The organism is Streptomyces sp. NPDC093801 (assembly GCF_040701585.1).
In the GTDB taxonomy this organism is placed as follows: domain Bacteria; phylum Actinomycetota; class Actinomycetes; order Streptomycetales; family Streptomycetaceae; genus Streptomyces.
In genome coordinates this window covers 27,957-135,409 of record NZ_JBFBDP010000025.1, presented here as the reverse complement: position 1 = coordinate 135,409, position 107,453 = coordinate 27,957, and the positions used below count along the sequence as shown (strand labels likewise).

Annotated in this window: 95 protein-coding genes, 3 tRNA genes and 3 pseudogenes; 48 read left to right on the top strand and 53 right to left on the bottom strand. The window is 72.8% G+C overall.

All coding sequences use genetic code 11. The features are described from left to right. Positions 1-150: 150 nt before the first annotated feature. Positions 151-1,503 carry an MFS transporter gene (locus AB0469_RS27820; protein ID WP_366454185.1) on the bottom strand — a complete coding sequence of 451 codons (1,353 nt, stop codon included), beginning with the start codon at positions 1,501-1,503 and terminating at the stop codon, positions 151-153. A 249-nt stretch (positions 1,504-1,752) separates the two neighbouring features. On the opposite strand from AB0469_RS27820, the gene AB0469_RS27815 reads away from it, so the two are divergent. Then, positions 1,753-2,928 (top strand): DUF418 domain-containing protein, encoded by a 1,176-nt coding sequence (locus AB0469_RS27815; RefSeq protein ID WP_366454184.1) that lies wholly within the window; start codon positions 1,753-1,755, stop codon positions 2,926-2,928. Here AB0469_RS27815 and AB0469_RS27810 read toward each other — a convergent pair. The 3 genes from AB0469_RS27810 to AB0469_RS27800 all read right to left on the bottom strand — a co-directional run bounded on the left by AB0469_RS27810 (position 2,912) and on the right by AB0469_RS27800 (position 6,475). Beyond that, complete coding sequence (locus AB0469_RS27810; protein WP_366454183.1) at positions 2,912-3,223, bottom strand: protease inhibitor I42 family protein; 312 nt, start codon at positions 3,221-3,223, stop codon at positions 2,912-2,914. The two genes, AB0469_RS27815 and AB0469_RS27810, sit on opposite strands and share 17 nt — an antisense overlap. A 17-nt stretch (positions 3,224-3,240) precedes the next feature. After that, a complete protein-coding gene (locus tag AB0469_RS27805; protein ID WP_366454182.1) occupies positions 3,241-5,124 on the bottom strand; it encodes a C1 family peptidase in 1,884 nt (627 codons plus the stop codon). A 136-nt stretch (positions 5,125-5,260) separates the two neighbouring features. Beyond that, complete coding sequence (locus AB0469_RS27800; RefSeq protein ID WP_366454181.1) at positions 5,261-6,475, bottom strand: FAD-dependent monooxygenase; 1,215 nt, start codon at positions 6,473-6,475, stop codon at positions 5,261-5,263. Positions 6,476-6,683: 208 nt separating this feature from the next. Here AB0469_RS27800 and AB0469_RS27795 point away from each other — a divergent pair, with 208 nt between their 5' ends. From AB0469_RS27795 to AB0469_RS27775, 5 genes are all read left to right on the top strand, one after another. Beyond that, entirely contained in the window at positions 6,684-6,995 is a 312-nt protein-coding gene (locus tag AB0469_RS27795) for a hypothetical protein (protein ID WP_366454179.1), read from the top strand. A 94-nt stretch (positions 6,996-7,089) separates the two neighbouring features. Further along, positions 7,090-8,334, top strand: a complete 1,245-nt coding sequence (locus tag AB0469_RS27790) for an MFS transporter (protein WP_366454178.1) — start codon at positions 7,090-7,092, stop codon at positions 8,332-8,334. Positions 8,335-8,502: 168 nt separating this feature from the next. Next, positions 8,503-9,708: a DUF1266 domain-containing protein gene (locus AB0469_RS27785; RefSeq protein WP_366454177.1), complete on the top strand. Its 1,206-nt coding sequence runs from the start codon at positions 8,503-8,505 to the stop codon at positions 9,706-9,708. 74 nt (positions 9,709-9,782) lie between these two features. After that, on the top strand, positions 9,783-10,196 hold the full coding sequence (locus AB0469_RS27780) for a PPOX class F420-dependent oxidoreductase (RefSeq protein WP_366454176.1): 414 nt from the start codon (positions 9,783-9,785) through the stop codon (positions 10,194-10,196). A gap of 205 nt (positions 10,197-10,401) precedes the next feature. Further along, positions 10,402-11,520, top strand: a complete 1,119-nt coding sequence (locus AB0469_RS27775; protein ID WP_366454175.1) for a hypothetical protein — start codon at positions 10,402-10,404, stop codon at positions 11,518-11,520. Here the strand turns inward: AB0469_RS27775 and AB0469_RS27770 are convergent. Then, the gene (locus AB0469_RS27770) at positions 11,517-12,941 is read right to left on the bottom strand and encodes a DHA2 family efflux MFS transporter permease subunit (protein WP_366454174.1); all 1,425 of its coding nucleotides are present in this window, start codon (positions 12,939-12,941) and stop codon (positions 11,517-11,519) included. The genes AB0469_RS27775 and AB0469_RS27770 overlap by 4 nt on opposite strands. A 130-nt stretch (positions 12,942-13,071) precedes the next feature. On the opposite strand from AB0469_RS27770, the gene AB0469_RS27765 reads away from it, so the two are divergent. Next, positions 13,072-13,764 carry a TetR/AcrR family transcriptional regulator gene (locus AB0469_RS27765; RefSeq protein WP_366454192.1) on the top strand — a complete coding sequence of 231 codons (693 nt, stop codon included), beginning with the start codon at positions 13,072-13,074 and terminating at the stop codon, positions 13,762-13,764. Between the two features lie 15 nt (positions 13,765-13,779). Here the strand turns inward: AB0469_RS27765 and AB0469_RS27760 are convergent, their stop codons facing one another. The 5 genes from AB0469_RS27760 to pdhA (AB0469_RS27740) all read right to left on the bottom strand — a co-directional run bounded on the left by AB0469_RS27760 (position 13,780) and on the right by pdhA (AB0469_RS27740) (position 19,301). Then, positions 13,780-14,544, bottom strand: a complete 765-nt coding sequence (locus tag AB0469_RS27760) for a hypothetical protein (protein ID WP_366454173.1) — start codon at positions 14,542-14,544, stop codon at positions 13,780-13,782. Between the two features lie 19 nt (positions 14,545-14,563). Beyond that, a complete protein-coding gene (locus AB0469_RS27755) occupies positions 14,564-15,502 on the bottom strand; it encodes a GNAT family N-acetyltransferase (protein ID WP_366454171.1) in 939 nt (312 codons plus the stop codon). Positions 15,503-15,623: 121 nt separating this feature from the next. Continuing rightward, positions 15,624-17,090 (bottom strand): dihydrolipoamide acetyltransferase family protein, encoded by a 1,467-nt coding sequence (locus tag AB0469_RS27750; RefSeq protein ID WP_366454170.1) that lies wholly within the window; start codon positions 17,088-17,090, stop codon positions 15,624-15,626. 13 nt (positions 17,091-17,103) lie between these two features. Beyond that, positions 17,104-18,084 carry an alpha-ketoacid dehydrogenase subunit beta gene (locus tag AB0469_RS27745; protein ID WP_366454169.1) on the bottom strand — a complete coding sequence of 327 codons (981 nt, stop codon included), beginning with the start codon at positions 18,082-18,084 and terminating at the stop codon, positions 17,104-17,106. After that, entirely contained in the window at positions 18,084-19,301 is a 1,218-nt protein-coding gene (gene pdhA / locus AB0469_RS27740; protein ID WP_366454168.1) for a pyruvate dehydrogenase (acetyl-transferring) E1 component subunit alpha, read from the bottom strand. Before pdhA (AB0469_RS27740) ends, AB0469_RS27745 begins: the two co-directional genes overlap by 1 nt. A gap of 325 nt (positions 19,302-19,626) precedes the next feature. On the opposite strand from pdhA (AB0469_RS27740), the gene AB0469_RS27735 reads away from it, so the two are divergent. Both AB0469_RS27735 and AB0469_RS27730 read left to right on the top strand, forming a co-directional pair. Beyond that, on the top strand, positions 19,627-20,286 hold the full coding sequence (locus AB0469_RS27735; protein ID WP_366454166.1) for a response regulator transcription factor: 660 nt from the start codon (positions 19,627-19,629) through the stop codon (positions 20,284-20,286). A gap of 273 nt (positions 20,287-20,559) precedes the next feature. Next, entirely contained in the window at positions 20,560-20,979 is a 420-nt protein-coding gene (locus tag AB0469_RS27730; protein ID WP_366454165.1) for a pyridoxamine 5'-phosphate oxidase family protein, read from the top strand. Positions 20,980-21,098: 119 nt separating this feature from the next. Here the strand turns inward: AB0469_RS27730 and AB0469_RS27725 are convergent, their stop codons facing one another. Next, positions 21,099-22,721 (bottom strand): protein kinase, encoded by a 1,623-nt coding sequence (locus AB0469_RS27725; RefSeq protein WP_366454164.1) that lies wholly within the window; start codon positions 22,719-22,721, stop codon positions 21,099-21,101. A gap of 226 nt (positions 22,722-22,947) precedes the next feature. Here AB0469_RS27725 and AB0469_RS27720 point away from each other — a divergent pair, with 226 nt between their 5' ends. From AB0469_RS27720 to AB0469_RS27675, 10 genes are all read left to right on the top strand, one after another. Continuing rightward, entirely contained in the window at positions 22,948-24,612 is a 1,665-nt protein-coding gene (locus tag AB0469_RS27720) for a protein kinase (protein ID WP_366454163.1), read from the top strand. A 152-nt stretch (positions 24,613-24,764) separates the two neighbouring features. Further along, entirely contained in the window at positions 24,765-25,322 is a 558-nt protein-coding gene (locus tag AB0469_RS27715) for a hypothetical protein (protein WP_366454161.1), read from the top strand. A gap of 122 nt (positions 25,323-25,444) precedes the next feature. Beyond that, positions 25,445-26,110, top strand: a complete 666-nt coding sequence (locus tag AB0469_RS27710; RefSeq protein WP_366454160.1) for a PadR family transcriptional regulator — start codon at positions 25,445-25,447, stop codon at positions 26,108-26,110. 100 nt (positions 26,111-26,210) lie between these two features. Continuing rightward, positions 26,211-26,927: an ABC transporter ATP-binding protein gene (locus AB0469_RS27705; RefSeq protein ID WP_366454191.1), complete on the top strand. Its 717-nt coding sequence runs from the start codon at positions 26,211-26,213 to the stop codon at positions 26,925-26,927. Between the two features lie 101 nt (positions 26,928-27,028). Continuing rightward, positions 27,029-29,788 carry an ABC transporter permease gene (locus AB0469_RS27700; protein ID WP_366454190.1) on the top strand — a complete coding sequence of 920 codons (2,760 nt, stop codon included), beginning with the start codon at positions 27,029-27,031 and terminating at the stop codon, positions 29,786-29,788. Positions 29,789-29,870: 82 nt separating this feature from the next. Then, positions 29,871-30,410 (top strand): bacterial proteasome activator family protein, encoded by a 540-nt coding sequence (locus AB0469_RS27695; RefSeq protein ID WP_366454159.1) that lies wholly within the window; start codon positions 29,871-29,873, stop codon positions 30,408-30,410. Between the two features lie 334 nt (positions 30,411-30,744). Further along, positions 30,745-31,635 carry an NTP transferase domain-containing protein gene (locus tag AB0469_RS27690; protein ID WP_366454158.1) on the top strand — a complete coding sequence of 297 codons (891 nt, stop codon included), beginning with the start codon at positions 30,745-30,747 and terminating at the stop codon, positions 31,633-31,635. After that, positions 31,632-32,936 (top strand): molybdopterin molybdotransferase MoeA, encoded by a 1,305-nt coding sequence (locus AB0469_RS27685; RefSeq protein ID WP_366454157.1) that lies wholly within the window; start codon positions 31,632-31,634, stop codon positions 32,934-32,936. Before AB0469_RS27690 ends, AB0469_RS27685 begins: the two co-directional genes overlap by 4 nt. Then, positions 32,924-34,024, top strand: a complete 1,101-nt coding sequence (locus AB0469_RS27680; RefSeq protein WP_366454156.1) for a potassium channel family protein — start codon at positions 32,924-32,926, stop codon at positions 34,022-34,024. Before AB0469_RS27685 ends, AB0469_RS27680 begins: the two co-directional genes overlap by 13 nt. Before the next feature lie 22 nt (positions 34,025-34,046). Further along, the gene (locus AB0469_RS27675) at positions 34,047-35,024 is read left to right on the top strand and encodes an NAD(P)H-quinone oxidoreductase (protein ID WP_366454155.1); all 978 of its coding nucleotides are present in this window, start codon (positions 34,047-34,049) and stop codon (positions 35,022-35,024) included. A gap of 79 nt (positions 35,025-35,103) precedes the next feature. Here AB0469_RS27675 and AB0469_RS27670 read toward each other — a convergent pair whose 3' ends face one another. Beyond that, positions 35,104-35,664, bottom strand: a complete 561-nt coding sequence (locus AB0469_RS27670; RefSeq protein ID WP_366454154.1) for a TetR family transcriptional regulator — start codon at positions 35,662-35,664, stop codon at positions 35,104-35,106. 83 nt (positions 35,665-35,747) lie between these two features. Here AB0469_RS27670 and AB0469_RS27665 point away from each other — a divergent pair, with 83 nt between their 5' ends. Next, positions 35,748-36,866, top strand: coding sequence for an FAD-dependent monooxygenase (locus AB0469_RS27665; RefSeq protein WP_366454153.1), 1,119 nt, complete (start codon positions 35,748-35,750; stop codon positions 36,864-36,866). A gap of 24 nt (positions 36,867-36,890) precedes the next feature. Here the strand turns inward: AB0469_RS27665 and AB0469_RS27660 are convergent, their stop codons facing one another. The 3 genes from AB0469_RS27660 to pdhA (AB0469_RS27650) are packed head-to-tail and all read right to left on the bottom strand — an operon-like array spanning position 36,891 to position 40,401. After that, on the bottom strand, positions 36,891-38,261 hold the full coding sequence (locus tag AB0469_RS27660; RefSeq protein ID WP_366454152.1) for a dihydrolipoamide acetyltransferase family protein: 1,371 nt from the start codon (positions 38,259-38,261) through the stop codon (positions 36,891-36,893). Continuing rightward, the gene (locus AB0469_RS27655) at positions 38,261-39,268 is read right to left on the bottom strand and encodes an alpha-ketoacid dehydrogenase subunit beta (protein ID WP_366454151.1); all 1,008 of its coding nucleotides are present in this window, start codon (positions 39,266-39,268) and stop codon (positions 38,261-38,263) included. Before AB0469_RS27655 ends, AB0469_RS27660 begins: the two co-directional genes overlap by 1 nt. Beyond that, the gene (gene pdhA, locus AB0469_RS27650) at positions 39,265-40,401 is read right to left on the bottom strand and encodes a pyruvate dehydrogenase (acetyl-transferring) E1 component subunit alpha (protein WP_366454150.1); all 1,137 of its coding nucleotides are present in this window, start codon (positions 40,399-40,401) and stop codon (positions 39,265-39,267) included. The genes AB0469_RS27655 and pdhA (AB0469_RS27650) overlap by 4 nt, the downstream gene beginning before the upstream one ends. Positions 40,402-40,580: 179 nt before the next feature. On the opposite strand from pdhA (AB0469_RS27650), the gene AB0469_RS27645 reads away from it, so the two are divergent. Next, positions 40,581-41,177: an Lrp/AsnC family transcriptional regulator gene (locus tag AB0469_RS27645; protein WP_366454149.1), complete on the top strand. Its 597-nt coding sequence runs from the start codon at positions 40,581-40,583 to the stop codon at positions 41,175-41,177. 87 nt (positions 41,178-41,264) lie between these two features. Here AB0469_RS27645 and AB0469_RS27640 read toward each other — a convergent pair whose 3' ends face one another. After that, positions 41,265-41,852 (bottom strand): TetR/AcrR family transcriptional regulator, encoded by a 588-nt coding sequence (locus tag AB0469_RS27640; RefSeq protein ID WP_366454148.1) that lies wholly within the window; start codon positions 41,850-41,852, stop codon positions 41,265-41,267. Continuing rightward, positions 41,849-43,390 carry a 3-hydroxyacyl-CoA dehydrogenase gene (locus AB0469_RS27635; protein ID WP_366454147.1) on the bottom strand — a complete coding sequence of 514 codons (1,542 nt, stop codon included), beginning with the start codon at positions 43,388-43,390 and terminating at the stop codon, positions 41,849-41,851. The genes AB0469_RS27640 and AB0469_RS27635 overlap by 4 nt, the downstream gene beginning before the upstream one ends. A gap of 168 nt (positions 43,391-43,558) precedes the next feature. Here AB0469_RS27635 and paaN point away from each other — a divergent pair, with 168 nt between their 5' ends. Further along, positions 43,559-45,241: a phenylacetic acid degradation protein PaaN gene (gene paaN, locus AB0469_RS27630; RefSeq protein WP_366454146.1), complete on the top strand. Its 1,683-nt coding sequence runs from the start codon at positions 43,559-43,561 to the stop codon at positions 45,239-45,241. Positions 45,242-45,244: 3 nt separating this feature from the next. Here the strand turns inward: paaN and AB0469_RS27625 are convergent, their stop codons facing one another. Genes AB0469_RS27625 through AB0469_RS27615 form a run of 3 tightly spaced genes read right to left on the bottom strand, consistent with a single transcriptional unit; the run spans position 45,245 to position 47,927 of the window. Further along, on the bottom strand, positions 45,245-45,979 hold the full coding sequence (locus AB0469_RS27625; RefSeq protein ID WP_366454145.1) for a TrmH family RNA methyltransferase: 735 nt from the start codon (positions 45,977-45,979) through the stop codon (positions 45,245-45,247). A 50-nt stretch (positions 45,980-46,029) separates the two neighbouring features. Next, a complete protein-coding gene (locus AB0469_RS27620) occupies positions 46,030-47,274 on the bottom strand; it encodes an HTTM domain-containing protein (protein WP_366454143.1) in 1,245 nt (414 codons plus the stop codon). Then, positions 47,259-47,927, bottom strand: coding sequence for a DUF5819 family protein (locus tag AB0469_RS27615; RefSeq protein WP_366454142.1), 669 nt, complete (start codon positions 47,925-47,927; stop codon positions 47,259-47,261). The genes AB0469_RS27620 and AB0469_RS27615 overlap by 16 nt, the downstream gene beginning before the upstream one ends. 135 nt (positions 47,928-48,062) lie before the next feature. Between AB0469_RS27615 and paaA the strand changes: the two genes are divergently transcribed. From paaA to AB0469_RS27585, 6 genes are all read left to right on the top strand, one after another. Further along, positions 48,063-49,067, top strand: coding sequence for a 1,2-phenylacetyl-CoA epoxidase subunit PaaA (paaA, locus tag AB0469_RS27610; RefSeq protein WP_366454141.1), 1,005 nt, complete (start codon positions 48,063-48,065; stop codon positions 49,065-49,067). Next, positions 49,064-49,348: a 1,2-phenylacetyl-CoA epoxidase subunit PaaB gene (paaB, locus tag AB0469_RS27605; protein ID WP_366454140.1), complete on the top strand. Its 285-nt coding sequence runs from the start codon at positions 49,064-49,066 to the stop codon at positions 49,346-49,348. Before paaA ends, paaB begins: the two co-directional genes overlap by 4 nt. Continuing rightward, the gene (gene paaC, locus AB0469_RS27600) at positions 49,345-50,079 is read left to right on the top strand and encodes a 1,2-phenylacetyl-CoA epoxidase subunit PaaC (RefSeq protein ID WP_366454139.1); all 735 of its coding nucleotides are present in this window, start codon (positions 49,345-49,347) and stop codon (positions 50,077-50,079) included. Before paaB ends, paaC begins: the two co-directional genes overlap by 4 nt. Next, the gene (gene paaD, locus AB0469_RS27595) at positions 50,073-50,579 is read left to right on the top strand and encodes a 1,2-phenylacetyl-CoA epoxidase subunit PaaD (RefSeq protein ID WP_366454138.1); all 507 of its coding nucleotides are present in this window, start codon (positions 50,073-50,075) and stop codon (positions 50,577-50,579) included. The genes paaC and paaD overlap by 7 nt, the downstream gene beginning before the upstream one ends. Next, positions 50,580-51,683, top strand: a complete 1,104-nt coding sequence (locus AB0469_RS27590) for a 2Fe-2S iron-sulfur cluster-binding protein (protein ID WP_366454137.1) — start codon at positions 50,580-50,582, stop codon at positions 51,681-51,683. It begins immediately after the preceding gene. Between the two features lie 112 nt (positions 51,684-51,795). Beyond that, positions 51,796-52,938, top strand: a complete 1,143-nt coding sequence (locus AB0469_RS27585) for an acyl-CoA dehydrogenase family protein (RefSeq protein WP_366454136.1) — start codon at positions 51,796-51,798, stop codon at positions 52,936-52,938. 138 nt (positions 52,939-53,076) lie between these two features. Here AB0469_RS27585 and AB0469_RS27580 read toward each other — a convergent pair whose 3' ends face one another. The 6 genes from AB0469_RS27580 to AB0469_RS27555 all read right to left on the bottom strand — a co-directional run bounded on the left by AB0469_RS27580 (position 53,077) and on the right by AB0469_RS27555 (position 58,589). Continuing rightward, complete coding sequence (locus AB0469_RS27580; protein WP_366454135.1) at positions 53,077-53,421, bottom strand: rhodanese-like domain-containing protein; 345 nt, start codon at positions 53,419-53,421, stop codon at positions 53,077-53,079. Positions 53,422-53,483: 62 nt separating this feature from the next. Continuing rightward, positions 53,484-54,314: a hypothetical protein gene (locus tag AB0469_RS27575; RefSeq protein WP_366454134.1), complete on the bottom strand. Its 831-nt coding sequence runs from the start codon at positions 54,312-54,314 to the stop codon at positions 53,484-53,486. Between the two features lie 60 nt (positions 54,315-54,374). Further along, entirely contained in the window at positions 54,375-55,847 is a 1,473-nt protein-coding gene (locus AB0469_RS27570) for a DUF2252 domain-containing protein (protein ID WP_366454133.1), read from the bottom strand. 114 nt (positions 55,848-55,961) lie between these two features. Further along, the gene (locus tag AB0469_RS27565; RefSeq protein WP_366454132.1) at positions 55,962-56,621 is read right to left on the bottom strand and encodes a response regulator transcription factor; all 660 of its coding nucleotides are present in this window, start codon (positions 56,619-56,621) and stop codon (positions 55,962-55,964) included. Positions 56,622-56,629: 8 nt separating this feature from the next. Continuing rightward, on the bottom strand, positions 56,630-58,342 hold the full coding sequence (locus AB0469_RS27560) for a histidine kinase (RefSeq protein ID WP_366454131.1): 1,713 nt from the start codon (positions 58,340-58,342) through the stop codon (positions 56,630-56,632). 164 nt (positions 58,343-58,506) lie between these two features. After that, positions 58,507-58,589 (bottom strand) — tRNA-Leu (locus AB0469_RS27555). A 292-nt stretch (positions 58,590-58,881) separates the two neighbouring features. On the opposite strand from AB0469_RS27555, the gene AB0469_RS27550 reads away from it, so the two are divergent. The 6 genes from AB0469_RS27550 (at position 58,882) to pknB (ending at position 66,919) form a co-directional block, all read left to right on the top strand. Beyond that, on the top strand, positions 58,882-59,688 hold the full coding sequence (locus tag AB0469_RS27550) for a DUF3662 and FHA domain-containing protein (protein WP_366454130.1): 807 nt from the start codon (positions 58,882-58,884) through the stop codon (positions 59,686-59,688). Between the two features lie 10 nt (positions 59,689-59,698). Beyond that, positions 59,699-60,199, top strand: a complete 501-nt coding sequence (locus tag AB0469_RS27545; protein ID WP_344160193.1) for an FHA domain-containing protein — start codon at positions 59,699-59,701, stop codon at positions 60,197-60,199. Positions 60,200-60,343: 144 nt separating this feature from the next. Further along, the gene (locus AB0469_RS27540) at positions 60,344-61,807 is read left to right on the top strand and encodes a PP2C family serine/threonine-protein phosphatase (RefSeq protein WP_366454128.1); all 1,464 of its coding nucleotides are present in this window, start codon (positions 60,344-60,346) and stop codon (positions 61,805-61,807) included. Between the two features lie 31 nt (positions 61,808-61,838). Then, positions 61,839-63,263, top strand: a complete 1,425-nt coding sequence (locus AB0469_RS27535; RefSeq protein WP_366454127.1) for an FtsW/RodA/SpoVE family cell cycle protein — start codon at positions 61,839-61,841, stop codon at positions 63,261-63,263. Beyond that, complete coding sequence (locus AB0469_RS27530) at positions 63,260-64,720, top strand: penicillin-binding protein 2 (protein ID WP_366454126.1); 1,461 nt, start codon at positions 63,260-63,262, stop codon at positions 64,718-64,720. The genes AB0469_RS27535 and AB0469_RS27530 overlap by 4 nt, the downstream gene beginning before the upstream one ends. A 156-nt stretch (positions 64,721-64,876) precedes the next feature. After that, positions 64,877-66,919, top strand: a complete 2,043-nt coding sequence (pknB, locus tag AB0469_RS27525) for a Stk1 family PASTA domain-containing Ser/Thr kinase (protein WP_366454125.1) — start codon at positions 64,877-64,879, stop codon at positions 66,917-66,919. A gap of 108 nt (positions 66,920-67,027) precedes the next feature. Here pknB and AB0469_RS27520 read toward each other — a convergent pair whose 3' ends face one another. The 6 genes and pseudogenes from AB0469_RS27520 to AB0469_RS27495 form a co-directional block, all read right to left on the bottom strand. Then, positions 67,028-67,762: a class E sortase gene (locus AB0469_RS27520; protein WP_366454124.1), complete on the bottom strand. Its 735-nt coding sequence runs from the start codon at positions 67,760-67,762 to the stop codon at positions 67,028-67,030. Between the two features lie 24 nt (positions 67,763-67,786). Then, positions 67,787-68,467: pseudogene (locus tag AB0469_RS27515) on the bottom strand (class E sortase); the annotation flags it as partial. A gap of 140 nt (positions 68,468-68,607) precedes the next feature. Next, positions 68,608-69,246: an aminodeoxychorismate/anthranilate synthase component II gene (locus tag AB0469_RS27510; RefSeq protein WP_366454123.1), complete on the bottom strand. Its 639-nt coding sequence runs from the start codon at positions 69,244-69,246 to the stop codon at positions 68,608-68,610. Continuing rightward, positions 69,243-69,419, bottom strand: coding sequence for a hypothetical protein (locus AB0469_RS27505; RefSeq protein ID WP_030011120.1), 177 nt, complete (start codon positions 69,417-69,419; stop codon positions 69,243-69,245). Before AB0469_RS27505 ends, AB0469_RS27510 begins: the two co-directional genes overlap by 4 nt. 91 nt (positions 69,420-69,510) lie before the next feature. Beyond that, positions 69,511-70,245 (bottom strand): class E sortase, encoded by a 735-nt coding sequence (locus AB0469_RS27500; RefSeq protein WP_366454122.1) that lies wholly within the window; start codon positions 70,243-70,245, stop codon positions 69,511-69,513. Continuing rightward, a complete protein-coding gene (locus tag AB0469_RS27495; RefSeq protein ID WP_366454189.1) occupies positions 70,214-70,939 on the bottom strand; it encodes a DUF881 domain-containing protein in 726 nt (241 codons plus the stop codon). The genes AB0469_RS27500 and AB0469_RS27495 overlap by 32 nt, the downstream gene beginning before the upstream one ends. Positions 70,940-71,082: 143 nt before the next feature. Between AB0469_RS27495 and crgA the strand changes: the two genes are divergently transcribed. Beyond that, on the top strand, positions 71,083-71,337 hold the full coding sequence (crgA, locus tag AB0469_RS27490) for a cell division protein CrgA (RefSeq protein WP_366454121.1): 255 nt from the start codon (positions 71,083-71,085) through the stop codon (positions 71,335-71,337). 117 nt (positions 71,338-71,454) lie between these two features. Here crgA and AB0469_RS27485 read toward each other — a convergent pair whose 3' ends face one another. Both AB0469_RS27485 and AB0469_RS27480 read right to left on the bottom strand, forming a co-directional pair. Further along, entirely contained in the window at positions 71,455-72,330 is an 876-nt protein-coding gene (locus AB0469_RS27485) for a rhomboid family intramembrane serine protease (RefSeq protein ID WP_366454120.1), read from the bottom strand. 124 nt (positions 72,331-72,454) lie between these two features. Next, a complete protein-coding gene (locus AB0469_RS27480; protein ID WP_366454188.1) occupies positions 72,455-72,994 on the bottom strand; it encodes a peptidylprolyl isomerase in 540 nt (179 codons plus the stop codon). Between the two features lie 175 nt (positions 72,995-73,169). On the opposite strand from AB0469_RS27480, the gene AB0469_RS27475 reads away from it, so the two are divergent. Further along, the gene (locus AB0469_RS27475) at positions 73,170-73,838 is read left to right on the top strand and encodes a DUF5324 family protein (RefSeq protein WP_366454119.1); all 669 of its coding nucleotides are present in this window, start codon (positions 73,170-73,172) and stop codon (positions 73,836-73,838) included. A gap of 72 nt (positions 73,839-73,910) precedes the next feature. Here the strand turns inward: AB0469_RS27475 and AB0469_RS27470 are convergent, their stop codons facing one another. Then, entirely contained in the window at positions 73,911-74,378 is a 468-nt protein-coding gene (locus AB0469_RS27470) for a LysM domain-containing protein (protein ID WP_366454118.1), read from the bottom strand. A gap of 246 nt (positions 74,379-74,624) precedes the next feature. Beyond that, a tRNA-Ala gene (locus tag AB0469_RS27465) sits at positions 74,625-74,697 on the bottom strand. A 162-nt stretch (positions 74,698-74,859) separates the two neighbouring features. On the opposite strand from AB0469_RS27465, the gene AB0469_RS27460 reads away from it, so the two are divergent. Then, entirely contained in the window at positions 74,860-75,408 is a 549-nt protein-coding gene (locus AB0469_RS27460; protein ID WP_042817888.1) for a transcriptional regulator, read from the top strand. Between the two features lie 31 nt (positions 75,409-75,439). After that, positions 75,440-76,228 (top strand): annotated as a pseudogene (locus tag AB0469_RS27455) (serine/threonine protein kinase); the annotation flags it as partial. A gap of 410 nt (positions 76,229-76,638) precedes the next feature. Here AB0469_RS27455 and AB0469_RS27450 read toward each other — a convergent pair. From AB0469_RS27450 to dnaA, 10 genes are all read right to left on the bottom strand, one after another. Then, a complete protein-coding gene (locus AB0469_RS27450) occupies positions 76,639-76,773 on the bottom strand; it encodes a DLW-39 family protein (RefSeq protein WP_208809277.1) in 135 nt (44 codons plus the stop codon). Between the two features lie 144 nt (positions 76,774-76,917). Further along, positions 76,918-76,991: transfer RNA gene (locus tag AB0469_RS27445), tRNA-Ile, on the bottom strand. Between the two features lie 95 nt (positions 76,992-77,086). Next, positions 77,087-77,743 carry a DUF3566 domain-containing protein gene (locus AB0469_RS27440; protein WP_366454117.1) on the bottom strand — a complete coding sequence of 219 codons (657 nt, stop codon included), beginning with the start codon at positions 77,741-77,743 and terminating at the stop codon, positions 77,087-77,089. Between the two features lie 3 nt (positions 77,744-77,746). Next, entirely contained in the window at positions 77,747-80,359 is a 2,613-nt protein-coding gene (gene gyrA, locus AB0469_RS27435) for a DNA gyrase subunit A (protein WP_366454116.1), read from the bottom strand. Positions 80,360-80,400: 41 nt separating this feature from the next. Continuing rightward, positions 80,401-82,422 (bottom strand): DNA topoisomerase (ATP-hydrolyzing) subunit B, encoded by a 2,022-nt coding sequence (gene gyrB / locus AB0469_RS27430; protein ID WP_366454187.1) that lies wholly within the window; start codon positions 82,420-82,422, stop codon positions 80,401-80,403. A gap of 334 nt (positions 82,423-82,756) precedes the next feature. Continuing rightward, complete coding sequence (locus tag AB0469_RS27425; RefSeq protein WP_366454186.1) at positions 82,757-83,236, bottom strand: DciA family protein; 480 nt, start codon at positions 83,234-83,236, stop codon at positions 82,757-82,759. A gap of 83 nt (positions 83,237-83,319) precedes the next feature. Next, entirely contained in the window at positions 83,320-84,456 is a 1,137-nt protein-coding gene (gene recF / locus AB0469_RS27420) for a DNA replication/repair protein RecF (RefSeq protein WP_042815746.1), read from the bottom strand. Positions 84,457-84,512: 56 nt separating this feature from the next. Continuing rightward, positions 84,513-85,388, bottom strand: a complete 876-nt coding sequence (gene gnd, locus AB0469_RS27415) for a phosphogluconate dehydrogenase (NAD(+)-dependent, decarboxylating) (protein ID WP_366454115.1) — start codon at positions 85,386-85,388, stop codon at positions 84,513-84,515. 194 nt (positions 85,389-85,582) lie between these two features. Beyond that, positions 85,583-86,713, bottom strand: coding sequence for a DNA polymerase III subunit beta (gene dnaN / locus AB0469_RS27410; RefSeq protein ID WP_042810517.1), 1,131 nt, complete (start codon positions 86,711-86,713; stop codon positions 85,583-85,585). A gap of 863 nt (positions 86,714-87,576) precedes the next feature. Next, entirely contained in the window at positions 87,577-89,334 is a 1,758-nt protein-coding gene (gene dnaA, locus AB0469_RS27405; RefSeq protein WP_366454114.1) for a chromosomal replication initiator protein DnaA, read from the bottom strand. A 359-nt stretch (positions 89,335-89,693) separates the two neighbouring features. Between dnaA and rpmH the strand changes: the two genes are divergently transcribed. From rpmH to AB0469_RS27360, 9 genes and pseudogenes are all read left to right on the top strand, one after another. After that, the gene (rpmH, locus tag AB0469_RS27400) at positions 89,694-89,831 is read left to right on the top strand and encodes a 50S ribosomal protein L34 (RefSeq protein WP_018547628.1); all 138 of its coding nucleotides are present in this window, start codon (positions 89,694-89,696) and stop codon (positions 89,829-89,831) included. 21 nt (positions 89,832-89,852) lie between these two features. After that, positions 89,853-90,227 carry a ribonuclease P protein component gene (gene rnpA, locus AB0469_RS27395; protein ID WP_366454113.1) on the top strand — a complete coding sequence of 125 codons (375 nt, stop codon included), beginning with the start codon at positions 89,853-89,855 and terminating at the stop codon, positions 90,225-90,227. Beyond that, a pseudogene (gene yidD, locus AB0469_RS27390) lies at positions 90,224-90,478 on the top strand (membrane protein insertion efficiency factor YidD); the annotation flags it as partial. The gene rnpA and the pseudogene yidD, both read left to right, overlap by 4 nt. Positions 90,479-90,508: 30 nt before the next feature. Next, positions 90,509-91,615 (top strand): membrane protein insertase YidC, encoded by a 1,107-nt coding sequence (gene yidC / locus AB0469_RS27385; RefSeq protein WP_366454112.1) that lies wholly within the window; start codon positions 90,509-90,511, stop codon positions 91,613-91,615. 14 nt (positions 91,616-91,629) lie between these two features. Further along, on the top strand, positions 91,630-92,142 hold the full coding sequence (locus AB0469_RS27380; protein WP_366454111.1) for a R3H domain-containing nucleic acid-binding protein: 513 nt from the start codon (positions 91,630-91,632) through the stop codon (positions 92,140-92,142). A 116-nt stretch (positions 92,143-92,258) separates the two neighbouring features. Further along, positions 92,259-92,975, top strand: coding sequence for a 16S rRNA (guanine(527)-N(7))-methyltransferase RsmG (gene rsmG / locus AB0469_RS27375; protein WP_042810509.1), 717 nt, complete (start codon positions 92,259-92,261; stop codon positions 92,973-92,975). A 255-nt stretch (positions 92,976-93,230) separates the two neighbouring features. Beyond that, on the top strand, positions 93,231-94,352 hold the full coding sequence (locus AB0469_RS27370) for a ParA family protein (RefSeq protein WP_366454110.1): 1,122 nt from the start codon (positions 93,231-93,233) through the stop codon (positions 94,350-94,352). Then, positions 94,349-95,452 carry a ParB/RepB/Spo0J family partition protein gene (locus AB0469_RS27365; RefSeq protein ID WP_366454109.1) on the top strand — a complete coding sequence of 368 codons (1,104 nt, stop codon included), beginning with the start codon at positions 94,349-94,351 and terminating at the stop codon, positions 95,450-95,452. Before AB0469_RS27370 ends, AB0469_RS27365 begins: the two co-directional genes overlap by 4 nt. Before the next feature lie 83 nt (positions 95,453-95,535). Continuing rightward, a complete protein-coding gene (locus AB0469_RS27360; protein ID WP_366454108.1) occupies positions 95,536-96,159 on the top strand; it encodes a GNAT family N-acetyltransferase in 624 nt (207 codons plus the stop codon). 87 nt (positions 96,160-96,246) lie between these two features. On the opposite strand, the gene trxA is transcribed toward AB0469_RS27360, so the two are convergent. The 7 genes from trxA to AB0469_RS27325 all read right to left on the bottom strand — a co-directional run bounded on the left by trxA (position 96,247) and on the right by AB0469_RS27325 (position 105,748). Next, complete coding sequence (gene trxA, locus AB0469_RS27355) at positions 96,247-96,585, bottom strand: thioredoxin (RefSeq protein WP_042810505.1); 339 nt, start codon at positions 96,583-96,585, stop codon at positions 96,247-96,249. A gap of 49 nt (positions 96,586-96,634) precedes the next feature. Then, positions 96,635-97,594 (bottom strand): thioredoxin-disulfide reductase, encoded by a 960-nt coding sequence (gene trxB, locus AB0469_RS27350; protein WP_366454107.1) that lies wholly within the window; start codon positions 97,592-97,594, stop codon positions 96,635-96,637. 146 nt (positions 97,595-97,740) lie between these two features. Next, positions 97,741-98,700, bottom strand: coding sequence for a zf-HC2 domain-containing protein (locus AB0469_RS27345; protein ID WP_366454106.1), 960 nt, complete (start codon positions 98,698-98,700; stop codon positions 97,741-97,743). Then, the gene (gene sigM / locus AB0469_RS27340) at positions 98,697-99,398 is read right to left on the bottom strand and encodes an RNA polymerase sigma factor SigM (protein WP_366454105.1); all 702 of its coding nucleotides are present in this window, start codon (positions 99,396-99,398) and stop codon (positions 98,697-98,699) included. The genes AB0469_RS27345 and sigM overlap by 4 nt, the downstream gene beginning before the upstream one ends. Before the next feature lie 25 nt (positions 99,399-99,423). After that, on the bottom strand, positions 99,424-101,142 hold the full coding sequence (locus AB0469_RS27335) for a protein kinase family protein (protein ID WP_366454103.1): 1,719 nt from the start codon (positions 101,140-101,142) through the stop codon (positions 99,424-99,426). Positions 101,143-101,259: 117 nt separating this feature from the next. After that, positions 101,260-103,434: a murein biosynthesis integral membrane protein MurJ gene (gene murJ, locus AB0469_RS27330; RefSeq protein ID WP_366454101.1), complete on the bottom strand. Its 2,175-nt coding sequence runs from the start codon at positions 103,432-103,434 to the stop codon at positions 101,260-101,262. 46 nt (positions 103,435-103,480) lie between these two features. Further along, positions 103,481-105,748: a DUF6049 family protein gene (locus AB0469_RS27325; protein ID WP_366454100.1), complete on the bottom strand. Its 2,268-nt coding sequence runs from the start codon at positions 105,746-105,748 to the stop codon at positions 103,481-103,483. 196 nt (positions 105,749-105,944) lie between these two features. On the opposite strand from AB0469_RS27325, the gene AB0469_RS27320 reads away from it, so the two are divergent. Continuing rightward, positions 105,945-107,396 (top strand): CCA tRNA nucleotidyltransferase, encoded by a 1,452-nt coding sequence (locus tag AB0469_RS27320; protein WP_366454099.1) that lies wholly within the window; start codon positions 105,945-105,947, stop codon positions 107,394-107,396. Positions 107,397-107,453: the final 57 nt, after the last annotated feature.

Sequence of the window (107,453 nt, the reverse complement as noted above, 5' to 3'; positions counted from 1 at the left end):
AGCTACCTCGCAGGCCTCCACCTCCGCGCCGCCATGATCTGGATCAAGGACCTCACCCGAACCAGCCCTTGATCACGACCAAATACGCGCCCTAGGGGGTCCGGTGCGCCGCCGGTCCGCCCCCGCCGCGCGAGGGCTCGCGGCCGGGGGTCAGCGCGGTGCGGTAGGAGCGGCCTCGCGGGGGCTCTCCCCGGCGGCGGGCGCGGCCGGCGCGAGGCGCTCCCGTTCGCGTTCCCGCTCCAGCTCCCGTTCGCGGGTGAGGGCCCGGGGGCGCAGGCGGAGGATCTGGGTGAGGCCCAGCAGTTCCACGGCGAACACGGAGGAGAAGGCGATCCGGTAGTCGTCGCCGGTGGCGTCCAGCAGGACGCCCACCGACAGCAGGGTGGTCATCGAGGCGAGGAAGCCGCCCATGTTGGTGATCCCGGACGCGGTGCCCTGCCGTTCGGCGGGGTTGGCGGGGCGGGCGAAGTCGAAGCCGATCATCGAGGCGGGGCCGCAGGTGCCCAGCACCACGCACAGCGTGCCCAGCAGCCACATCGGGGCGCGGTCGCCCGGGTGGAGCAGGACCGCGGCCCACAGCAGGGCGGTGACGCCGATCGTGCCCAGGGCCAGCGGCAGCCGCGCGGCCGGGCGGCGGCCGATGATCTGTCCGTAGGCCAGGCCCCAGCCCATGTTCGCGGCGACGATCAGGGTGAGCAGGCCGGCGGCGGTGGTCCGGTCCAGCCCCTGCGCCTCGACCAGGAACGGCATGCCCCACAGCAGCAGGAACACCATCGCCGGGAACTGCGTCGTGAAGTGCACCCACAGGCCCAGGCGGGTGCCGGGCTCGCGCCAGGAGTCGCGTATCTGGCGGCGGACGAACCCGCCCCCGCCGGAGGCCGCGGGCGGCAGGGCGTGGCCCGGGGGGTGGTCGCGCAGGAACAGCGTGAGCGGGACCAGGACGACCAGCCCGGCGAGCGCGCTGCCCGCGAAGGCCGGCACCCAGCCGGCGCCGTGCAGGACGGGGGCCAGGACCAGGGTGGAGACCAGGTTGCCGGCCATGCCGACCAGCCCGGCCAGCTGCGCCATGAGCGGTCCGCGCCGGGCGGGGAACCAGCGGGTGCCCAGGCGCAGGACGGAGATGAAGGTCATCGCGTCGCCGCAGCCCAGCAGGGCGCGGGCGGCCAGCGCCATCGCGTAGGTCGGTGAGAGGGCGAAGCCGATCTGGCCGGCGGTGAAGAGGACGGCGCCGAGCGTCAGCACCTTCTTGGTGCCCAGCCGGTCCACCATCAGCCCGACCGGGACCTGCATGCCGGCGTAGACGAGGAGCTGGAGGAGGGAGAACGTCGACAGGGCGGAGGCGTTGACGTGGAAGCGGTCGGCGGCCTCCATCCCGGCCACGCCCAGGCTGGTCCGGAAGATCACGGCGACGAAGTAGACGGCGACGCCGATGGACCAGACGGCCACGGCCCGCCGTCCGCCGGGCGGGTCCTGGACGGCCGGGGGCGCGGCGGCCGGGCTCATCGGTCCGTCCCCCGCGCCAGCGCCTCGGTCTGCATGCGCACAGGATAGATACCTGGGTCATACATCTGTTTCCTCCGTCCGCGATGTGGACCCTGCCGGGCCCGGCCCGGCCTGCGGTACGGGCACCGCTCCCGGCCGGGCCTCGCCCGTACTGGGGAGCGCGCCCGTCCCGGACTGCGCCGAAGGATGTACCGCCGCTTCGTCCACCGGCAGGACGTACCGGGCCCGGACCGCCGGGAGCCTGGGGAGATGGCCCACACCACCCTCGTCGCCCCAGGGGTGACCGCGACCCGGCTCCCGCTCCTCGACGTCCTGCGCGGCGCCGCCGTCCTCGGCACGCTCATGACCAACGTCTGGATCTTCACCTCCCCCGGCTCCGAGTGGAGCGTGCTCCAGGGCTCCTTCCACCTGCCCGACCCGCTGGCCGACCCGTCCGCCGCGACCGTGGCCGAGACCGTCTTCCGCTTCCTCGCCGACGGGAAGTTCCTCTCCCTGCTCACGGTCCTGTTCGGGGTGGGCCTGGCCATCCAGTACGACTCCGCCGCCCGCCGGGGCGAGCGGTGGCCCGGGCGCTACCCGCGGCGGGCCGCGTTCCTCTTCCTGGAGGGGACCGTCCACTTCCTCCTCCTCTTCGCCTGGGACGTGCTGATGGGGTACGCCGTCACCGCCCTGCTGACGGCCTGGCTGCTGGCCCGGTCCGAGCGGGTGCGGCGGGTGGTGATGTGGGTCGCGGGCGGTCTGCACCTGTCCCTGATCGCCCTGCTGACGCTGGGGCAGCTGGTCTCCCCCGGCTCCGGGCCCGCGTCTCCCGACCCGGAGGCCGTCCGGCTGTACGCGCACGGCGGCTGGGGCGAGCAGATCGCCTTCCGGCTCGACCACGCCCTCGCGCTGCGCATCGAGCCCGTCTTCTCCTTCGGGCTGCTGCTCTTCCTCTTCCTCCTCGGCGTCCGCCTCCACCGCGCCGGAGCCTTCGCCCCGACCGCCGCCGGGCGCCGGATCCGGGTCCGGATGGCCTCCTGGGGGCTCGGCCTCGGCCTGCCTCTGGGCGCCGCCGCCGCGCTCGGCGGCCCCGACTTCTTCCTCCTCGGCCGCTACGCCGTCGCCCCGCTGATCGCCCTCGGGTACGCCGGGCTGATCGGCTGGGCCCTGGACCGCTTCACCGTCCCCGGGGCCGGCGCCCTCGGCTCCGTCGGGCGCACCGCCCTGTCCTGCTACGTCGGCCAGAACCTGCTGTGCGTCCTGCTCTGCTACGGCTTCGGTCTCGGCCTCGCCGACCGGATGGCCGGGTCCGGCCCCTGGTGGGTGATGGGCCTGTGGGCGGCGGTCGCCCTGTTCCTGGTCGCCGCGTCGGGGCTGTGGCTGCGCCGCTTCGGGAGGGGCCCGCTGGAGGCCGTGCAGCACCGGGTGCTCAGGCCCCGCCGGTGACCTCCACGTCCAGCAGGAACTCGTCGTACGGGGCCTCCTGCGGGTAGGGCGGGCGGACCTGCGCGAACCGGATCCGGGCCCGCCCGCCCGGACGGCGGCCCCGGACCACGTACGTCCGCTCCACCGTCTCCCCCGGCAGGGCCCCCGCCGCCCGCCCGGGCGCGGTCTCGCTCACGGAGACGGCGTCGGCGTCCCCGGAGACCCGCCAGGTCCACACGTACCCGCGCGCCCCGCGCCCGGTCAGCCGCAGTTCGTACGGCTCACCGGTGGCGAGGACCACCCTGCGCACCTCCACCCGCGGCACCTCCTGGTTCAGGCCGGGCCGATGACGTCCCCCTCGTGCCAGCCCGCGCCGTCGCGCCAGTAGTGCTGGAGCAGGCGGTCGGTGCGCAGGACGACGACTTCCAGGTTGAACCCGAAGCTGCCCTGGAGCATCCCGGTGACGGTCAGCGCGTCGTGCCCGAAGACGGCGCTGCGGGTCCAGGGGGCGCCGGCGGCGTTGCCCCGCCACCAGTGCTCGATCCGCCCGTCGGCGACCGCCACGCACAGCTCGTAGTTCCCCGCGGTGTCCTCGTCGAGGGCGCCGTACTGCCCCTCGATCAGGCAGGGCGCGGAGGTCGCCCCGCTGCCGAACACCTCCCCGGCCTTCCAGGCGAAGCCGTTCGGGTCGTCGCGCCACCACAGCTGCATCCGGCCGTCGGTGCGGGCGGCGACCAGGTCGAGGGTGCGGGCGCGGGTCTGGACGAGGGCCGGTCCGTAGTGGGCGATGCCGGAGCCGAAGCGGCCGCCGTCGTTCCAGGTCCAGGGGGCGCCGTTGATCCGCCACCAGTGGTTGAGGCGGCCGTCGGCGGTGCGGACGACCACCTCGAAGTTGCCCGGCCGGCCGTAGTCGCTCTGGATGAACGCGGGCGTCGAGCCGATGGCGGCGTCGCCGGGCCCGAAGGCGCCGCCGTCGCGCCAGACGCCGACGGCCTGCTCGTAGTACCAGTGGCGGAGCCGGCCGCCGGTGGTGACGTGCAGGGACTCCATGTTCCGGTTGTAGGTGCTGCCGGTGAAGGCGGGCTGGCCGGAGGCGTCCCCGGCGAAGGTCCCGGCGCCAGCCCAGGCGAACGGGGGGTCGCCCTCGCGCCACCAGTGCCGGAGGTGGCCGCCGCCGGCGGTCGCGGCCATCTCGAAGTTGCGGTGGGCCCGGCCGTTGCCGCTCTCGTAGACGCTGCCCGCGTGCAGGCGGCGCTTGCTCCAGGGGTCGATGTTGGTTCCGCGCAGGCCGCACTTGGCCCAGTAGTCGATGTTGACCTCGCCGTACGCGATCCGGCCGTAGCCGCCGACGTGGTAGCCGGTGCCCCAGGAGTTCTTGAACAGCCAGCAGCCGGCCGCGTCGTCGTAGCCGACGACCAGCACGCAGTGCCCGCCGGCGAGCCGGTCGCTGGTGCGGTGGTAGACGCCCGCGCCCAGGCCGAAGAAGTCGTCGTACACGTCGAAGCAGGCGGTCAGCGGCCCCACCGTGTCCAGCCAGACCTTCTGCTGCTCGACGTCGCCGAGGCGCACGTAGTCGGTGATCCGCACGGTCCGCCCCGAACGGTCCCAGCTGGGCGTGTACTCGGCCCGCCAGGCGTCGCGCCGCTCGGCGGGCAGGCCGGGGGGCGGGGTGGTGTACGGCCAGCACCCGGGGTCGGCGAGGCCGCCGTTGTCCTTGATCCAGTCGAGGGCGGTCTCGGGGTTGCCGGTCTGCCCGCAGGTGCACTTCAGCCCGTCGTGGACGTCCCCCTCGGAGCGCTCCGCCCACACGTCGTGCTCGATCCGGGCCATCGACTCGACCAGGCCGGCCGCCCCGAACGCCCAGCAGGAGCCGCACGGGTTCTGGTCCTTGACCTTGGTCAGCCACGGCCACCCCCACCGGCTGCGCCAGTCCACGGCCACGGGCCGCCCGGCGCCCGCGGCCGTCCCCGGCAGCAGCCCGTGGGCGGCCCTGCGCCGGCTGAGGTGCGGGTTCCCGCTCTCCCTCCCCACGAGCGCCCGCAGGTCCACCGTCCCCGCCTCGGCGGCGGGCGTCAGGTTCGGCCCCGGCTCCAGACCCAGCGAGGGCCTCGGTACGGGATCCGCGTCGGCGAGGTGCTCGACGACCGACCACCGCGCCCCGCGCGCCACGAGCCGCGCCCGCAGCTCCCCCACCGTCTGGACAGACTCCTCCGGCATCCCGGCCCCCCAGCTGCACTCCGTCGTGAGCCCCGGAGCGTCTCCCCGCCACCGGACCCCGTCAAGGGGGGCCGCGCGGTCGCGCGGACGCACGGGGGGTCGTACGGTCCGCCCGGCCGCGCACCCCCGGCCGGCCCTACGAGGACATGGCCTGCCCCCCGATCCCGGCGGCCCCCGCCAGCTGCGCCTGCCACCAGCCGGCGACGTCGGCGGCGCTCATCTGCGCCCACGGCGGCGTCCGTTCCACCTGGGCCCGCCCGAGCCGCCGCGCCAGTGCGACCAGTTCCCGTCCGGCCGCCCCCCGGGCCGCCTGGTAGCCGGCCACCAGCTCCTCCCAGGACCCCGCCCGCGCCCAGGCGGCGCCGAAGGCGGTGGCGTCCTGGAGGGCCTTCGCCGCCCCGCTGGTGTTGTGCGGGCGCACCACGCTCGCCGCGTCCCCGGCCAGCACCAGCCGTCCCGCCGCGGCGGGTTCGGTGACCAGGTCGTAGATGGGCTGCACGAACGTGTCCGCGGGCGCGGTCAGCGCCAGCGCCCGCCCCCAGTACTCCGGGAACTCCCGCTCCAGCAGCGCCCGCAGGTGCCCGGCGAGTTCCCCGCCCAGCGCCCCCGGCGGGAAGCTGGTCGGATCGTCGAACCGCAGCCCCGCGCCCTGCGGCGGGGCCGCGTACAGCACCCAGTTCACCCGCGGCCCCTCCGGCCCGGGGATCCGGTAGATCACGCAACTGCCCCCGGGGAAGCAGACGGTGGTGACGGCCCCGGGGTGCGACGGCGCCCCCTCCAGCCCCTCCACCAGCGCGGCGTCGACGTTCCCCCGCCAGCACACGTACCCCGCGTAGTGCGGGCTCGCCCCGGGGCTCACCGCCTCCCGCACCACGGACCGGTACCCGTCGGCCCCGACGACGAGGTCGAACCGCTCGAAGCCCCCGCCCCCGAGCCGCACGCCAGCCCCGTCCCCGAGCCCGTCCACGCCCTCGACGGCCACCCCCTGCCGGTAGTCCACCGCCCCCGGCACCGCCGCCCGCAGCCCGCGCCACAGCAGCCCCCAGTGGTAGGAGTGGAAGGGGAACGGCTGCTCCCAGACGAGCCGCCCGCCGGGCCCCTCCGAGGCGTCCCGCACCACCCACCGCCGCCGCTCCAGGCGGTGCGCCGGGATCCCCGGCGGCAGCGCCCCGGCGGCCACCAGCTCCGCGGCCCGGTCGTCGTGGACGCACAGCCCGACCCCCCGGTCGGCGAGCCGCCCGCCCGTGCGCTCCAGCACGACGACCTCCCCGGCCCCCGCCTTCACCGCGGCCGAGGCGAACGCACACCCGGCGATGCTCCCCCCGACCACCGCGACCGTTCCACCGCGCACAACCGCCTCCACCCGTAGCCCAGTTGACTGACCGGCCAGCCTACTGACGCGGACGGCCCGCGCCGGAGCGACGCGACGGATCCGGCCGCCCGCCCGCAGTGCCCCGGGCCGGCGGGCCGGGGCGGAGGGGGCGGAAGGGGGCGCGGTGTCCGAAGCGCCGAGCGGCCGCGGCACGCGTAGCGTGGGGAGGGGCAAGGAGGTGAGGGCCATGTCCGGACCGGTGTTGAGCGAGGTCAGCGCGGTCGTGGCGGCCGAACGCGAGGCCGACCTCGTCGCCGCCTACCGCGCGCTCCTGACCCACCCGCTGCCCGACGGGCTGGTACGCACGGAGCTGCTGGCCGGCGAGGACGGGCACTGGCGCATCCAGTCCCTCTGGCGCGACCACGCCTCCCTGGACGCCGTACGGGCCGCCCCGGGCGGTGCCCCGGCCCCCCGCCTCTTCCGCGACGTGGGCGCCAAGCCCAGCCTGGCGGTCTTCGAGGTCGCGGTCCAGGTCACCGCCCAGGTGGGCCCGGTCTGACCCTACGGGCGCCCCGCGGTACGGCGCGAAATCCCCGGGCCACCGGCGCCCGGCGGGCACTAGGCTGCTCGCCGCGCCGAGCCCGAGGGGGATCATGGAGGTCGTCGACCAGCCGCTGGGGAGCATCCGTACGCCGTGGAGGACCGCGGCCTTCCGGCGGTTCGTGTGGGCGGGCCTCGTCTCGGCCGCCGGGTCCGCGACGGCCCCCCTCGCCCTGGCCTACTCCGTCATCGAGCGGGGCGGGGGCGCCGGCTCCCTCGGCCTGGTCCTGGCCACGAACACCCTCCCCACGATCGTCTTCCTCCTCGTGGGCGGCGTCTACGCCGACCGCCTGTCCCGGAGCCGGATCCTCTTCCTCGGCAACCTCCTCGCGGCCGCCGCGCAGGGGGTGCTGGCCGTCACCGTGGCCACGGGACAGGCGTCGACGGCGTCCATCGCCGCCTGCGGCCTCCTCTCGGGCACGGCGGCCTCGTTCATCCTCCCGGCCCTCCAGGGCGCCGTCGCGCAGATCGTCCCCGCGGAGCACCTCCAGGAGGCCAACGCGCTGCTCCGGCTCCCGGGCAACGCGGTCAAGGTGCTGGCCCCGGTCGCCGGCGGGTTCGTCGTCGCCGCGAGCGGCGCCGCCTGGGCGCTGGCCTGGGACGCCCTCACCTTCGCGGTGGCCGCCTTCCTCCTCCTCGGCCTGCCCCTGGCGGCCCCGCCGGCCCCGGCCGAGGGCGTCCTGGCCGACCTGCGGGCCGGCTGGGCGGGCTTCCGGGCCCGTACCTGGCTGTGGACGTACACGGCCGCCGGCACGGTCCTCGTCGCCGCCTGGCTGGCGGGATACCAGCTCCTCGGCCCCCTCGTCGCCGCCCGGCAGTACGCCGGGGCCCGCGACTGGGGCCTGGTCCAGGCGGCGTTCTCCTGCGGGCTGCTCGCCGGAACCCTGGTGTGCCTGCGGTGGAAGCCGTACCGGCTGCTCGCGGTCGCGGTGGCCGCGTCCGGCGCCCTCGCGCTGCCCCTGGCCGCGATGGCCGCCGCCCTGCCGCTGCCCCTGGTCCTGGCGGCGGCCCTGCTGGCGGGGGTGGGGCTCGACGTCGCGATCGTCGCCTGGAGCACCGCGTTCCAGCAGCACGTGCCCGAGGCGGAACAGGGCCGCATGAGCGCCTTCAACGGCCTCGGCGAGCGCCTCGCCATCCCGCTCGGCTACCTCGTCACCGCGCTGGCGGCCGACACGTGGGACACCCGGACGACGCTCCTGGGGTGCGCGGTGCTGATCGCCGCCGCGGCCGCCCTCAACCTGTGCGTCCCGGACGTCCACCGCGTCAACCGGCGCACGCCGCAGGCCCGGGCGCGGTAGCACGACGGAGGCGGGCGGGGACGAGCGGTACGGGCGGGGGCCGGCCGTGGTGGGCGCCGTCGCGCGGCGGTGGGGGCGTCCCGGCCGGCGGTGGGCAGGGCCGCGCGGGCCGCGTGCGCCCTTCCGGGGCCCGACCGGGGGAGCCCGGAGCCCGTATAGGGTCCCGGTGTGGACGAGTGGACGGCGCCGAGTGCGATCGAGCGCGAGCTGTACGGGGCGAAGGCGCGCGGGGACTGGGACGGCTACCTGGGCGCCCTGGCCCGGGCCGAGCTGTTCCTGCCGCAGCACCGCGCCCAGATCGACGCCGACCCCCGCGCGGCCCGGTTCCACCCCGCCGCGAACGGCACCCTCGCCGTCTACACCCGGGGCATGCTGCCCGCCCCCGACGCCCACACCGTCTACCTGCGCCAGAGCCTCGCCTGGTTCGCCAACGCCTGGGACGCCCGGGACCCCTCCCACCTGGCCGTGAACCCCGGCAGCCCGGTCGAGGCGTACCTCACCACCACCCCCGCCGACCTCGCCCGCTGGCGGGCCCACTGGGACGCCGCACCCTCCTGGGGCCTGGCCCCCGGCGCCGTGCACGCCCTGCACTCCGGCGGCCCGCTGCACGGGCCGGTGGCCCGCGGACTGGCCGCCGGAGCCCATCTGGCCGTCGCCAACGGGGAGTTCTGGAACGCCCTCGCCTACCACGGCAACGGGTACACCCGCGAGCGCGAGCGCCTGCGCACGATGTGGGAGATCACCGACACCGCCGGCTGGCTCGACGTGCTCCAGCGGATGCTGGAGGCCGACATCGTCAGCCCCGTCTGGGAGTTCGCGCTCCGGGTGCGCCGCGTCCTCGCCTGCGACTTCGCCGGGCCGGTCGACGTGGAGCACTGGCGCCACGCCGCCGAGTCCGGGCTGCGCCGCAGCGCCGAGCGGGCCGCCGAGCCGCGCCTGACCCCCGACGGGGTCACCGTCGCCCAGCCGCGCCCCGCCGCCGAGGTCGAGGGGGAGATCGCCGGGGTCCGGCGGCTCATCGGCCGGATCACCCGCTACGAGCAGCGCTTCCGCGCCGACGGGCTGCTGCCCGACGGGGGCTGGGTGCGCTCGGTCGAGGCGTGGGACTACGGGCGGGCGTCCCAGATGGCCCGCTGGGGCGTCGCCACCCGCTACGGCACCCTCCAGGACGCCGAGCGGGCCGTGATCCGCGCGGGCGAGAAGGCCAGGGGGGCGTACCGCTCGTGGACGGAGTTCTCCGCCGGGTACTGCCTGGCCCGGTGCCTGCACTTCGACGAGGAGGAGTTCGGCAGCTGGTACGCCTCCTCCCTCGCCACCCATCTGACGCTGACCACCGACCCGGCCAGCCCCTTCCTCAACATCCCCTGGGAGTGACGGACTTCGGGTAGTCCCTCGCCGCCCGCCCCGCGGGCCAGCGCGGGACGCCCCGGGCAACTAGCCTCGGCCGTATGACGATTGCACTGAACGACACCGTGCGACAGCTGCTCGACTCCCCCCACCCCGCCGTGCTCTCCACTCTCAACCCCGACGGCAGCCCGCAGAGTTCCGTGGTCTGGGTGACCCGCGACGGCGACGACCTCCTGGTCTCCACCGAGCGCGGCCGCCGCAAGGAGCGGAACCTGGCCCGGGACGCGCGGGTCGGCCTGACCGTGTTCGACCTGGCCAACCCCTACCTGTACGCCGAGATCCGCGGCACCGCCACCATCAGCGAGGACGCCGGCCGGGCCGTCGCCGTGCGGATCGCCGAGGAGTACCTGGGGCCGGGCGCCGGCAAGGAGTACGCGGACGCCTCCGACGGGGCGGTACGGGTCGTCGTGCGCATCACCCCGTCCAAGGTGCTCGGCAACGCCGCCAAGGCCTGATCCGGCGCCTCCCGCACCCCGCCCCCGGGCCCGCCGGACCGGGCGCGGTGCCGCGCTGCGGCAGCCGGGGGTAGGGGCGGGCCTCGGGGTACGGCAGGCGGGCGGTTCGGCGGCGACCCGGGCGCGCGGTCGGGGCGGGGCCGGACGGAACCTGATATTCCGTCATGTGGCGCCCGCCTGAAGCCCACCGAGAGGGGCCCGGTCCATGCCGCACACGCCGAACGTCCGACGACTCCTGCACAGGGTGCTCACCGCCTCCCTGGGCGCACTTCTCGCCGTCACCGCCTCCACCGTGCCGGCCCGGGCAGGCACGGGACAGGTGGGAGACGTGACGGAGTACCCGCTCACGACCCCCGACAGCTACCCCGCCGGCATCACGGCCGGCCCGGACCGGGCCCTGTGGGTCGCCGAGTCCGGGGTCAACCGGATCGCCCGGGTCACGACCGCCGGCGCCGTCACCGAGTACCCCCTGCCGACCGCCGACAGCTTCCCCCAGGGCATCACCCAGGGCCCCGGCAGGGCGCTGTGGTTCACCGAGGGGACCGGGGACAGGATCGGCCGGATCACCACCGGGGGCCGGATCACCGAGTTCCCGCTGCCCGGGCCGGACCGCTTCCCCGTGGGCATCGCGGTCGGCGGCGACCGCGCCCTGTGGTTCACCGAGCCGGGGACGAACACGATCGGGCGGATGACGGCGGACGGCAGGGTGACCGAGTACCCGGTCCCCACGCCGGACAGCGTCCCGTACTACATCACCGCCGCGGCCGACGGCTCCCTGTGGTTCACCGAGCTGTACGGCGGGAAGATCGGGCGGATCGCCCTCGACGGCCGCATCACCGAGTACCCGCTGGCCGACGACTCCGCGTACCCCTCGGGCATCGCGGCCGGACCCGGCGGGGTGTGGTTCGCCGCGAGCGGGCTGAACGCGGTCGGGCGCATCGGCGCGCGGGGAGAGATCAGGCTCTTCCCCGTGCCCGTCCCCGACTACCAGGTCTACGACATCACCCGGGGTCCGGACGGGCACATGTGGTACGCCGAGCAGTCCGGCCGCATCGGCCGGATCGGGCGCAACGGGACGGTCACCGAGTACGCGGTGCCGGGCGGGGCGGACAAGGTGCCCTTCAACATCACGGCCGGACCCGACCGGAACATCTGGTTCACGGAGCTGGTGGCCGGCGCCGTCGGCCGCGTCCAGGCCCGTTCGGGACGCGGGACCGGACACACGACGCTCCCGGCGCCCGCCCGGCACGCGGCGCCCGCCGGCCACCGCCCGCCCCGCCTCACGCCCGGCCTGGAGCGGCTGCTCCGCTCCCACCGGCCCTAAGGCCCGCCCTGCACCCGCTTGTGCCCCGGCAGGCGCAGGGCCGCGACCAGGGAGAGGGCGATCAGGCCCGCCGCGACCGCGTACGCGGTGCGGAAGCCGGCCGGGGTGGTGCCCGACGCGCCCAGGACCACGGACGTCAGGGCCGTCCCGACCGAGGCGCACAGCTGGGCGTTGATGCTGAGGGCCGTGCTCGCCGCCGCCATGCGCGCGGCGGGCAGGTCCCGGCCGGCGGTGGTCATCGTCGGCATCAGCACCGTGCCCGCGCCGACGCCCATCAGCATCAGCGAGCCCACGACCTGCCAGCCCGGCACCCCCTCGGCACCGGTCCGCAGGCCGGCGAGCAGCATCCCGAGGGCCGCCACCGCCACCCCGGCGGGGATCAGCCGGCGCGGGGCGACCTCGTCCACCCGCCGGGAGGCGATCTGCATGGTCACCCCGACCGCCAGCCCGACGGGCGCCACCAGCAGCCCCGCCGCGCTCGCGCTCAGCCCGCGCTCCTGCTGCCAGTACACCGGGGCCAGCAGCATCGAGCCGAAGTAGCCGCAGGTGAACGGGGCGAGCGTGCCGATGGCGGCGCCGAACGTACGGTCGCCGAGCAGCCGCAGGTCGAGCAGCGGCTCCGGGACCCGCAGCGCCCGCCGGACGAAGGCCGCGACCAGGACGGCGCCGCCCAGCAGGGGCAGCAGCACGCCCGGGGAGAGGAACGCGCCGCGCTCGCCGCCCCGGGAGAGCCCGTACAGCAGCAGCGCGAGGCCCGGGGAGAGGCTCAGCAGCCCCGGGACGTCGAGCCGCGGCGAAGCCGCCGCGCCCGGGGGGGAATCCGGGCGCAGCAGCTTCGCCGCGAGTATCAGGGCGGCCGCTCCGACGGGCAGGTTGACGAGGAAGATCCACCGCCAGGAGGCGGTGTCGATCAGCCAGCCGCCCAGCATCGGCCCGGCCACCGGTCCGACGAGCACGGGCAGCCCCAGCAGGGCCATCGCCCGCCCGAGCCGGCCGCGGTCGGCGGCCCGCATCACCATCGTCATGCCGACCGGCATCAGCAGTCCGCCGCCGAGCCCCTGGACGGCGCGGAAGGCGATCAGGCTGCCGGCGCTCCACGCGCACGCGGCGAGCAGGGAGCCGAGGGTGAAGAGGACCAGGGCCGTGAGGTAGGTGCGCTTCGCGCCGATCCGGCCCATGGCCCAGGCCGCCGCCGGGATGACGGCGGCGAGGGCCAGGGTGTAGGCGGTGGCGGTCCACTGGATGGTCTCCAGCGGCGCTCCGAAGGACTCGGAGAGCCGGCCGAGCGCCACGTTGACGATCGTCATGTCGAGGACGGACATGACGGCGCCGGTGATCACGACGGTGAGGATGCGCCCCAGCCGTCCGGGCGCGGTCGCTAACGCCGCCGGGGTGTCCTCGGCGGTGGGTGCGGTAGGCATCGTGCCACGTCCCTCCCCGGAGAACCGGACCGGATGGTTGGTTTTGGCGGCCTTCCGGTAAAGTACAACGACCGTTGTAATCCGCACAACGGCCGTTGTGGAGAGCGACCGGAGAGACGCTGGAGGCGTGATGGAGGGGGACGGCGCGGGCCTCGTACCGGAGGGGGCGGCGGACGCGGCACTCCCGCCCCGGAAGCTGGCCAAGCGGATCGCCCTCGCCCGTGCGACCTGCGCGGTCTTCGGCCGCGAGGGGTACGCGCGCGCCTCCGTCGACGCCCTGGCCGCCGCGGCCGGAGTCTCGACGCGGACGCTCTACAACCACTTCCCCGGGGGCAAGTCGGAGCTCTTCCGGGCCGTCGTCACCTGGAGCTCGGGCGAGGTGCGCGACGCCCACGTGGCCCTCGTGCGCGCCCGGCTGGACCCCGCGCGCCCCCCGCACCCGGACGACCTGGAACGGGACCTGGCCGCCCTCGCCCGGGCGCTGATCGACGTGATGGTGGAGCACCCCGACCACTTCGCGCTCGTGCGCCACATCCACGCCGAGGCCGACCACGTGCCGCCGGAGGTGCTGGCGGCCTGGAAGGCCGCGGGGCCCGGGCCGGTCGCCGACGCCCTCGCCGACGGCCTGGCGGGCCTGGAGCGGGCCGGACTGCTCGACCTGCACGGCGACGCGGAGCTGGCCGGCGCCCAGTTCACGGCGCTGACCTCCACCTCCGTCGCCCAGCTCTCCCACTACGGGGTCCTGCCCCTGTCGCAGGCCCAGACCGACCGCATCGTCCGGGGCGGCGCCGCGGCCTTCCTGCGCGCCCACCGGGCCGGCTGAGCGGCCGCGGGGGCCTCAGGGCAACTGCCTGACCACCCGCCACCAGGCCTCCAGCGCCTCCGCCGACGGGTCCCCCGGCGCCAGGTGCGGCCGGGCCGCGCCGGTCCACCGCAGGAGGTTCCGGATCAGCCTCAGGTGCACGATCCGCTCCCGGGGCAGCTCGCGCCAGTCCCGGGCCCGCGCGGCCGCCTCCGCCGGGGTGAGGTCGATCAGCGCGAGCGCCTCCCGGCACAGGGCGGCCGGGTCCCCGCCCCGCCCGGGCCCGAACTCCCGGACCAGGTAGCCCCGTACGAAGGCCAGCTCGATCCCCCGCACCAGGTCCGACGCCCCCTCCGCCGCCGCGCAGCGGTACGCCGCCTCCAGCGCGACCCGGCCCCAGCGCAGCCGCACCCCGTCCGGCAGTCGCTCGTCCTGCATCCCGCCGACGGCCAGGGCGCGCAGGGTCCGCGGAAGGGGCTCGTCCGCGAGCGGGGGGCCGGCGGCCAGCCAGGCCTCCAGTTCCGCGAGTCCGTGTCCGTCGGGCGGTACGGAGGTCAGCACCTGGCCCCGGCTGAGCAGCGCGACCACGGCCCCCGCGAGGCGGACCCGGGCGGTGTGGCCGGCGTCGAAGGAGTCCACCGTGCGCCCGTACCGCTCGATCCCCCGCAGCCAGACCCGCGACTCCCCCGCCGCGTACACCTGCCCGGACCGGGCCGTCCCGCCGACGCACCGCACGAGGCACACCCCGCCGGCGACGTCGGCCTCCTCCACGGCATACACCTGCAACTCGGCGATCGGCATGGCCGGGAGGCTACCCGCCTCAGGAACCGGGCGGGGCCTCCAGGACGAGGCGGATCTCGGTGACCTCGTAGCCGGCCCGGTCGAAGGCGGCGGCCATGGGGGTGTTGACGGTGTCGGTGGTCGCCGTGATGCGCTCGGCGCCCGCGGCGGCGTGGAAGCGGGTGATCTCGGCGAGGACCTCGTCGATCAGGCCCTTGCCGCGCTGTTCGGGGACCACGCCCAGGTAGCCGACGTTGCGGTGGTAGGGGGTGGCCGAGGGGATCGCCAGGCCGGCGAGGGTGCCGTCGGGAAGGTGGGCGAGCCGCCACCAGGAGCGTTCGCCGGGGCAGTCGCGGTAGAACGCGAAGTCCTCGCGGGCGACTTCCTCCTCGGTCAGCACGTCCAGCTCGTAGCGGGTGGCCAGGTCGAGGCTGCCGCGCGAGAGGCGGACGAAGGCGTCGAGGAACTCCTCGTCGGTGCCCTCCCGGAAGACGAGCCCGCCGGTGGGTGCGGACGTTCCGGCGGCCGGGGTCCACTCGTAGCGCAGGCGCTCGATCCCGCGGGTCAGTCCGGCCCGCGAGGCGGCCTCCCGGCGCCAGGCGACCGCCGCGGCGAGGCCGGGATCCTCGCGCCAGCCGCGGGGCAGGGACAGGTGGTACCCCGGGCGCTTGCCGAACGCGGCGTGGCCGGCCCCCAGCAGGGCGGCGGCCAGGGACGCCGGGTCGGTGACGTCGGCGCGGACCTGGAGGCAGTCGAGGGCGACCGGCCGCTCGCTGTCGGCGCGGCCCCACCACAGGGCGCGGGCCAGCGGCCGCCCGTCCCCGTCCTCGGCCAGCCAGGTCCATTCGGGGCGGAACCGCCGGGCGGCGAGCTCCTCGCGGACGCGGTCGGCGGGGAGCGGGGCGAGGGGGCCGTCGGCCGGCCAGGCCAGGGCGCGGTCGAGGGCGGCGGGGTCCGTGAGGGCGTTTCGGAATCTCATCGGGCCGATGATCACCCCGGAGGCGGCCCCCAGGGTAGCGGTTTTCCTCCGGGTACGCCGATGGCCGGCCCCTCCCCGAAGGGGGGACCGGCCATCGGCGGGTGCCGTCCGCCGCGGCGGGCTACGACCAGGTGACCAGCCGGCGCGGGTGCTCCAGGACCGCCGCGATGTCGGCGAGGAACTTCGAGCCCAGCTCGCCGTCGATCAGGCGGTGGTCGAACGACAGGGCCAGGGTGGTGACCTGGCGGGGCTTCACCTTGCCCTTGTGGACCCACGGCTGGAGCTTGATCGCGCCGACCGCGAGGATCGCGGACTCGCCGGGGTTCAGGATGGGCGTACCGGTGTCGACGCCGAAGACGCCGACGTTGGTGATGGTGATGGTGCCGTTCTGCATGTCGGCCGGGGAGGTCTTGCCCTCGCGGGCGGTGCCCACCAGGTCCGACAGCGAGGTCGACAGCTCCGCCAGGGTCTTGGCGTGGGCGTCCTTGATGTTCGGGACGATCAGGCCGCGCGGGGTTGCCGCCGCGATGCCCAGGTTGACGTAGTGCTTGAGCACGATCTCCTGGGCCGCCTCGTCCCAGGACGCGTTGACGTCCGGGTTGCGGCGGATGGCGACGAGGACCGCCTTGGCGATCAGGAGCAGCGGGTTGATCCGGAGCCCCGCGAGGTCCGGGTCCTCCTTGAGCTCCTGGACCAGCTTCATCGTGCGGGTCACGTCGAGGGTGATGAACTCGGTGACGTGCGGCGCGGTGAAGGCGGAGCCGACCATGGCCTGGGCGGTGACCTTGCGGACGCCCTTGACCGGGATGCGGGTCTCCCGCGCGGACGGCGCCGGGGCGGCCGCCTCGGCGGGGGCCGCCACGGGGGCCGGGACGGGCTCGGGGGCCGCGGCGGGGGCCGGGACCTGGACGGGGGCCTGAGGGGGCAGCGCGGCCGCGGCGGCGGCGTGCACGTCCTCGCGGGTCACGACACCGCCGTCGCCGGTGGGGACCACCGAGGCCAGGTCGATGCCGAGGTCCTTGGCGAGCTTGCGCACCGGCGGCTTGGCCAGCGGCCGGTCGGCCGTGGCCGCGCCGTTGGCGTGCGCGGTGCCGTTCTGCGCCGCCGGAACGGGCGCGGCGGGCGCCGGCACGACGGGCGCGGCGACCGGGGCAGCCGCGGCCGGGGCGGCGGCCGCGGCGACCGGGGCCTTGCGCGGGCGGCGCTTCGTGGAGGACTGGGAGACGCCGTAGCCCACCAGCACGGGCTGGCGGCCCTCGGGCGCCGGCTCCTCGGCGGCCTCCGGGGCCGCCTGGGCGGCCGGGGCGGCAGCGGCGGCGGCCGCGGGGGCCTCGGCGCCGCCGGCGCCGGCGGTCTCCACGGAGATGATCACCTGGCCGACGTCGACCGTCACGCCCTCTTCGAAGAGCAGCGCGTGCACCACGCCGTCGAAGGGGATCGGCAGCTCGACGGCCGCCTTCGCCGTCTCCACCTCGCAGACGACCTGCCCGTCGGTGACCGTGTCACCCGGCTGGACGTACCACTTGAGGATCTCGGCCTCGGTCAGGCCCTCGCCCACGTCGGGCATCTTGAATTCGCGGATCGTCATGGCGCGGGTCTCCTCAGAACGCCAGCGAGCGGTCGACGGCGTCGAGCACCCGGTCCAGGCCGGGCAGGTACTCGTCCTCCAGGCGGGCCGGCGGGTACGGGGCGTGGAAGCCGCCGACGCGCAGCACCGGCGCCTCCAGGTGGTAGAAGCACCGCTCCGTGATGCGGGCGGCGATCTCGGAGCCCGTGCCGAGGAAGACCGGGGCCTCGTGGACCACGACCAGGCGGCGGGTCTTCTCCACCGAGGCCTGGATCCCGTCGAAGTCGATCGGGGACATCGAGCGCAGGTCCAGGACCTCGACCGACTTGCCCTCCTCGGCGGCCGCGGCGGCCGCCTCCAGGCAGACCTTCACCATCGGGCCGTAGGCGGCCAGGGTGAGGTCGGCGCCCTCGCGGACCACCCGTGCCTTGTGCAGCTCGCCGGGGATGGCGTCGGTGTCGACCTCGCCCTTGTCCCAGTAGCGGCGCTTCGGCTCGAAGAAGATCACCGGGTCGTCGCTGAGGATCGCCTGCTGGAGCATCCAGTACGCGTCGCTGGCGTTGGACGGGGAGACCACCTTCAGGCCCGGGACGTGCGCGAAGAGCGCCTCGGGGGACTCGCTGTGGTGCTCGACCGCGCCGATCGCGCCGCCGTAGGGGATGCGGACGACGACCGGCAGCTTGATCTTGCCGAGGGCGCGCGCGTGCATCTTCGCGAGCTGCGTGACGATCTGGTCGTACGCGGGGAAGACGAACCCGTCGAACTGGATCTCCACGACCGGCCGGTAGCCGCGCAGGGCCAGGCCGATGGCGGTGCCGACGATGCCGGACTCGGCGAGCGGGGTGTCGATGACCCGCTCCTCGCCGAAGTCCTTCTGGAGCCCGTCGGTGATGCGGAAGACACCGCCCAGCTTGCCGACGTCCTCGCCCATGATCAGGACCTTGGGGTCGGTCTCCATGGCCTTGCGGAGCGACTCGTTGAGCGCCTTCGCGATCGACATCTTCTCGACAGCCATCAGTGACCCTCCTCGGCCGGCTCGAAGGAAGCGAGGTAGGCGGCGAACTGGGCGCGCTCCTCGTCGACGAGCGCGTGCCCGTCCGCGTAGACGTTCTCGAAGATCGCCATGGTGTCGGGGTCGGGCATCGCGCGCACGACCTCGCGGACCCGCTTGCCGAGGGCCTCGCTCTCCGCCTCCAGCTCCTCGAAGAACGCCTCGTCGGCGCCCCCGGAGGCCAGCAGGTGGGCCTTCAGGCGCAGGATCGGGTCCTTCGCCTCCCAGGCGGCCGTCTCCTCGTCCGCGCGGTACTTCGTCGGGTCGTCGGAGGTGGTGTGGGCGCCCATGCGGTACGTGAACGCCTCGATCAGGGCCGGACCCTCGCCGCGGCGGGCGCGGTCCAGGGCCCAGCGGGTGACCGCGAGGCAGGCGAGGACGTCGTTGCCGTCGACGCGGATGCCCGGGAAGCCGAAGCCCTGGGCGCGCTGGTACAGCGGCACGCGCATCTGGCGCTCGGTCGGCTCGGAGATCGCCCACTGGTTGTTCTGGCAGAAGAACACCACGGGGGAGTTGTAGACGGCGGAGAAGTTGAAGGCCTCCATCACGTCGCCCTGGCTGGACGCGCCGTCGCCGAAGTAGGCGATGACCGCGGAGTCGGCGCCGTCCTTGGCCACACCCATGGCGTAACCGGTCGCGTGCAGCGTCTGCGAGCCGATGACGATCGTGTACAGGTGGAAGTTGTTGGTGTTCGGGTCCCAGCCGCCGTGGTTCACGCCGCGGAACATGCCGAGCAGGTTCGTCGGATCGACCCCGCGGCACCAGGCCACGCCGTGCTCGCGGTAGGTCGGGAAGACGTAGTCGTCGTCGCGGAGCGCCCGGCCGGAGCCGATCTGGGCGGCCTCCTGGCCCAGCAGCGAGGCCCACAGGCCCAGCTCGCCCTGGCGCTGGAGGGCGGTCGCCTCGCCGTCGAAGCGGCGGGTCAGCACCATGTCGCGGTACAGACCGCGCAGGTCCTCGGTGGTGATGTCGGCGACGAACGCCGCGATCTCCGCGACGTCGGGGTGGCCCTCGGCCTCGACCCGTTCACCCTCGGGCGTCAGCAGTTGTACGAGCTGAGGCTCGGCGTCGTGCGGCTGTGCGGTGGCAGCGGCGGTCTTGCGGGCGCTCGCCGCGCCTGCCGCCCGCTTGGTGCCGCTGCTGCGTCGCGGCTTGCGCGCGGCAGTGCTCTCCACGGTCACGTGTGCTCCTCCGTCGGTCCGGCACCCGGGTTCTCCGGGGACCAGTGCGGCTCACCTGTATCCGTACCCGCACACGGGGTGGGTGCACGGCGCGTAACGGATTCAGGCGTGACAGGTGCCCCGGCGAGTGCCCTGCGCACAGCACGTTACCCAGTGCGACGCATAACTGCGAAACCCCGTTTGACCTGCGATTTTGCTTGGATATCCAAGTAAATCGGCCGCAGCGGGAACATCCACTGGTCACAGCCTTGCAGGGGGCCGGAACAACGGCACGTTATCCCGGGTAACTCCGCCAGGGAAGAGGCGAGTGTGTGAAGATGAGCTTGTGCGCGAAAACGGAAAAATCAAGGTATTTCTCCTGGACGACCACGAAGTAGTACGTCGGGGCGTTCATGAGCTTTTGTCGGTCGAAGAGGACATCGAGATCGTCGGCGAGGCCGGTACCGCCGCGGACGCCCTGGTGCGCATCCCGGCGACCCGCCCCGACGTCGCCGTCCTCGACGTGCGCCTGCCGGACGGCAGCGGTGTCGAGGTGTGCCGCGAGGTCCGCTCCCTGGACGAGGACATCAAGTGCCTGATGCTCACCTCGTTCGCCGACGACGAGGCGCTGTTCGACGCGATCATGGCGGGCGCCTCGGGCTACGTCCTCAAGGCCATCCGCGGGAACGAGCTGCTCAGCGCGGTACGCGACGTGGCGGCCGGCAAGTCCCTGCTGGACCCGGTGGCGACCGCGCGGGTGCTGGAGCGGCTGCGCGACGGCAAGAACGGCAAGGGCGACGACCGCCTCGCGAACCTCACCGAACAGGAGCGCAAGATCCTCGACCTGATCGGCGAGGGCCTGACGAACCGGGTCATCGGCGAGCGGCTGCACCTCGCCGAGAAGACCATCAAGAACTACGTCTCCAGCCTGCTGTCGAAGCTGGGCATGGAGCGCCGCTCCCAGGCCGCCGCGTACGTCGCCCGGCTCCAGGCGCAGAAGCGCTAGCCGCGCTCGACCCGGAGCCGAGCGCGCACCGCGCGCACACCGCGCGCACACCGGGCGCGCTCCACCCGCGACCGAGCGGTACGCAACCCCGTTCGAGCGCGTCGCGAGGGGGAGCCGAGTGGACGTGGAGGGGGACTGCGGCGGGTTGCGAGCGGGCCGCCCCCGCGGGCGCGCGGCGCTCCGGGGCGGGCCGTCCGATTCGGGACCAAGGTCCCCGCTCGTGGGGGCGGGATCCCCTTTCCCGGCCGGCGGCCGGGGCCCGAGAGTGGTCGCATGTCACCGGAGGAGATGCACGCCGTCGCCTTGCTGCGCCGCGTTCCGTACGGCCGGGTCGCCACCAGCGTGCGCGCCCTTCCCTTCCTCGCCGTCGCCCGACACATCGTGGTGGGCGGCCGGATCGGACTGAGAATGCACGCCGGTTTCGGACATCACCACGCCTGCAACGGCAGCGTGGTCTCCTACGGGGCCGACAACTTCAATTCCGGCGCTTCGTGGCTGTGGTCCGTGCAGGTCACGGGCATGGCGGAGCTCGCCGAGCCGACCACCGCAGAACTGGAACTATTCGGTCCGGGGCCGCAATTCGTGGAGGGCGAGGTGTTCGAGCCGGTCTACGTGCGCATCGATCCCCAGCTCGTCAGCGTGCACACCCTCGGGCCGGGAAATGCCGACCGGCGCCACCAGCGCGCACTGTGACGCGGGAAAAGCGGTAATGCGCACGAAAGAGGCCCGGCGGAATGGGAATTCCGCCGGGCCTCCACCCGTATGCGCCATCGACCGGCCGGCCGACCGGCCGACCGGGGCGGCCGCCCCGGCTAGTCGGCGGCCTCGGCACCGGCCGGGCTGCCACCGCCGCCGCTGGGCGGCGTCGGCTTCGTGGTCGGCGGCTCCACCGGGGTGGTCTTCGGCGGCGGGGTCGTCGGGTTCTTGGTCTCCGGCGCCGTCGAGCTGCCCGACGACGCCGTCGGGGTGGGGTTCGGCGTGAACTTGCTGCGGCTCGGGGCGGGCGTGAAGGTGTCGTCCTCGTGCGAGCGGCCCGTCTCGGGGCTCGACGAGGCCGACGGGGTCTCCTGGGTGCCGCCGCTGCTCTGCGCCGTACCGGGCGTGCTCACGCTGGTCTTAGGCTTGGCACCGCCACCGGCGCCGAGACCGCCGCTCTTGATCGCGTACGCGACACCGCCGGCGATGGCCAGCACCGCGAGCAGCGCGAAGAGCCAGACCTTCCACTTCCCGCCGCCGGAGTGGTTGTCGTACCCGTCGTAGCCGTCGTAGCCGTCGTACCCGCCGCGGCCGCCCGGGCCGCCGGCGTGGCCGTGCCCGCCGCCGGGGAAGGCCGTGCCGTCGTCCGGGTTCAGCGGGGGCACCATCGGCTGCTGGAACTGCGAGGTGGTGGCGTGCGAGTTGTACGGGGGCCGGGGGCCGCCGTTGCCGTTCGCGGGCATCTGCGAGGTCGGCGCGCCGCCGGGGTGGCCGTGCGGGAGCGCCATGACGACGGGGCCGGTGTTCCAGGTGCCGGTGTTCGGGCCCTGGTCCTGGAGCATCTGCAGGGCGTACTGGACGAGCCCGCGCATCTCCTCGGCGCTCTGGAACCGGTCGTCCGGGTCCTTGGCGAGCGACCGCATGACGAGGCCGTCGAGTTCCTGCGGGATGTGGTGGCCCTCGGGCAGCTGCGAGGGCGGCACCGGGGCGTCCTGGACGTGCTGGTAGACCACCGACAGCGGGGTCTCGCCGGTGAAGGGGGGCCGCAGCGCGAGCAGTTCGTAGAGCAGGCAGCCGGTGGCGTACAGGTCGCTGCGGTGGTCCACGGCCTTGCCGAGGGCCTGTTCCGGCGACAGGTACTGCGGGGTGCCCATGACCATGCCGGTCTGGGTCATCGTGGACTGGGCGCCGTGCAGGGCGCGGGCGATGCCGAAGTCCATCACCTTCACCGCGCCGGTGTGGGTGATGATGACGTTGGCGGGCTTGATGTCGCGGTGCACGATGCCGTGCTGGTGCGAGTAGGCCAGCGCCTCCAGGACGCCCGACACGATGATGAGCGCCTGCTCGGGCCCGGGGGCCTCGGCGCTGATCAGCAGGTCGCGGATGGTGCGGCCCTCGACCAGCTCCATCACGATGTACGGGACGACGCTCGGGCCGACCCGGTCCTCGCCGGAGTCGTACACGGCGACGACGGCGTGGTGGTTGAGGCCGGCGACCGACTGTGCCTCACGGGTGAAGCGGGCCTTGGACACCGGGTCCTCGGCCAGGTCGGGGCGCAGCAGCTTCACGGCCACGGTGCGGCCCAGCCGGACGTCCTCGGCCGCGAAGACCTCGGCCATGCCGCCGCGGCCCAGGCGGTGGGTCAGCCGGTAACGGCCGTCCCCCACGAGGCCGCCCGCGCCCCAGTGCTCAGGACCATCGGCCATCCCGGCTCCGTTTCCCTCGGGTTCGGGTGCCATCAGTCCTCGCCGTCGTCTCTCTCGTCCGCTCTAGCGGTGGGGCCTCTTCGGGTGCTCCGGTGAACGCTACAGCCTCTGAACCCGTCACCGTTCGGCTACAGACACCCCGTAGGCCCGTGGTCACGCAGCGGGCACCGGCTTGACGTGTGCTTGCCCTCCGGCAGACTGGGCGCGACATGCGCTCAGCCAGACGCGTAGCAACACAGCCCGAGGGGAAGCAACAGTCATGAGCCAGGACGGCACACAGGGCCGGTACGCAGGCGGCTCCCTGGCCGGTGGCCGTTACCAGCTAAGGGATTTGCTGGGCGAGGGGGGCATGGCCTCGGTCTACCTCGCGTACGACTCCGCGCTCGACCGCCAGGTCGCCATCAAGACGCTCCACAGCGAGCTGGGCCGCGAGGCGTCCTTCCGCGAGCGCTTCCGGCGTGAGGCGCAGGCTGTTGCGAAACTGTCGCACACCAACATCGTCTCGGTCTTCGACACGGGCGAGGGAACCGTCACCTTCGGCGCCGGCGGCGGCGACGAGGCGGTCATGCCGTACATCGTCATGGAGTACGTGGAGGGACAGCCGCTGGGCTCGGCCCTCGACGCGGACGTGCACCAGTACGGGGCCATGCCGGCGGACAAGGCGCTGAAGGTGACGGCCGACGTGCTGGCCGCGCTGGAGACCAGCCACGAGATGGGCCTGGTCCACCGCGACATCAAGCCCGGCAACGTGATGATGACCAAGCGCGGCGTGGTCAAGGTCATGGACTTCGGCATCGCCCGGGCCATGCAGTCGGGGGTCACCTCGATGACGCAGACCGGCATGGTGGTCGGCACCCCGCAGTACCTCTCCCCGGAACAGGCGCTGGGGCGCGGCGTGGACGCCCGCTCCGACCTGTACTCGGTCGGCATCATGCTGTTCCAGCTGCTGACGGGCCGCATCCCGTTCGACGCCGACTCCCCCCTGGCGATCGCGTACGCGCACGTCCAGGAGGAGCCGGTGGCCCCGTCCTCCATCAACCGGTCGATCACTCCGGCGATGGACGCGCTGGTGGCGCGGGCGCTGAAGAAGAACCCGAACGAGCGCTTCCCGACGGCCGCGGCCATGCGGGACGAGATCATGCGGATCATGTCGGCCGGCCACACCGGCGCCCCGGCGATCGTGCCGGGCGCGGCCACGGGCGGCAGCGGCGCGGGCGTGGGCTCGACGGTGTTCCCGCCGGTGGACGCGGGCTTCCAGCCGCCGCCGGCGCACTCGCTCCAGCAGCCGTACCAGGCCCCGCAGACCCCGCCGCCGGGCCCGTACGCGCAGCCGGCCCCGACGCAGCAGCAGCCGGGCGGCTACGCGTACCCGCACACGGCGCAGGCGCCGCAGCAGCAGTACGCGCCGCAGACCCCGCCGCCGTTCACCATCTCCCCGACCCCGGCGCCCGCTCCGGCGCCCTCGGGCGGCAAGAAGAACACGCCGGTGGTGGTCGGCGCGATCGTGGTCGCCCTGCTGGCCATCGGCGGGCTGATCGCCGTGCTGAACATGGACGACGACGACCCGGGCAAGAACAACACCGCGGGCCCCTCCGCCTCGACGGCCGCGTCGGCCCCGGCCTCGGCCAAGGCGGGGCACAAGGGTCCGGACACCTCGCGCACGATCGACGCCGACAAGTGCAAGAGCCCGACGAAGTCCTACAAGGACTCGACGAAGGTCATGGCCCCGGACTTCCGGTACAAGAACCTGATGTCGATCAAGCAGTGCATCCAGGCGGCCGGCTGGAAGTACAAGATCACGGAACGCGACGAGACCGTCTACGGCCAGGACACGGTGCTGGAGCAGCTGCCCGAGGCCGGGGCCGACGTGCCCAAGGAGGGCACGGAGTTCACGCTGATCGTCTCGACCGGGAACCCGCAGTAGGGGACCGCCCGCCGCGGACCGCGGACTGACGCCCGGGCATCCCGGGACACCCTGACGGGTGTCCCGGGATGCCCGTTTTGCACCCCTGTGCCAACCTGAGTTCGGCGCCTCGACCCCCGGCGTCCAGGCCGCACGGAACGGGAGGGGCACCCGTGGTCCAACGCCTCCGCGCCCCGCACTGGACGGCCGGAGCCGCACTGGCGGCCGCCGCCCTGCTGGCCACCGTGCCCGCCTGCGCGACCTCCGTCCGCGTCCCCGCCGCCGCGGTGCGCGAGAGCCCCGGACCGGGGGCCCCGGGGCAGCTCCCGGAGGTGGACGGGGAGGTGGTCCCCGAAGAGGCGTACGAGGAGCTCGCGGGGAGCGCCGGAGGCGTCGGGCGGGAGCACCCGGGGCGGCCCGCGAACGCCCCCGCCGACCCCGAGGTCACCACCGTCTCCCGGCCCCTGCACCCGGTCCGCCCGGCGCCGCGCCCGGAGCGCCCCGAGCGCCCCGAGCGCCGCGAGCGCCCCACCACCCAGCGCCCCACCGCTCCGGCGAGCCCCGCGCCCAGCCCCGCCCCGAGCGGATCCACCCCGGTCTCGGCGCTGGGCACGGAGCCGAACGAGCGGATCGCCGACCTGGCCGCGCACCTGCTGCCGCTGGGCACCGGACTGGCCCTGATGGGCGTCGGACTGGGGTACATGGGCGTCCGGCTGCGGCGGGGCCGCTAGCGGCGGACGGGGCGCCCCCACGGACGGCGACACGGGCGCGGACACGGGCGCCGACACGACGGGACGCCGACACGGGCATACCCGGTATACATACTGAGTATGCCCGTGTATACATACTCAGTATGTCGATCCGTCACGGCCTTCTCGCGCTGCTGGAACGGGGCCCCCGCTACGGCTCCCAGCTGCGCACCGAGTTCGAATCCCGCACCGGCTCCACCTGGCCCCTCAACGTCGGGCAGGTGTACACCACCCTGGCCCGCCTGGAGCGCGACGGACTCGTCGCGCCCGGCGGGGAGGACGCCGCCGGGCACACCCTCTACGCCATCACCGACACCGGGCGCGGCGAGCTGCGCGACTGGTACGAGCGCCCGGTGGACCGGGCCAACCCGCCCCGCGACGAGCTGGCCATCAAGCTCGCCATGGCCGTCGGGGCCCCCGGCGTGGACATCCGCGCCGTCATCCAGTCCCAGCGGCACGCCACGGTCAGGGCGATGCAGGACTACACCCGGCTCAAGGCCCAGGCCCTGTCCGCCATCGAGACCGGACAGGCGCACGAACGCGACGACGTGGCCTGGCTGCTGGTCCTGGAGCAGCTGATCTTCCAGACCGAGGCAGAGGCCCGCTGGCTCGACCACTCCGAGGCCCGCCTGGTCCGGCTGGCCGCGCTCGGCACCACCGGCGGCGCACCCGCCGCACCGGCCGCCCCGTCCGCCGGCACCGCCGCGCCGCCCCCGGCGGCCGCCACCGGCCCGACCACCGGCCCCACCGCCCGCACGCGGCGGGGCTGAACAGCCCTTTCAAGGGGGACCCTTCATGCCCGACCAGCAGCACAGCTCCCACCCGAACCACCCGGGCCACCCGGGGCACGCCGCCCCGCCCTCCGCGCCCGTGCTCCGGCTGGAGAACCTCGTCCGCACGCACGGCAGCGGCGCCACCGAGGTGCACGCCCTGCGCGGGATCGACCTCTCCGTCCACCCCGGCGAACTCGTCGCCGTGATGGGCCCCTCCGGCTCCGGGAAGTCCACCCTCCTCACGCTCGCCGGCGGGCTCGACACCCCCACCGGCGGCCGGGTCGTCGTCGAGGGCGTCGACCTCACCACCGCCGGACGCCGCAAGCTGGCCGCCCTGCGCCGCCGGAGCATCGGCTACGTCTTCCAGGACTACAACCTGATACCGGCCCTCACCGCGGCCGAGAACGTGGCCCTGCCCCTCGAACTCGACGGGACCTCTGCCCGCAGGGCCCGCACCGCCGCCCTCGCCGCCCTGGAGGAGATCGGCCTGCGCGCCCTCGCCGACCGCTTCCCCGACGAGATGTCCGGCGGCCAGCAGCAGCGCGTGGCCATCGCCCGCGCCCTCGTCGGCGACCGCCGCCTGGTCCTGGCCGACGAACCCACCGGCGCCCTCGACTCCGAGACCGGGGAGTCCGTGCTCGCCCTGCTGCGGCTGCGCTGCGACGCCGGCGCCGCGGGGATCCTGGTCACGCACGAGCCCCGCTTCGCCGCCTGGGCGGACCGGGTGGTGTTCCTGCGCGACGGCAGCGTCGTCGACGAGACCCTCCGCAGCCACGCCGACTCGCTGCTCTCCGGGCGGGCGGCCGGCCTGTGACCTCCCCGCTCGCCTCCTGGTACCACTCCTGGGTCGCTGCCCTGCGCATCGCCCGCCGCGACGCCTGGCGCGCCAAGGGCCGCAGCACCCTCGTCCTCGCGATGATCGCCCTGCCGGTCGTCGGGGTCAGCGCCGTCGACCTCACCCTGCGCAGCGCCGAACTCACCCCCGGGCAGACGCTGTCCCGCCAGGTCGGTGCCGCCGATGCCCGGATCGAGTCGACCGGCCTGTCCGGCCCGGTCCTCCAGAGCCCCGACGGCGAGCGCTACGCGCCCGTCGGCGGCTACGACAAGTACCGGCCCGACCCCGAGAAGAAGGACGCACCGCTCAAGGACGCGGTCCCGGCCGGTGCCGAAGCCGTCCAGGAGAGCCGCTCCAGCGTCAAGGTGCACACCCGGCACGGCCTGCTCGACACCCAGCTGCGCGAGCTGGACGTCCACCACCCGCTCACCGGGGGCCTGTTCACCCCCCTGCGCGGCCGACTGCCCCGGGGGCCGGGCGAGGTCATCGCCACCGCCGCCTTCCTGGAGCACTCCGGGCTGTACGTGGGCTCCTCCGTGACCCCGCGCGGCTCGAAGGCCCCGTACCGGATCACGGGGGCGTACGAGCTGCCCTCCGAGCTGGCCCGGGACGAACTGCTGGCCCTGCCGGGCACCCTGCTCGGCCCGCTCGACCGGGACCTGACGGCGGCCGGGGCGCCCGGACTCCACGCCACCGACTCCTTCCTCGTGAAGGTCGGCGGCGATGGTTTCACGTGGAACATGGTCAAGGAGGCCAACGCCAAGGGCGGGCTCGTGCGCTCCCGCGCCGTGGCCGAGCACCCGCCGGCCGACTCCGCCGTGCCGCTCTACGCCCAGGAACCCGGCCAGCGCTACGCAAGGCCCGGCCCGGACGGCGGCCGGATCACCGAGAAGGCCGTCGTGGCCACGGTCGTCGGTCTGGCCCTCCTGGAGGTCTGCCTGCTCGCCGGACCCGCCTTCGCGGTCGGCGCCCGGCGCTCGCGCCGCCAGCTCGGCCTGGTCGGCGCCAACGGCGGCGACCGCCGCCACATCCGGGCCATCGTCCTCTCGGGCGGCCTGGTCATCGGGGCCGTGGCCGCCGTCATCGGCTGCGCCCTCGGCGTGGGCCTCACGATCGGGCTGCGGCCGCTCCTGGAGGAGAAGATCGGCAGCCGCTTCGGCTCCCTCGACTTCCGCCTACCGGAACTCCTCGGCATCGCCCTGCTCGCCGTGCTGACCGGCCTGCTGGCCGCGTTCGTCCCTGCCGTCACCGCCTCCCGGCAGACCGTCCTGGCCTCCCTCACCGGCCGCCGCGGCATCCGGCGCGCCAACCGCGTCCTGCCCCTGGTCGGCCTGCTCGCCGTCGCCGCGGGCGCCGCGATCGCCCTCTACGGGACCCGCTACCGGGTCAGCCCGACCGTCGTCGCGGGCGGCAGCGCCCTCGCCGAGCTGGGCGTCGTCGCCCTCACCCCCGTGCTGGTCGGCCTGTTCGGGCGGCTGGGGCGGTGGCTGCCGCTGTCGCCGCGGCTCGCACTGCGCGACGCCGTCCGCAACCGGGGGCGTACGGCCCCGGCCGTGGCCGCCGTACTGGCCGCCGTCGCCGGGACCGTGGCGGTCTCCACGTACCAGCACAGCCGGGACGTCCAGGCCCGCCACGAGTACGTCGCCGAACTCCCCGCCGGCGCCGGCCTGCTCACCGCCAACGACAACAGCGCCCACAAGGACGTGCCGACGGCGCGCGAGACCCTCACCCGCACCCTGCCGGTGGCGGTGCGCGCCGATGTGGACCGCCTGTCGATCGGCAACCCCAACTGCGAGTCGTACGCCCGGGACCCGGGCTGCGGACGGGTCGAGCTCATCGTCCCGAAGGAACAGCGCTGCCCGCTGCACGAGTCCGAACACGGCCCCGCCGACTTCCCGAAGGAGGAGGTGAAGAAGCTGCGCCAGGACCCCCGCTGCGCCCTCCCGCGCCGCATGGGCTCCTCCTTCGACACGATCGTGGCGGACGAGAAGCTCCTCCAGGTCCTGGAGGTCAAGGACCCGGGTTCGGTGGAGGCGCTGAAGGCGGGGCGGCCGGTCGCCTTCGACCGCCGCGTCGTGAAGGACGGGAAGATCACCCTCCGGCTCGTCACCGACCCCGCCGCCGCGCAGAAGGCCGCCGCGGTCCATGCCGAACTGCCCGGCCAGGACAAGGTCCTCGCCGTCCACCAGGCGCCCGAGGGCGTCGACTCCTGGGGCGTTCGGGTCGTCCTGCCGCCCTCGGCGGTGAAGGCCGCCGGTATCGCCACGGCCCCGGTCGGGGCCTACTTCAGCCTGGCGCGGGCCGCCACCACCGAGCAACGGCAGCGGCTGGACGGGGAGATCGACCGCACGGGCGCCGACGTCCGCGTCTCGATCGAACGCGGCTACCAGGAGGACAGCACCATCGGCATGCTGGCCCTCGCCGTGTTCGCGGGCCTGGTCACCATCGGCGCGGCCGGCATCGCGACGGGCCTGGCCCAGGCGGACTCCGAGGCCGATCTGAAGACCCTGGCGGCGGTGGGCGCGGCCCCGCGCGTGCGGCGCACCCTCAGCGGCTTCCAGTGCGGGGTGGTCGCCCTGATGGGCGTCGTCCTCGGCTCGGCGGCGGGCATCCTGCCCGCGGTCGGTCTGCGCCTCACCCAGGAGCGCGAGCAGCGGAGCCTGCTCCAGCGCGCCGTCGAGATGGGCTACTCCACCGCGGACGAGCCCCTCTACGTGCCGATCGCCGTCCCCTGGGACACCCTCGCCGGCCTCCTGGTCCTCGTCCCCCTGGGCGCGGCCGTACTGGCCGCACTGGTCACGAAGTCGAGCGGCGCCCTGGCCCGCCGGGCCGCGGGATGACGTTGCCGCCCCCGCACAGGGTGGATCACGCCCGTGCGGGGGCACACCGTGTGAGAACGAAGGTGTGCGAGAGAATGACGGCATGGAGATGCCGAGGAGTGAACGGTCGCAGGACAGTCCCCCGCACGTCCTGATCGTGGGACAGGACGGGAAGGCGGTCGGCGGCGCCGATGACGAGTCGCGCGAGGTCCCGGTGACGGAGATGGTCGAACAGCCCGCCAAGGTCATGCGGATCGGCAGCATGATCAAGCAACTTCTGGAAGAGGTCCGCGCCGCACCTCTGGACGAGGCCAGCCGGGTCCGTCTCAAGGACATCCACGCGGCGTCGGTGAAGGAACTGGAAGACGGCCTGGCCCCGGAGCTGGTCGAGGAACTGGAGCGCCTCTCCCTGCCGTTCACGGAGGAGGCCGTTCCGTCCGAGGCCGAACTGCGGATCGCCCAGGCGCAGTTGGTGGGGTGGCTGGAGGGCCTCTTCCACGGCATCCAGACGGCCCTGTTCGCGCAGCAGATGGCCGCGCGGGCCCAACTGGAGCAGATGCGCCGCGCCTTGCCCCCCGGCGGCCCCCACGACGACGACGAGGAAGGCCCCCACGGCGCCATCCGCTCGGGCCCGTACCTCTAGCGTCCGGCGGTCCAGCGGGCCGACGACCCGGGCCGCGGCCCGGGCGGCACCCTCCGGGGCTCCGCCCCGAACCCCATTGCGCTCGGACCCCGGCGGGGCTGGAACGCGTACGGCGCATTGCCGGCCCCGCCGGCGTTCGAGGCGCGGGGGCCGGGGCGGATCCCCAGGGAACCGGGGTACGGGGCCCGCCCCGGGAGACGGAGAGGGGGCGGGGCGGGGCGGGGAGGCTGCTCCGCGCAGCGGCAGCCGCACCCGCGCCCGGCGCCGCCCGCGGCGTAAGCGGGGGGTAAGTGGGGTGCGACGGAACCCACATGCCCCGCGCATACTCAAGGGCATGAGCTACGACGCCATCGTCCTCGCCGGCGGCGCCGCCCGGCGCCTCGGCGGGGCCGACAAGCCCACCCTCCCGGTGGGCGGCCGCACCCTCCTCGACCGCGTCCTGGCGGCCTGCCAGGACGCCGCCGCCACCGTCGTCGTCGGCGGCCGCAGGCCCACCGCCCGCCCCGTCGACTGGACCCTGGAGGCCCCGCCCGGCGGCGGCCCGGTGGCCGCGCTCCAGGCCGGGCTGCTGCGGACGACCGCCGGGCTGGTCCTCGTGCTCTCCGCCGACCTGCCCTTCCTCGACCGGGACACCGTCCGCGCCCTCCTCTCCTCGGCCGCCGCCGGCACCGGGGACGGGGCCCTGCTCAAGGACCCCGAGGGCCGCGACCAGCCCCTCGTGGCCGCCTACCGCACCGAGGCCCTGCGCCGCGAGATCGCCCTGCTCGCGACCGAACACGGCAGCCTCCACGGCCTCCCCCTGCGCGCGCTCACCGCCGAGCTGGACCTGGCCAGGGTCACCGCCGCTGCGCCACTCGCCTCCTTCGACTGCGACACCTGGGAGGACCTGGCGACGGCCCGTGCCCGGATCAGGGAGCATGGGAACGTGCTGGAGCAATGGATCAACGCCGCCAAGAACGAGCTCGGCATCGACGTCGACGTCGACACCAAGACCCTGCTCGACCTCGCCCGTGACGCCGCACACGGTGTCGCCCGGCCCGCGGCCCCGCTGACGACCTTCCTGGTCGGCTACGCCGCCGCACGCGCCGAGGCGGCCGGCGCCGACCCCGCCGAGGCCGTCGCCGAGGCCTCCCGGAAGGCAGCCGGCCTGGCCCTGCGCTGGGCGGCGGAAGCCGAATCCCTCGACGCCCGGCCCACCGACCCCGAGGGGAACGGCTCTCCATGACCCGTACCGACGCCGACGGCGCCCTGGACGAGGCGCTCGCCCTGGTCAGCCGTACCCCCGCCGCCGAAGGCGGGACCGGTGGGCACCGCGCCGCCGCCTGGCAGCGCGCCCGGGAGGCCGCCGCCCTGGCGGGCACGACCGTCCGGGCCCGCAGCCACCGGGTGGCCCTCGCGGACGCGCTCGGCGAGGTGCTGACCGCCTCCCTGGACGCCCTCGGCGACCTGCCTTCCTTCGACACCTCCGCCATGGACGGGTGGGCCGTCGCCGGGCCCGGCCCCTGGGCGATCCGCCCCGGTGACGGGATCCTGGCCGGGGGGACCGCAGCCGCGTCCCCCGCCCCCCTCGCCGACGGCGAGGCCGTCCGGATCGCCACCGGCGCCCGGATCCCCGCCGACACCACCGCCGTGATCCGCAGCGAGCACGCCCGCGAGTCCGGCACCCAGCTGCACGCCACGCGCCCCGTCGGCACCGGCCAGGACATCCGCCCCCGCGGCCAGGAGTGCCGATCCGGCGACCCGCTGCTCCCGGCGGGCTCCCTGGTCACCCCCGCCGTCCTGGGCCTGGCCGCGGCCGCCGGGTACGACGAGCTCGTCACCCGGCCCCGGCCGCGCGTGGAGATCCTCGTCCTCGGGGACGAGCTGCTCATGGAGGGCCTCCCGCACGACGGGCTGATCCGCGACGCGCTCAGCCCCATGCTGGGCCCCTGGATCACCCGCATCGGGGCCGAGGTGCTCTCCACCCGCCGGCTCGGGGACGACCCGGCCGGGGCCGAGGCCCTCTTCGAGGCGATCACCGGCTCCACCGCCGACCTGGTCGTCACGACCGGCGGCACCGCCTCCGGCCCCGTCGACCACGTCCACCCCGTGCTGGAGCGGGCCGGTGCCGAGCTGCTCGTGGACGGGGTCGCCGTACGGCCCGGACACCCGATGCTGCTGGCCCGCCTCGGCGACCGGGCGGACGGCCGCCACGTGGTCGGCCTGCCCGGCAACCCCCTCGCGGCCGTGTCCGGCCTGCTGACCCTCGCCGAGCCGCTGCTGCGCGCCCTCGCCGGCCGCCGCCAGCGGCCCCGCTACGCCGTACCGGTCCAGGGCGACGTGCCGGGGCACCCGTACGACACCCGGCTGGTGCCGGTCCTGCTGACCGACGAGCACGCGGTACCGCTGCGCTACAACGGCCCGGCGATGCTGCGCGGGGTGGCCGCCGCCGACGCACTGGCCGTCGTACCGCCGCACGGCGCGCGGAACGGGCAGGAACTGGAGGTCCTCGACCTGCCGTGGGCCGCCGGGGGATGTTTCACGTGAAACTCCACGGTCAGGACGCGATGGCGCGCGGCGCGGACGAGAGGCTCGTCTCCCGGCGCATCAAACTGCCCAAGCGGGTGGTGGAAAGGCCGTTGCGCCAGGTCGCCAAACGGCTGCTGATGGCGCTGTTCGTGCTCTGCCTCACGGTCCTGATCGTCTGGCTCGACCGGGACGGCTACCACGACAACGCCAACGACGAGGTCGACCTCCTCGACTGCGTCTACTACGCGACGGTCACCCTGTCGACGACCGGATACGGCGACATCGTCCCGTACAGCGACAGCGCGCGGCTGGTCAACATCCTGCTGATCACCCCGCTGCGCGTGCTGTTCCTGATCATCCTGGTCGGCACCACCCTGGAGGTCCTGACCGAACGCACCAGGGAAGAATGGCGGTTGAACCGCTGGAGGAAGAACTTGCGCGAGCACACGGTCGTCGTCGGCTTCGGCACCAAGGGCCGCTCGGCGCTCCAGACACTGCTGGCGACCGGGCTCCCGAAGGAGCAGGTCGTCATCGTCGACCCCAGCGCCAAGGTCGTCGACATGGCCAACGCGGAGGGGTTCACGGGGGTCGTCGGCGATGCCACCCGCTCGGACGTCCTGCTGCGCGCCGAACTCCAGAAGGCCCGTCAGATCATCATCGCCACCCAGCGGGACGACACCGCGGTCCTCGTCACGCTGACGGCCCGGCAGCTCAACCGGGGCGCGCGGATCGTGACGGCGGTCCGCGAGGAGGAGAACGCACCGCTGCTGAAGCAGTCGGGCGCCGACGCCGTCATCACGAGCGCGAGCGCCGCCGGGCGGCTGCTCGGGCTGTCCGTGCTGAGCCCGAGGGCGGGCGCGGTGATGGAGGACCTGATCCACCAGGGCAGCGGCCTGGACCTGATCGAACGGCCCGTCAACCGGTCCGAGGTCGGCCTGGGGGTACGGGAGACCGGGGACCTGGTGGTCAGCGTGGTGCGCGGGCACCGGCTGCTCGCCTACGACGATCCGCAGGCGAGCCCGCTCCGGCTGACCGACCGGGTGATCACCATCGTGCGGGCGACCCCGCCGACGACCCCTCAGGTCACTCTCGGCCCGGCGGAGTAGCGGGCGCGGTAGATTCCGGGCCATGCATGCGATCACCATCGAGCAGCCGGGCGGCCCCGAGGCCCTCGTCTGGGCCGACGTACCCGATCCGGTGGCGGGCGAGGGCGAGGTGCTCGTCGAGGTCGCGGCGAGCGCCGTGAACCGCGCCGACGTCCTGCAGCGGCAGGGCTTCTACGATCCGCCGCCGGGAGCCTCGCCCTATCCGGGCCTGGAGTGCTCCGGACGCATCGCCGCCGTGGGGCCGGGGGTGTCCGGCTGGGCGGTGGGCGACGAGGTGTGCGCGCTGCTGTCGGGCGGCGGGTACGCGCAGAAGGTCGCCGTGCCGGCGGGCCAGCTGCTGCCGGTCCCGCAGGGCGTGGACCTGGTGGCGGCGGCCGCGCTGCCGGAGGTGGTCGCGACGGTGTGGTCCAACGTGTTCATGGTCGCGGGGCTGCGGCCGGGCGAGACCCTGCTCGTGCACGGCGGTTCGAGCGGCATCGGCACCATGGCGATCCAGCTGGGCAAGGCCGTGGGCGCGCGGGTGGCGGTGACGGCGGGCGGCAAGGCGAAGCTGGAGCGCTGCGCCGAGCTGGGCGCGGACGTCCTGATCGACTACCGCGAGCAGGACTTCGTGGAGGAGCTGCGGACCGCGACGGGCGGCGCCGGGGCGGACGTGATCCTGGACATCATGGGCGCGAAGTACCTGGGCCGGAACCTGGAGGCCCTGGCCATGAACGGCCGGCTGGCCGTGATCGGCTTCCAGGGCGGGGTGACGGCGGAACTCGACCTGCGCAAGCTCCTGGCGAAGCGGGGGGCCATCACGGCGACCTCGCTGCGCGCCCGCCCGCTGGAGGAGAAGGCGGCCATCATCGCGGCGGTGCGGGAGCACGTGTGGCCCCTGATCGGCGCGGGCCGCGTCCGGCCGGTGGTCCACGCCACGTACCCGATCACGGAGGCGGCACAGGCCCACCGGGTCCTGGAGTCGAGCGCACACGTGGGCAAGATCCTCCTGACCGTCTGAGGGCCTCCCGGGGCCCCGGGAGCCTCCCGAGTCCCCGGGCCGGAGGTCCGGCACGGTCAGCGCCGGAGGTCCGGCACGGTCAGCGGAGGGCGGCGGCGACCAGCCCCTCCAGCGCCTCCCTGGGGACCGCGGCCGCGCCGGTCGGCAGGTGCTCGAGCACCAGCCCGTCCACGCAGGCCAGGAGGCTGAGGGTGCGCGCCTCCTGGTCGGGGACGCCGTGCGCGGCCAGGAAGGCGCGCACGACGTCCCGCCCGGCGTTCTCGCGGGGGACGAGGATCTCGCGCAGCTCCGGGTCCCGGACGCTCTCCAGCACACAGGCGTACCGGGCGAGCGAGCGCAGGCGCCCCTCTCCCGTGAGCCGGGCCGTGGTGAGCGCGGCCAGGCCGTCGGTGAGCTCGGCGGGGGTGCGCGGCAGGGGGGTGCGCTCGCCGGCGGCCTGGAGCTCGGCCTGGTCCCGTTCCACGAGGCGGCGCACGAGCGCGGTCAGCAGGGCGGCGCGGGTACGCAGGTAGGCCGAGGTGGTGCCCGGGGGCAGCCCCGCGGCCCGGTCCACCGCGCGGTGGGTCAGCCCGCGCATGCCGTGCTCGGCCAGCACCTCGATGGCGGCATCGGCCAGCAGGACCCTTCGCTCTTCACTCACCCCCTCTTTCTACACCTGTAGAAGCCACGGGGTACGCTCCGCCCCAGGTCTTCTACAGGTGTAGAAACGGGAGGGGTGGAACCATGGCGATGCGACGGGCCCTGGTCATCGGCGGCGGCATCGGCGGACTCGCAGCGGCCATCGGGCTGCACCGCACGGGGTGGGAGGTACGGGTACTGGAGCGCGCCCCCGTGCTCGACGACGCGGGCGCAGGGATCTCCCTCGCCGCGAACGGGGTCCGCGCACTGGACGCGCTGGGCGTGGGAGCGGCGGTACGGGCGGCCGCGCACCCCCAGTACACGGGCGGGACCCGCACCCCCGACGGCCGCTGGCTGTCCCGCATGGACGGCGCGGCCCTCGAACGGGCCCTGGGCACACCGGTGGTCGGCATCCCGCGCGCGGCACTCCACCGCCTGCTGCGGGAGGCCCTCCCCGCCCCCTGCCTCCGGCAGGGCACCGGGACCCTGGGGGACGCGGACGCCGACCTGGTCGTGGCCGCGGACGGGCTGCGCAGCGGGATCCGCGCGGAGCTGTTCCCGGACCACCCCGGGCCGGTCTACAGCGGCTCGACGGTGCTGCGCGCCATCACCGCCGAACCGGTGTGCACGGACCACGACTTCGCCCTGACCTGGGGGCCGGGGGCGGAGTTCGGGCACATCGGCTTCGCGGACGGCCGGGCCGAATGGCACGCCGTGCTGAGGGCCCCGGCGGGGGTCCGGCACGCGGACCCGCTGTCGGTGCTGGAGCGCCGCTTCGCGCACTGGCACCGGCAGGTCGGGGAGCTGCTGGCGGCGACCCGGCCCGGGGACGTCCTGCACCACGACGTCCACGAGCTGGCGACCCCGCTGCCGGCGTACGCCGTCGGGCGGGTCGCCCTGCTGGGGGACGCGGCGCACGCCATGACCCCGAACCTGGGCCAGGGGGCGTGCCAGGCACTGGAGGACGCGGTGGTCCTGGCGGCCGAGCTGGCCGGCGGGGGGCCGGTGGGGGCCGCCCTGGCCCGCTACGACGCGGTGCGCAGGCCGCGGGCCGGGGCCGTGGCCCGGGCGGCGCGCCGGGCGGGCCGCATGGGCCACGCCCTGACGCATCCGCTGGCGGTCGCGGCCCGCAACACGGCCCTGCGCCTCGCCCCGTCCGGGGCCACCGTCCGAGCCGTCCTGCGCCCGGCCGCCTGGACCCCGCCGCCCCTGCCCCCGGCCTGACGGGGGCCGCCGGACGGCGCCCGGCTACAGGCCTCGCAGCAGGACCGCCGGGTTCTCCACGCAGTCCGCGACGTAGCGGAGGAAGCCCCCCGCCGCGCCCCCGTCGCAGACCCGGTGGTCGAACGTCAGCGACAGCTGGACGACCTGACGGACGGCCAGCTCACCGCGGTGCACCCACGGCTTCGGGACGATCCGCCCGACGCCCAGCATGGCCGCCTCCGGGTGGTTGATGATCGGCGTGGAGCCGTCCACCCCGAAGACCCCGTAGTTGTTCAGGGTGAACGTCCCGCCCGTCAGGTCGGACGGGGCCAGCTTCCCGGCCCGGGCCAGCTCCGTCAGCCGGGCGAACTCCGCCGACAGGGACTCGGGGCTGCGCGTGTGGGCGTCGCGGACGACCGGGACCATCAGCCCGCGCTCGGTCTGGGCGGCGAAGCCCAGGTGCACCGCGGGGAGCCGGACGATCTCGTTCGCCGCGAGGTCCACCGTGGAGTTGAGCTCCGGGTACCGCGCGAGCGCGGCCGTGCAGATCCGGGCCAGCAGCGCGAGCACCGAGATCTTCGGGCCGTCCACCGCGTTCATCGCGGCCCGCGCCGCCATCAGCTCGGTGGCGTCCGCGTCGACCCAGCAGGTGGCCTCGGGGATCTCGCGCCGGCTGCGCGAGAGCTTCTCCGCCACGGCGCCGCGCAGGCCCTTGAGCGGGATGCGCTCGCCGTGCGCGGCCACCGCCGCGGGAGCGGCCACGGGCTTGGGTGCGGCCACGGGCTCGGGTGCGGCCACGGGCTCGGGGTTGCGCAGCGCGGCTTCCACGTCGGCCCGCAGGATCAGGCCGTCCGGCCCGGATCCGCGCAGCGCCCGCAGGTCGACGCCGTTGTCCCGGGCCAGCTTGCGCACCAGCGGCGAGATGACGGGCACCGGCCCGGCGGGCGCCGCCGGAGCCACGGGAGCCGCCGGGACCGGGACGGGGGCCGGCACCGCGACGGGGACCGCGACGGGCGCCGACACCGCGCTGGTGACGGGTCGCACCCGCCGCCGACGCGCAGGGCGCGAGTGGTCCGAGCCGTACCCGATCAGCGGCCGGGGCGCGGGGGCGGCGCCCTCGGCATCCGCCTCGGCGGCCGGGGCCTGCGCGGCCCCGGCGGGCGCCGATTCCGCACCCACCGCCACGGTGATCAGCGGGGCGCCGACCGGCAGCTCCTCGCCCTCCTCGCCGAACCGTGCGGTGACCACACCGCCGTACGGGCAGGGCACCTCCACCATCGCCTTGGCCGTCTCGACCTCGACGACCGGCTGGTCGATGGCGACGACGTCGCCCACCGCCACCAGCCACCGCACGATCTCGGCCTCGGTCAGCCCCTCGCCGAGGTCGGGCAGCTTGAATTCCATGACCTGCGGCATCAGTTCTCCCACTGCAGGCGGGCCACCGCGTCCAGGATCCGCTCCACACCGGGCAGGTGGTGCTTCTCCAGCATCGGCGGCGGGTACGGGATGTCGAAGCCCGTCACGCGCAGCACCGGCGCCTCCAGGTGGTGGAAGCAGCGCTCGGTCACCCGGGCCGCGATCTCCGCACCCGGGCCGCCGAAGCCGCCGGCCTCGTGGACCACGACCGCGCGCCCGGTGCGGCGCACGGAGGCGACGACCGTCTCCTCGTCGAAGGGGACGAGGGAGCGCAGGTCCACGACCTCCAGGTCCCAGCCCTCCTCGCGGGCCGCCTCGGCCGCCTCCAGGCAGACCGGCAGCGAGGGCCCGTAGGTGATCAGGGTGGCGCTCGTACCGGCCCGGCGGACCAGGGCCTCGCCGATGCCCGGGACGGCCGCGGGGGCCTCCGGCGACCACGGCGACTTGGACCAGTAGAGCCGCTTCGGCTCCAGGAAGACCACGGGGTCGTCACTGGCGATGGAGGCGCGCAGCAGCCCGTACGCGTCCTCGACGGTCGCCGGGGTGACGACCGTCAGGCCCGGCGTGGCCGTGTAGTAGGCCTCGGAGGAGTCGCAGTGGTGCTCGACGCCGCCGATGCCGCCGCCGTACGGCACGCGGATGGTGATCGGCAGCGGCATGGCGCCCCGCGTGCGGTTGCGCATCTTCGCCACGTGCGAGATGAGCTGCTCGAACGCCGGGTAGGCGAACGCGTCGAACTGCATCTCCACGACCGGCCGCAGCCCGTACATGGCCATGCCGACCGCGGTGCCGAGGATCCCGGCCTCCGCGAGCGGGGTGTCCGTGACCCGGTCCTCGCCGAACTCCTTCGCGAGCCCGTCGGTGATCCGGAAGACCCCGCCGAGCGTCCCGACGTCCTCGCCCATCACGTGGACGGTCGGGTCCTCGGCCATCGCGTCCCGCATGGCCCGGGTCAGCGCCTGCGCCATCGTCGCGGGCTTGACCCCCTGCTGAGCCACCGTGGTCATGCGTCACCTTCCGCTTCCAGTTCGGCGCGCAGCATGGCCGCCTGCTCGCGCAGCCGGCCGGTCTGCTCGGCGTAGACGTGCGCGAAGAGGTCCATCGGGTCCAGCACGGGTTCGGCGTTCATCCGCTCGCGGAGGTCCGCCGCCATCGCCTCGGCCGCGTCGCGCGCCTCCCGGACGCCGGACTCGTCCAGCCAGCCGCGCGCCGTGAGCTCGCGCTCCAGCAGCTCCACCGGGTCGTGCGCCTTCCAGGCCTCGACCTCGGAGTCGGACCGGTAGCGGGTCGCGTCGTCGGCGTTCGTGTGGGCCTCCATCCGGTAGGTGACGGCCTCGATCAGGGTCGGGCCGCCGCCCGAGCGCGCCCGCTTCACGGCCTCGGTGAGGACCTCGTGCAGCGCGGCGGCGTCGTTCCCGTCGACCAGCCGGCCGGGCATCCCGTACCCCACGGCCTTGTGGGCCAGGGTCGGGGCGGCCGTCTGCTTGGCGAGCGGGACGGAGATGGCGAAGCCGTTGTTCTGGACCAGGAAGACCACCGGTGCCTGCCAGACGGCCGCGAAGTTCAGCGCCTCGTGGAAGTCGCCCTCGCTGGTGCCGCCGTCGCCGACCATGGCGAGCGCGACGACCTCGTCCCCGCGCAGCCGCGCGGCGTGCGCCACGCCGACCGCGTGCGGGAGCTGGGTGGCGAGCGGGGTGCACAGCGGGGCTATGCGCAGCTCGCGCGGGTCGTACCCGGTGTGCCAGTCGCCGCGCAGCAGCGTGAGCGCCTGGACGGGGTCCAGTCCGCGCGCCACGGCCGCGAGGGTGTCGCGGTAGCTCGGGAAGAGCCAGTCCTGCTCCTCCAGGACCAGCGCGGCCGCGATCTCGGCGGCCTCCTGCCCGACGGTGGAGGGGTACACGGCGAGACGGCCCTGCCGGGTCAGCGCGGTGGCCTGGGCGTTGTAGCGGCGGCCCCGCACCAGCTCGGCGTAGTAGCGGCGCATCAGCGCGGGGTCGAGGTGCTCGGCCGCCGCGGTGCCCAGGACCCGGTAGGGCTCCGGGTCCGGAAGCAGCGGAGCGGCCTCCGTGCGGGGCCTCCAGGCGGGCGGCGGGGTGACTCGGTGGGACGCACCGGCACCGGGCAGCTCTTGGACCGTCATGGCGGCGTACACCTCCTCGTGGGAAGCGGGCGGGGCGGGCCCCCGGTTGTGGGGTGCCTCACCTACCGATTGTTCGGTCGTCGGCGCAATTTGGCTACAGGCGCCTTCAGGCTGTGGACAAACTGGCGACGGGGCCCTGGGATGGGTGCAGGACGTCCAGGAGAGGCAGGCAGTGGGCAATGCCGGATGAACAAATGGCCGGAACGGGCTCCGTACCGGCTTCACCGGGGGGTGCCCCGGCCACCCCGGCGGCACCCCCGGTCCCCGTCCCGCCGGTGGCACCGGCGCCGCCCGTGCCGCCCCGCCCCCTCGACCCGATCGACCGGTCGATCATGCGCCTGCTCCAGGCGGACGGACGGGCGTCGATACGGTCGGTGGCCGAGCAGGTGCACGTCTCGCGCGCGAACGCGTACGCCCGGATCAACCGGCTGATCGACGACGGGGTGATCCGCGGTTTCACGGCCCGGGTGAACCACGAACGGGCAGGTCAGGGGGCATCCGCCTATATCACCCTGAAGATCGTCCAGAACTCGTGGCGGACGGTGCGCGAGAAGCTGCGCGAGCTTCCGGGGGCCGCCCACATCGCCCTCGTGAGCGGGGACTTCGACGTCCTGCTGCTGGTCCACACGGCGGACAACCGCACGCTGCGGGAGCTGGTGCTGACCCGTCTGCAGTCCATCCCGGAGGTGCTGTCCACCCGCACGCTGCTGGTCTTCGAGGAGACGGACCTGCTGGACCCGGGCCCGGCCGCCGGCCCGGCGCTCGCGGAGGACTGAAAACGGTCGCGGAGGACTGAAAACGGTCGCGGAGGACCGTAAAGGGGGAGGGGGCCGGAATCCCTGCCCCCTCCCCCGCCGCTCCCGCTAGGACTTCGCGCGCAGGCCGTCCAGGGCCATGCTGACCACGGCGTCCGCGAGCTGGTCGGGGGTCGTGCCCGGGTGCGGGCGGTACCACTCGACGAGCGAGTTGACCATGCCGAAGAGCAGGCGGGTGGCCAGCCGGATGTCCACGTCCGCCCGCAGGTCCCCGTCGGCGGCCGCGGCCTTGAGCAGCTCGGCGACCTGGTGGTCGAACTCGCGCCGGCGCTCCAGGGCCCAGCGCTCGGTGCGGGTGTTGCCGCGCACCCGCAGCAGCAGGGTGACGTAGGGGAGCTCCGCGACCAGGACCTCGACCGTGCGGCGGGTGACGTACTCGACGCGCGCGACCGCGCGGCCGCGCAGGGCGCCCGGCTCCTCCAGGACGGCGAAGAGCTCGTCCAGCGCCCGGCTGACGGCCCGGTGCAGCAGTTCCTCCTTGCCCGCCACGTGGTGGTAGATCGAGGACTTGGAGATCCCGGCGGCCTTGGAGAGGTGCTCCATGGAGGTGCCGTCGTAGCCGCGCTCGTTGAAGACCTGCACCGCCACCGACAGCAGCGTCTCGGGGGTGTAGGTGTCCCGCCTGGCCGTGGTCATCCGGTGCCCTCCTCCGCCGCCCCTGCGGCGGCCTCCTCCGCTTCGCCGTCGTCCGCGTAGCCCAGTTTGAAGAGGGCCAGCGAAGGGGCGTAGCGGCCGCCGGGACAGCGCTCGTCGAGGTGGTGCAGGAGGTCGTACGCCCAGTCCCGGCCGACCCGCTCGTGCCATTCGGAGGGGCCCAGCGGGTAGTTGACGCCGAGCCGCATCGCGGTGTCGATGTCCTCGGCGGAGGCCACCCCGCGCGCCACGGCGTCGGCGGTGAGGTCGATCAGCATGGCCACGGTCCGGGCGACGATCATGCCGGGGACGTCCCCGATGACGGAGACCTCCTTGCCGAGCCGCTGGAAGAGGCCGATGGCCTCGGCGAGGGTGCGCTCGCTGGTGTCCCCGCTGACCGACAGGGCGATCCGGGTGGCCTCGCGGTAGTCCAGCGCGAGGTCGAAGTAGACGACGTCGGTGAACTCGACCGCGGTCTTGCCGTCGGCCAGCACCAGCTGGCCCTCGCCGGGCAGCTGGATGTACGGGCCGCCGTGCGCGGTGGAGGTCACCGCGATGCCGGCCTCCTCGATGAGCCCCGCCAGAGCGGCGGCCGGTCCGAGGTCGCCGACGACGGACACCTTCTCCGGCGCCTCCTGCGGCCCGGCGGTGCGCGGGGCGGGCGGCTGGGCGCCCTCGCCGTACGGATACCAACCGTGCCCGGACTTGCGGCCGAGGCGGCCCGACTGGACCAGCCGGCGCTGCGCGAGCGAGGGGGTGAACTTGGGGCTGCGGAAGAAGGACTCCCACACCGAGCGGGTGACGGCCTCGTTGACGTCCTGGCCGATCAGGTCGGTCAGGGCGAACGGGCCCATCTTGAAGCCGCCGCTCTCGCGCAGGACGGCGTCGATGGTCGCGGGGTCGGCGCCCTGCTCCTCGTACACGGCGAAGGCTTCCGCGTAGAAGGGGCGGGCGATCCGGTTGACGATGAAGCCAGGGGTGTCGGCGCAGCGGACCGGGGTCTTCCCCCAGCCCAGGACCGTGCGGTACGCGCGTTCGGCGGCGGCCGGGTCCGTGGCGGAGCCGCTCACCACCTCGACGAGGGGGAGCAGCGGGGCCGGGTTGAAGAAGTGCAGGCCGAGGAAGCGGCCGGGGTGCGCGAGGCCGGCGGCGAGTTCGGTGACGGAGAGGGAGGAGGTGTTGGTGGCCAGCAGGGCGTCCGGCGAAACCACCTCTTCGAGTGCCGCGAAGAGGGCGTGCTTGACGGTGACGTCCTCGACGACGGCCTCGACGACGAGGGCGGCGCCGGCGAGGTCGGCCAGGCCCTCGGCCGCCCGGATCCGGCCGGCGGCCTCCTCGGCCTCGGCGCGGTCGAGGCGGCCCTTGGCGGCCATGCGCTCGACGCGGTCGCGCACGAGGGCGGCCCCGGTGGCGGCGAGGGCGCGGTCGATGTCGTGGATCAGCACGCGGTGGCCTGCGAGGAGGGCCACCTGGGCGATGCCCTGTCCCATGGTGCCGGCGCCGACGACCGCCACAGTGCGGGACCGCTCGATTGCTGTCATGTCCTGATCCTCCCGCACCGGGTTGTCCACAGGTCCTGCCGGGCCCTCTTGTCCCGACCGATCGTTCGGTTACTCTAACTCCAGTCTGCTCTTCTTCACCCGCCCCTGCCTGATCTCACGCTGAGAACCAGCCTGATCCTGCCCGGCTCAACGAGGAGTTGGTCCCTGATGGCCGCCGAGCTCACCCTCTCCCAGCTCACCGAGAAGCACCGGCCCACCCTGGACCAGGCGCTGGCTGCCATCCGCAGCCGCGCCTACTGGTCCCCGCACCCCGAGCACCCCAAGGCCTACGGGGAGACCGCCCCGGCCGACGGGCTCGCCGCCTTCGAGGCCGTCCGCGGCACCCGCTTCGACCTCGACCAGCCCGGCACGGACGGCTGGACCGGCGGCGAGGTCTCCCCGTACGGCCCGGAGCTGGGCGTGGAGTACCCGCACGCCGACGTGGACGTCCTGCTGCCCGCCATGAAGGCCGGCATGGGCGCCTGGCGCGACGCCGGGCCCGCGGCCCGCGCCGCGGTCTGCGTCGAGATCCTCTCCCGCATCTCCGCCCGCACCCACGAGTTCGCGCACGCGGTGATGCACACCAGCGGCCAGGCGTTCATGATGGCGTTCCAGGCGGGCGGCCCCCACGCGCAGGACCGCGGCCTGGAGGCCGTCGCCTACGCGTACGAGGAGCAGACCCGGGTCCCCGGGCAGGCGGACTGGTCCAAGCCGCAGGGCAAGCGCGACCCGCTGGAGCTCGGCAAGACCTTCACGGCGGTGCCGCGCGGCATCGCGCTCATGATCGGCTGCAACACGTTCCCCACCTGGAACGGCTACCCCGGCCTGTTCGCCTCCCTCGCCACCGGCAACGCCGTCCTGGTCAAGCCGCACCCGCGCGCCGTCCTCCCGCTGGCGCTGACCGTCAAGGTGGCCCGCGAGGTGCTCGCCGAGGCCGGCTTCGACCCGAACCTGGTGGCGCTGGCCGTCGAGCGGCCGGGCGAGGGCATCGCCAAGACCCTCGCGGTCCGCCCCGAGATCAAGCTGATCGACTACACGGGCTCGACGGAGTTCGGCGACTGGCTGGAGGCCAACGCCCGCCAGGCGCAGGTCTACACGGAGAAGGCCGGCGTCAACACGGTCGTCGTCGACTCGACCTCCGACTACAAGGGCATGCTGTCCAACCTGGCCTTCTCGCTGTCCCTCTACAGCGGCCAGATGTGCACCACCCCGCAGAACCTGCTGATCCCGCGCGAGGGCATCGAGACGGACGCCGGCCACAAGTCGTACGACGAGGTCGTCGCCGACCTCGCCGCCTCGGTCGGCGGCCTGCTGGGCGACGACGCCCGGGCCAACGCGCTGCTGGGCGCACTGGTCAACCCGGACGTCAAGGCGCGCCTGGAGGCCGCTGCGGGCCTGGGCGAGGTCGCGCTGGCCTCCCGCGAGGTGGCCAACCCCGAGTTCCCGGACGCGGTCGTGCGCACCCCGGTGATCGTGAAGCTGGACGCCGGCAAGCCGGACCCGGAAGCGGCGTACCTCTCGGAGTGCTTCGGCCCGGTCTCCTTCGCGGTGGCGGTGGACTCCACCGCCGACGCCCTGGAGCTGCTGCGCCGCACGGTGCGGGAGAAGGGCGCGATGACGGTGGGCGCCTACACCACCTCGGCGGACACCGAGCGCGCGATCGAGGAGGTCTGCCTGGAGGAGTCGGCGCAGCTGTCGCTGAACCTGACGGGCGGGGTCTACGTGAACCAGACCGCGGCCTTCTCCGACTTCCACGGCTCGGGCGGCAACCCGGCGGCGAACGCCGCGCTGTGCGACGGGGCGTTCGTCTCCAACCGCTTCCGCGTGGTGGAGGTCCGCCGCCAGGCGTAGCCCTCAGGGCCGGGGCCCGCCCCAGTGGAAGAGGGTCATCGCCACGCTGGTGGCCAGGTTGTAGCTGGAGACCTGGGGCCGCATCGGCAGGGAGACCAGGTGGTCCGCCCGGGCGCGCAGCTCGGGCGAGATCCCGTGGCGCTCGGAGCCGAAGGCCAGCAGGGCGTCGTCCGGGAGGGCGAGGGCGCGGATGTCCTCGCCCTCCGGGTCCAGCGCGTACACGGGCCCGGGCGGCAGCTCCTCCAGCTCCAGCCGGTCCACGGTGGTCGCGTAGTGCAGCCCGGCCCCGGCACGGACCACGTTGGGGTGCCAGGGGTCGAGGTCGCCCCGGGTCACCACACCGGTGGCGCCGAAGCCCGCGGCGAGGCGGACGACGGCGCCGACGTTGCCGAGGTTGCGGGGGTTGTCGAGCAGGACGATCGGTGCGGGCCGGGGCGTGCGCGCCAGGGCGTCCCGCCCGGCGTCCCGGTCGGGCCGGACGGCGAGGGCCGCGACCCCGGTGGGGTGCACGCGGGGCAGCAGCTCCTTGAGCGGCCCCCGGCGCAGCAGCCGCGCCACCGCCTCCTCCACGTCGGGCGCGAGCCCGGCGGCGAGGGCCCGTACGCCCTCGGGGTCCTCGGCCACGACGAGCAGCACCTCGGCCCCGAACCGCAGGGCGTGCTTCAGCGCATGGAACCCGTCCAGCAACACGACGTCGTCCCGCCCGGCCGTCCCGGCCCACTCCCGCACCACACTCATACCCCGACCCTACGGCCCGCCCGGGCGGTGTCCGGCCCCGCGGGCTGGTCCTATCCGGCCTCGCCGGCGTTCGAGGCGCCGGGGGTACCCCCAGGGGCAGCCGGGGGGAGGTCCGGGGGCGGAGCCCCCAGGGCGGGGATCCGGGGCGCAGCCCAGGGGAACGGAGAAAGGGCGGGGCGGGGCGGGGCTCCGCGCAGCGGAACCCGCGCCCGCAGCGCGGCGACCCGTGCCCCCACCCACACCAGCAGCCCCGTCGGCAGGAACACCGCATCGGCGGCGATCATCGCCAGGGAGAAGAACGGCAGCCCCAGCAGCAGGGCGATCCCCGCGTGCTCCAGCATCATCACCGCGAGCAGCACGTTCTTGACCCGCCGGTTGAACAGCGTGAACGGGAACGCGACCTGTACCACCACGGTCCCGTAGGTCAGCAGCATCACCGCCACCCCGCTCCCGGCCAGCATCGCCGAGAGCCCCGGCCACGGGGTGAAGTAGTCCAGCCGCAGCGGGTAGTACAGCGCGGTCCCGTCCTGCCAGCGCGAGCCCTGGATCTTGTACCAGCCCGCCGTCGCGTAGATCAGGCACACCTCCGCCATGATCACGAGCATTCCGGCGTTGTGCAGCAGGTTCGCGAGCACGTCCAGGGCGGCCCGCCGCTCGCCCTGCGGCTCGTACCGCTCGGCCAGCCACCACAGCGCGGCCCCCGCCCACAGCGCCGCGAACACGGCCGTCCAGCCGTCGCTCAGCTTCCCGGCCGACGCCGCCCAGGCGAGGACGGCGCCCAGCACGCCCCACAGCGCCGGCCCGGCCGGCCCCGCCGCGGCGGTGCCGCGCAGCCGGGCCCGCCGCGCGTCCAGCGACCAGACCTGCGCGCAGCGCGTGAGCACCAGGTAGACGGCCATCAGGTGGATGACGTTGTCGCCGCCGTCGCCCATGAACACGCTGCGGTTCTGCAGCGACAGCACCCCGACCATGAACAGCACGGACGTCGCCCGCGTCCGCCAGCCCAGCGCCAGCAGCGCGCTCGCGGCCGCGGCGAGGCCGTAGACGAGCTCGAACCACCACCCGGACGCGGACCACAGCAGCACCGTGAAGGCGTGGTTCCCGGAGACCAGGCGCCCGGCGAGCTGCCAGCTCCACGGCCCGTCGGGCCCGTACAGCTCCTGCCGGTGCGGGAACTCGCGCAGCAGGAAGAACAGCCAGGTCCCGGCGAAGCCGATGCGGACGACGGCGCTCTGGTACGGGCCGAGGGCCCGGCCGCTGACCTGGGCGAGCGCCCGCCTCAGACGGTCCACCACGGCAGCTCCCGGTAGTACGTCTGGGTGTCCGTCTTCTCCCCGCTCCAGGCCGGCGCGGCCACGGAGCGGGTCGCCGAGCGCAGCTGGACCCGTACGATCCGGTCGCCGCCGGGGAGTCCCGCCCCCAGCCGGGCGCCGGCGATCCGCTTCAGATAGGCCTCGGACAGCTCGCCGCGCTCGGCATTGGTCGCCTTGTCGTCGTCGTCGTGGGAGCCGGTGAAGAAGTCCCAGGCCCGGCGGAGCTCGTTCTGCCGGGTGTGGCTCGGCAGCAGGCTGTGCCGGATGGCGGCGGCGTCCTCGGCGGACAGGTCCCGCCAGTCCGTGGTGACGAGGGCGCCGGCGGCGGTGCGGACCTGGGCGCGGGCCTCCACGGCGATGTTCTGCTGGAGCGGGTTGGGGGCGAAGAGCTTCCAGTTCTGTTCGAACTCGGGGTAGACCCAGCCGTCGACCAGGCCCGCGTGCCGCTTGCTCAGCGTATTGGAGGGGGCGACGTGCAGGAAGACCAGCCCCAGGTGGAGGCAGGCGGCGACGGCCAGCGCGGCCGTGACCAGCGCCGCGAGGACGCGGTACGGGAGGGACAGCCCGGCGATCCCGGGCGCCCGGGGAGGGTCCGTACCGGGCCCGTCCTCGCGCTCGCGCTCGTTCGCGTCCATCCCGCCCCGATCATCCGGCGTCCACAGGGTTGCCCACAGAGGTTGACACCCTACGGGCCGCCGTCTCACCATTGAAGAGGATGAACCGAACGATCGGTCGGTCGGGCGGACGGCAGACTCGGACAGGGAGCCGTGATGGTCGCAGTGACTCCGGAGACGGGGACGTCGGGCGGGGTGGACGGAGGGTCCGCCGGCCTCGGCGCACAGCTGAGGGCGGACTTCGACGCCGCCGTCGCGGCGGAGGAGCGCGTGGAGCCGCGCGACTGGATGCCCGAGGAGTACCGCGCCTCCCTGGTCCGGCAGATGGCCCAGCACGCCCATTCCGAGATCATCGGCATGCAGCCCGAGGCCAACTGGATCACCCGCGCGCCCTCGCTGCGCCGCAAGGCGATCCTGATGGCCAAGGTCCAGGACGAGGCGGGGCACGGCCTCTACCTCTACAGCGCCGCCGAAACCCTCGGCACCAGCCGCGACGAGCTGCTCGACAAGCTCCACTCCGGCAGGCAGAAGTACTCATCGATCTTCAACTACCCGACCCTGACCTGGGCGGACGTCGGCGCCATCGGCTGGCTCGTGGACGGCGCGGCGATCACCAACCAGGTGCCGATCTGCCGCTGCTCCTACGGCCCCTACGCCCGCGCGATGGTCCGGATCTGCAAGGAGGAGTCCTTCCACCAGCGCCAGGGCTACGAGCTGCTCCTCGCCCTCTCCCAGGGCACCGAGGCCCAGCACGCCATGGCCCAGGACGCCGTGAACCGCTGGTGGTGGCCCTCCCTGATGATGTTCGGCCCGCCGGACGACGAGTCGGTCCACAGCGCCCAGGCGATGGCCTGGCGGATCAAGCGGCACTCCAACGACGAGCTGCGCCAGCGCTTCGTCGACATCGCCGTCCCGCAGGCCGAGTCCCTGGGCCTGACCCTGCCCGACCCGGACATCCGGTGGAACGAGGAGCGCGGGCACCACGACTTCGGCGCCATCGACTGGGCCGAGTTCTGGGACGTGCTCAAGGGCAACGGCCCCTGCAACGAGCAGCGCATCGACCAGCGGCGCAGGGCCCACGAGGAAGGCGCCTGGGTCCGCGAAGCGGCCACGGCGTACGCGCAGAAGCACACCGGCACCGGACGAGAGGTACAGGCATGACGCAGAACTGGCCCCTGTGGGAGGTGTTCGTGCGCTCGCGCCGCGGCCTCTCGCACACGCACGCGGGCAGCCTGCACGCCCCCGACGCCGAGATGGCCCTGCGCAACGCACGCGACCTGTACACGCGGCGGAGCGAGGGCGTCTCCATCTGGGTCGTGCCCTCCGTGGAGATCACGGCCTCCTCCCCGGACGAGCGGGACCCGTTCTTCGCCCCGTCCGCCGACAAGCCCTACCGGCACCCGACCTTCTACGAGATCCCCGAGGGGGTGCGCCACCTGTGAGCACCGACACCGCCACCCCGCCAGCGGCCACGGCCGCCGTCCTCGCCCTCGCGGACGACGCGCTGATCCTCTCCCACCGCCTCGGCGAATGGGCCGGCCACGCCCCCGTCCTGGAGGAGGAGGTCGCGCTCGCGAACATCGCGCTCGACCTGCTCGGCCAGGCCCGCGTCCTGCTCTCCATGGCGGGCGACGAGGACGAACTGGCCTTCCTGCGCGAGGAGCGCGCCTTCCGCAACCTCCAGCTGGTCGAACAGCCCAACGGGGACTTCGCCCACACCATCGCGCGCCAGCTGTACTTCTCCCTGTACCAGCACGAGCTGTACGCGGAACTGGCCGCCGGCGACGGCCCGTTCGCCCCGCTGGCGGCCAAGGCCGTCAAGGAGACCGCCTACCACCGCGACCACGCCGAGCAGTGGACGCTGCGGCTCGGCGACGGCACCGAGGAGAGCAGCCGGCGCATGCGCACGGCCCTGGACGGGCTGTGGAAGTACACCGGGGAGATGTTCCGCCCCGTCGAGGGCCTCGACGTGGACCCCGCCGCCCTGGAGGCCCGCTGGCTGGCCGCGCTGGGCGGCGTCCTGGAGCAGGCCGGACTCGACCTGCCCGAGGGACCGCGCACGGGCGCCTGGACCGCCGGAGCCGGCCGCCAGGGCCTGCACACCGAGTCCTTCGGGCGGCTGCTCGCGGAGATGCAGCACCTGCACCGCAGCCACCCGGGAGCGTCGTGGTGACCGCCGCGGCCGGGACGAGCCGCCTGGAGGCGGAGCTGGCCGAGCTGGCCGGCACCGTCCCGGACCCGGAGCTGCCCGTCCTGACCCTCGCCGAGCTGGGCGTCCTGCGCGGCGTGCGGATGCATGCCGAGGGGTACGCCGAGGTGCTCCTGACCCCCACCTACACCGGCTGCCCGGCCATCGAGGCCATGTCCGCCGACATCGAGCGCGTCCTCACCGACCACGGCATACCCCGGGTGCGGGTCACCACGGTGCTCGCCCCCGCCTGGTCCACCGACGACATCAGCGCCGAAGGCCGCCGCAAGCTCGCCGAGTTCGGCATCGCCCCGCCGCGCCCGCACTCCGCCGGCGGACCGGTCCCGCTCACCCTGTCGGTGCGCTGCCCCAACTGCGGCTCGACCGACACCGAGCTGCTCAGCCGGTTCTCCTCCACCGCCTGCAAGGCGCTGCGCCGGTGCGTCGCCTGCCGCGAACCGTTCGACCACTTCAAGGAGCTGTAGATGGCCGCACCCCGCCACGGCGCGTTCCACCCCCTGACGGTGGCGGCGGTCGACCGGCTCACGGACGACTCGGTGGCGCTGACCCTGTCGGTGCCCGAGGAGCTGCGCGCCGAGTACCGGCACGCCCCCGGCCAGCACCTGACGCTCCGCCGCAGGCCCGCCGGGGGCGCAGAGGTCCGCCGGACCTATTCGATCTGCTCCCCCGCCCCGGCCGCCGACGGCCCGGGCCCGGCCGAGCTGCGCGTGGGGGTGCGCCTGGTGGAGGGCGGCGAGTTCTCCACCTTCGCCCACAAGGAGATCGGCGCCGGCGACGTGCTGGACGTGATGGTCCCGGCCGGGCGGTTCACCCTGGACCCGGCGGCCGCCCCGGCCTCGGCGCACTACGCGGCGATCGTCGGCGGCAGCGGCATCACCCCGGTCCTGTCGATCGCCGCCACCCTGCTCGCGGCCCGCCCCGACGCCCGGTTCTGCCTGGTGCGCAGCGACCGCTCGGCGGCCTCCACGATGTTCCTGGAGGAGGTGGCCGACCTCAAGGACCGCTACCCGGACCGCTTCCAGCTGGTCACCGTCCTCTCCCGCGAGGAGCAGGAGGCCGGGCTGCCGTCCGGACGGCTCGACGAGGCCCGCCTCACGTCCCTGCTGCCCGCGCTGCTGCCGGTCGGGGAGGTCTCGGGCTGGTTCCTGTGCGGCCCGTACGGGCTGGTGACGGGTGCGCAGGGGGCCCTGGCCGCGCTGGGCGTCGTACGGACCCGGGTGCACGAGGAGATCTTCCACGTCGAGGAGACCGCCCCGCAGGACCCCGTGCGGTCCTCGGCACCGGCCGCGGCCCACGGGCGGGTCACCGCCCGGCTCGACGGCCGCTCGGGCACCTGGCCGGTGCAGGCCGGGGAGTCCCTGCTGGACGCCGTGCTGCGGGCCCGCGCGGACGCCCCGTACGCCTGCAAGGGCGGGGTCTGCGGAACCTGCCGGGCGTTCGTGGTCTCGGGCGAGGTGCGCATGGACCGCAACTTCGCGCTGGAGGAGGAGGAGACGGAGGCCGGGTTCGTGCTGGCCTGCCAGTCCCACCCCGTGACGGAGGAAGTGGAGATCGACTTCGACCGCTGAGCCGCCCCGGCGGGCTGTGCTTCTGCCGCCTCCTGCTCTATCTTGACGCCCCGTCAGGTCCAGTGGCCGAGCCCGCTGGACCACAGCACCGGTGCGCGCGGGAGGACAGGCAGTGGACTTCACCTTCACCGAGGAACAGCGGGCGGCCGTCGAGGCGGCGAAGGCGGTGTTCGCCGACGTACCGCCCGACGGCGTCCCCAGCCCCGCGCTCACGCCGGGGGCCGTCGCCGAGGAGTTCGACCGGCCCCTGTGGGCCACGCTCGCCCGCTCCGACCTGCTGGGCCTCGTACTCGCCGAGGAGCACGGCGGGTCGGGCCTGGACACCGTCGCGCTCTGCCTGGTGCTGCGCGAGGCGGCCGGGGCGCTGGCCCGAGTGCCGCTGCTGGAGCACTGCGCCACCGCCATGGCCGTCCAGTCCCACGGCGGCCCCGAACTGGCCGCAGCCCTGCTGCCCGGCGCCGCGCGGGGCACGCTCGTCCTCACCGCCGCCGCGCAGGGCCGCACCGGCCACGACCCCGCCGAACTGGCCGTCACCGCACGCCGCGAGGACGGCTCCTGGACCCTCGACGGGGTGCAGACGGCCGTCCCCTGGGCGCACGGCAGCGACTGGATCGCCGTCCCCGCGCACACCGGCGACGGCGGGGCCGTCCTCGCGCTGGTCCCCCGCGCCGCCGAGGGCCTCACCCTCGCCGACCAGTACTCCACCAGCGGGGAGAAGCTCGCCGAACTCACCCTGGACGGGGTCCGGGTCCCCGCCGCCCACGTGATCGACGCCCCCGGCGCCTGGGAGCGGCTGCGCCAGGTCCTGACCACCGGGACCTGCGCCCTCGCGCTCGGCCTCGGCGAACGCGTCCTCGCCATGACCAGCGGCTACACGAGCAAGCGGGAGCAGTTCGGCTTCCCCGTGGCCACCTTCCAGGCCGTCGCGGTCCAGGCCGCCGACCGCTACATCGACCTGCGCGCCATGGAGGTCACCCTCTGGCAGGCGGCCTGGCGGCTCGACGCCGCGACCGGAGCGGCCGGCGGCCCGCTGCCCGCCTCCGGGGACGTGGCCGTCGCCAAGATCTGGGCCTCCGAGGGCGTGCGCCGGGTCGTGCAGACCGCGCAGCACCTGCACGGCGGCTTCGGCGCCGACACGGACTACCCGCTGCACCGCTACCACGCCTGGGCCAAGCAGCTGGAGCTCCAGCTCGGTCCGGCCGCCGCGCACGAGGAGGCCCTGGGCGACCTGCTGGCCGCCCACCCCCTCGGCTGAGGCAGGAGCCGCGCCGGTGCCGGTGCCGGTACGGGCCCGCGCCGGTACCGGCGCCGGTTCGGGCCCGGGCCGGTGCCGGCGCCGGTTCGGGCCCGGGCCGGTGCCGCCTCCGGAGCCGCCGGCCCCGGAGGGCGAAGGCTAGAGGACGAAGGCCGGGTTCCCGTTCTCCGTCACCATCGGGCGCCCGGCACCGTCCCAGGCCTGCATCCCGCCGGACACGTTGACGGCGTCGATGCCCTGGCCCACCAGGTACTGGGTGACCTGGGCGCTGCGCCCGCCCACGCGGCACATCACGTATGCCGTGCGGCCGTCCGCGACCGCCTCCGTCACCTCGCCGAAGCGCGCGACGAAGTCGCTCATCGGGACGTGCAGCGCGCCCTCGACATGACCGGCCGCCCATTCGTCGTCCTCACGGACGTCGAGGACGAGGCCTTCGGCGGGCACCGCGGCGGCCTCCACCGAGGGGAGCGGTCCGAAGTTCATGACAGTCGCCTTCTCTCTTCACGGATCTGGCCTGCCAACCTATCCGACCCCGGAGCCCGGGCTCACGGAGTCGCGAAGGACGCCAGTTCCGCCTCGCGCTCGGAGACCTGGGCCAGCAGCTGCTCGGCGATCTCCTCCAGCAGCCGGTCCGGGTCGTCGGGGGCCATCCGCAGCATCGCGCCGATCGCGCTGTCCTCCAGCTCCTTGGCCACCATCGACAGCAGCTCCTTGCGCTGCGACAGCCACTCCAGCCGGGCGTACAGCTCCTCGCTCTCGCTCGGCGCCGCGGCCGGCGGCACCGGGCCCGCGTCCCACTCCTCGGCCAGCTCGCGCAGCAGCTGCTCCTCGCCGCGCCCGTAGGCGGCGTTGACGCGGGCGATGAACGCGTCGCGCCGCGTCCGCTCCGACTCGTCCTGGGCCAGGTCCGGGTGGGCCCGGCGGACCAGCTCGCGGTAGAGCCGGCGGACCTCCTCCGAGGGGCGCACCCGCTCCGGCGGGCGCACCGGCCGTTCGGTGAGCATCGCGGCCGCGTCGTCGGAGATCCCGTCCGAGCCCAGCCAGTCGTGGAACAGCTCGTCCACCCCGGGCATCGGCATGACCAGCGAGCGGGCGTCACGGGCCCGCCGCAGGTCCTCGGGATCGCCGCTGCGGGCGGCCTTCGCCTCCGCGATCAGCGCGTCGAGCTCGTCGAGCCGCGAGTACATCGGCCCGAGCTTCTGGTGGTGGAGCCGGGAGAAGTTCTCGACCTCCACCCGGAAGGTCTCCACCGCGATCTCGAACTCGATCAGTGCCTGCTCGGCGGCCCGCACGGCACGCTCCAGGCGGGCCTCGGGCCGCTCGTCACCGGAGGCCGTCTGCTCTTCGGGGGCTGTCTGTCCGCTCTGCTCGCTCACCCGGCCAGCCTACGGCCCGGCCGGGGGAGCCGTCCCTCCCCCGGCCCGGCGGGCGTCCGGTCAGACCCCGAACTCTGCCGCGATCCGGCCGGAGCGCACCGCCGCCACCAGATCCGCGTGGTCGGCCTCGCTGCGGTCGGCGTAGGCGACGGCGAAGGCGGCCATCGCCTCGTCCAGCTCCTCGTTCTTGCCGCAGTACCCGGCCAGCAGCCGCGGATCGGCGCTGTGGGCGTGCGCACGGGCCAGCAGGGCGCCGGTCATCCGCCCGTAGTCGTCGATCTGGTCGACGGCCAGCGCCGCCGGGTCCACGCTGCCCTTGCGGTTGCGGAACTGGCGGACCTGGTACGGGCGCCCCTCGACGGTGGTCCAGCCCAGCAGGATGTCGGAGACCACCTGCATCCGCTTCTGCCCGGCCACCACGCGGCGGCCCTCGTGCTCCTCCTCCGGGGAGTGGAAGCCCAGCGCGGGCAGGTGCGGCAGCAGCACGGAGGGCCGGGCCTCCTTGACCTGGAGCACCAGCGGCTCGCCGCGGTGGTCCAGCAGCAGCACCACGTACGAGCGGGTGCCCACGCTGCCGGTGCCGACGACGCGGAAGGCCACGTCGTGGATCGAGTAGCGGGCCAGCAGCGGCAGCCGGTCCCCCGACAGGGTCGTCAGGTAGGGGCCCAGCGAGGCGGCCACGGCGGCGGCCTCCTGGTCGCCGACCCGGCGCAGCACGGGCAGCGCGTCCACGAAACGCCGGCCGGCGGGGCCGCCGCCGGCCGGGAGGCCGTCCTCGCAGGCCTCGGTCGACTTGGCGGCGAACCGGGCGGAGGTGTTGTTGCGGGCCTTCGCCGAGACCCGCTCCAGGGTGCCCAGCAGGTCGCGGGCGTCGGTGTGGGAGACGAGCTCCTCGTCGGCGATGGCGTTCCAGGCGTCGAGCGCGGGGAGCTTGGCCAGCAGCCGCATGGTGCGCCGGTAGGCGCCCACGGCGTCCCGCGCCGCAGCCCGGCAGGTGTCCTCGTCGGCGCCCGCGACGCGTCCGGCCAGCACCAGCGAGGTGGCGAGGCGCTTGACGTCCCACTCCCACGGGCCGAAGACGGTCTCGTCGAAGTCGTTGAGGTCGATCACGAGACGGCCGCGCGCGTCCCCGTAGAGGCCGAAGTTGGCCGCGTGGGCGTCGCCGCAGATCTGCGCACCCACCCCGGTCACCGGGCCGCCTGACAGGTCGTGCGCCATCAGGCCGGCGGCGCCCCGCAGGAAGGCGAAGGGGTTGGCGGCCATCCGGCCCACCCGTATCGGGGTCAGCTCGGCAACCCGCCCGACGTTGGACTCCTCGACCGCGCGCACGGCGTCCGGGCGGTCGGCGGGTATCTCGAAGCGGGCGTGGGCGGAACGGGGCACGCGCAGCCGCAGCGCCCGGCCGGCCTCCTTGGGGGAGCCGGCCACGGTCCTCGGGGCGAAGCCCGGGACGCGCGGGATGCGCCCGCCGGGCCGTCCCGCGTCGGCGGCTTCCGCCGCGTCCGCCGCGTACCGTCCCGATGCCGTCGCCATGTGCGCCGCCCCCCACCTCGTCAGGCCCCACCGGCGGCTTCTCCGCCGGTCAGATCGGCCCGACGGTACCCCAAGTCCCCCGCACGGCACCGCCACAGGCCCGCCACAGCCCTGCTACAAACCGGCGTCCCGCGCCAGCAGCGCCGCCTGCACCCGGTTCTCGCACTCCAGCTTCGCGAGGATCCGGCTCACGTACGTCTTCACCGTCGCCTCGCTCATGTGGAGTCTGCGGCCGGCGTCCGCGTTGGACAGGCCCTCCCCGAGCAGCGCCAGCACCCCGCGCTCGCGCTCGCTCAGACCCGCCACCCGCCGCCGGGCCTCCTCGCCGCGGCCCGCGGCCTGCCCGCCGGCCAGCTGGTCCACCACGTGCCGGGTCGCGGCGGGGGACAGGTAGGCGTCCCCGGCGGCGGCCGCCCGGACCGCGCCGATCAGCTCGCCGGGCGCCGAGTCCTTCAGCAGGAACCCCGCGCCGCCCTGGCTCAGCGCCCGCAGCACGTTCTCCCGCTCCCCGAAGGTGGTCAGGATCAGCGCCCGCGCGCCCGGCACCGCCCGCCCCAGCTCGCCCAGCGCGGTCAGCCCGTCCATCACCGGCATCTGGATGTCCAGCAGCACCACGTCCGGGGCGTGGGAACGGGCCAGCTCGACCGCCTCCCGCCCGTCGGCCCCCTCCGCCACGACCTCGATGTCCGGCGCCGAGGTCAGGATCATCCTGATACCGGCCCGGATCAGCGGCTCGTCGTCAGCGATCACCACTCTGATCACCTTGGCTGTCACCCGCGCTCCTACTGCTCGACCTCGTACGCCTGCTTCTCCACGAGCTTGCCGTCCAGGAAGCAGAACCGGAAAACGGTGTCCTTCGTGAGCTCCGAGGAGTCCGCGGCCAGCAGCGCCAGGCAGTCCGACCCCGCCGGCGGCGGCGGGCCCTTGCGGTCCACGCCCATCGTCAGGACGCTGTCCCCGTCCGGCAGCCGCCTGCGCACGGACTCCTCGGACTCGCCCACGTGCACCGCGTCGTACTGGTCCTTGCTGATCATCGCCTGGTCGGCGGTGCCCACCAGCAGGGCCACCCCGGCGCCCAGCACGATGATCAGCAGCACCACGGCCGCCACCGCGATCCCGCAGCCCGTCGCGACGCCCCCGGCCCGGCTGCGGACGGGCACGGACAGCTCGCGGTCCAGCGCCGCCCAGTCCATCGGCGGGGCCGCCTTGGCGGCCCCCTGCCGCGCCAGCGACAGCGCCTGCGACCGCTGGCCGAAGTCGTCGGCGAAGCCGCCGTCGACGTCGTCGGCCGCCCCGGCCGGCTCCGTCCCGTACGGCAGCACCCCGGCCACCCGGAACCCGCCGTCCTCAGTGGAGCCCGCGTGCACCATCCCGCCGACCAGCCGGGCCCGCTCGCGCAGCCCCGTCAGCCCCTGCCCGCCGGAGACGACCTCGCCCGAAGCCCGCTCGACGGCCGGGCCGTTGGCGATCTCCACCACCAGCGAGTCGTCCTCGTAACGGAGTTCCACGGCGATCGACGACCCGGGTGCGTGCTTGTAGGCATTGGTCAGCGCCTCCTGCACGATCCGGTACGCGGCGTGGTCGCAGGCCGCGACCAGCGGCCGGGGCCGCCCCGCCGTGCCGAGCCGCACGTCGGTCCCCGCGGCCCGCGCCGCCTCCACGATGCCCGCGATCCCGGCGACCCCGCGCGCGGCGGGCTGCGCCTCGTCCGCCGGTGCGGGGGCCTCCACCCCGTCCCGCAGGATCCCGACGACCTCGCGCAGCTCGTGCATCGCCGCCACCGAGGCCTGCCGCAGCACCCCGACCGCCTCGCGCTGGCGGTCGGTCAGCGCCGGGTCCACCTCCAGCGCCCCGGTGTGCACCGAGATCAGCGCCAGTTGGTGGCCGAGGCTGTCGTGCATGTCCTGGGCGATCCGCTGCCGCTCCCGCAGCCGGGCCTGCCCGGCCACCATCGTCCGCTCCCGCACGAGCCGGTCGTTGCGCTCCTGGAGGGCGCTCAGCAGGGTCCGGCGCTGGTACCAGTACCGGCTGGCCAGGCCGGGCATGACGGTCGCGGCCAGGAACAGCAGGGTGGCGAACACGATCACCAGGAAGGGACGCATCTGCGTCCACTGGTCGACGAGCGTGAGGCCGACCGACGCGAGGAAGGCCAGCACGAACGCCCCGAGCGCCCGGCCCACGCCGACGATCCTGCGCCCCGCGGACCAGCCCAGCACGATCGTCACGAGGAACACGGCGGGCAGGAACGCGCTCACCGCGGCGCCCGCCACCAGCGTGGCCGCCGGCAGCCGCCTGCGCAGCAGCACCAGCGCCACCACGGCCACGGCCCCGAGGACCGTCGTCAGGCCCGAGCTGTTGCTGAGTTCGTCGACGCCGAGGCCCAGCAGGGCCAGCAGCCCCGCGAGGGCCAGGTCCCCCGCCAGCATCCGCCGGGACCAGGGCTCCGGCCCCTTCAGCCACTCCCGGCCCGCACGCACCCTCGCCTTGGCATCCACGCGACCGACCCTAGACAGCGGCACACCCCGCGGGCCGCCCTCTTTCGTCGCGCCCGGAACGACGAAAGTCGGACGGTCGGCGGCGACGCACGACGGCGGCCGTACGAACGGCCGGAAACGGCGAGAAGCCCCGATCCGGAGTCCGGACCGGGGCTTCCCCGATGTGGGCGAGGGGGGATTTGAACCCCCACGTCCCGAAGGACACTGGCACCTGAAGCCAGCGCGTCTGCCGTTCCGCCACTCGCCCGAGTAGCTCTCCAGTGGATCTTGCCTTTCGGCCCGTTCCCCTGGCGACGTCGAAACAGTAGCACGTCAGACGGGGTGGATTGAAATCGCTTTCCCGTCACCCCCGGTGGACCTCCCGACGGCCCCTCCCGCAGCCCCCTCCGGGTGCGGGACACTGTCCTGGGAGCACCCCTACGATCCCTTGTGAGGACCAACACTCCTGTGGACAGGAGCGAAGGGGAACCACCCGAATCCGCCACGCGTGGATACGATCAGTAAGCAGTACAGGGCGACAGCGACGGAGGAGGTGCCCGATGGGAGTCCTGAAGCGGTTCGAGCAGCGTCTCGAAGGTCTGGTGAACGGCACCTTCGCCAAGGTGTTCAAGTCCGAGGTCCAGCCGGTGGAGATCGCCGGCGCCCTCCAGCGGGAGTGCGACAACAACGCCACCATCTGGAACCGCGAGCGGACCGTCGTCCCCAACGACTTCATCGTGGAGCTGAGCGCCGGCGACTACGAGCGCCTGAGCCCCTACTCCGGCCAGCTCGGCGACGAGCTCGCGGGCCTCGTCCGCGACTACGCCAAGCAGCAGCGCTACAGCTTCATGGGCCCCATCAAGGTCCACCTGGAGAAGGCCGAGGACCTGGACACGGGCCTCTACCGCGTCCGCAGCCGCACCCTGGCCTCCAGCACCTCCCAGGACCCCTCCCAGGCCCCCCAGGGCCAGCAGGGCGGTTACGGCTACCCGCCGGTCGCCGCCCCTCCCATGCCCGCGGGTCCTCCCCCGGGCGCACCCGGCGGCCGCCCCGGCGGCGCCCCCCCGACTTCCGGCGCTCCGGGCACCATGCGCCGCTGGATCGAGATCAACGGCACCCGCCACCAGATCTCGCGTCCCACGCTCGTACTCGGCCGCAGCACCGAGGCCGATGTGCGGATCGACGACCCCGGCGTGTCCCGCCGGCACTGTGAGATCCGGACCGGAACACCCCCGACGATCCAGGATCTCGGGTCCACCAACGGCATCGTGGTGGACGGACAGCACACCACCCGCGCTACGCTCCGCGACGGCTCGCGGATCGTCGTGGGCAGCACCACCATCATTTACCGGCAAGCCGAAGGGTGAAGCGGGGGCAATGTCAGAGCTGACCCTGACGGTCATGCGGTTGGGTTTCCTGGCCGTTCTGTGGCTGTTCGTCATCGTGGCCGTTCAGGTCATCCGCAGCGACCTGTTCGGTACGCGCGTCACGCAGCGCGGCTCGCGCCGCGGCGGCGGCGCGGCCGCAGCGCCGCAGCAGACCGGGCGGCAGGCCGCCCCGCCGCAGCAGCGCCAGCGCCGGGGCGCGCCGACCAAGCTCGTCGTCTCCGAGGGGACCCTCACGGGCACCACCGTGACCCTCGCCGGCCAGACGATCACGCTGGGCCGCGCCCACGACTCCACGATCGTGCTGGACGACGACTACGCCTCCAGCCGCCATGCCAGGATCTACCCCGACCGTGACGGCCAGTGGATCGTCGAGGATCTCGGGTCCACCAACGGCACGTATCTCGACCGGACCCGACTCACCACCCCGACGCCCATTCCGCCGGGCGCCCCGATCCGCATCGGCAAGACCGTCATCGAGCTGCGGAAGTAGTACGAGAATGAGCGAGCGGAGCGAGCGAGCCGCAGCGGTCCGTCCCACCGGGGACACGGGCCCGAGCGCGCTCCCGACCGGAGGGTGGGCAGTGTGGCTCGAGACCGGTTGTACCCCGAAGCGTCGTCGACAGGGCAGGTGCGCATGAGTCTGTCCCTGCGTTTCGCCGCCGGATCGCACAAGGGGATGATCCGCGAGGGCAACGAGGACTCCGGCTACGCCGGTCCCCGGCTCCTCGCCGTCGCCGACGGCATGGGCGGCCAGGCCGCCGGCGAGGTCGCCAGCTCCGAGGTCATCTCCTCGCTCGTCCAGCTCGACGACGACATCCCGGGCTCCGACATCCTCACGGCCCTCGGCATCGCCGTGCAGCGGGCCAACGACCAGCTGCGCGTCATGGTCGAGGAGGACGGCCAGCTGGAGGGCATGGGCACCACGCTCACCGCCCTGCTGTGGACCGGTCAGCGGCTCGGCCTCGTCCACGTCGGCGACTCCCGCGCCTACCTGCTCCGCGACGGCGTCCTCACCCAGATCACCCAGGACCACACCTGGGTCCAGCGGCTCGTCGACGAGGGCCGGATCACCGAGGAAGAGGCCACCACCCACCCGCAGCGCTCCCTCCTGATGCGGGCGCTCGGCAGCGGCGACGTCGTGGAGCCCGACCTCTCCATCCGCGAGGTCCGGGCCGGCGACCGCTACCTGATCTGCTCCGACGGCCTGTCCGGCGTGGTCTCCCACCAGACCCTGGAGGAGACCCTCGCCGACTACCACGGCCCGCACGAGACGGTGCAGTCCCTGATCCAGCTCGCCCTGCGCGGCGGCGGTCCGGACAACATCACCTGCATCGTCGCGGACGTCCTCGACACCGACAGCGGCGACACCATGGCCGCCCAGCCGAACGACACCCCGGTGGTCGTCGGCGCGGTCGCCGAGAACCCGCACCAGCTCTTCGACGGCAACGCCATGCAGACCCCGGCCGGCCGGGCCTCGGGCCTCGGCCGCCAGACCCCGCCGCCCCCGGGCGCCTTCGGCCCCCCGGGCAGCGGTGAAGCCGCCGGCTACGGATACCCCGACCAGAGCCAGGGCGGCGGCGCCCCGTACGGGACCTTCGGCGAACCCGAGGCGTACGACGCCGACGGCCAGTACGACGACTCGTACGACCACCCGCGCAAGCGGCGCAGCAAAGGGCGCAAGTGGACCACCCGCACCCTGATCCTGCTCCTCGTCGCCGGCGTCGTCGGCGGGGGCCTGTACGCCGCGCACCGCTGGACGCAGACCCAGTACTACGTGGGCGTCAAGGGTGACCACGTCGCGCTGTACCGCGGCATCAGCCAGAACCTGGCCTGGATCCACCTCTCTCAGGTCGAGACGGATCATCCCGAGATCGAACTGAAGTACCTGCCGTCCTTCAAGCGGAAGCAGGTCGAGGCCAACATCAGCGAAGAGAGCCTCGACGGGGCGCGCAAGAAGATCGACGAGCTCGGCACCCAGGTCTCCGCCTGCAAGCAGGAAGAGGCCCGCCGCGCCGCCGAAGCGCAGGGCAGCCAGACGCCCGGACCCAGCCTGACTCCCGCGGAGCAGGCTGTCGTCGGCCAGTGCGAGAAGCAGTAGAGATACGCGGGCACAGGGGGCCCGCCACACCATGAGCGTTGTCACCAACACGACCACCATCGGCGCCATCGAGGCACCGAGCCGGCGGAACACCGAGCTCCTGCTGCTCGCCTTCGCCGTGGTCATCCCGATCTTCGCCTACGCCAACGTGGGCCTGTCGATCCACGGCGAGCTGCCCCCGGGCATGCTGGTCTACGGGCTCGGCTTCGCCGTGCTCTCCGGCATCGCGCACTTCGTCGTACGCCGCTACGCCAAGTACGCCGACCCGCTGCTGCTGCCGATCGCGACGCTGCTCAACGGGCTCGGCGTCGTCCTGATCTGGCGGCTCGACCAGTCCGAGCGGCTGCGGGCCCTCGCCAAGCGCAGCTTCGGCGGCTTCTCGGAGTCCGCGCCGCGGCAGATGATGTACACGGCGCTCGCCATCGCCCTGTTCTCCGTCGTGCTGCTGGTCCTCAAGGACCACCGTGTGCTCCAGCGGTTCACGTACATCTCGATGGCCGGCGCCCTCGTCCTGCTGATCCTGCCCGTCGTCCCGGGTCTGGGCGCGGACGTCTTCGGCGCGAAGATCTGGATCAGCGTCGGCGGGTTCTCCATCCAGCCCGGCGAGTTCGCCAAGATCGTCATCGCGATCTTCTTCGCCGGCTACCTGATGGTGAAGCGCGACGCCCTGGCCCTGGCCAGCCGCCGCTTCATGGGCCTCTACCTGCCGCGCGGCCGCGACCTCGGCCCGATCCTGATGATCTGGGCGATGAGCCTGCTCGTCCTCGTCTTCGAGAACGACCTCGGCACCTCGCTGCTGTTCTTCGGCATGTTCGTGATCATGCTGTACGTGGCCACCGAGCGGACCAGCTGGATCGTCATCGGCCTGCTCATGTCGGTCGGCGGCGCCACGGTCGTCGGCATGACCGCCAGCCACGTCAAGGTCCGCGTCACCGCCTGGCTCGACCCCTTCGCCTGCTACACCACCTCCGGCGCCTGCGAGCAGGTCGGCCAGTCGATCATGAGCTTCGGCTCCGGCGGCGTCCTCGGCACCGGATGGGGCCAGGGCAACTCGGACCTCATCGGCTTCGCCGCCAACTCCGACTTCATCTTCTCGACCGTCGGCGAGGAGCTCGGCCTGACCGGCGTCATGGCCTTCCTCCTGCTCTACGGCCTGATCATCGAGCGGGGCGTGCGCACCGCCCTCGCCGCCCGCGACCCCTTCGGCAAGCTCTTCGCCATCGGGCTCTCCGGCGCCTTCGCCCTCCAGATCTTCGTCGTCGCCGGCGGGGTCATGGGCCTCATCCCCCTCACCGGCATGACCATGCCCTTCCTCGCCAACGGCGGTTCCTCCGTCCTGGCGAACTGGATGCTCATCGCCATCCTCATCCGGATCAGCGACACCGCACGCCGCCCCGCCCCGGCCCCCGCCCCGTCCCCCGACTCCGAGATGACCCAGGTGGTCCGCCCGTCATGAACAAGCCCCTGCGCCGCATCTCGCTGTTCTGCGGGCTCCTCGTCCTCGCCCTGCTGATCCGGACCAACTGGCTGCAGTACGTGCAGGCCGAGGACCTCAGCACCCGCAAGGAGAACCGACGGGTCCAGATCGCCCAGTACGCCACCGAGCGCGGCAACATCATCGTCGGCGGCCAGCCCATCACCGGGTCCGCGGTCACCGACGGCAGCGACTTCAAGTTCAAGCGGACCTACCTCGACGGCCCGCTGTGGGCGCCGGTCACCGGCTACGCCTCGCAGGCCTTCGGCTCCACCCAGCTGGAGAAGATCGACGACGGCATCCTCACCGGCAACGACGACCGGCTGTTCTTCGACCGGACGATCGGCATGTTCACCGGTGAGAAGAAGCAGGGCGGCAACGTCATCACCACCCTGAACGCCAACGCCCAGAAGGCCGCCTTCACGGCCCTCGGCACCAAGACGGGCGCGGTCGCCGCGATCGACCCGCGCACCGGCGCCATCCTGGCCCTGGCCAGCACCCCGTCGTACGACCCGTCGACCTTCGCGGGCAACTCCAAGAACGACGAGAAGGCCTGGCGCGACCTGAACAACAGCGCCGACAAGAACCTGGTCAACCGCGCCCTGCGCGAGACCTACCCGCCGGGCTCCACCTTCAAGGTGGTCACCGCCGCGGCCGCGCTGGAGCACGGGGTGATCAGCGACATCAACGCCCCGACCGACACCCCCGAGCCCTACATCCTGCCCGGCACGAAGACCCCGATGGTCAACCACGCCTCCGGCTGCGAGAAGGCGAGCCTCAACGACGCGCTCAAGGTCTCCTGCAACTCGGTCTTCGCGAACGTCGGTGACAAGGTCGGCCGTGACGGCATGGTCGAGACGGCGCAGAAGTTCGGCTTCAACAGCACCGTCGACACCCCGGTCCGCGCCTTCGCCAGCGTCTACGACAAGACGATGGGCAAGGACGGCAACGCGCTGAGTTCGATCGGCCAGTTCAACACGGCGGCCACCCCGCTCCAGATGGCCATGGTCACCGCGGCGATCGCCAACGACGGCAAGCTGATGAAGCCGTACATGGTCGAGCAGCTCACCGCGCCGAACCTCGACACGATCGAGAAGCACGAGCCGCAGGAGATGAGCCGGCCCCTCAGCGCGGCCAACGCGCAGAAGGTCCAGCAGATGATGGTGAACGTCGTCGAGAACGGCACGGGCACCTCGGCCAAGATCAAGAACGTGAAGGTCGGCGGCAAGACGGGTACCGCCCAGCACGGCGAGAAGAACGCCAAGCGCCCCTACGCCTGGTTCATCTCCTACGCGGAGCTGCCGGACGGAACCTCCCCCGTGGCCGTCGCCGTCGTCATCGAGGACAGCGCGGCGGACCGCGAGGACATCACCGGCGGCGGCCTGGCCGCTCCGGTCGCCAAGGCCGTCATGGAAGCCGTCCTGAAGAACAAGGGATGAGTCCCGCAGACGGGATCCGAGCGCTCGGTACCGGTCCGATATCAGCCTGTGGTCACGAACCGATCACCGACGATCGGCCGGTAGCCTTGCCGCGAACAGCACACCGCCGGACCACACACGGGTGCGGTCGGGACTGACGGAGAGGGCTGGAACGTTATGGAAGAGCCGCGTCGCCTCGGCGGCCGGTACGAGCTGAGCCACGTGCTCGGCCGCGGTGGCATGGCCGAGGTCTACCTCGGGCACGACACCCGGCTCGGCCGTACCGTCGCCGTCAAGACCCTGCGCGCCGACCTCGCCCGTGATCCGTCCTTCCAGGCCCGGTTCCGCCGCGAGGCCCAGTCGGCCGCGTCGCTCAACCACCCGGCCATCGTCGCGGTCTACGACACCGGCGAGGACTACGTCGACAACATCTCCATCCCGTACATCGTGATGGAGTACGTCGACGGCTCCACCCTGCGCGAGCTGCTGCACTCCGGCCGCAAGCTGCTGCCCGAGCGGACCCTGGAGATGTGCATCGGCATCCTCCAGGCGCTGGAGTACTCGCACCGCGCCGGCATCGTGCACCGCGACATCAAGCCCGCGAACGTCATGCTCACCCGGACCGGCCAGGTCAAGGTCATGGACTTCGGCATCGCCCGGGCCATGGGCGACTCCGGGATGACCATGACGCAGACGGCCGCCGTGATCGGCACCGCCCAGTACCTCTCCCCGGAGCAGGCCAAGGGCGAGCAGGTCGACGCGCGCTCCGACCTGTACTCCGCGGGCTGCCTGCTCTACGAGCTGCTCTGCGTGCGGCCCCCGTTCGTCGGCGACTCCCCCGTGGCCGTCGCCTACCAGCACGTACGGGAAGAGCCCCAGCCGCCGTCGAACTTCGACCCCGAGATCACGCCCGTGATGGACGCCATCGTCCTCAAGGCGCTGGTCAAGGACCCCGACTACCGCTACCAGTCCGCCGACGAGATGCGCGCGGACATCGAGGCCTGCCTGGAGGGCCAGCCCGTCGCCGCGACCGCCACCATGGGCGGCGCCGGCTACGGCTACCCCGACCAGGGCGGCTACGGGCACCAGGGCTACGACCAGCCCACCACCGCCCTGCGCTCCCCGGACTCGGGCCAGACCTCGATGATGCCGCCGATGCCCCCCGGGGGCGACGGCGGATACGGGTACCAGGACCAGGGGCACGGCGGCTACGACCAGGGCCACGGCCGGCGCCAGCAGAAGAAGAGCCGCGCCTCGACGGTCCTGCTCGCCATCGCCGGGGTGCTCGTCCTGGTCGGCGCGATCCTGATCGGCAGATCCCTCTTCAACACCGCGGACAACCGCCCCGCCGTCCCCAAGCTCGTCGGCCAGACCTTCGAGTCGGCGCAGGGCAGCGCCAAGAACATGGGTCTCACGGTGGAGAAGGAGGCCGAGGAGCCCTGTGCGGACCAGCCCAAGGGCAACGTCTGCTCGCAGAACCCGGCCGAGGGCACCAAGGTCGACAAGGGCACGTCGGTCAAGGTCAAGGTCTCCTCGGGAGCGCCCAAGGCTGCCGTCCCCGACGTCGCCCGGCTGAAGTTCGAGGACGCCGAGTCCCTGCTGAAGGACAAGAAGTTCCAGGTCGAGAAGAAGCTCGTCGAGTCCGACGGCGCCAACCCCGGCACCGTGCTGGACCAGAACCCCAAGGCGGGCACCCAGGCCGAGCAGGGCTCCGTGGTGACCCTCCAGGTCGCCAAGGAGGTCGCGAAGGGCGTCGTCCCGGACCTCACCGGTCTGACCAAGGAGGCGGCCGTCAAGGCACTCCAGGACGCCAAGCTCAAGCTCGGCAGCACCACCGAGGTCGACCAGCCCGGAGCCGCGCCGAAGACGATCGTGGCGCAGCAGTACGCTCCCGGCCAGCAGCTTCCCAAGGACACCCCGGTCAACGTCAGCATCACCAAGGCGTCCTCGCAGCCGTCCGCCGTGCCGGTGCTGACCGGGCAGACCGTGGCCCAGGCCAAGAACGCCCTCAAGCAGGCCAACCTGAACTTCGGGGCGGTCCTGGGCGGTCCGACCGACGACAACGCCATCGTGGTGGCCTCCGACCCGGCCGCCGGTACCCCGGTCCCGGGCGGCACGGTCGTCAACGTCCGGACCATGGCGAACCCGAGCCAGCCGCAGGACGGCGGCCAGCAGGGCGGCGGAGGCTTCTTCGGCGGCCTGACCGGCGGCCGCCGGTAGTCGCCGGCCAGGCCGCCGGTAGCCGCGTCGCTTCGTTTCACGTGAAACAGGCCCGGACCCTCTCGGGGGTCCGGGCCTGTTTCACGTGAAACGTCGGTACGAGCAGGCTCAGCGCAGCTCGGCCGGCGGGGTGCGGTCGGCGTCCACCTTCTCCGTGCGCACCAGCTCGCCCCAGACGATGTAGCGGTACTTCGAGGTGTAGACCGGGGTGCAGGTCGTCAGCGTGATGTAGCGGCCGGGGGCGGTCTTGCCCGACTCCTTCGGGACCGGGTTGATCACGTCCGTGTTGTACTTCGAGGTCTGGGCGAGCTCGGCGAAGACCTTGTACACGTACCAGGTGTCCTTGGTCTCGAAGACGACCGCGTCGCCCTTCTTCACCTTGTCGATGTTGTGGAACTTCGCCCCGTGCCCGTCGCGGTGCGCGGCCAGCGCGAAGTTGCCCTTGTCCTCCCAGGGCAGCGCCGCCTTCACCGGGTCCGTGTAGTAGCCGGCCACGCCGTCGTTGAGGACCTCCGGCGAGGTGCCGGTCTTGACCAGCACCTCGCCGTTCTTCATCGACGGCACGTGCAGGAAGCCGATCCCGCCCTGGGTGTCGAGGGCCCCCGGCTGCGCGGGCGAGCCGGCGGCGGGGCCGGGCCCCTGCTGCCACTGCCGGCGGATCTGGTCGCCCCTGGCCGAGGCCTGCCGGTCGGCGAGCACGTTGGTCCACCACAGCGAGTACGCCACGAACAGGCCCAGGACCAGCCCCACCGTGATCAGGAGCTCCCCCAGCAGGCTCAGGGCCCCGGCGATCACACTGCGGTCGGCGGGCGGCGGTGAGGAGCGGCGGCGGGCACGAGACACTGCGGATTCGTCCTTACGGGCTGTTCAGCGGCTGTTCAGCGCGGGCGGAGCACCCTGGCTGCGCGGGCGTTCGTCGACCATCCTGCCCCATACGATCATCCGGTAGGTGCTGGTGAACTCCGGGGTGCAGGTCGTCAGCGTGATGTACCGGCCGGGGCCGGTGAATCCGGAACCCTCCGGCACCGGCTTGATGACGGACACGTTCGCCGGTGAGGTCTGCGGCAGGACCGAGGTCATCTGATACGTGTAGTAGGCGTCCCGGGTCTCGACCACGATCGGGTCCCCCGGCACCAGCTGGTTGATGTACCGGAACGGTTCGCCGTGGGTGTTGCGGTGTCCGGCGACCGCGAAGTTGCCCTGCTTGTCGGCCGGCATGGCGGTCTTCAGCGCGCCCTCGCCGTAGTGGCCGACCATCCCCTTGTCCAGCACCTTCGCCTTGCTGATGCCCTCGGCCACCGGCACCTTCAGGTCCAGTTTGGGGATGTGGAGGATCGCGAAGCCCTGCCCGGGTTCGAAGGCCGCCACGGGCGGCGCGGCGGCCGCCGGGGGGTTCTCCCAGTTCTGCCGCAGCGAGCCGGCGGCCCCGTTCGCCGCCCGCTCCGCCAGCAGGTTCGTGTACCAGAGCTGGTAGGCGACGAACAGCAGCATCACCACGCCGACGGTGATGAACAGCTCGCCGACGGCCCGGCTGAGCACCACCACGGGCCCCCCGGAACGCGGGCGGGCGCGCCTGCGGCCCCGCCCGCTCCGTCTGCGGGCCCGCGCGTGGGAGCGCTTGGCGGCCTCCTGCGCTGCCCTGCGCCGCGCGGCCCGGCCCTCGCTGGGCGCGGACGGCGCGACCGTCGTCACGCGACGGCCTTGCCCACCACCGGGGCCAGGCCTTCCGACCGTGCGAGGGCGCCGGCGTCACCGCAGCGCACGAGCCAGTTGGCGAGCATCCGGTGGCCCCACTCGGTCAGTACCGACTCGGGGTGGAACTGGACGCCCTCGACGTCGTGCTCCCGGTGCCGCAGGCCCATGATGATCCCCTCCTCGGTGCGGGCGGTGACCTCCAGCACGTCGGGCAGGGTCTGCGGCTCCGCGGCGAGGGAGTGGTAGCGGGTCGCCGTGAAGGGCGAGGGGAGTCCGGAGAAGACGCCCAGGCCCTCGTGGACCACGGGGGAGGTCTTTCCGTGCAGCAGCTCGGGGGCGCGGTCCACGACCCCGCCGTAGGCGACGGCCATGGACTGCATGCCGAGGCAGACGCCGAAGACGGGGACGCCGGTGGCGGCGCAGTGCCGGACCATGTCGACGCAGACGCCGGCCTCCTCGGGCGTGCCCGGACCGGGGGAGAGGAGGACGCCGTCGAAGCCGTCCTGGGCGTGGGCGAGCTCGACCTGGTCGTTGCGCAGCACCTCGCATTCGGCGCCGAGCTGATAGAGGTACTGGACCAGATTGAAGACAAAGCTGTCGTAGTTGTCGACAACCAGAATGCGCGCGCTCACGGAGTCGCTCCCGATCCCTCGTCCACCGTCACGTCGTTGAAGGGAAGGAGCGGCTCGGCCCACGGGAAGACGTACTGGAACAGTACGAACACCACCGCGAGGACCAGTACGAGAGAGATCAGCGCCCGCACCCACGCGTTGCCCGGCAGATGCCGCCAGATCCAGCCGTACATTCCGTCTGTTTCCTTCGTCGTCCACGATTCACTCACGCACCGCGGGGGCGGTACCGCACCAGACTACGGGCCGGGGCCCCCGCGGCGGGGGTCACCCGGGCAATCCCCCGGGATCGGCGGGACGGGTTCCGGTGAGCTCCGCCCAGACGATCAGGCGGTGGCTGTGGCCCCATTCGGGGTCGCAGGTGGTGAGGGTCAGGTACCTGCCGGGGGTGGCGAAGGGCGAGCGGCGCGGGACGGGCTCGACCACTCCGGTCTCGGTGGGCAGGGTGCGCAGCGGCTCGGCGCGGACGGTGTAGGTGTAGCGGTTCACGGCGTCGCGGACGATCACCGTGTCGCCGGGGCGCAGCTCGTCCAGGTCCTTGAAGGGGTCGCCGTAGGTGCGCCGGTGGCCGGCGACGGCGAAGTTGCCCTCCCCGCCCGGGCGGGCGGTGCCGGTGTAGTGGCCGAGGCCCTTCTTGAGCAGGTCGGTGTCCGTGCCCTCCAGGACCGGCTTGCTCCAGTCGGCGCCGAAGCGGGGGACGTACATCTCGGCGAAGGCCCGTCCGGCGGGGTAGGGCTGCGGCGGGGCGGACGGGGCCGAGGGCGCCGGCGGGCCGGGGGAGGCGGGCCCGGGCGCGGGTGCGGGGGCCGCCGCCGCCCAGCGGTCGCGCAGCCGGGCCCGCTCCCCCTCCATGGCCCGGTCCGCCGTGACCCCGGTCCACAGCAGCACGTACGCGACGAAGAGCACGACCAGCGTCCCGGCCGTCAGGCACAGCTCGCTCAACGTCCGTACGGCGAGGCGCAGTACGGCATCAGGGCGAGGCGGACTCCAGCGGCTTCGCATAGTGGAGGTCCACTGTGCCGGAGTAGCCGGGAAGTGTCAGCCTCTTGTCCTCGTCCACTTTCCAGCCGAGCCCGTAGGCGTTGACGTACAGCTGGTAGTTCTGGATGGCGGGGGAGGCGTTGAGGGCCTTGCGCAGCGCGCCCGGGTCACCGACCGCCGACACCTTGTACGGGGGCGAGTACACCCGGCCCTGGAGGATCAGGGTGTTGCCGACGCAGCGCACGGCGCTGGTGGCGATCAGCCGCTGGCCCATGACCTCGATGCCCTCGGCGCCGCCCTGCCACAGCGCGTTCACCACGGCCTGCAGGTCCTGCTGGTGGATCACGAGGTCGTTGGGCTGGGGTTCGGGCACGCCCGGGACGCGGGCGGTGGCGTTGGGCGGGGCGTCGTTGAGGGTGACGCTGAGGCCCTTGCCGGTCAGCTCCTCGGTGCCGGAGGCCTTGCGCAGGGCGGCGAGCTTGGCGTCCTCGGCCTTGGTGCTGCCGTTGTCGCGGTCGGCGAGGGCGTCGACCTGGGTGCGGACGGCGGCGGCGGTCTTCTCCAGCTCGGCGTTGTTGGCGCTGCGCTCGTGGATCAGGTCGGAGAGCTTGAGCAGGGAGGCGTCCGTGCGGATGTTCGTACCCTTGGACGTGTTGAAGCTGGTGACGAAGATGAGGCCCGCCAGGGCGAACACGGCGGCCGTCAGCAGCCCCATCGCCCTGGCCCGGCGGCGGGGACCCGCGGAGGAGTCGTCGGAATTGGTCAACGTACCCTTCTCCTTCAACGCCACAGGTCCACTACGCTAACGGACGCCCGGGGCAGGCAAGGTCCCCCAGCGCATCGACAGGAGAGCCCCTCGTGCCGAAGTCACGTATCCGCAAGAAGGACGACTACACGCCGCCGCCGGCGAAGCAGGCGCAGCAGATCAGGCTGGGGAGCCGCGGCTGGGTCGCCCCGGTCATGCTGGCCTTCTTCCTGATCGGTCTCGCATGGATCGTCGTCTTCTACGTGACCGACACCCAGCTGCCGATCGAGGCTCTGGGCAACTGGAACATCGTGGTCGGTTTCGGATTCATCGCTGCCGGATTCGGCGTCTCCACCCAGTGGAAGTAGTACACGGATAGCCGAGCGGCGCAACCTCTCCCCAGGAGTTATCCACAGCGTCATCCACACCTGAGGAAAAGACAGAAGATCTGTGGATAACTCTGTGGAGAGTTGACGCCGGTGTGATCAGGTGAGCGCGGCCGTGCGCACCATGATCAGGGTCGCTGTCAGCAGGAGGACCGCCACGCAGGTGCCTCCCTGCACCAGTGTGCGCCTCCTGCCCGTGGCGGGGGCGAGCATGCCCAGCGCGACCAGCGCGCCCGTCACCAGGCCGCCGATGTGCGCCTGCCAGGACACCGACCAGCCGCCCCCCAGGGGCACGAAGGTCACCAGCAGCATCAGCCCGAGGGTGACCAGCACCGGCCGCATCTCGTACCGCAGCCGGCGGGCGAGGACGACGGTGGCGCCCAGCAGCCCGCAGATGGCGCCCGACGCGCCGAGCGTCGGGGTGTTGGGCGCGGTCAGCAGGTAGACCAGGGCGCTGCCGCCCAGGCCCGACAGCAGGTAGAGGGCCAGGTAGCGGGAGCGGCCCAGGGCCGCCTCCAGCGGGCCTCCGATCACCCACAGGGCGACCATGTTGCCGAAGATGTGCCACCACTCGACATGCAGGAACATCGAGGTCAGCAGCCGGTGGTACTGCCCGGTCGAAACGCCCTCGACGGGCGCCCCGTAGTACTCCACGTACCGGCCCAGCAGCTCCAGCTGGACGGCCAGGCCCGGTACGGCGTACACGGCGAGGAACACCGCCGCGTTGATCCCGATGAGGATCTTGGTGATCAGCTGGGGGTCGGCGGCGACCAGCCCGCCCGCGACCGTGCGCGGGGCGTTGGCCGCCGGGGCGTGCCCGGTGCCGGAACCGCCCCGGACGCACTCGGGGCACTGGTAGCCGACCGAGGCGCTGATCATGCACTCCGGGCAGATGGGCCGGTCGCAGCGGGTGCAGCTGATTCCGGTGTCGCGGTCCGGGTGGCGGTAGCAGCCCGGCAGACGGTCGGTGTCCATCGGTCCCCTCGGTCGGCGGCGGGGCGGGCCGTGCGCGTCCCCGCGGATCCGTACACATGCAGTACGGACGGGCGGGTCCCGTTGGTTCCCGGGACGCCCCGGGAACTGGCGGACGGCGGAGCCGTCAGTGCTTGCCCTCGCGGCGCTCGACGGACACGGACTGGATGATCACGTCGTCCAGCGGCCGCTCGGTGCGCGGGTTGGTCGGGCCGGACGCGATGGCGTCCACGACCTTCTGGCTGTCCTTGTCGGTGACCTCGCCGAAGATGGTGTGCTTGCGGGTCAGCCAGGCGGTCGGCGCCACCGTGATGAAGAACTGCGAGCCGTTGGTGCCCGGGCCCGCGTTGGCCATGGCGAGGAGGTAGGGCCTGGTGAAGGCCAGGTCGGGGTGGAACTCGTCGGCGAACCGGTAGCCGGGGCCGCCGGTGCCGTTGCCCAGCGGGTCGCCGCCCTGGATCATGAAGCCGCTGATGACGCGGTGGAAGACGGTGCCGTCGTAGAGCGGGGACGTGGTCTTCTGGCCGTCCGTGGGGCGGGTCCACTCGCGGGCGCCCGTGGCGAGCTCCACGAAGTTCCGGACGGTCTTCGGCGCGAAGTTCTCCAGCAGCTCGATCTCGATGTCGCCGTGGTTGGTCTTCAGGGTGGCGTAGAGCTTCTCGGCCACGGGTCTGCCTTCCATAGTCATCACTGTCGGTCCCGATCCTCCCACGGAGGGGAGTACCCGGAGGAAATTCCCCCACCCGGATGCCCTGTCACGCATGCCGCGCGAGGCTATGGCAGGCATGATCCGACAAAGGGTGGAAAGGTGAACTGTGTCCGCCACCGAGGAGGAGGATCCCGTGACCCGCAAGGACAGCGTGAGCCTGGCCGCCGAGAACGCCAGGGACGCCGTGAGGCACGCGGCGGAGGCGGTGGCACCCTATGCGGGCACCGCCCGGGACGCGGCCGTCCACTACGCCCAAGAGGCGAACGCACGGCTGGCCCCCATGGTCTCCCACGCCGCCAACCAGGCGTCCCAACAGGCCCGCGCCGCCTACGACACCCATCTGTACCCACGGATGACCGCGGCACGCACGCACCTCCCGCCGCACGTGGACCGGGCCGCCACGAAGGCCGTCCACCAGACGCGGCAGGCGTGCCGGCACGCCGTCGACTACACGGCTCCGCGCCTGGAGGGCGCCATCGCCGCGGGCCGGCCGGTGGCCGAGGAGGCCTCGAACCGCTCGATGGCGGCACTGGCCGCGCTGCGCGGGCAGGTCACGGCCGAGGAGGTGCGCCGGCTGGTACGGCGCCACGAGCGGCGGGCGAAGTGCGGGCGGCTGTTCAAGGGGATCGCGGTGGCCGCCGTGCTCGCCGGCGCGGCCTACGCGGCCTGGCGCTGGTGGGACCAGCAGTCCAACCCGGACTGGCTCGTGGAGCCCCCGGCCGCCACCGAGCCGTCGGCACAGGACGCCGCGGCCTTCGACGAGGCGCAGGCCGCCAAGGAGAAGGAGAACGGGGCGCCCTGAGCGGAGCCCGTACGGCGGCGGGGGCCCGGATCCACCAGGATCCGGGCCCCCGCCGCCGTGCGCAACGCCCGCTCAGCCGGGCAGGGTCAGCACCTGTCCCGGCTGGATGAGGTCGGGGTTGGCACCGATCACGCCCCGGTTCATGGCGTACAGCTCGCGCCAGCGCGCCTCGTTGCCGAGCTCCCGGCGGGCGATCGCGGCGAGCGAGTCCCCCGCCTTGACGGTGTACGTGCGCTTCTTGGCGGCGGCCGGCGGCTTCGGCGGCACGGGCACGGCCTTGTGCGCGGCCGACAGGTCGCTGGGCTCGGCCGGCGCCGGATGGGGCCGGGCCTGCCCCGCCGCGGTCCGCGGCATCGCGGCCTTCGGCGCGCCGGCCGCCCGCTCGGCCGCCGCCTTGCCGGCCCCGGACGCGTCGGCGTACTTCGACCCCATGTCGGACGGCGTCGGCGGGGCGGCGCCCGCGCCGCGCGCGGCGGCCTGCTGCTCCTTCTGCTCCGCCTGCTTCTTCTTGTCGTGCTTCAGGAAATCGAAGAGCCCCATCTGCGTGTGCCTCCGGCGTGGTGTGGGTGTGCCCCCTGCGTGCCTGCCTCCACCCACTGTCGGCCACGGGGAGCGCCGGGGCCCTGTGGCCGGGCCGTCCGGGGGACCCCGCCGGCCGGCCGCCCCCGCGCCGTCCGGCTGTCACTCACCGTGTCCCTGCCCGGACTTCCGGGGAGGCGATCGGGAAAGAGGAATGACAGAAGACCCCCTGACCGGCGTTTCCGCAGGTCAGGGGGTCTTTTGAAGTGGAGCCTAGGAGATTCGAACTCCTGACATCTGCCTTGCAAAAGCAGCGCTCTACCAACTGAGCTAAGGCCCCGTGCGTCCGGACGCGGCTCCTCCCCCGGGAGGGAGTGTCCGTTCCGCAGGACAGAGTACCCGGTGCACCCCCTCATCCCGCAAAATGATAGGGACTCCCGCCCCGCGACCACGCTCCGTAAGATGCTCGCGAGGTTCGCACCAGCGAAGGGGAGTAGGAAGAGTGGACGCAGTACAGCAAGAGGCAACCGCCAGAGCCCGGGAGCTTCAGCGCAGTTGGTACGGGGAGCCGCTGGGCGCCCTGTTCCGACGGCTCATAGATGACCTCGGCCTGAACCAGGCTCGCCTCGCTGCTGTCCTCGGACTGTCGGCGCCCATGCTGTCCCAGCTGATGAGCGGACAGCGCGCCAAGATCGGCAACCCGGCCGTCGTCCAGCGGGTCCAGGCCCTCCAGGACCTCGCCGGGCAGGTGGCGGACGGCAGCGTCAGCGCCGGCGAGGCCACCGACCGGATGGACGAGATCAAGAACACCCAGGGAGGGTCCGTCCTCAGCAACAGCGGTCAGACCACCACGAGTTCCGGCGCTCCCACCGTCAAGCGGGTGGTCCGGGAGATCCAGTCGCTGCTGCGGTCGGTCTCGGCGGCGGGCGACATCATCGACGCGGCCAACGCCCTCGCCCCGAGCCACCCCGAACTGGCGGAGTTCCTGCGGGTGTACGGCGCCGGGCGCACGGCCGAAGCGGTGGCCCACTACGAGGCCCACCAGAACTGACGCACCGGGGGCGGACGGGGGACGGGACGGCGATGCCCACACGCTCCTGAGGTTCGTGCGCGAGCAGGCCCTGTGCATCGACCACCCGCAGGTGCTCGCCCCCTCCGGCTGGGCGGCCGGCGACGACGAGGTCCTGCTCACCGTGGACCTGGTCGGCGGCGGCACCCCGGCGCAGGTGGTCGCGGACCACGGGCCGCTGCCGCCCCGCTTCGCGTGCGTCCTGCCCGGCCGGCTCCTGTCGGGGCCGGCGGCGGTGCACGCGGAGGGCGCCGTCCACCGCGACGTCAAGCCGGCCGGCACCCTGCCGGAGGCCACCGGGAAGGGGCGGCCGCACCTGCGGCTGTCCGGCTTCCGGATCTCCCTGCGCAAGGGCGAGCCGCGGCCGACCGGGACGGACCTGGCCGTCGGCACTCCGGGCCGCTTCGCCCCGGAACAACTGCGGGGAGCGGAGCCGGACTTCCCCTCCGACCTCTACGCCGTCGGGCTGGTCGCCCTGTACGTGCCGACGGGCCGCACGCCCGATTCCCGGGCACTGGTCGAACACTTCTCCGCCCACGGCCTCCGCGACGCCCCTGAAGGGGTCCCGGCGCCGCTGTGGGACCCCATCGCGCACCTCCTGCACCCGGAGCCCCAGAACCGGGTCCGCAGCGCCACAGGGGCACGCAAGGCCCTTGCCGGGGCCGCCCGGTCGCTCCCCGCCCCGGCCGAGGACGAGGAACCGGCCGAGGACGAGGAACCGGTCGAGGACGAGGAACCGGTCGAGGTCTTCGGCCAACGGGCCCCCCTCCGAGCCGGTTTCACCCGGCAGGGCCCCCAACCCCCCTCCTGCCCGCAGCACATGACCCCACCGGTCCCCGCGGGCCGCCTCCGGACACCGGCTCCCACGATCCGCGCGGGTCCGCCGCCACCGACGCCCCGCCGGACACGACCGGCTTCCACCTGGCGCCCCGGCTCCGCCGCCTCCCGCCGGGGGCGGTGCCGTCCTCGTACACCGCGCCGGCCTCCAGCAGCGGCGCGTCCGCCGTCAGCGGCTCCCCCTCGACCCGCCGCGCCCGTCGGCGGCCCGTTACTCCGGCAGCGGCCCCTGAGCCGCCCGCGCGCTCCCGGCCGCCCAGCACACCGGCTCCAGCCGCCTCAGGGCCCCCAGGGCCCCCGGCGCCAAAGCCGCCGGAACAGCACGAAGCCCCGGCTGCAGCGGCAGTCGGGGCTTCATGAGATCAAACGTGGGGCTCACACGCCGGAACCGGAAGGCACGGAGTCGGTTGCCTCCGTCCACAGGTCCTGCTCGGCGCGGTCCGCCTGGATCTGGCGGTACACGAGGAGCCCGCCGATGGCGGCCAGTGCGACCAGGAGCAGCTTCTTCACCGCGCGACCTCGTCTTTCGTTGACGTTGGGGACTTCTGGGCGCCAACAATACACACCGACCGATACCGATCGGTTATCTAGGGGGCCCTGGACGGCCCAACGGCGAAGACCCCCAGTCCTGGGGACTGGGGGTCTTCGACTCTGTGGGGCTAACAGGATTTGAACCTGTGGCCTCATCCTTATCAGGGATGCGCTCTAACCAACTGAGCTATAGCCCCTCCGCGCCTGCGCGCTGACTCCTGAAGATTAGCGCACAGACGCAGTGGAACCCAAATCCGCTCCCGCGAGGCTTTCCCGCAGGTCAGTCAGCGGGTCATTCGTCCTCGGCCAGCGTGAGCTCCACGCCGCCCACGAAGCCCGCGGACAGGTTGTAGATGAACGCGCCCAGCGTCGCCAGGGCGGTCATCAGCACGACGTCGATCACCGCGATGACCGAGGTGAAGATCAGCACGCGCGGCAGCGACAGGAACGACTGGAGGTCGAACCCGTTGCCCTCGTTCGAACCGGTCGCCTCGCTGATCGTGCCGCCGACGGTCGAGAAGATGCCCATGGCGTCCATGACCATCCACAGCACCGCGGACGCCACGATCGTGCAGACGCCGAGTGCGATGGACAGCAGGAAGCTGACCTTCATCACCGACCACGGGTCGGCCTTGGCCACCCGCAGCCGCGCCTTGCGCGTCCTGGGCGTCGTACGGGTCCCCGGACGGGGTGCCCGCTGGCTGCCCGGCCCCTCGGGGGCCGCGTAGGCCTGCGGGGGGTGGTAGGGCTGCTCGGCCGCTTCCTTGGCCGCGCCGGACTTCTGCTTCTGCTTGGACTGGGACTGCGGCTTCGCCTGCGGTCCCCGGGTGTCCGTCACGGTTCCCCCCCTGCCTTCGGCGGGGGTGTCCCCGCCCTGGGATTCCGCGGCGGGGCCACGGGCACCGTTCGCTCCAGTCTTGGCCGGTCCGGCGCCCGTGGCTCCACTCACGACTTACTCCTCGTGCTCCCGATCCGAGGACCCTTCGCCCCCGGCGGCCTCGACGGCCGTTCCCTCGGCTGCCGCGGCCTCGATCCCTGTCTCGATCTCGTCGACCTCGTCAGCTTCCTGACCGGCCTCGGCGTTGCGGGCGATACCCACCACGGCATCCCGCTTGCCCAGGTTGATCAGCTGGACGCCCATGGTGTCACGGCCCGTCTCCCGGACTTCGTTGACTCGCGTGCGGATCACACCGCCGCTGAGCGTGATGGCGAGGATCTCGTCCGATTCGTCCACCACCAGCGCGCCGACGAGCGACCCGCGGTCCTCCACGATCTTGGCGGCCTTGATGCCCAGACCGCCACGGCCCTGGACGCGGTACTCGTCCACCGCGGTCCGCTTGGCGTAGCCGCCGTCGGTCGCGGTGAACACGAACGTGCCCGGCCGCACCACGCTCATGGACAGCAGTTCGTCACCCTCGCGGAAGCTCATGCCCTTCACGCCCGAGGTGGCGCGCCCCATCGGGCGCAGCGCCTCGTCCGTCGCCGTGAAGCGGATCGACTGCGCCTTCTTGCTGATGAGCAGCAGGTCGTCCTCGGCGGACACCAGCTCGGCGCCGATCAGCTCGTCGTCGCCGCCGTCCTCGGTCTCCCGGAGGTTGATGGCGATGACGCCGCCCGAACGCGGCGAGTCGTAGTCCTTCAGCGCCGTCTTCTTCACCAGGCCGGCCTTGGTGGCCAGGATCAGGTAGGGCGCCGCCTCGTAGTCGCGGATCGCGAGGATCTGGGCGATCTTCTCGTCCGGCTGGAAGGCCAGCAGGTTCGCCACGTGCTGCCCGCGGGCGTCGCGGCCGGCGTCCGGGAGCTCGTACGCCTTGGAGCGGTAGACGCGGCCCTTGTTGGTGAAGAACAGCAGCCAGTGGTGCGTGGTGGACACGAAGAAGTGGTCGACCAGGTCGTCCTGCTTCAGCTTCGTGCCGCGCACGCCCTTGCCGCCGCGCTTCTGCGAGCGGTAGTCCTCGGTCTTGGTGCGCTTGACGTAGCCGCCGTGCGTGATGGTGACGACGATGTCCTCTTCGGCGATCAGGTCCTCGATGGACATGTCCCCGTCGAAGGGCACCAGCTTGGAGCGCCGGTCGTCGCCGTACTTCTCGACGATCGCGGCCAGTTCCTCGCTGACGATCGAGCGCTGCTTCTCCGGCGAGGCCAGGATCGCGTTGTACTCGTTGATCTTCGCCTGGAGCTCGTCGTGCTCGGCGACGATCTTCTGCCGCTCCAGGGCCGCCAGGCGCCGCAGCTGCATCTCCAGGATCGCGTTGGCCTGGATCTCGTCGATCTCCAGCAGGCCCATCAGGCCCTCGCGCGCGATCTCGACGGTGTTGCTGCGCCGGATGAGGGCGATGACCTCGTCGATGGCGTCCAGCGCCTTGAGCAGGCCGCGCAGGATGTGCGCCCGCTCCTCCGCCTTGCGCAGGCGGAAGCGCGTACGGCGGACGATGACCTCGATCTGGTGCTGCACCCAGTGGCGGATGAACGCGTCGATCGACAGGGTGCGCGGCACCCCGTCCACCAGCGCCAGCATGTTCGCGCCGAAGTTCGTCTGCAGGTCGGTGTGCTTGTACAGGTTGTTCAGCACGACCTTGGCGACGGCGTCGCGCTTGAGCACGATCACCAGGCGCTGGCCGGTCCGGGACGAGGTCTCGTCGCGGACGTCGGCGATGCCGCCGATCTTGCCGTCCTTGACCAGGTCGGCAATCTTCTGCGCCAGGTTGTCCGGGTTGGTCTGGTACGGGAGCTCCGTGACCACCAGGCACTGGCGGTTCTGGATCTCCTCGACCTCGACCACGGCGCGCATCGTGATGGAGCCGCGGCCGGTCCGGTACGCCTCCTCGATGCCCTTGCGGCCCACGACCAGGGCGCCGGTCGGGAAGTCCGGGCCCTTGATGCGCTCGATGAGCGCGTCCTGGAGCTCCTCGTGCGAGGCGTCCGGGTGCTCCAGCGCCCACTGGGCGCCGGCCGCGACCTCGCGCAGGTTGTGCGGCGGGATGTTGGTGGCCATGCCGACGGCGATGCCGGCGGAGCCGTTGACGAGCAGGTTCGGGAACCGCGCCGGCAGGACGGTCGGCTCCTGGTTGCGGCCGTCGTAGTTGTCCTGGAAGTCGACGGTCTCCTCGTCGATGTCCCGGAGCATCTCCATGGCCAGCGGCATGAGCTTGCACTCGGTGTAGCGCATGGCGGCCGCCGGGTCGTTGCCCGGGGAGCCGAAGTTGCCGTTGGAGTCCACCAGCGGCATGCGCATCGACCACGGCTGGGCCAGGCGGACCAGGGCGTCGTAGATGGAGCTGTCGCCGTGCGGGTGGTAGGTGCCCATGACGTCGCCGACGACGCGGGCGCACTTGTAGAAGCCCTTCTCGGGCCGGTAGCCGCCGTCGTACATCGCGTACAGCACGCGCCGGTGGACGGGCTTGAGGCCGTCCCGTACGTCGGGCAGCGCGCGCGAGACGATGACGGACATCGCGTAGTCGAGGTAGGAGCGCTGCATCTCCGTCTCGAGCCCGACGGGCTCGATGCGCAGCACGGGCTGCTCCTCCGCGGGATTCTCTGCGGTGGGGGTGGTTTCGTCGGCCATTGCTGGTCAGAAGTCCTTTCAGGCGGTCAGCGGAGGCCGACTCAGATGTCGAGGAAGCGGACGTCCTTGGCGTTGCGCTGGATGAAGGAGCGCCGCGCCTCGACGTCCTCACCCATCAGCACCGAGAACAGGTCGTCGGCCTGCGCCGCGTCGTCCAGCGTGACCTGGCCGAGCACGCGGTGGTCCACGTCCATGGTGGTGACGCGCAGCTCCTCGGCGTTCATCTCGCCCAGACCCTTGAAGCGCTGGATCGAGTCTTCCTTGATCCGCTTGCCGTTCTGCTTGCCGAGCTCGACCAGGGCGTCGCGCTCGCGGTCCGAGTACGCGTACTCGAAGTCGTCGCGACCCCACTTGATCTTGTAGAGCGGCGGGCGGGACAGGTAGACGTGCCCGGCCTCGACCAGCGGACGCATGAAGCGGAACAGGAAGGTCAGCAGCAGGGTGTTGATGTGCTGGCCGTCGACGTCGGCGTCCGCCATCAGGATGATCTTGTGATAGCGGAGCTTCTCGATGTCGAAGTCCTCGTGCACACCGGTGCCGAAGGCGCTGATCAGCGCCTGGACCTCGGTGTTCTGGAGGATCTTGTCGATACGGGCCTTCTCGACGTTCAGGATCTTGCCGCGGATGGGCAGGATGGCCTGGTACATCGGGTTGCGGCCGGACTTCGCGGAGCCGCCGGCGGAGTCACCCTCGACGATGAAGATCTCGCACTTGGTCGGGTCGTTCGACTGGCAGTCCGACAGCTTGCCCGGCAGCGAGGCGCTCTCCAGGAGGCCCTTGCGGCGGGTCAGGTCGCGGGCCTTGCGGGCCGCGACGCGGGCCGTGGCCGCCTGGATGGCCTTGCGGACGATGTCCGCGGCCTCGACCGGGTTGCGGTCGAACCAGTCGCTGAGGTGCTCGTGGACGACCTTCTGCACGAAGGTCTTGGCCTCGGTGTTGCCCAGCTTGGTCTTCGTCTGGCCCTCGAACTGGGGCTCGCCCAGCTTGACCGAGATGATCGCCGTCAGACCCTCGCGGATGTCCTCGCCGGCGAGGTTGTCGTCCTTCTCGCGGAGCAGCTTCTTGTCGCGCGCGTAACGGTTCACCAGACCCGTCAGCGCCGCGCGGAAGCCCTCCTCGTGGGTGCCGCCCTCGTGCGTGTGGATCGTGTTCGCGAAGGAGTAGACGCCCTCGGTGTACTGCGAGTTCCACTGCATGGCGATCTCGACCGAGAGCATGCGCTCCTTGTCCTCGGCCTCGACGTCGATGACGGTGGGGTGGATCAGCTCGCCCTTGCGCGAGTTGAGGTACTTCACGAAGTCGACGATGCCGCCCTCGTAGTAGTACTTCACCGTGCGCGCCTGCGGCTCGGCCGTGTCCGCGTCCGGGTCGTCCGCGCCCGCCGTGGCCTTCGCCGACTCGCGCTCGTCGGTCAGCGTCAGGGTCAGGCCCTTGTTGAGGAAGGCCATCTCCTGGAAGCGCCGCGACAGCGTCTCGAAGGAGTACTCGGTGGTCTCGAAGATGTCCCCGTCGGCCCAGAACGTCACCGACGTGCCGTGCTCGTCGGTCTCCTCGTTCTTGGCCAGCGGGGCCGTCGGCACGCCCAGCTTGTAGTCCTGGGTCCAGCGGTGGCCGTCCGTCTTGACCTCGACCGCGACCTTCGTGGACAGGGCGTTCACGACGGACACGCCGACGCCGTGCAGACCGCCGGAGACGGCGTAGCCGCCGCCGCCGAACTTGCCGCCCGCGTGCAGGACCGTCAGGACGACCTCGACGGCCGGCTTCCCCTCGGACGGCACGATGCCGACCGGGATGCCTCGGCCGTTGTCGATCACGCGCACCCCGCCGTCGGCGAGGATCGTCACGTCGATGGTGTCCGCGTGCCCGGCCAGCGCCTCGTCGACCGAGTTGTCGACCACCTCGTAGACGAGGTGGTGCAGACCACGCTCACCCGTCGAGCCGATGTACATACCCGGCCGCTTGCGGACCGCGTCCAGGCCCTCGAGGACCTGGATCGCACTGGCGTCGTAATTCTTCTCGTTGGAGTCGCCGGAATCGGCCACGAAGCGCCCTTTCTGGCACAGCGCAGCCCGTACTCCGGACCAGCATGTGCACCGGCGGGAGCGGCCGCGTCGATCTGCGTTGTCTGCGTTGTCGGTCTCTGCCCGCCAATCGGGCGGGATTGTCTCCAGTCTACCGGTACCACTGACATGAGTGGGGGTTTGCCGGTGCCTGAGTCCGCATGTGCCGCCCTGAACCTCCTCTCTCCGACTCCCCATATCCGGGGAGGGGCTCAAAGAGGCTCACGCGGGCGTCCAGCGCTTCGGCCTGTCAACCCGCGGCTACCGTGAGGGACGCCGCATTCGGCGCCCCGTCCCGTCGGCGTCCGAGGGGCGGGGCGGGGGGCTCCGCGGAGGGCTACCCGTAGGTATCGCCGGGGCCGGAACTGCCCGGTGCGCGCAGCGGCCCGTAGCGCTTCGGGCGGGCGCCGGGCCCCTGGACCTTGATCATCCGGACGGTCCCCTGGCCGAGCTCCGCGTTGAGCCGGGCGACCAGCTGCGGGGCCAGCAGCTTCAGCTGGGCGGCCCAGGCCGAGGAGTCGCAGCGGACCAGGAGCTCGCGGTCCTCGTAGCGTTCCGGTTCGCAGTGCGCGGCGATCTCCGGGCCGACGATGTCCGCCCAGCGCTCCATCACCCCGGCGACCGCGATCGGCATCTCCCAGCCGCGCTCGGTGCGCAGCCGGTCCAGCGCCGCCATCAGCGGCATCGGGTCCCGGCCGTCGGCGCGGGCGCCGGAGCGCAGCCCGGGCTGCTGCCGGTTCTTCCTGCCGGTGGCCGCGTTGCCCCGCGCCCGGGCCTGCTCGCGCGCGGCGGCCAGGGCCTGGCGGGCCAGGTCCACGCCGGAGGGCTCGGGGGCCCGGCGCCGCTCCGGATCGGCGCCGGCGGCGTCGCCGCGGGGGACGTTCGTGTCGGGGCCGCCGTTCACAGCCGGGTCACCTCACCGCCGGACACCGCGAACCGCGTCCCCGTCAGCACGCCCGGCACGTCGTCGTCCACCGCCGCCGTCACCAGGACCTGCTCGCCCGGGGCCACCAGTTCCGCGAGCCGCTCGCGGCGGCGGGCGTCCAGCTCCGCGAAGACGTCGTCCAGGATCAGCACCGGCTCGTTGCCCTCCGAGCGCAGCAGCTCGTACGAGGCCAGCCGCAGCGCCAGCGCGTACGACCAGGACTCGCCGTGGCTGGCGTACCCCTTGGCCGGGAGGTCGCCGAGGTGCAGGAGCACGTCGTCGCGGTGCGGCCCGACGAGGGTCACGCCGCGCTCGATCTCCTGTTTGCGCACCTCGGACAGCCCCGCCAGGAGCACCTCGTAGAGCGCCTCGCGGGTCCGGGCCCCTCCGCTGTCGACGCCCTCGCCGACGGAGGCCTTGTAGGCGAGCCCGAGCGGGCCGCCGCCGGGCGCGAGCTGCTCGTAGGCCTTGTCGGCCAGCGGCAGCAGGGTCGCGATCAGGTCGAGCCGGTGGGCGAGCAGCTCGGCGCCCGCGCGGGCGAGGTGCTGGTCCCACACGTCGAGGGTGGACAGGTCCATCGAGCGGCCGCCGTGCCGACGGGCCATCGCCGCCGACTTCAGCAGGGTGTTGCGCTGCTTGAGCACCCGCTCGTAGTCGGAGCGGACGGCCGCCATGCGCGGGGAGCGGGCGGTGACCAGCTCGTCCAGGAACCGGCGCCGCTCGCCCGGGTCGCCCTTGACCAGGGCCAGGTCCTCGGGGGCGAACAGCACGGTCCGTACGATGCCCAGCACGTCCCGGGGCCTGACCTGCGAGGACCGGTTGATCCGGGCCCGGTTGGCGCGCCCGGGGTTGAGCTCCAGCTCGACCAGCTGCTGGCGCTCGCCCTGGGTCACGGCGGCGCGGACGACGGCGCGGTCGGCGCCCATCCGCACGAGGGGGGCGTCGGAGGACACCCGGTGGCTGCCCAGGGTGGCCAGGTAGCCGACGGCCTCGACGAGGTTCGTCTTCCCCTGGCCGTTGGGGCCCACGAAAGCCGTGACGCCCGGGGCGAGGGGGACCTCGGCCCGGGCGTACGAGCGGAAGTCGGCCAACGAGAGATGCGAGACGTGCATACGGCGCCGACCTCCCCCGGCTTCCTGCTGCTGTGCTCTGTGGTGCTGTGGTGCGGTTACTTCTTCTCGACCGCGTGGCCGCCGAACTGGTTGCGCAGCGCCGCGATCATCTTCATCTGCGGCGAGTCGTCCTGGCGGGACGCGAAGCGGGCGAAGAGCGAGGCGGTGATCGCCGGCAGCGGCACCGCGTTGTCGATCGCCGCCTCGACGGTCCAGCGGCCCTCGCCCGAGTCCTGGGCGAAGCCCTTGAGGCCTTCGAGGTGCTCGTCCTCGTCCAGGGCGTTCACGGCGAGGTCCAGCAGCCAGGAACGGATGACCGTGCCCTCCTGCCAGGACCGGAACACCTCGCGGACGTCGGTGACCGAGTCCACCTTCTCCAGGAGCTCCCAGCCCTCGGCGTAGGCCTGCATCATGGCGTACTCGATGCCGTTGTGGACCATCTTCGCGAAGTGGCCGGCGCCGACCTTGCCCGCGTGGACGGAGCCGAAGTCACCCTCGGGCTTGAGGGCGTCGAAGACCGGCTGGACCGCTGCGACGTGCTTCTCGTCGCCGCCGTACATCAGCGCGTAGCCGTTCTCCAGGCCCCAGACGCCGCCGGAGACACCGCAGTCGACGAAGCCGATGCCCTTGGCCTTCAGCTCCTCGGCGTGCTTCTCGTCGTCCGTCCAGCGGGAGTTGCCGCCGTCCACGACGATGTCGCCGGGGGAGAGCAGCTCCGCCAGCTCGTCCACGGTGGACTGCGTCGCGGCGCCGGCCGGGACCATGACCCACACCACGCGGGGGGCCTGGAGGCTGTCCACAAGCTCCCGCAGGCTGTGGACGTCGGCGAGGTCCGGGTTGCGGTCGTATCCGATGACGGTGTGGCCTGCGCGGCGGATGCGCTCGCGCATGTTGCCGCCCATCTTGCCGAGACCGACGAGACCGAGCTCCATCAGGTGGGTTCCTTAAGCGTTGGGGCCGTCTGTACCGGGGCTCCCCGGGGACCGGTGGTTTCCGGCCGTTTTCTCCTGGGTCGCCCGCCGGGTCCGAGCCTACGCCGGGCGGTGGCGCGGGGCCGCTCCGCACGGCGCCGGGCCCGGCGCCCGCCGCTGCGGGTCCGGGCCCGGCGCCGGTGCACGGGAGGGTGTCAGCCGGAGAGGCGGACCGGCATGATCAGGTACTTGTAGGCCTCGTCCGCCTCGGCGTCGACCGCCGGACGGCCGCTGAGCAGGGCGGGCTTCGTCGAGGTGGTGAAGCTGAGCTGGGCGGCCGGCGAGTCGATCGCGCTCAGGCCGTCGAGCAGGAAGGTGGGGTTGAAGGCGATCGAGATGTCGTCACCCTCGAGCGTCGCGTCGACGCGCTCCACAGCCTGTGCATCGTCGCTGGACCCGGCCTCCAGGATGAGGACGCCCTGCTCGAAGCTGAGGCGGACCGGGGTGTTGCGCTCGGCGACCAGGGCCACGCGCTTGACGGCCTCGACGAACGGGGCGGTCTCGATCACCGCGACCGAGTTGAACTCCGTCGGGAAGAGCGTGCGGTACTTCGGCAGGTCGCCCTCGAGCAGGCGGGTGGTGGTGCGGCGGCCCGCGCCCTCGAAGCCGATGAGGCCCTCGCCCTGGCCGGAGCCGGAGAGCGCCAGGGTGACCGTGTCACCGCTGGTGAGGGACTTGGCGGTGTCGAGGAGGGTCTTGGCGGGCACCAGGGCCACGGCCGAGGCCTCCGGGTTCTCCGGCTTCCACAGGAACTCGCGGACCGCGAAACGGTAGCGGTCGGTGGAGGCCAGGGTGACGCGGTCGCCCTCGATCTCGATGCGGACACCGGTCAGCACGGGCAGCGTGTCGTCGCGGCCGGCGGCGATGGCCACCTGGGCGGCGGCGGAGGCGAAGACCTCGCCGGGGACGGTGCCGGTGGCGGTGGGCATCTGGGGCAGGGCCGGGTACTCCTCCACAGGCAGGGTGTGGAGTGTGAACCGCGAGGAGCCGCAGACCACGGTCGCCCGTACACCGTCTGTGGAAATCTCCACCGGGCGGTTGGGGAGGGCGCGGCAGATGTCGGCGAGGAGCCGGCCGGAGACGAGGACGGTGCCGTCCTCCTCCACGTCCGCCTCGACGGACACCCGGGCCGAGACCTCGTAGTCGAAGCCGGAGAGGGACAGGGTCCCGTCCTCGGCCTTGAGCAGCAGGCCCGCGAGGACGGGGACCGGCGGCCGGGCCGGGAGGCTGCGTGCGGCCCAGGCCACCGCCTCCGCGAGTACGTCGCGCTCCACCCGGATCTTCACCGGAACCGCCTCCTGCTGTTGCTCGCTCGTCTGCCGGCCTTCGTCGTCGGTCGTCGATGCCTCGACCGATGCCGGTCACCAGTCTGACGTACGGCGCCGACAGTCGTTGCGGCTGGCGGTCAAGTCGGGAGCGAGGCGGCGGGACGGCCGTCCGACGAGTTGTGCACAGGGCCTGCTTGAAAACCGAATCCACGCTAACTGTCTATGGGGGTAGTAGTAGGGCCTGTGGAAACGGTGGAAAAGCTCGTTCTCGCAGGTCAGCCCCGGTTTTTTATCCCCACACCCTGTGGGTGGCACCGGTGGACAACACGGTGTCTCTGTGGAGAAAGGAAAGTTCTGCACAGGTCGTCCCCAGGGGACCCCCACTACTCCACAGGTGTGTCCCCAGTTTTTCCCCAGAAGTCCACAGCCCAAACGTCGACATCCGTGTGACGGCTTTCACTCGCCCCGGTGATCGGAGGGGTCCGGTTGCCGAACAGTGGACAACGGTGTGGAGAACCGTCGGGAACCTGTGCACAGGATGCGCGAACCTGTGAGTCGGCGGTGGACAGAGGAGTGGATGAACCTGTGGATGATTTTTCTGTCCACAGGCTGTGGATGAGGCTTGCGCACAATTCCACACCTCCCTGACCTGGGCTGATGATCCCTCAACCGGCACCCCTGTGGACAGATTGTGGGTGAGCGTCACTGTCCTCAGGCTGTGGACGGAAGAAAGTTGGGGAATCTGTGGACAACTGTCTCTCCCGGGGGCGTATTCGAACAGAGCGGGGGCGCACGAACGACGAAGGGCGCCCCCGGTTCGATCCGAGGGCGCCCTGTGACGGGGTTTGAGAGGCCCCCGACGCGCCGGCCGGGGCCCGTCGTCAGCCGTTCTTGATGCGGTTGGTGAGCTCCGTGACCTGGTTGTAGATGGAGCGGCGCTCCGCCATCAGGGCGCGGATCTTGCGGTCCGCGTGCATGACGGTGGTGTGGTCGCGGCCGCCGAACTGGGCCCCGATCTTCGGCAGGGACAGGTCGGTCAGCTCCCGGCACAGGTACATGGCGATCTGCCGCGCCGTCACCAGCACCCGGCTGCGCGAGGATCCGCACAGGTCGTCCACGGTCAGCCCGAAGTAGTCCGCGGTGGCCGCCATGATGTCGGCGGCGGTGATCTCGGGCGCGCTGTCCTCGCCGCCCGGGATCAGGTTCTTGAGGACGTCCTCCGTCAGACCCAGGTCCACCGGCTGCCGGTTGAGGCTCGCGAACGCCGTGACCCGGATCAGCGCCCCCTCCAGCTCGCGGATGTTGCGCGAGATGCGGGAGGCGATGAACTCCAGCACCTCCGGCGGGGCGTTGAGCTGCTCCTGGACCGCCTTCTTGCGCAGGATCGCGATCCGGGTCTCCAGCTCGGGCGGCTGGACGTCGGTGATCAGGCCCCACTCGAAGCGGTTGCGGAGCCGGTCCTCCAGGGTGACCAGCTGCTTGGGCGGCCGGTCGGAGGACAGCACGATCTGCTTGTTGGCGTTGTGGAGCGTGTTGAAGGTGTGGAAGAACTCCTCCTGCGTCGACTCCTTGCTCGCCAGGAACTGGATGTCGTCGACGAGCAGGATGTCCATCTCGCGGTAGCGCTTGCGGAACGCGTCGCCCTTGCCGTCGCGGATGGAGTTGATGAACTCGTTGGTGAACTCCTCCGAGCTCACGTACCGCACCCGGGTGCCCGGGTACAGGCTCCGCGCGTAGTGCCCGATGGCGTGCAGCAGGTGTGTCTTGCCGAGGCCCGACTCCCCGTAGATGAAGAGGGGGTTGTAGGCCTTCGCCGGCGCCTCGGCGACGGCCACCGCGGCGGCGTGCGCGAAGCGGTTGGAGGCACCGATGACGAAGGTGTCGAAGAGGTATTTGGGGTTCAGCCGGGCGGTCGGCTCCAGCGGGCCCGAGGTGGAGCCGCCGGAGGGGGCCGACGGCGGCGGCGCGGGCGTCGGCCGGCCGGGGGCCGGACGCGGCGCGGGCTGCTCGTACGGCGGCTGGTCGTAGGACTGCTGCTCGTACTTCTGCTGCTCGTACTGCTGGGGTTCGTACTTCTGCTGTTCGTAGCCGCCCTGGTCGTAGCCGCCGGCCTCGGGCTGCTGGAGGTAGCCGGGCTGCGGGGAGGCGTACGGGTCCCGCTCCGGGAAGCGCTGCTGCTGCCAGCCGTAGTCGTCCTGGCCGCCGCGGGGCCAGGCGCCGGGCTCGGGGCGGGGCTGCTGGTACTCCGGGTAGGCGGGGCGCGCGGTGGGCAGCTGCTCCTCGCCGGGGCCGGGGCGCGGGCCGCCGTACGGCTCGTAGGCCTCGCGGGAGGAGGGGGAGGGCGCGGCGGGGGGCGCGGGCTCGCCCGCGGAGTCGTCCACCGTGATGGCGATCCGGATCGGGCGGCCGCACTCGCGGCTGAGGGCATCGCTGATCAGCGGCGCGAGGCGGCCCTCCAGGACCCGCTTGCCCCATTCGTTGGGGACGGCGAGCAGGGCGGTGTCGGCGACCAGGGCCAGCGGCTGGCAGCGCTCCACCCACTGCTTGTCCTTCGGCTCGATCCCCTGCTGACCCTCCCCGAGCAGCTTCTCGAGCACGCGTGGCCACACTGCGGCAAGATCGGCAGGTACGTCAGCCACAGAGCACGCTCTCTCACAGGTCCCTCGTCCCACGAATGTGTGGTTCTTTGGGACGGTCGGGACAAAAAACAGGGATCAGGCAACGGTAGTCAGGCCGGTGGCTGCGGTTCAAGTCGTTGTCCACAGCCTGTGCACAGTGTGGGGCAGAGGAGGCTCGGTTTGACCGGATGGCGTAGCCCCGCGTACCGTAGCGAGGTCGAGTTGTCGATGGCTGCTGCCGCCTGCCTACCGATGGGCGAAGATCACTGATTGTGATCATTTAGCGGTGTCCACTCGGGCGAACACGCGAGTTCCTCGTGGGCGCACGGTGACAGCCAGGCGATGTACCGCCACAACGATTCATTTTCTGGAGCCCCCGAGTGAGCAAGCGCACCTTCCAGCCGAACAACCGCCGTCGTGCCAAGACCCACGGCTTCCGTCTGCGTATGCGTACCCGCGCCGGTCGCGCCATCCTGGCGAACCGCCGCAGCAAGGGCCGCGCCGCCCTCTCCGCGTAACAACGCGCAGGTCGTGACGTCGTGCTGTCTCCCGAAAATCGGCTGAGGCGGCGCGAGGACTTCGCGAGCGCAGTACGCCGAGGCCGTCGGGCCGGTCGCCCGCTCCTCGTCGTCCACCTACGTACAAGCGGTGCAACGGACCCGCACGGGCCGGGGGAGACTGATCCCTCGACGCGTGCGGGTTTCGTCGTCAGCAAGGCCGTAGGCGGCGCGGTGATCCGTAACCGGGTCAAGCGTCGTCTGCGTCACCTCGTACGGGAACGGCTCTCCGTGCTGCCCGCCGGTAGCCTGGTGGTGGTGCGGGCGTTGCCCGGAGCGGGTGAGGCCGGCGTCGACGAATTGGCCCGGGACCTGGATGCCGCTCTGGTGCGGCTCCTCGGAGGCGCGGCTCGATGAAGTACCCGCTGCTCGCATTGATCAAGCTGTACCAGTGGACGATCAGTCCGCTGCTCGGGCCGGTGTGCCGCTATTACCCCTCGTGCTCGCACTACGGGTTCACGGCCATCGACCGGCATGGTGCGGTGAAGGGAACGGTCCTGACCGCCTGGCGGATCCTGCGGTGCAACCCGTGGTCCCCCGGCGGTGTCGACCATGTCCCACCTCGTAAACGCCCGCGTTGGCACGAGCAGCTGCGCAGTGCGTTGCGTCGACCTCGCAATGCTCAAGGAGCCTGATTAGTGGACACGATTGCCAGTCTGTTCAGCTTTATCACCACGCCAGTCTCGTGGGTCATCGTCCAGTTCCACAGCCTGTACGGCGCGCTCTTCGGGCCGAACAGCGGTTGGGCCTGGGGCCTGTCCATCGTGTCCCTGGTGGTCTTGATCCGCATCTGCCTGATCCCGCTCTTCGTGAAGCAGATCAAGGCGACGCGCGGCATGCAGGCGCTCCAGCCGAAGATGAAGGCGATCCAGGAGCGCTACAAGAACGACAAGCAGCGCCAGTCCGAAGAGATGATGAAGCTGTACAAGGAGACGGGTACCAACCCGCTCTCCTCGTGCCTTCCCATCCTGGCGCAGTCCCCGTTCTTCTTCGCGCTGTACCACGTGCTCTCGGCCATCGCCAACGGTCAGACCATCGGAGTCATCAACCAGTCGCTCCTGGAGAGCGCGCGCCAGGCGCACATCTTCGGTGCCCCGCTGGCGGCGAAGTTCACGGACAGCGAGGAGAAGGTCGCCGCTCTCGGCGCCTCCCTGACCGACGTCCGGATCGTGACCGCGGTCATGATCGTCATGATGTCGCTGTCGCAGTTCTACACGCAGCGCCAGCTGATGCAGAAGAACGTGGACCTCTCGGTCAAGACGCCGTTCATGCAGCAGCAGAAGATGCTCATGTACATCTTCCCGCTGATCTTCGCCTTCATGGGCATCAACTTCCCCGTCGGTGTCCTCGTCTACTGGCTGACCACCAACGTGTGGACCATGGGCCAGCAGATGTACGTGATCAACCAGAACCCGACCCCGGGCAGCAAGGCGCAGGACCAGTACCTGACCCGTCTGCTGAAGCACGTCTCCACGCACGGGAACGTCAAGGGCCGGAGCAAGAAGAAGATCGTCGCGGCGATCGTGGCCAAGGGCCCGGACCGCAACGACAACGAGCGCAAGTTCATCACCGCGCTGTCGAAGCAGGGCATGGCCGCGCAGGCGGACGGTTCCGTGACCAGGAGTTCCGAGGCCACTGCGGACGCGGACTCGGCGAGCGGTGGCGTCGCAACGAAGCGGCAGCAGCCCAAGCGCCAGTCGAAGTCGAAGCGCCAGACGCCCCCCAGCAAGCCCTCGAAGAAGTAGAAGGAGTCCCTCCCGTGACGGAAGGCACCACCACCGCCGCCGCTGAGAGTGGCGACACCCTCACCCGCCTCGAGCAGGAGGGCGAGATCGCGGCCGACTACCTCGAGGGTCTGCTGGACATCGCCGACCTGGACGGCGACATCGACATGGACGTCGAGGCCGACCGCGCCTCGGTGTCGATCGTCAGCGACTCGAGCAGCCGCGACCTGCAGAAGCTCGTGGGCCGCGACGGTGAGGTCCTGGAGGCCCTCCAGGAGCTGACCCGCCTCGCGGTGCACCGGGAGACCGGGGACCGCAGCCGGCTGATGCTGGACATCGCGGGCTTCCGGGCGAAGAAGCGTGCGGAGCTGGCGGCCCTGGGCGCCCAGGCCGCGGCGGACGTGAAGGCCTCGGGCGAGCCGCTGAAGCTGGCTCCGATGACCCCGTTCGAGCGCAAGGTCGTCCACGACGCCGTGGCGGCCGCCGGTCTTAAGAGCGAGTCCGAGGGCGAGGAGCCGCAGCGCTTCGTCGTTGTGCTTCCGGCCTGACCCGGAATGGTGTGAGTCGGCCCCGCCTGTGTCGCAGGCGGGGCCGATGTTTGTAAGCCTGGCAGTTGAACGACCACGGTTTGACGTGAGCGGTTCTGTACGGAAGGACGGTCCCCGTGACGGAGGCAGCGGAGCTTCCCCCGGCGCCTGAAGAGGCGCGCGCGGTGTTCGGTGAGTTTTTCCCGGAAGCTGTGCGGTATGCGGAGCTGCTCGCGGACGCGGGCGTCAAACGAGGCCTCATCGGGCCCCGTGAGGTTCCCCGGCTGTGGGAGCGGCACCTGCTGAACTGCGCGGTGCTCTCCGAGGTGGTGCCCGCCGGCGTCACCGTGTGCGACGTGGGCTCGGGCGCCGGTCTGCCCGGTATCCCGCTGGCCCTGGTCCGGCGGGACCTGAAGATCACCCTGCTGGAGCCGCTGCTGCGCCGGACGACCTTCCTCCAGGAGGCCGTCGAGCTGCTGGGTCTGGACCATGTCACGGTGGTGCGCGGCCGGGCCGAGGAAGTGCTCGGCAAGGTCCAGCCGGTGCACGTGGTGACGGCGCGCGCGGTGGCCCCGCTGGACCGGCTGGCGGGCTGGGGCGTGCCGCTGCTGCGTCCCTACGGCGAGATGCTCGCGCTCAAGGGCGACACGGCCGAGGAGGAGCTGGTCTCGGCGAAGGTGGCCCTCAGCAAGCTGGGTGTGGTGAAGACCTCAGTGCTCCAGGTCGGCGAGGGCGTGGTCGATCCCCTGTCCACGGTGGTCCGGGTGGAGGTCGGGGAGAGCCCCGGCGGGGTGCGTTTCGCGGCCAAGCGGGCGAAGGCCGCGCGGGTCGGCCGGACGCGCAGGCGTCGTTGATCTTCGTACCGTAGGTGCGTTTTGGGGCGGGTTGGGCCCTATAGGTATGGATTTCGGAGTGTCGTAGAGGGCTGAAGACTCCGTCCCGGCATCGTGTTTCACGTGAAACATCGCTCTCTGCTGCACGGAATCATCAGCCGCGGCCGGGCTGCTGCCGCCCCCCGTCCCCGCCAGGACGCGGGGGTGACGGAGCTGTCCACAACGGCGGATTCATCCACAGGAGCACGGGCCCCGCTGGTTCGCGACCCGGGTGGCATGGCAGGCTCTGTTCATCGCGAGCCCGCTGCCGAGGAGAGTGACACCGTGCGGTCCGACGCCAACCTCGCGGGGCCGATGACCGATCCGGTCCCCGGTCCCCGCTCTGAACCGCCAGGCGATGTCGTTTCGCCCGAGGCGCCCCCGGTGGTGGCCGGGGGAGAGACGTCGTTGCCCCTGGTGGACAACGACTCCGAGGACACCCCCATCGAGCGCGCCGCGCAGCTGGCGGTGGAGTCCCTCGGGCGTTCCGGAGTCCCGCTGCCCCGGCCGGCGCAGACGCGGATCATGGTGGTCGCCAACCAGAAGGGCGGCGTGGGCAAGACCACGACGACCGTGAACCTGGCGGCTTCCCTGGCCCAGCACGGTGCCCGCGTCCTCGTCATCGACCTGGACCCGCAGGGCAACGCCTCCACGGCGCTCGGGATCGACCACCACGCGGACGTGCCCTCCATCTACGACGTGCTCGTGGACAGCCGGCCGCTGCTGGAGGTCGTCCAGCCGGTGGTGGACGTGGAGGGCCTCTTCTGCGCCCCCGCCACCATCGACCTCGCGGGTGCGGAGATCGAGCTGGTGTCCCTGGTGGCCCGCGAGAGCCGACTCCAGCGCGCGATCCAGGCGTACGAGCAGCCGCTCGACTACATCCTGATCGACTGCCCGCCGTCCCTGGGCCTGCTGACCGTGAACGCCCTCGTGGCGGGCGCGGAGGTGCTGATCCCGATCCAGTGCGAGTACTACGCGCTGGAGGGGCTGGGCCAGCTCCTGCGCAACGTCGACCTGGTCCGGGCGCACCTGAACCCGACCCTGCACGTGTCCACGATCCTGCTGACGATGTACGACGGCAGGACCCGGCTCGCCTCACAGGTGGCGGAGGAGGTGCGCACCCACTTCGGCGAGGAGGTGCTGCGCACGAGCATCCCGCGGTCGGTGCGCATCTCGGAGGCCCCGAGCTACGGGCAGACGGTCCTCACGTACGACCCGGGTTCCAGCGGTGCCCTCTCCTACCGGGAGGCGGCGCGGGAGATCGCGCTCCGGGGAGCCGGAATCCATTACGACGCCCCGAGCGCCCCCATGGGCGCGGGCATGAACAGCACGCAGAGTATGGCGGAGGGGATCCAGTGAGCGAGCGACGTAGGGGTCTGGGGCGGGGGCTCGGCGCGCTGATCCCGGCCGCTCCCCAGGAGAAGACGCCGGTGACGGGTGGCGGGTCCACGTCTCCTTCGGCGGTGCCGGTGCTGACGTCGGAGCGGGGCGTCGCTGCGGCGAAGCTCGCCGTGCTGGCGCAGCCCGATGTTCCACGGGGTGCGTCGGCCCCGGGCGAGCCGGCGGCCGTGCCCGCCCCGGCCCGGCCGGCGGCGGAGGAGGTGGCGGGGGCGACGTTCGCGGAACTCCCGCTGGACGCCATCACGCCCAACCCGCGCCAGCCGCGCAATATGGAGCACCTCGACGAGGACGCGCTCGCCGAGCTGGTGACCTCGATCCAGACGGTGGGTCTCCTCCAGCCCGTGGTGGTCCGGGAGACCGGGCCCGGGCGCTATGAACTGATCATGGGTGAGCGGCGCTTCCGCGCCTGCGGTCAGGCGGGGCTGGAGCGGATCCCGGCGATCATCCGGGCGACGGACGACGACAAGCTCCTGCTGGACGCCCTCCTGGAAAACCTGCACCGGGTCCAGCTGAACCCGCTGGAGGAGGCTGCCGCCTACGACCAGCTGCTGCGGGAGTTCAACTGCACGCACGACCAGCTGGCGGACCGGATCGGGCGCTCGCGTCCGCAGGTCACCAACACCCTGCGGCTGCTGCGGCTCACGCCGGAGGTGCAGAAGAAGGTGGCCGCCGGCGTGCTGCTGGCGGGTCACGCGCGGGCCCTGCTGGGCGTGGAGAACGGCGAGGAGCAGTTCCGTCTGGCCCAGCGGATCGTGGCCGAGGGCCTGTCGGTGCGTTCGGTCGAGGAGATCGTGCAGCTGATGGGCTCCGAGCCGTCGGGCACCGCGACCACCGTGAAGCCCAAGGGCCCGCGGGCCGGCGGCCGGGTGTCGCCGGCGCTCAGCGAGCTGGCGACGCGCCTGTCGGACCGGTTCGAGACGCGGGTGAAGGTGGATCTGGGCCAGAAGAAGGGCAAGATCACCGTCGAGTTCGCGTCGATGGAGGACCTGGAGCGGATCCTGGGGACCCTGGCGCCGGGCGAGGGCCGGGTGCTGGAGCAGGGCCTCTCCGGGGAGTAGCCCCTCGTCTCCGGTTGTCCCCGCTGCCCCCTGCTTCTCGAGCCACCCTCGAAGAAGCAGGGGGCAGTGGTTACGATGCCGTCATGGGTCGTCGGCTCGTACCGCTCACGCTGGACAACCTCCGGGACCTGCCCAGGCGTTGCCGGGGCTGCGTGTTCTGGGAGCTGGATCCCGTCACCGGCGAGGCCGCCGTGAAGGCGGGCACCGCGGAGCTGGAGAAGGAGGCCTGGATCTCCGCCGTCCTCCTGGACTGGGGCTCCTGCGGCCGGGTGGTCTATGTGGACGAGGTCCCGGTCGGGTTCGTCCTCTACGCGCCGCCCGCCTATGTCCCGCGTGCCGCCTCGTTCCCGACGAGTCCGGTCTCGCCCGACGCGGTGCAGCTGATCACCGCCTGGATCATGCCGGGATATCAGGGGCAGGGCCTGGGGCGGGTGATGGTCCAGACGGTGGCCAAGGACCTGCTGCGGCGGGGGTTCAAGGCGATCGAGGCCTTCGGTGACGCCCGCTGGGAGCGGCCCGCGTGCCTGCTGCCAGCCGAGCATCTGCTGTCGGTCGGCTTCAAGACCGTCCGTCCCCATCCGGCCCATCCGCGGCTGCGGCTGGAGCTGCGCACGACGCTGTCGTGGAAGGAAGACGTGGAGATGGCCCTGGACCGGCTGCTGGGCGGGGCGAGGGCGCGGAAGGAACCGGTGCTGCGGCCCTTGTGAGGACCGCCGGTCACGAGAACGGGGCCGCCCCTCAGGAGGGGCGGCCCCGTTCTTCATAGGCTCCCCGGCTGTCGCCGGGGCCGGCTCTTAGGCCTTGACCTGGATGAAGCCGTCCAGGTCGCGCAGGATGGCGGCCTTCGGCTTGGCGCCGACGATGGTCTTGGCGACCTCGCCGCCCTGGTAGACGTTCAGCGTCGGGATGGACATGACGCCGTACTTGGCCGCCGTGGCCGGGTTCTGGTCGATGTTGAGCTTGACGATCTCGATCTGGTCGCCGTACTCGGCCGCGATCGCCTCCAGCGACGGGGCGATCTGGCGGCACGGGCCGCACCACTCGGCCCAGAAGTCCACGAGCACGGGCTTGTCGCTGCCCAGGACCTCGGCGTCGAAGTCGGCGTCAGTCACGTTCTTGAGGGTGCCGGCCACAGCGGCCTCCTTCTTTCCTGCGGGTGGGGTGTAGGGGGGTGGTGCGGGGTCAGACGGTCGCGGCGGCGGGCTCGGCGTCCGAGAGGGCAGCCAGGAAGCGCTCCGCGTCGAGAGCGGCGGAGCAGCCGGTGCCGGCGGCGGTGATCGCCTGGCGGTAGGTGTGGTCCACGACGTCGCCGGCGCCGAAGACACCGGTGACGTTGGTGCGCGTCGAGGGGGCGTCGACCTTCAGGTAGCCCTCGTCGTCCAGGTCGAGCTGGCCGGTGAACAGCTCGGTGCGCGGGTCGTGTCCGACGGCGATGAACAGGCCGGTGACGGGGAGCTCGGAGGTCTCGCCGGTCTTGGTGTTGCGCAGGGTCAGACCGGAGAGCTTCTGCTCGCCGTGGATCTCGGCGACCTCGCTGTCCCAGGCGAAGCTGATCTTCGGGTCGGCGAAGGCGCGGTCCTGCATGGCCTTGGAGGCGCGGAGGGTGTCACGGCGGTGGACGATCGTGACGGACTTGGCGAACCGGGAGAGGAAGGTCGCCTCCTCCATCGCGGTGTCGCCGCCGCCGACCACGGCGATGTCCTGGTCCTTGAAGAAGAATCCGTCGCAGGTCGCGCACCAGGAGACGCCGCGTCCGGAGAGCGCGTCCTCGTTGGGCAGGCCGAGCTTGCGGTGCTGGGAGCCCGTGGTGACGATGACGGCCTTGGCGCGGTGGACCGTGCCGGCCGTGTCGGTGACGGTCTTGATCTCACCGGTGAGGTCCACGGAGACGACGTCGTCCGGGACCAGCTCCGCGCCGAAGCGCTCGGCCTGCGCACGCATGTTGTCCATGAGGTCCGGGCCCATGATGCCCTCGCGGAAGCCGGGGAAGTTCTCGACCTCGGTGGTGTTCATCAGCGCGCCGCCGGCGGTGACGGCACCCTCGAAGACCAGGGGGTTGAGCGAAGCGCGTGCGGTGTACAGGGCGGCCGTGTAACCGGCCGGCCCGGAGCCGATGATGATCACGTTTCGTACGTCGCTCACGGGTTCTTTCCTCGTCTCTGCGGACTTCGTGCTGCCTACCGGGGGCCGGTGCGGACTCTCACCCCACCCAACGGATCCTACGGCGCGTGCATTCCCCGGCCGTCACCTCTGCCTCGGAATCTGCCGGGCGCCGCACGCGAAGTCCTTCAGCTGCGGGGATAGGTCTGTGTGAGGAGCGGCTTTTCCAGGGTCGCCGAAGGGGCGTCCGCGCAACCGGAGGCCACGAGGTAGGCGTCCACCAGGGCGGGGTCCTGGGCATGGGGCAGGACGACGAGGTAGACCGGTGTGCCCTGGTACCGGCCCGGTTCGGCGGCGAGGGGGGCCTCGGTGCGGCCGGTGGCCCGCTGGACGCACGCAGGGACCGCGACCTGGGCCGGCTCCGGCGAGCCCGGCCGTTCGGCGGGGGCGAGCCCGGGAGAGGGGTCGTCCAGCTGCATCGTCCGGTTGGTGTCCCCGGGGGCCGTCTGGGGAGCGTTCGCGGCGGGGCCGGCGGCGAGGAGCCGGTGGACGTTCTGCCGGAGCCCCTGGGCGGTGTACTCGCCGGGGGCGGCCGAGCCGGCGGCCCGCACGGCGTTGTTGCTCGTGGTGGTGTCGTGGGCGCCGGTTCCGGTGAGCCCGTTGAAGAGGAGGACGCCGAGTGCGCAGGCGGCCGCCCCGGCCAGGCCGGCGAGGACGGCGATCCGGCGGCGGGCGCGGCGACGGCCGGGCCCGGTTGAGCCGGACGGGTGACCGGCCGGCCGGCGGGCCCCGGTCCGGCCCGGGGCGCCGGGCGTTGTTTCACGTGAAACATCGTCCGCGGCGCGCGGTTCGGGGGTGGAGGGGGCCTCGGCCCGGGACGCGGTGGAGTCGAGCAGGGCCTCGGCGGCGAGGGCCGCGTCGATGCGCCCGGCGATGTCGGAGGGCATCCGCGGCGGTCCGGGCAGGGTGCCCAGCAGGGAGCGGATCTCCTCCAGGGAGGCCAGGACGTCGGCGCACAGGGCGCAGTCCGCGAGGTGGCGGCGGACCTCGGCGGTGCGGGAGGGGGAGAGGAGTCCTTCGGTCAGGTCGGAGATCTCCGAGACCTCCGGGTGCCGGATCGTGCCGGCGGTGCCGGTTGTCGGGGTCACGGTCGTCCACCTCCGCCCTTCACAGGGTCTGGGTCCGGTTCGGGATGCCTGGGGTCTGCCGCAGATGGGACGGGTGCCCCCGGCGTCCGGTTCCTTGCCCGCTCGGTGGCGGTGTTATCCCCGGCATTCGTGCGCAGATGAGTGAGGAGTGGGAGGAGTTTCGCCCGGCCGCGCGCGCACCGGCTCTTGACCGTTCCGACGGGGACGTCGAGGACGGCGGCGGCCTCGGCGACGGGGTATCCCTGCATGTCGACGAGGACGAGGGCGGCCCGCTGGTCGGCCGGGAGGGTGGCGAGGGCGGCCAGGAGCTGGCGGTGGAGGTCCTGCCGTTCGGCGGGGGCCTCGGCGGACTCGTGGGGCTCCAGGAGGCGCTCCAGGCGGTCCGTGTCGTCGAGGGGCGCGGTCCGGCGGGAGGCGGCCCTGCGTGCGCGGTCCAGGCAGGCGTTGACGGTGATCCGGTGCAGCCAGGTGGTCACCGCGGAGTCGCCGCGGAAGGTGTGGGCGGCCCGGTAGGCGGAGACCAGGGCGTCCTGGACGGCGTCGGCCGCCTCCTCCCGGTCGCCGAGGGTCCGCAGGGCGACGGCCCACAGCCGGTCGCGGTGCCGCCGCACCAGCTCACCGAAGGCCTCCGGATCGCCGGCGACGTGCAGGGCCAGGAGTTCCTGGTCGCTGCGGTCGCCGGCTGCGGCTTCGTCCAACGGTGAGCCCCTCCCCTGCCGTGCGTCAGCCCTTGAACTTCACGTCCGTGATGCCCTGCTTGTAGCCGGCGCCGCTGTAGTCGTCGTAGCCCGCGTACGGCATCTCGGTGATCCACAGGAGCACGTAGCGCGTCTTGACGGGCTTGTCCGTGGTCAGCTTGGCGCTGTTGACCTTGGTGGTCGTGGCCGTGATCTTCTTCATCGACGAGAGCTTGGCCTTGGGCTGCAGACCGTCGACCGCGTACAGCGTCAGGGTGGTGTGGTCGCCCGGGTGCCTGAGCCCTATCGAGGCTTCGCTGACCTCCTGCTCGGAGCCGAGGTCGTAGACGATCCCGACGCCTTCCTTGATCACGATCTTCGGGCCGTCGGAGAAGCTCTTGGTCCGCCAGTAGCTGGAGGTGTCCCCGTCGTACGTCTTGCCGACGTCGGCGGCGTTCTGCGGGACGCCGTCCGGGGCGTACTCCTTCGCGTCCCTGATGGCGAGCGGAGCGGGGTCCTTCTTCTCCGGGGCGGGGCCCTGCTGCTGCTGGGGCTGGGTGGTCTCGTTGTTGTTCTGCTTGTTGTGGTCCAGGAGGGCGTCGGCGAGCTGCCAGCTGCCCAGGCCCAGGGCGGCGATCAGGAGGGCGGCGACGCCCCACTTGAGGGCGCGGCCCGTACGGCTCTGCAGCGGCGGCGGCGGGGGCACCGGGACCGAGATCGGCGCCGTGGGCATGCCGACGGGAGCCGGGCGGCCGTAGCTGCCCTGCTGGTACGTGGTGTGCTGGTACTCCGGCGGCGCCGTGAAGGCGGGCTCCGGTGGCTTGATGCGCGGCATCGCCGCGACGGCCTTGGCCAGCTCCTCCGGGGTGGTGCAGGCCGGCTCCTGGCGGGAGGCGGTGGCCCCGTCGTTGGCGAGGGCGCGCATGGCGAGCTCGCCGAGGCCCCGGTGGACGCCGGCGCGGACCTGGTCGGGGGCGAGCAGGCCGACGCCCTTGGGCAGGCCGCGCAGGCCGTAGGCGTCGTTCTCGTACGGCCAGCGCTGGGTGAGGGCGGCGTACAGCAGCGCGCCGATGGCCTCGGTGTCCGCCCGCTGCGGGGTGTCGCTGGTGATGCCGCGCAGGGCGGCGTTCACGGCGAGGCCGCGGATGCGGTACTGGCCCGTGGAGGTCCGCAGTATCGCGCTCGGGGTCAGGCGCAGGTGGGCCAGGCCCTCGCGGTGGGCGGCGGCCATGGCCTGGGACACCTGGCTGACCAGCTGGTAGGCCTCGTGGGGCTCCAGCGTGCCGGCGGCCAGGACGGCCGTGAGCTCGGTGGCGTCCGGCAGCCACTCGTGGACGACGTAGACGAGGTCGTTCTCCTCGACGGCGTCGAGGACCTGGACGAACCGGGGGTCGCCGAGCAGGGCGGAGGAGCGGGCCGCCGCCAGGACGGTGCGGGCCCGGGGGTGGTCGGCGGGCAGCAGGTGGACCCCGACGGCGCGGCGCAGCTTCTCGTCCATCGCGCGCCAGCTGCTGAATCCGTCCAGACGGGTGACGCACTCCTCGAGGCGGTAGCGCCGCGCGAGCTTGTGGCCGCTGTGGAGTTCGGGCGCGGCCACGGGTGCCGCGCTTCTGCGTTCGCCGTCCTTCTCGGGCATGGGCTCGTCCGCGGCTCGTCCGTTCTGGGTGTCCACCCCGTCGGCCGTGGCCTTGGCCGCCTCAGCGGCCAGCGGCTGATCGCCGCTGTTGTCGGCCACGTCGACGGCAGCTGTGCTACGTTCCGCCACCGTCGTCCCTGCCTCCCCATCCGTTGCACGCTGTCGGCCAGTCTGCGAAGCCATGCCAATTGTGCCCACAGTCCGGCGCTATGCACGACACACGATCGGGCCCGACGGTTGTGCGCATCAGCGACCCAGTCGGCCGCGGACCATTCCGACCATGGAGTTGAGCTCTTCGATGCGCATGCGCTTGGCGGCGAGGAGGAACACGGCCCCCAGCGCGACGCCTCCGGCGACCAGGGCGGCGAGGGAACCCAGGGCTCCGCTGCCCAGGACCTGCATGACCCCGTAGGCGGCGGCGCCCGCGACCACGGCGGCCGGGACGCACGCGCCGATCAGGCGGGTGTAGGTGCGCATCACGTGGGCGCCGTCGAGGTCGCCGCCGAGGCGGGACTTGAGGCGGCGCCAGGCCACGCCGACGCCGACCACGTAGCCGAGCCCGTAGGCGGCGGCCATGCCCACCACGGCCCAGCGGGCGGGCAGGAGGAAGTAGGCGAGGGCCGAGACGCCGGCGTTGACGGCCGCGACGATGACGGTGTTGTAGAAGGGGGTCCGGGTGTCCTCGTAGGCGTAGAACCCGCGCAGGACCACGTACTGGACGGAGTACGGGATCAGGCCGAGGCCGAAGGCCATCAGGACGTAGCCGATGTTCACGGCGTCCTTGCCGGCGCTGGCGTAGAGCAGGGTGGCCATCGGGACGCCGAGCGCGAGGAACGCGAAGGCGCAGGGCACGATGGCGACGGCCGAGGTGCGCAGGCCGTAGGAGATGTCGTCGCGGACCGCGGCGGCGTCGCCGTCGTGGGCCGAGCGGGAGATGCGCGGCAGGACGGCCGTCATGACGGAGACGGTGATGATGGCCTGCGGCATCTGCCACAGCAGCAGTGCGTAGTTGTAGGCGGTGATGCCGGTACCGCCGTGGCCCAGCTTCTCGGCGGCCGTGCCGGCCGCGGTGGCGAGCTGGGTGACGACGACGAGGCCGATCTGGTTGGCGAGGACGAAGAAGAACGTCCACTTGGCCAGGCCGGCCGCCTTGCCGAGGCCGTGGCCCTTCCAGTCGAAGCGCAGGCGCATCCTGAAGCCGGCGTCACGCAGATAGGGCAGCATCGCGAGGGACTGGACGGCGAGTCCGAGCAGGGTGCCGATGCCCAGGAGGCGGACGCCCTCGGGGGTGATGCTCGCCTCGGAGACCCCGGAGGCGGTGAACCCGCCGAAGGCCCAGATGAAGGCGCCGAAGGTGGCGATGACGACGATGTTGTTGAGGACCGGGGTCCACATCATCGCGCCGAACCGGCCGCGGGCGTTGAGGATCTGACCGAGCACCACGTGCACGCCCATGAAGAACATCGTGGGCAGGCAGTAGTGGGCGAAGGCCACCGCGACGTCGAGGCGCTTGGGATCGCCGGCGATGGTCGGCGACATCAGGCGGATGAAGAGCGGGGCCGCGAGGACGCAGATGGTGGTGACCGCGCCGAGCAGGGTGATGACGAGGGTGAGCAGACGGTTGGCGTAGGCCTCGCCGCCGTCGTCGTCGTTCTTCATGGCGCGCACGAGCTGCGGGATGAAGACCGCGTTGAGGGCGCCGCCGCCGACGAGGACGTAGATCATCGTCGGCAGGGTGTTGGCGACCTGGTAGGAGTCGTTGAGGGTGGCGACGCCGATGGCGCCCGCGATGACCAGGGTGCGGGCGAAGCCGGTGATGCGGGAGACGATCGTGCCGGCCGCCATCAGGGCGCTGGACTTGAGCAGGCTGGACGCCTTCCCGGCGGGCTTGCTCGGTGCCGGGGCCGCGACCGGGGCCTCCTCGACGGGGGCGCCGGGGGCGGCCTGCTGGTCGCGGTAGAGGTGCGTGAAGGCGTCGGGCTCGGGCTGCTCGTCCGAGGCGCTGGTCACGAGCGAGTCCACGCCGACGAACTGCGTCGTCGCGGCGTGGTCGCCGTACGGCAGGTGGCGGGACGGGCCGTCCGGCTCGGGCGGCGGGGTCTGGGCCCAGACGCGCGGGTCGGGGCCGTGCGAGGGCGCCTGGGGCGCGGCGTACAGCGGACCCGGCTCCTGGTAGGTGCCCGGCGGCGGCGGGGGGTGCGAGGCGCGGTCGTAGAGGACCTCGGCGACGGGGTCCTGGGCCGACAGGTCCTGCGACCGGTACGGGTCGCGGTCGTAGGCGTCCTGGACGTACGGGTCGTGCTCCGGCGCGGGCGCGGGCGGCGGAACCTGCCCGGGCACCGGAGTGCCGGGGGCAGTGCCCTGGGCGGGCCCAGGCCCGCCCGCGCCCTGCGCGCGGTCACCGTCGTACGGCGCGTTCATCGCAACCCCACCTCATCGTCCCCAGGCCGACCGGCCACGGCATCGCTCAACGGTCCACTGTCTCACCCGTTCCGGACCCCTCTGTGCTTTGCGGTCCGGTGTCCGCGGTCCCGTCACTCGGCTGCGTGCTCTCCTCGGCGGCCGCCCGGGCGGCGACCCGCTTGCGGCTGGCGTACATCTTGATGCCCGCCAGGACCAGGAGGAGCACACCGCCGGCGATGACGAGCATGACGGTGGGGGTGATCTCGGTGGCCTCGACGGTGAACTTGCGTTCCTTGCCGTACGGCACGCCGTCCTTGGTGAACAGACGTGCGGTGACCTCGACCGGACCACTCGCGGTGGCGTTGGCGGTGAACTTTACCGTCTGGCTGTGGCCGCCCTGAACGGTGACTTCCTGTTCCGATTCGCCGCTGTCGCCGAACATCAGGCGGGTCGGGTTCGCGGACTTCACCCTCAGTACAAGGTTGTGTACGTCCTGGACGAGGCTGTTCTGGACGCTGACCGGGATCGTCGCGCTATGTCCGGACAAGGTGGCGTCGGACTTGGGGATGACCTTGACCTTGTCGGTCAGCCCGAGCAGGTAGGACTGGACCTCGTCGCGGTAGCGGTCGGCCTCCTCGGGGCGGCCGCGCCAGGACGTGGACATCTCCCGGTTGGTGGTGTTGCCGAAGGGGATCTCGACCCGGTCCGGTGCCGTGAGGATGACCTTGAACCGGTCGAGGGTGTTCTGGGTGGTGCGGATCTTCTCGAACGCCGACACCGGGAGCTCCTGGCGGCTCAGGGCTTCGGGGTACTGGCCCGCGCCGGGGACCTGGGTGGCGGCTCCGGGGTCGGGCTTGGCGGCGGCCGCCGCCTCCAGGTCGGAGGGCTGGGTCCAGCGTGCGGCCTGCAGCCCGCGCAGGGCGGTGGCCATCGACTCCGCCTGGGTGGTGGAGGGCCGGCGCTGGGGCGCGACCACGTAGCTGCGGGGTTCGTCACCGCGCTGGAGGTTGAGCGCCAGGCTGTGGGCGAGGAACCGCTGCACGGCGAGCGTGGAGTTCCCGGCGCTCGCCATGTCGCCCTCGAAGGCGGTGGACAGGTCGGCGTCGGCGACCACGGCCGTGGTTCCCGCTCCGATGGGACGGGCGGCGCTCGGGGTGTAGCCGAGGGCGCCGGTCTCCTGGAGGCTGTCGCTGCGGGTCAGCACGTTGTGGGCGCCGGCCGAGGTGGCGACGTTCACGATCGACGGGTCGATCGCGCCGTCCACGGGCCAGGAGAAGTCGGTGGAGGGGGTGACGTGCAGCACCGTCTCGACGGCCTGCTTCGCCTTGTCGGTGGCGGGCCGCAGCTGGCCCAGCGTGCCGGAGACGTCCTTGCCGTGGTGGGCGAGGGAGGCGATGTCGGGGTCGGCGAACGGCAGGGCGACGACCTTCTTGCCCTGTACGGCGCTCTCCAGGGAGCTCAGCCACTGCTCGGCCACGGCCTTGTTCCGGCCCTGGACGGGCTTGCCGTCCGGGTCGGCGCTGCGCACCCGGTAGCCCTTGGTCATCGCGTCCACGGTGGCCAGGAGATCGGGGTCGATGACCCAGGTGACGGGCAGGTCCCTGCCGAGCGAGACCATCCGCTCCAGACGTCCGCCCGGCCGCAGCTCGTCGGCCAGGGAGTCGTCCTTGAAGACCGGGGTCTGGACCTCGTCCGAGCCGGTTTCGGCGGTGACGCGGGTCGTGGAGACCAGAGGCCAGACGTAGGTGAGGGAGGACCGCTTGGCGGCCGGGTCCGGCTGCCAGGGCAGGAAGGTCCGCTGGATGCCGAGCACCTGCTCGGACGGGCGGCTGTCGGTGGTCCCGGACACGGAGACGCCCAGCTGGTAGACGCCGTCGGCACCCAGGTCCAGCTTGTTCACCGGCACCTTGATCGTGAAGGGCTGAGCGACCTTCGAGGGCAGGGAGTCGATCTTCGCGGCGAAGGCCGGGTCGATCTCCCCCGGGTCCACCCCGGGGCGGAAGCCCTTGCGGTCCGCCACCTCGTCGATGGCCGACCGGTCGCCCACCATGGGGCCGACCCGCAGCCCGACGTGGGCTCCCTTGATCGTCTCGCGGCCGTTGTTGACCACGGACCCCTGGATGGTCAGCGTGTCGCTCTTGACCGGGGCGCTCGGCGACACCTCGGAAAGCTGCACGTCGACGGGGGAATCGGCGGCCTGCGCGGCGGGGGCGGGGGCGTAGACGAGGGCAGCCAGCACCGGCGTCCCGCTCAGCAGGACGACCGCCCGCCGCAGCCATCGGCGCCGGGCGGGGGCGGGGGCCGCCCCCTGGATGTCTGCCGCCTCGGCCACGCGCTCACCAGTCCCTCGAAGTGTCAGTGGTCGTCGGTTCTGCGTCCTCGCATGGTAACGAGGCGCGCTGTGCGCGAGTGCCGCGCCTTGCTCCACAAGATCGGTTCCGGATCCGTTCCGGTTCCCGGGCCGGAGCGCCGCTCGCCGGGCGAAACCGGGCGGCCCCGGCCGGGCGGGCCACGTACCCTTTTCTGTTGTGCCGAACGCCAATGAAGACAACCCCAGTGCCCTGAGTCAGGTGCAGCGCCGCGCGGTCAGTGAACTGCTGCGGGTCGCTCCCGTCGCCGACGAGCTCGGCCGCCGGTTCCAGGAGGCGGGCTTCCGCCTCGCCCTGGTCGGCGGGTCCGTACGCGACGCGCTGCTCGGGCGTCTCGGCAACGACCTCGACTTCACCACCGACGCGCGTCCGCAGGACGTACTGAAGATCGTGCGGCCGTGGGCCGACTCGGTCTGGGACGTCGGCATCGCCTTCGGAACGGTCGGCGCCCAGAAGGAGGGCTTCCAGATCGAGGTGACGACGTACCGCTCCGAGGCGTACGACCGTACCTCCCGCAAGCCCGAGGTCTCCTACGGCGACTCGATCGAGGAGGACCTGGTCCGCCGGGACTTCGCGGTCAACGCCATGGCGCTGGCCCTCCCGGAGCAGGAGTTCGTCGACCCGCACGGCGGCCTGGAAGACCTGGCCTCCGGCGTGCTGCGGACGCCCGGGACCCCGGAGGACTCCTTCTCCGACGACCCGCTGCGCATGCTGCGCGCGGCCCGGTTCGCGGCACAGCTGGACTTCGAGGTCGCCCCCGAGGTGGTGGCGGCCATGAAGGCGATGGCCGACCGGATCGAGATCGTCTCGGCGGAGCGGGTGCAGGCCGAGCTGAACAAGCTCCTGCTCTCCGCCCACCCCCGCAAGGGCCTGGCCCTCCTGGTGGACACCGGTCTCGCCGACCGGGTCCTGCCGGAGCTGCCCGCGCTGCGGCTGGAGAGTGACGAACACCACCGGCACAAGGACGTCTACGACCACTCGCTGATCGTCCTGGAGCAGGCGATGGCGCTGGAGGAGGACGGCCCGGACCTGGTCCTGCGCCTCGCCGCCCTGCTGCACGACATCGGCAAGCCCCGCACGCGCCGCTTCGAGAGCGACGGCCGGGTCTCCTTCCACCACCACGAGGTGGTGGGCGCGAAGATGACCAAGAAGCGCATGACGGCGCTGAAGTACTCGAACGACATGGTCAAGGACGTGTCCCGGCTGGTGGAGCTGCACCTGCGCTTCCACGGCTACGGGGACGGCGAGTGGACCGACTCGGCGGTGCGGCGCTACGTCCGTGACGCGGGGCCGCTCCTGGACCGGCTGCACAAGCTGACCCGGTCCGACTGCACCACCCGCAACAAGCGCAAGGCCAACGCGCTCTCCCGCACCTACGACGGGCTGGAGGAGCGGATCGCGCAGCTCCAGGAGCAGGAGGAGCTGGACGCGATCCGCCCGGACCTGAACGGCAACGAGATCCAGCAGATCCTGGAGATCGCCCCGGGGCCGGCGGTGGGCAAGGCCTACGCCTTCCTGCTGGACCTGAGGCTGGAGAACGGCCCGATGGAGCGCGAGGCGGCGGTGGCGGCCCTCAGGCAGTGGTGGGCCGAGCAGGCTCCCCAGGGCTGACGGTCGCCGGGCGGGGTCGATGTTTCACGTGAAACACAGGGACTGTTTCACGTGAAA

Excerpts from the sequence above, each read along its gene's own strand:
- AB0469_RS27550 (WP_366454130.1), top strand. The coding sequence starts at position 58,882 with ATGGGAGTCCTGAAGCGGTTCGAGCAGCGTCTCGAAGGTCTGGTGAAC.
- paaN (WP_366454146.1), top strand. The coding sequence starts at position 43,559 with ATGGCCGCCGAGCTCACCCTCTCCCAGCTCACCGAGAAGCACCGGCCC.
- AB0469_RS27370 (WP_366454110.1), top strand. The coding sequence starts at position 93,231 with ATGGCAGGCTCTGTTCATCGCGAGCCCGCTGCCGAGGAGAGTGACACC.
- AB0469_RS27505 (WP_030011120.1), bottom strand. The coding sequence starts at position 69,419 with ATGTACGGCTGGATCTGGCGGCATCTGCCGGGCAACGCGTGGGTGCGG.
- AB0469_RS27470 (WP_366454118.1), bottom strand. The coding sequence starts at position 74,378 with ATGGGGCTCTTCGATTTCCTGAAGCACGACAAGAAGAAGCAGGCGGAG.
- AB0469_RS27640 (WP_366454148.1), bottom strand. The coding sequence starts at position 41,852 with ATGACCACGGCCAGGCGGGACACCTACACCCCCGAGACGCTGCTGTCG.
- paaB (WP_366454140.1), top strand. The coding sequence starts at position 49,064 with ATGACGCAGAACTGGCCCCTGTGGGAGGTGTTCGTGCGCTCGCGCCGC.
- AB0469_RS27765 (WP_366454192.1), top strand. The coding sequence starts at position 13,072 with ATGGAGGGGGACGGCGCGGGCCTCGTACCGGAGGGGGCGGCGGACGCG.
- AB0469_RS27775 (WP_366454175.1), top strand. The coding sequence starts at position 10,402 with ATGCCGCACACGCCGAACGTCCGACGACTCCTGCACAGGGTGCTCACC.
- gyrA (WP_366454116.1), bottom strand. The coding sequence starts at position 80,359 with ATGGCCGACGAAACCACCCCCACCGCAGAGAATCCCGCGGAGGAGCAG.
- AB0469_RS27590 (WP_366454137.1), top strand. The coding sequence starts at position 50,580 with ATGGCCGCACCCCGCCACGGCGCGTTCCACCCCCTGACGGTGGCGGCG.
- gnd (WP_366454115.1), bottom strand. The coding sequence starts at position 85,388 with ATGGAGCTCGGTCTCGTCGGTCTCGGCAAGATGGGCGGCAACATGCGC.
- AB0469_RS27820 (WP_366454185.1), bottom strand. The coding sequence starts at position 1,503 with ATGAGCCCGGCCGCCGCGCCCCCGGCCGTCCAGGACCCGCCCGGCGGA.
- AB0469_RS27655 (WP_366454151.1), bottom strand. The coding sequence starts at position 39,268 with ATGACCACGGTGGCTCAGCAGGGGGTCAAGCCCGCGACGATGGCGCAG.
- AB0469_RS27635 (WP_366454147.1), bottom strand. The coding sequence starts at position 43,390 with ATGACAGCAATCGAGCGGTCCCGCACTGTGGCGGTCGTCGGCGCCGGC.
- AB0469_RS27530 (WP_366454126.1), top strand. The coding sequence starts at position 63,260 with ATGAACAAGCCCCTGCGCCGCATCTCGCTGTTCTGCGGGCTCCTCGTC.
- AB0469_RS27545 (WP_344160193.1), top strand. The coding sequence starts at position 59,699 with ATGTCAGAGCTGACCCTGACGGTCATGCGGTTGGGTTTCCTGGCCGTT.
- AB0469_RS27710 (WP_366454160.1), top strand. The coding sequence starts at position 25,445 with ATGTCGATCCGTCACGGCCTTCTCGCGCTGCTGGAACGGGGCCCCCGC.
- AB0469_RS27780 (WP_366454176.1), top strand. The coding sequence starts at position 9,783 with ATGACGATTGCACTGAACGACACCGTGCGACAGCTGCTCGACTCCCCC.
- AB0469_RS27625 (WP_366454145.1), bottom strand. The coding sequence starts at position 45,979 with ATGAGTGTGGTGCGGGAGTGGGCCGGGACGGCCGGGCGGGACGACGTC.
- AB0469_RS27645 (WP_366454149.1), top strand. The coding sequence starts at position 40,581 with ATGCCGGATGAACAAATGGCCGGAACGGGCTCCGTACCGGCTTCACCG.
- AB0469_RS27495 (WP_366454189.1), bottom strand. The coding sequence starts at position 70,939 with ATGGGGCTGCTGACGGCCGCCGTGTTCGCCCTGGCGGGCCTCATCTTC.
- AB0469_RS27745 (WP_366454169.1), bottom strand. The coding sequence starts at position 18,084 with ATGGCTGTCGAGAAGATGTCGATCGCGAAGGCGCTCAACGAGTCGCTC.
- AB0469_RS27795 (WP_366454179.1), top strand. The coding sequence starts at position 6,684 with ATGTCCGGACCGGTGTTGAGCGAGGTCAGCGCGGTCGTGGCGGCCGAA.
- murJ (WP_366454101.1), bottom strand. The coding sequence starts at position 103,434 with ATGAACGCGCCGTACGACGGTGACCGCGCGCAGGGCGCGGGCGGGCCT.
- AB0469_RS27665 (WP_366454153.1), top strand. The coding sequence starts at position 35,748 with ATGGCGATGCGACGGGCCCTGGTCATCGGCGGCGGCATCGGCGGACTC.
- AB0469_RS27615 (WP_366454142.1), bottom strand. The coding sequence starts at position 47,927 with ATGGACGCGAACGAGCGCGAGCGCGAGGACGGGCCCGGTACGGACCCT.
- AB0469_RS27680 (WP_366454156.1), top strand. The coding sequence starts at position 32,924 with ATGTTTCACGTGAAACTCCACGGTCAGGACGCGATGGCGCGCGGCGCG.
- AB0469_RS27730 (WP_366454165.1), top strand. The coding sequence starts at position 20,560 with ATGTCACCGGAGGAGATGCACGCCGTCGCCTTGCTGCGCCGCGTTCCG.
- AB0469_RS27815 (WP_366454184.1), top strand. The coding sequence starts at position 1,753 with ATGGCCCACACCACCCTCGTCGCCCCAGGGGTGACCGCGACCCGGCTC.
- AB0469_RS27500 (WP_366454122.1), bottom strand. The coding sequence starts at position 70,245 with ATGCGAAGCCGCTGGAGTCCGCCTCGCCCTGATGCCGTACTGCGCCTC.
- AB0469_RS27770 (WP_366454174.1), bottom strand. The coding sequence starts at position 12,941 with ATGCCTACCGCACCCACCGCCGAGGACACCCCGGCGGCGTTAGCGACC.
- AB0469_RS27690 (WP_366454158.1), top strand. The coding sequence starts at position 30,745 with ATGAGCTACGACGCCATCGTCCTCGCCGGCGGCGCCGCCCGGCGCCTC.
- AB0469_RS27675 (WP_366454155.1), top strand. The coding sequence starts at position 34,047 with ATGCATGCGATCACCATCGAGCAGCCGGGCGGCCCCGAGGCCCTCGTC.
- AB0469_RS27790 (WP_366454178.1), top strand. The coding sequence starts at position 7,090 with ATGGAGGTCGTCGACCAGCCGCTGGGGAGCATCCGTACGCCGTGGAGG.
- AB0469_RS27720 (WP_366454163.1), top strand. The coding sequence starts at position 22,948 with ATGAGCCAGGACGGCACACAGGGCCGGTACGCAGGCGGCTCCCTGGCC.
- AB0469_RS27540 (WP_366454128.1), top strand. The coding sequence starts at position 60,344 with ATGAGTCTGTCCCTGCGTTTCGCCGCCGGATCGCACAAGGGGATGATC.
- AB0469_RS27535 (WP_366454127.1), top strand. The coding sequence starts at position 61,839 with ATGAGCGTTGTCACCAACACGACCACCATCGGCGCCATCGAGGCACCG.
- AB0469_RS27570 (WP_366454133.1), bottom strand. The coding sequence starts at position 55,847 with ATGGCGACGGCATCGGGACGGTACGCGGCGGACGCGGCGGAAGCCGCC.
- AB0469_RS27760 (WP_366454173.1), bottom strand. The coding sequence starts at position 14,544 with ATGCCGATCGCCGAGTTGCAGGTGTATGCCGTGGAGGAGGCCGACGTC.
- AB0469_RS27755 (WP_366454171.1), bottom strand. The coding sequence starts at position 15,502 with ATGAGATTCCGAAACGCCCTCACGGACCCCGCCGCCCTCGACCGCGCC.
- paaA (WP_366454141.1), top strand. The coding sequence starts at position 48,063 with ATGGTCGCAGTGACTCCGGAGACGGGGACGTCGGGCGGGGTGGACGGA.
- AB0469_RS27725 (WP_366454164.1), bottom strand. The coding sequence starts at position 22,721 with ATGGCACCCGAACCCGAGGGAAACGGAGCCGGGATGGCCGATGGTCCT.
- AB0469_RS27580 (WP_366454135.1), bottom strand. The coding sequence starts at position 53,421 with ATGAACTTCGGACCGCTCCCCTCGGTGGAGGCCGCCGCGGTGCCCGCC.
- AB0469_RS27360 (WP_366454108.1), top strand. The coding sequence starts at position 95,536 with ATGGGTCGTCGGCTCGTACCGCTCACGCTGGACAACCTCCGGGACCTG.
- pdhA (WP_366454150.1), bottom strand. The coding sequence starts at position 40,401 with ATGACGGTCCAAGAGCTGCCCGGTGCCGGTGCGTCCCACCGAGTCACC.
- AB0469_RS27485 (WP_366454120.1), bottom strand. The coding sequence starts at position 72,330 with ATGGACACCGACCGTCTGCCGGGCTGCTACCGCCACCCGGACCGCGAC.
- AB0469_RS27660 (WP_366454152.1), bottom strand. The coding sequence starts at position 38,261 with ATGCCGCAGGTCATGGAATTCAAGCTGCCCGACCTCGGCGAGGGGCTG.
- AB0469_RS27750 (WP_366454170.1), bottom strand. The coding sequence starts at position 17,090 with ATGACGATCCGCGAATTCAAGATGCCCGACGTGGGCGAGGGCCTGACC.
- recF (WP_042815746.1), bottom strand. The coding sequence starts at position 84,456 with ATGCACGTCTCGCATCTCTCGTTGGCCGACTTCCGCTCGTACGCCCGG.
- AB0469_RS27685 (WP_366454157.1), top strand. The coding sequence starts at position 31,632 with ATGACCCGTACCGACGCCGACGGCGCCCTGGACGAGGCGCTCGCCCTG.
- AB0469_RS27695 (WP_366454159.1), top strand. The coding sequence starts at position 29,871 with ATGGAGATGCCGAGGAGTGAACGGTCGCAGGACAGTCCCCCGCACGTC.
- pknB (WP_366454125.1), top strand. The coding sequence starts at position 64,877 with ATGGAAGAGCCGCGTCGCCTCGGCGGCCGGTACGAGCTGAGCCACGTG.
- AB0469_RS27700 (WP_366454190.1), top strand. The coding sequence starts at position 27,029 with ATGATCGCCCTGCCGGTCGTCGGGGTCAGCGCCGTCGACCTCACCCTG.
- AB0469_RS27805 (WP_366454182.1), bottom strand. The coding sequence starts at position 5,124 with ATGCCGGAGGAGTCTGTCCAGACGGTGGGGGAGCTGCGGGCGCGGCTC.